The sequence below is a fragment of the Pseudomonas salomonii genome (assembly GCF_900107155.1).
Classification (GTDB): Bacteria; Pseudomonadota; Gammaproteobacteria; order Pseudomonadales; family Pseudomonadaceae; genus Aquipseudomonas; species Aquipseudomonas salomonii.
The window spans coordinates 1-114434 of the sequence record NZ_FNOX01000011.1 but is presented as its reverse complement, the minus strand read 5'-3'; the positions used below and the strand labels follow the sequence as shown (position 1 = coordinate 114434).

The window sequence follows — 114434 nt, the reverse complement described above, 5'->3', positions numbered from 1 at the left end:
CATCTCCGGGAACTCGCCGACCATTTCGGTGGCCAGGTCGCACTTGGACAGCAAGCCGGCGCGGGCTGCCCATGCAGCGTCACCGCCAATGCGTGGGGCAATGTAGGCAGCCAGCTTGGAAACGCGCACGGCCTTGTCGTAGACGCTGCCGAGCTTTTCCTGGAACACCACGTTTTGCAGGCGCAGGTTGAAGTCTTCGAGCTTCTGCTTCTTGTCTTGCTTGAAGAAGAACTCGGCGTCAGTCAGACGCGGGCGCACGACTTTCTCGTTACCGGCGATGATCTGCTGCGGGTCTTTGCTTTCGATGTTGGCCACGGTGATAAAACGCGGCAGCAACTTACCGTCCACATCCAGCAGGCAGAAATACTTCTGGTTGTCCTGCATGGTGGTGATCAGGGCTTCTTGCGGCACGTCGAGGAAACGCTCTTCGAACGAGCACACCAGCGGCACCGGCCATTCAACCAGCGCGGTCACTTCGTCGAGCAGGCTTGGCGGCACGATGGCAGTGCCTTCCTGCAGGCGGGCCAGCTCTTCGGTGCGCTTGCTGATCAGCTCGCGACGCTCGTTGGCATCGGCCAGCACGTAAGCACCACGCAGGTCGGCGGCGTAGTTGGCCGGCGAGGTGATGCGCACGGCTTCTGGGTGATGAAAGCGGTGACCACGGGAATCACGGCCAGCCTTCTGGGCGAGGATGGTGCAATCGATGACGTGGTCACCGAGCAACATCACCAGCCACTGAGTTGGGCGCACGAACTCTTCCTTGCGCGCACCCCAGCGCATGCGCTTGGGAATAGGCAGGTCGTTCAGGGAGTCTTCAACGATAGTCGGCAACAGGCTCGCCGTTGGCTTGCCGGTAATGACCTGGCTGAAACGCAGTTTCGGGCCGCTCTGGTCGATCTCGCTCAGTTCGACGCCACACTTCTTGGCGAAACCAAGGGCTGCTTGAGTCGGATTGCCTTCAGCGTCGAAAGCTGCCTGGCGCGGTGGGCCGTCGAGGTTGATGCTGCGGTCCGGCTGCTGGGTTTCCAGCGCGGTCAGCAGCACCGCCAGGCGACGTGGCGCGGCGTAGACTTTTTTCGCAGCGAATTTCAGGCCGGCGCTGTGCAGGCCTTTTTCGATACCGGCCAGGAACGCATCGGCCAAGGTGTTGAGTGCCTTGGGTGGCAACTCTTCGGTGCCCAGTTCAACCAGGAAATCTTGAGCACTCATTGTGCAGCCTCCAGCTTAGCCAACACTTCATCACGCAGGTCTGGGGTTGCCATCGGGAAGCCCAGCTTGGCGCGAGCCAACAGGTAGGCTTGGGCGACGGAACGCGCCAGGGTGCGTACACGCAGGATGTATTGCTGGCGCGCAGTTACCGAGATGGCCCGGCGGGCGTCCAGCAGGTTGAAGGTATGGGACGCCTTCAACACCATTTCATAGCTCGGCAACGGCAGCGGCTGGTCGAGTTCGATCAGGCGCTTGGCTTCGCTTTCATAGAAGTCGAACAGTTCGAACAGTTTGTCGACGTTGGCGTGTTCGAAGTTGTAAGTGGACTGCTCCACTTCGTTCTGGTGGAACACGTCGCCGTAGGTGACTTTGCCGAACGGGCCGTCAGCCCACACCAGGTCGTAGACCGAATCCACGCCTTGCAGGTACATGGCCAGGCGCTCGAGACCGTAGGTGATCTCGCCGGTTACCGGGTAGCACTCGATGCCGCCGGCTTGCTGGAAGTAGGTGAACTGCGTCACTTCCATGCCATTGAGCCAGACTTCCCAGCCCAGGCCCCAGGCGCCCAAAGTTGGCGATTCCCAGTTGTCTTCGACGAAACGGATGTCGTGCACCAGAGGGTCCAGGCCGACATGTTTCAGCGAGCCCAGGTACAGCTCCTGAAAGTTGTCCGGGTTCGGCTTCAATACCACCTGGAACTGGTAGTAGTGCTGCAGACGGTTCGGGTTTTCGCCGTAGCGGCCGTCAGTCGGGCGACGACTGGGCTGCACATAAGCGGCGTTCCAGGTTTCCGGGCCGATGGCCCGCAGGAATGTTGCGGTGTGGAAAGTGCCGGCGCCTACTTCCATATCGTAGGGCTGAAGTACCACACAACCTTGCTCGGCCCAGTATTGCTGGAGGGCGAGGATCAAGTCTTGGAAGGTACGCACGGCTGGCGTAGGCTGGCTCACGAAATTCACCTGTTACTTGGGCTGCGATTTAAAGAGCGGGAGTATACCCGATTCGGCCCCGCCACCACTCCCTGGAGCCTTATGCCACGCTGCTTTTGGTGTTCTGAAGATCCGCTGTACATGGCTTATCACGATCAGGAGTGGGGAACGCCGCTGCGCGATGCGCAGGGTTTGTTCGAGTTGCTTTTGCTCGAAGGGTTCCAGGCGGGCCTGTCCTGGATCACCGTTTTACGCAAACGCGAGCATTATCGAAAGGTCTTGTTCGGCTTTGATGCGCAGCGTTTGGCCAGGCTGACCGAGGCTGAAATCGAAGCGCTGATGCTCGACCCTGGCATCGTGCGCAATCGCCTCAAGCTCAACGCCACTCGCCGCAACGCCGCCGCCTGGCTGGCGCTGGAGGACCCGGTGGGCTTGCTCTGGTCGTTTGTCGGCGGCGTGCCCAAGGTCAATCACTTTACCGATCGCAGCCAAGTCCCGGCGATTACCCCCGAAGCTGAAGCCATGAGTAAAGCGTTGAAAAAAGCCGGTTTCACCTTCGTCGGCCCGACCATCTGCTACGCGTTCATGCAGGCCTCCGGGATGGTCATGGACCACACTCAGGACTGCGACCGTTACGCGGACTTGGCCAACGCCGGTTAGAATGCCCGCTTTGCGCACCACACACGATCAGGAGTGACCTGTGGAAAAGTTTAAAGGCGCCTTGCTGGTAGGCGCTCTTCGGTTGTTTGCCCTGCTGCCCTGGCGCGCTGTCCAGGCCGTCGGCACGGCGATTGGCTGGATCATGTGGAAAACCCCCAACCGCTCCCGCGACACGGTGCGGATCAACCTCTCCAAATGCTTCCCGGACATGGACCCGGCCGCCCGCGAGCGTCTGGTGGGCCAGAGCCTGATGGACATCGGCAAATCGCTGACCGAAAGCGCCTGCGCCTGGATCTGGCCGGCTCAGCGTTCCATCGACCTGGTGCGCGAAGTCGAAGGCCTCCAAGTGCTGCATGAGGCATTGGCCTCAGGCAAAGGCGTGGTCGGCATCACCAGCCACCTGGGCAACTGGGAGGTGTTGAACCACTTCTATTGCAACCAGTGCAAACCGATCATTTTCTACCGTCCGCCCAAGCTCAAGGCGGTGGATGAGTTGCTGCAAAAGCAGCGCGTGCAACTGGGTAACCGCGTGGCGGCTTCCACCAAGGAAGGCATCCTCAGCGTGATCAAGGAAGTGCGCAAAGGCGGCCAGGTGGGCATTCCCGCGGACCCTGAGCCGGCGGAATCTGCCGGGATCTTCGTGCCGTTTTTCGCCACACAGGCGCTGACCAGTAAGTTTGTGCCGAATATGCTGGCTGGCCACAAGGCTGTCGGCGTGTTCCTGCATGCGCTGCGGCTGCCGGACGGTTCGGGTTACAAAGTGATTCTGGAAGCGGCGCCGGAAGATATGTACAGCACCGACACCGCCACGTCCTGCGCGGCGATGAGCAAGGTGGTGGAGCGTTATGTCGGCGCCTACCCGAGCCAGTACATGTGGAGCATGAAGCGCTTCAAGAAACGCCCGCCGGGTGAAGATCGCTGGTACTGACCACGTGATCGTTCCCACGCTCCGCGTGGGAACGCCGCCTGTGACGCTCCGCGTCACGGTTTTAAGGGCAGGCGCAGAGCGCCCAGGGCTGCATTCCCACGCAGAGCGTGGGAACGATCATAAGGCAAGCCAGCTCCCACAGGGATCACCTCAGGCCTGGCGGTCGAGTTTCTTCAGGAACACCGTCATCTCTTTTTCGGCCTGTTTGTCGCCATGGGCCTGGGCCGCTTCAATGCCCTTTTCCCACGCCAGCCGTGCTGCAGCGTTATCACCCTTCCCTTGCTGAGCCTTGCCCAACAACTTCCACGCCGCCGAATACTTCGGATCGAACTCGACACACTTTTGCAAATGCTCGGCCGCCTTGGCGTTGTCCTTCAAGTCCAGATAACCCTTGCCCAAGCCAAAGCGCAGCAATGAATTATCCACACCCTTGGCGAGCATTTTTTCCAGGGATTCGAGCATTTATTGTCACCTTGAGTGAAAGAAGGCTGTTGTGGCTGCCTAGAAAAAGCTCAGCCCCACGTGAAACAGCTTCTCCACATCGCGAATATGTTTCTTATCCACAAGGAACAAAATCACATGGTCACCCGTGGCGATCACCGTATCGTCATGGGCGATGATCACCTCTTCATCACGAATAATCGCACCAATAGTGGTGCCCGGCGGCAGGCCGATATCGCGGATGGCCTTGCCGATCACCTTGCTCGACTTTGAATCACCATGGGCAATCGCCTCGATGGCTTCCGCCGCGCCCCGGCGCAGGGAGTGCACGCTGACGATATCGCCACGGCGCACGTGGGCCAGCAAGGTGCCGATGGTGGCCAGTTGCGGGCTGATGGCGATGTCGATATCGCCGCCCTGGATCAGGTCGACATAGGCCGGGTTGTTGATGATGGTCATCACCTTCTTCGCCCCCAGGCGCTTGGCCAGCAACGAGGACATGATGTTGGCCTCGTCATCGTTGGTCAGGGCCAGGAAGATATCGGCGTCGGCGATGTTTTCTTCCATCAGCAGGTCGCGGTCCGAGGCGCTGCCTTGCAGGACCACGGTGCTGTCGAGGGTGTCGGATAAATGCCGGCAACGTGCCGGGTTCATCTCGATGATCTTCACCTGGTAACGGCTTTCGATGGCCTCGGCCAGGCGCTCGCCGATCTGCCCGCCGCCAGCGATGACGATGCGTTTGTAGCTCTCATCGAGCCGACGCATTTCGCTCATCACCGCACGAATATTCGCTTTGGCTGCGATGAAAAACACTTCGTCGTCGGCTTCGATCACTGTATCGCCCTGGGGCAGGATCGGCCGGTCGCGACGGAAAATCGCCGCCACGCGGGTTTCCACATTCGGCATGTGTTCACGCAGTTGACGCAGTTGTTGGCCCACCAGCGGCCCGCCGTAATACGCCTTCACCGCCACCAGTTGCGCCTTGCCTTCGGCAAAGTCGATGACCTGCAAGGCGCCGGGAATTTCGATCAGGCGCTTGATGTAATGGGTCACCACCTGTTCGGGGCTGATCAGCACGTCCACCGGAATCGCATCGTTGTCGAACAGGCCGGCACGGGTCAGGTAGGCGGCTTCGCGCACGCGGGCGATCTTGGTGGGTGTATGGAACAGGGTATGGGCGACCTGGCAGGCGACCATGTTGGTCTCGTCACTGTTGGTCACCGCCACCAGCATATCGGCATCGTCGGCACCGGCCTGGCGCAGCACGGTCGGGAATGACGCACGGCCTTGCACGGTGCGGATGTCCAGGCGGTCGCCCAGGTTGCGCAGGCGCTCGCTGTCGGTATCGACCACGGTGATGTCATTGGCTTCGCTGGCCAAATGTTCGGCCAGCGTGCCGCCGACCTGCCCTGCACCAAGGATGATGATCTTCATCCGGTCACTCCCTTAAACCCATTAGCTGCGCGCGGCAGCAATCTTGATCAGTTTGGCGTAGTAGAAGCCATCGTGTCCGCCTTCCTGCGCGAGCAACTGGCGGCCGTGGGGCTGCTTGATACCGGCCGTCGTGGCGAGGTCCAGTTCCCGCGCGCCACTGGTACGGGCGAGGAAGGCTTGGATCACCTCGGTGTTTTCTGTCGGCAGCGTGGAGCACGTGGCGTAGAGCAGGATGCCGCCGACTTCCAGGGTCGGCCACAGGGCGTCGAGCAATTCGCCTTGCAGCACGGCCAGGGCGGCGATGTCGTCGGGTTGGCGGGTGAGCTTGATATCCGGGTGACGGCGGATCACACCCGTGGCGGAACATGGCGCGTCGAGCAGGATGCGCTGGAACGGTTTGCCGTCCCACCAGGTGGCGGTGTCGCGGCCGTCAGCGGCGATCAGCTCAGCGCTCAGGCCCAGGCGCGCGAGGTTTTCACGCACACGCACCAGGCGCTTGGCCTCCAGGTCGACGGCGACTACACCGGCAAGGTCTTTTTCGACTTCCAGAATGTGACACGTCTTACCGCCCGGCGCGCAGCAGGCGTCCAGCACGCGTTGGCCGGGGGCCAGGTCGAGCAGGTCGGCGGCCAGTTGTGCGGCTTCGTCCTGCACGCTGATCCAGCCCTCGGCAAAGCCTGGCAGGCTGCGCACGTCGGTGGCGGTTTCCAGCACAATGCCGTCGACGCTGTACACACACGGCGTGGCGCTGATGCCGGCATCGGCCAGCAATTGCAGGTAGGCATCACGGCTGTGATGGCGACGGTTGACCCGCAAAATCATCGGCGGGTGCGCATTGTTGGCGGCGCAAATGGCTTCCCATTGCTCAGGCCAGAAGGCTTTCAGGGATTTTTGCAGCCAGCGCGGGTGAGCCGTGCGCACCACCGGGTCATGTTCCAGCTCGGCCAGCAGCGCTTCGCTTTCGCGCTGGGCGCGACGCAGTACGGCATTGAGCAAGGCCTTGGCCCACGGTTTTTTCAGCTTGTCGGCGCAACCGACGGTTTCCCCGATGGCGGCATGCGCGGGCACGCGGGTGTAGAGCAACTGATAGAGGCCCACCAGCAGCAGCGCTTCTACATCGGCATCAGCCGCTTTGAATGGCTTTTGCAGCAGCTTGGCCGCCAGCGCCGACAAGCGCGGCTGCCAGCGGGCGGTGCCAAAGGCCAGGTCCTGGGTGAAACCGCGATCACGGTCTTCAACCTTGTCCATTTGCGTAGGCAGCGAACTGTTCAGCGAAGCCTTGCCGTTGAGTACAGCAGCAAGCGCCTTGGCGGCGGCCAGACGCGGGTTCATTGAGCGACCGCCCCGAGAACCGTGCCCAAGGCAAATTTCTCACGACGGCTATTGAACAGGTCGCCGAAGTTCAGTGCCTTGCCGCCGGGCAATTGCAGGCGGGTCAGGCACAGCGCCTGTTCACCGCAGGCGACCAACAGGCCGTCCTTGCTGGCGCCGATGATTTCACCCGGAGCACCTTTGCCATCCGCCAAGGTGGCGGCCAACACTTTCAAGGCTTCGCCATTGAGGGTGCTGTGGCAGATCGGCCACGGGTTGAAGGCGCGCACCAGGCGCTCCAGCTCCACGGCCGGGCGGCTCCAGTCGATGCGGGCTTCGTCTTTGTTCAATTTGTGCGCGTAGGTGGCGAGGCTGTCGTCCTGCACTTCGCCTTCCAGCGTACCGGCCGCCAGGCCAGCGATGGCCTGGATAACGGCAGGTGGGCCAAGCTCGGCCAAGCGGTCGTGCAGGCTGCCGCCGGTGTCTTCGCCCGTGATCGGCGTGGCAACCTTGAGCAGCATCGGGCCGGTATCCAGACCCGCCTCCATGCGCATCACGGTCACGCCGCTTTCAAGGTCACCGGCTTGCACGGCGCGCTGGATCGGCGCCGCACCGCGCCAGCGTGGCAGCAACGACGCGTGGCTGTTGATGCAGCCCAGGCGCGGAATATCCAGCACGGCCTGGGGCAGGATCAAACCGTAAGCCACCACCACCAGCAAATCCGGCTTCAACGCCGCCAGTTCCGCCTGGGCATCGGCGTTGCGCAGGGTTGGCGGTTGCAGCACACAGATATTGTGCTCAAGCGCCAGCTGCTTGACCGGGCTTGGCATCAGTTTTTGCCCGCGACCGGCCGGGCGATCCGGCTGGGTGTACACCGCCACGATGTCATAAGGGCTGGCAAGCAGCGCCTTGAGGTGTTCGGCAGCAAATTCGGGAGTGCCGGCAAAAACAATGCGCAGTGGCTCGGTCATGGGAGTTCTCGGTAAAAAACAGTCACAAAAGAAAAAGGCTTGCCGCAGCAAGCCTTTGGAAGAAGGGCATCAAGCTTGCTGGCGATGCTTTTTTTCCAGCTTCTTCTTGATCCGGTCGCGTTTAAGCGTGGACAGGTAATCAACAAACAGCTTGCCGTTGAGGTGGTCGCATTCATGCTGGATGCACACTGCCAGCAGGCCTTCGGCGATCAGTTCGTAGGGCTTGCCGTCACGGTCCAGGGCCTTGATCTTCACGCGCAGCGGGCGTTCGACGTTCTCGTAGAACTCCGGCACCGACAGGCAGCCTTCCTGGTATTCGCCCATCTCTTCGGTCAGCGGTTCGAACTCGGGGTTGATAAACACCCGCGGCTCGCTGCGATCTTCCGACAGGTCCATGACCACGACACGCTGATGCACGTTGACCTGGGTGGCGGCGAGGCCAATGCCCGGGGCTTCATACATTGTTTCAAACATGTCATCGACCAACTGACGAACCTTGTCGTCCACTACGGCCACCGGTTTGGCGATCGTGCGCAGGCGCGAGTCGGGAAATTCGAGGATGTTCAAAATAGCCATAAGCGTAATTGCTGCACATGTGAGGTAAAGGCAAATCGGCGTTGGGATGGACCCAGACCGCCGGTGTGAAAGGCTCGAAAGCCGCGAAGGCTGTGGCATTTCACGCGAACGCACATAATAAAGGAGATTGACCCCATGAGGAAATCGCTACTCGTCTTGCTGTTGTGGGCGCCGCTCGCCGTGGCCCTGGTTCCCCAGCCCGGCCCGCGCCTGGAACAGGCCACGCAACAGGCTATCCGCCACTTTTTGTCGCACAACCGCATTTTCGATACGCCCCAGGACCTGGACAACGCGCCTTACATTGTTGCCGCCGACGCAGGAAGAGTCCTGGGCGCCAACGGTGAGCGCGTGTATGCCCGCGGTGACCTCGACCCGACCCAGCCGGACTATGGGATCTTTCGTCGCGGCAAAACCTACACCGACCCGCAAAGCCGGGAGCTGCTGGGCATCAATGCCGACGCCATCGGCAGCGCACGCTTTGTATTGGCGGGCGATCTCAGCACCCTGGCTGTGCAACGGGTCACCCAGGAAGTGCGCCCGGGCGACCGCTTGCTGCGTGCCGAACCCGTCGTCGAATCGGCCAACCGGGCGCCTGCGCCTTTCATCGAAGGGCACATTATCGATATTCCCAAGGGGGTTACCCAGATCGGCGTATTGGATGCCGTGACCTTGAACAAAGGCCGTCGTGACGGTCTGGCCGAAGGGCACCTGCTCACGGTAATCAAGACCGGCGTGAGCGTACGCGACAGCCTCACTGGCGCCCCGACCCAACTCCCCGATGAAGATGCTGGCACGTTGCTGGTGTTTCGCACCTACGAAAAACTCAGTTATGGCCTGGTGCTCAGAGCCTCTCGTTCGCTGGCGGTGATGGATCGATTCGAGACTGCCCGACAAACGCAATAAATAGCCTGCTAAATAAGTTACCAACAGAGTTATCCACAGCTTGTTCAGATCAAGGACGATCAAATGTATCCGACAAACAACCCTGAAATTTCCCCTGCAGAACTGGAAGCCCGACTACGCTTGCACAGGCTGCCGGAACTGGGCCCCAAGCGTTTTCGTGTATTGATCGAGGCATTTGGTTCTGCCTCCAGGGCCATCAGTGCACCGGCGAGTGCCTGGCGCTCCCTTGGGTTGCCAGCCGTTAGCGCCGATGCCAGGCGCAGCCCTGAAATCCGCGATGGCGCCAGTGCTGCGCTCGCATGGTTGGAGCGCCCGGCCCAGCATTTGCTGATGTGGGACCAGCCTGAGTACCCTGCGTTGCTGGCGCAGATCGACGATGCACCGCCGTTGTTATTCGTCGCCGGCGAGCCGAAAATCCTCGAAAAACCGCAGTTGGCCATGGTTGGCAGTCGCCGTGCATCACGCCCCGGGATGGACACTGCCGCCGCCTTTTCGCGCAGCCTGGCGAGCGCCGGTTTTGTCATCACCAGTGGCTTGGCCTTGGGCATCGACGGTGCTGCGCACCAAGCGGCATTAGATGTCGGGGGGCAGACAATCGGCGTGCTCGGCACCGGGCTCGAAAATTTTTATCCACAACGCCACCGCCAGCTCGCAGCGGCGATGATTGCCCAAGGCAGCGCGGTGGTTTCCGAGTTTCCGCTGGAGGCTGCGCCCCAGGCCGCCAACTTCCCACGACGCAACCGGATCATCAGCGGCCTGTCGCTGGGGGTGCTGGTGGTGGAAGCCAGCATGGCCAGCGGTTCGCTGATCACTGCCAAGCTTGCGGCCGAGCAAGGGCGTGAGGTGTATGCGATTCCGGGCTCCATTCATCATCCGGGCGCCAAGGGCTGCCATCAGTTGATTCGCGATGGCGCGACGCTGGTGGAGTCCATCGAGCACATCCTGGACGGCTTGCGCGGCTGGCAGGCGTTGTCCTGCCCGGCGCCGATGCCGGTCACCCATCCGTTGGTGGCGCTGTTGCACGCGGCGCCCCTCACCAGCGAGGCTTTGGCGGTTGCCAGCGGGCGGCCTTTGGCCCACACACTGGCGGCGCTTACCGAGCTTGAACTTGAGGGCCTGGTGATCTGCGAAAGCGGGCGCTGGCTTGCGCGCGGCCCGCTTATGTAATTAGTTTTTGCAAAGAACATCGGTAAACTGCGCAGAGCTTTAGTCCGGAGAGTGAGCAATGGTCAACAGGTGGCGTGTGCTGGAAGCCGCACGAGAAATTCGCGCAGGCGCGGTGATTGCCTATCCGACCGAAGCGGTCTGGGGCCTGGGCTGCGACCCGTGGAATGAAGACGCGGTAGACCGGCTGCTGGCGATCAAGAATCGCTCGGTCGACAAGGGGCTGATTCTGGTGGCGGACAATATCCGTCAGTTCGATTTTCTATTCGAAGACTTCCCGGACACCTGGATCGACCGCATGGCCAGTACCTGGCCGGGGCCGAACACCTGGCTGGTGCCGCATCAGGGCATGCTGCCGGAATGGGTGACCGGTGTGCATGACACCGTGGCGCTGCGGGTCAGCGATCATCCGTTGGTGAGGGATTTATGCGCGCAGGTGGGGCCGTTGATCTCTACCTCAGCCAACCCGCAAGGTCGCCCGGCGGCGCGCACGCGGCTTCGTGTGGAGCAGTATTTCCGTGGCCAAGTGGATTTGGTGCTGGGTGGTGCCCTGGGTGGGCGCAAGAACCCGAGCCTGATTCGTGATTTGGCGACGGGTGAGGTGGTGCGGCCTTCTTGAGACCGAGGCGCCTGCATTCGCGAGCAAGCCCGCTCCCACCTTTGATCGCATTCCAAATTTGGAACTGGGTCAAAGGTGGGAGCGGGCTTGCTCGCGAAGAGGCCATCACTGACTCCAGAGATAGATCGCCTTACGGCAGAAGAATGGTCGACCCGGTCGTCCTGCGCCCCGACAACTCCGTCTGCGCCTTCGCCGCATCCGCCAGCGCAAACCGCTGGTTGATATCAATACGCACCTTGCCGCTCTTGATCATCGCGAACAGATCATCAGCCATCGCCTGCAAGTCTTTCGGGTTACTGGCGTAGGTCGCCAAGGTGGGCCGAGTGACATACAGCGAGCCCTTCGCCGCCAGAATCCCCAGGTTCACGCCATCCACCGCGCCTGACGCATTGCCGAAACTCACCACCAAACCACGCGGCGCCACGCTGTCCAGTGAGGTCAGCCAGGTGTCTTTGCCGACGCCGTCGTACACCACCGGCACTTTTTTGCCGTCGGTCAATTCCAGTACGCGCTGTGCGACGTTTTCCTTGCTGTAGTCGATGGTTTCCCAGGCACCAAGGGACTTGGCCAGTGCGGCTTTTTCCGGCGAACTCACGGTGCCGATCAGCTTCACACCCAGGGCCTTGGCCCATTGGCAGGCCAGGGAGCCCACACCACCGGCAGCGGCGTGGAACAGAATGGTTTCGCCACCCTTCAACTCGTAGGTCTGTCGCAGCAGGTACTGCACGGTCAGGCCCTTGAGCATTGCGCCGGCGGCTTGTTCAAAGCTGATGCCGTCCGGCAGGTGCACCAGGTTGGCGGCAGGCAGCACGTGCAGCTCGCTGTACGCGCCCAGTGGGCCACTGCCGTAGGCCACGCGGTCGCCGACCTTGAACTGAGTGACCTCGCTGCCAACCGCATCCACCACGCCAGCGCCTTCTGCGCCAAGGCCCGATGGCAGCGCGGGCGGCGCATACAGGCCACTGCGGAAATAGGTGTCGATGAAGTTCAGGCCGATGGCCTCGTTACGCACACGCACCTGCTGGGGTCCAGGTTCTGCCGGGGTATAGTCCACATACTCAAGTACTTCGGGGCCGCCATGGGCGCTGAACTGGATACGTTTGGCCATCTGCACTTCTCCTGAGGTCGAATCGCGTAGCCCCCTATCCCACTCCTAACCTTGATCTTCGTCAACTGCGGCGCACCTAAGTGCAGAGGGATGGCAGAGGGAAGTAAGCGCAGTGGTATCCTGTGCGCCCATTTGCCGCCGACGCCCGATGGCCTCGCGTAGCTTTGCCCGATTCAAGGTGATGCCATGACTACCCGCACCGAGGCTGTAAAGGCCTACCTGCTCGACCTGCAAGACCGCATTTGCAGCGCCCTGGAAACCTTCGAGACGGACACTCGCTTTATCGAAGACGCCTGGACCCGGCCTGCCGGCGGCGGCGGTCGCACCCGTGTGATCGAAAACGGTTCGGTGATCGAAAAAGGCGGCGTCAACTTTTCCCACGTATTCGGCAGCGGCTTGCCGCCGTCCGCCAGCGCGCATCGTCCGGAGCTGGCCGGTCGTGGCTTTGAAGCCCTCGGCGTGTCGCTGGTGATCCACCCGCACAACCCGCACGTGCCAACGTCCCACGCCAACGTGCGTTTTTTCATCGCCGAAAAAGACGGCGAAGAGCCGGTGTGGTGGTTCGGTGGCGGCTTCGACCTCACGCCCTACTACGGCAATGAAGAAGACTGCATCCACTGGCACCGCGTGGCCGAGCAGGCCTGTGCGCCGTTTGGCCCAGACGTGTACTCGCGCTACAAGGCCTGGTGCGACACCTACTTCCATATCAAGCACCGCAATGAACCGCGCGGCATCGGCGGCTTGTTCTTCGATGACTTGAACGAGTGGGGCTTCGACACCTGCTTCGCCTTCATCCGCGCCATCGGCGATGCCTACATCGACGCCTACCTGCCGATCGTGCAGCGCCGCAAGGCCATGGCTTACTCCGAGCAGCAGCGCCAGTTCCAGGAATTTCGTCGCGGCCGCTACGTAGAATTCAACCTGGTCTACGACCGTGGCACCCTGTTCGGCCTGCAATCGGGCGGGCGTACCGAGTCGATCCTGATGTCGCTGCCGCCGCAAGTACGCTGGAGCTACGACTGGAAAGCCGAAGCCGGCAGCGAAGAAGCGCGCCTCACCGATTACTACCTGCAAGACCGCGACTGGCTGGGCCTTGCTGCGCCCAAGGCGGCTGTTTGATGGACCGTTATGTGGTGTTCGGCAACCCCATCGGCCACAGCAAATCGCCGTTGATTCACCGTATGTTCGCCGAGCAGACCGGCGAGCAACTGGACTACAGCACCTTGCTCGCGCCGCTGGAGGATTTCACCGGCTGTGCCCGTGAGTTCTTTGCACAAGGCCGTGGCGCCAACGTCACCGTGCCGTTCAAGGAAGACGCCTACCGCCTGGCCAACAGCTTGACCGAACGCGCCCAGCGCGCAGGCGCTGTGAACACCTTGAGCAAGTTGGGCGACGGCACCTTGCTGGGCGACAACACCGACGGCGCCGGCCTGGTGCGCGACCTCACGGTGAATGCCGGGCTGAGCCTGCAAGGCAAGCGCATCCTGCTGCTGGGCGCCGGTGGTGCGGTACGCGGGGCGTTGGAGCCATTGCTGGCTGAGCAGCCTGCGTCGCTGATCATCGCCAACCGCACCGTGGAAAAAGCCGAACTGCTTGCCGAGTTGTTCGACGATTTGGGACCGGTGTCGGCCAGCGGTTTCGATTGGCTGCGTGAGCCGGTGGACGTGATCATCAATGCCACGTCCGCCAGCCTGTCAGGCGATGTCCCGCCGATTGCCGGCAGCCTGATCGAACCGGGCAAGACCTTTTGCTACGACATGATGTACGCCAAGGAGCCGACCGCGTTCTGTCGCTGGGCTACCGAGCAAGGCGCGGCGGTGGCGATGGACGGTTTGGGCATGTTGGTGGAGCAGGCCGCAGAAGCCTTCTTCCTGTGGCGCGGCGTGCGGCCGGAGTCGGCACCTGTGTTGGCTGAGTTGCGGCGGCAACTGGCGGCCAACTGATTCCAGCCTTGTGAAGATCTAATGTGGGAGCAGGCAAGCCCGCTCCCACAGTTTTAACCGCATTCAGTCTTCGAAATGGATGGGGCAGTTGTCGGCCCCTTCCAATTTCTTTAATTCTTCCACGACCTGCGGCCTGGCCCGGCGCAACGTCAGGCTGCGCCCCACACCCACCAACCGCCGTGCCTCCTGGTGCAGCATCTCCACCCCGGAATAGTCGATAAAATTAATCTGCTGCGCCTCGATCACCACCCGCTCGCCCTGCAAGCTTTGCAGGCGCACTTGCAGGTAATGGCTGGCGCCGAAAAAGATTGAGCCGCCCACCCGCAACACGTCCTCATCACCGTCACGCCATTGCTGAACCCTCGGCTGCGAAGTGCGCTTGAGGTAGAAAAACAACGACGCCAACACCCCCGCGTAAATCGCCGTTTGCAGCTCCAGCAGCAAGGTCGCGACGCACGTCAGGCTCATCACCACAAACTCGGCGCGGCTGACGCGGAACAGCGCGCGGATGCCACGATGATCCACCAGGCCCCAGCAAATCAGCAGGATGCTTGCGGCCATGCTGGGGATCGGGATGTGCGCGATCAACGCCGCGCCAAATAACGCAAACACTGCCACCCACAGCGCGGAAAACACGCCGGCCAACGGCGAGCAGGCGCCCGCTTCATAGCTGAGGCCGGAGCGGGTAAAGGAACCGGCCGACAAGTACCCGGAGAAAAAGCCACCGACGATGTTGGATAAACCCTGCGCACGAACTTCCTGATTGGCGTCGAGCAATTGCTGCGAACGCGCCGACAACGAGCGCGCAATCGACAGGCTGGTGACCAGCCCGAGCATGCCCACCGCCACGGCGCTGGGCAGCAGGCGCAGCAGCATGTCCAGGTCCATCGGCAGCGGGCTGAACGGCGGCAGTTTGCCGATAAACGAACTCACCCGCGCCACATGCCCGAACATCGCCGGCCACAGCCACGCCACCAGGCTGCCCAGCGCCAGGGCGATCAACAGCGTCGGCCAACGCGGGGCCCGGTATTTGAGCAGCGCGCCCACCAGCAAGGTGCCCAGGCCCAGCGCCAGTGAGGCGTGGTCCCATTCCCCGGCATGGTCCACCAGTGCCAGCAAGCTATTGATCGCCGTGGCCTGACTGGGTAAATCCAGCCCCAGCAAGTTGGGCAACTGCCCCAAGGCAATCACCACGGCGGCGCCCAGAGTGAAACCCAGCACGACCGAATGCGAGACGAAATTCACCAGCGCGCCGAAGCGCAGCATGCCCAGCAACCACTGGAAAACACCGGCCAGGAATGTAAGCAACAGGATCAACGTGATGTAGTCCTGCGAGCCAGGCACGGCCAGCGGACTGACGCTGGCGTACAGGACGATGGATATCGCCGCTGTCGGCCCGCAGATCAGGTGCCAGGAGGAACCCCACAGGCAGGCGATCAACACCGGGATGATGGCGGCATACAGGCCGTATTCGGGTGGGAGCCCGGCGATCAGCGCGTAGGCGATCGACTGCGGCAAGGCGAGCACAGCGCCGCTGAGCCCGACAATCGCATCCCGGCCGACGCTGGCGCGGGTTTGGCGCGGCAGCCAGGCGAGGAAGGGGAAGAGAGTGTGGCGGTTGGGCCGGGGCATCGTGAGCTCGGGTTGGAAGGTTTGAGCCAGAATATCAGTACACATTGGTCCCTGTGGGAGCGAGCAAGCCCGCTCCCACATTCGGATTGCATCAGACCTTAGAGTTTGGCTTTTACTGCGGCCAGCGCATCCTTGCCATCCACGGTTTTTACCCCGTCGAGCCACTTGTCCAACACCGCCGGGTTAGCCTTGATCCACGCCTTCGCCGCCTCGGCATTGCTGACCTTGTTGTTCACCACCTGGGCCATGATGCTGTTCTCCATCTCCTGGGTAAAACTCAGGTTAGTCAGCAACTTTCCTACGTTCGGGCAGGCCTGTGCATAACCTTTGCGGGTCAAGGTATACACGCTGCCGGTGTCACCAAAATATTTCTCGCCGCCTTTGAGGTAATGCATTTTCAACTGCACGTTCATCGGGTGTGGCGTCCAGCCGAGGAAGGTCACGAACTTCTGTTTTTTTACCGCCCGCGACACTTCGGCCAGCATCGCCTGCTCGCTCGACTCGATCAGCTTCCACTGGCCCAGGTCGAAGTCGTTCTTCTTGATGATCTCCTGCAGCGAAATGTTCGCCGGTGCGCCGGAGCCGATGCCGTAGATCTTCTTGTCGAACTTGTCGGCAAATTTGTTCAGGTCGGCAAAATCATGCACACCGGCGTCCCACACATAGTCCGGCACGGCGAGGGTGAACTCGGTGCCGTCGAGGTTTTTCGCCAGTTGCACCACATCGCCATTGGCCACGAACTTGTCGTAGAAACCCTGCTGCGCCGGCATCCAGTTGCCCAGGAACACATCCACCTGGCCATCCTTGAGCCCGCCAAACGTGATCGGCACTGCCAGGGTGTCGACCTTGGCCTTGTAGCCCATGCCGTTCAACAGAAAACCGGTGATGGCATTGGTGGCGGCAATGTCGCTCCAGCCCGGATCGGCCATCTTCACCGTGTCACAACTCGTGTCCGCATACACATTGGCGCTGCTCAACGCCAAAATGCCCAGCACTACCGTCAACTTTTGCATGGCCTTCCCTCTATCTATTTATTGGTTTTGGCAGGGTTGTGGGTAACGTGCCTTGCGCTCCAGGTCGTCGAGGTCGATATGGTTGCGCATGTATTGCTGACTGGCGTCCACCAGTGGCTGGTGATCCCAGCTCTTGAGCTTGCCTTGGGTCAGCGCCTCGAACACCAGGCGGCGACGGCGTTGGCTGGCGAGCACCTGCTGGTGGATCGCCGGGATGTCCCATTTGGCCCGCGCCTCATTCAAAAACGCCTCGAACAGTGGCCGGTGTTCCGGTGACTGGCTGAGGTCTTCCCGCTCGTGCGGGTCGTTGTGTACATCGAACAGTAGACAAGGGTCGTCTTCGCTGTAGATGAATTTGTAGGCACCGCGCCGAATCATCATCAGCGGGCTGATGGTGCCTTCGGCCATGTATTCGCCAAACACTTCGTCGTGCCCGCCCTGCCCGTGCAAGTGCGGGACCAGCGAGCGGCCGTCCAGCGCCAGGCGTGGGTCCAATTCGCCACCGGCCAGTTCCACCAGGGTGGGCAGCAGGTCGGCGGTGGACACGGCGTTACCTACGCGGCCCGCCGCAAACTGGCCTGGCGCACTCACCAGCAGGGGTACGCGGGCGGCCATTTCGAACCAGTGCATTTTGTACCAGAGGCCACGCTCGCCGAGCATGTCGCCGTGGTCGCCGGAAAAGATGATGATCGTGTCCTCGGCCAGGCCGGTGTCCTCAAGGGTTTGCAGGAGTTTGCCGACATTGCTGTCGATATAGCTGCACGCACCGAAATACGCGCGGCGCGCATCGCGGATCTTGTCCACAGGCAGCGGCTTTCCCCACAGGTCGTAAACCTTGAGCAGGCGCTGGGAATGCGGGTCGAGATCGCCTTGCGCGGGGGTTACTGGCATTGGGATGTCGTTGTCGTCGTACAGGTCCCAGAACGGCTTGGGAATGGTGTACGGGTCGTGTGGGTGCGTCATCGACACGGTGAGGCAGAACGGCTGGTTGCCGTCTTCACGGATATGGTCGAACAGGTATTGCTGGGCCTTGAACACCACCTCTTCGTCGAAATCCAGCTGATTGGTGCGCACGCATGGCCCGGCTTGCAGCACCGAGGACATGTTGTGGTACCAGCTGGGGCGCACATCCGGCTCATCCCAGTTCACCGCCCAGCCATAGTCGGCGGGGTAGATGTCGCTGGTCAGGCGTTCTTCATAACCGTGCAACTGATCTGGCCCGCAGAAATGCATCTTGCCCGACAGCGCCGTGCGGTAGCCGAGGCGGCGCAGGTAGTGGGCATAAGTCGGTACATCGGCGGGGAAATCGGCGGCGTTGTCGTAGGCGCCAATCTTGCTCGGTAACTGGCCGCTGACCAGGGTGAAACGCGAAGGCGCGCACAACGGGCTGTTGCAGTAGGCGGCGTCAAACACCACGCCCTGTGCAGCCAGGCGGCTCAGGTTCGGCAACTTGATCGGGGAAGGTCCGTAGAACGGCAGCATCGGCGCGGCCATTTGATCGGCCATGATGAAAAGAATGTTCTTGCGCTTCATGATCTGTCGGCATTCCATAGGCGGTGTTTATGCCAATGAGCATGCGGCCCATGGAAAATGGGGTAAAGCCCATGAAAAGCAATGTCTAGGATAAGCACAGCTTATGTATGAATCCCTCGGTGATCTGTCCCTCGACCTGCTGCGTGCCTTTGAAGCAGCGGCGCGCCATCGCAGCTTTACCGCCGCCGCAATGGAGTTGGGCACCACGCAGCCGGCCATCAGCCAGCAGATCAAGCGCCTTGAAGAGCAACTGGCGATTCGCTTGTTCGATCGCATCTACCGAGGCATCGAACTGACGGATGCGGGCGCGCTGCTCTTCGAGCATGTGCAAGGAGGTATGCAAACCATCAACCAGGGCCTCAGCGCAATCACCCAGCAGGACCAGCACGAAGTGCTGCAAGTGGCCACCGACTTCGCCTTCGCCGCCTACTGGCTGATGCCGCGCCTGCATCGCTTTCACCAGGCCAACCCGCAGGTGGATGTGAGCCTGGTGACCAGCGAGCGCAACCACGCCACGTTGCGCAGCGATATCGACGTGGCGGTGTTGTTTGGCGATGGGCGTTTCAAGCAGGGCGAGAGCTTGTGGCTGTTCAACGAGGAGGTGTTTCCGGTGTGCAGCCCGCAGTGGCTAAAGGCTCAATCCACGCCATTGACTGTACAAAATTTGCACGATTACCCACTGCTGCACTTGCGTCAGGAAAATAACAGCCAGTGGTTCGACTGGAGCGGCGTGTTTCGTGAGTTGGGCATCACCACGGCGCCTACGCCTGGGCAATTGCGCTTCGACAATTACACCCTGCTGATTCAGGCCGCGATTGCCGGCCAGGGCGTGGCTATCGGTTGGCGGCATTTGGTGGATAACCTGCTGGAGCAGAACTGGCTGTGTCGACCGATCAGCGACACAGTGATCTCGCGCTTCGGTTATTACGTGGTGCAGCCCCAGCGCAAACGCCGGGGGCAATTGGTCGAGCGCTTTGTCGACTGGCTGGTGGCCGAGCAAGCCAGCAGCGCGCAGTCGTTGACCGGGCTGGCCCTGCCGTCGATTGCGGTCTAGGATCGGCGCATATTGGATCCGGATTTCGCCATGCAACGTATCAAGGGCTACCACGCCCATATCTACTTTGACGCCAGCACCATCGACCAGGCGCGCAAGCTCTGCGAGGACGCGGCCAAGCTGTTCCCGTTGAGCATGGGCCGTGTACACGAAAAGCCGGTCGGCCCGCACCCGGACTGGAGCTGCCAGCTGGCATTCGAGCCGGAATACATCGGCGTGGTGTTGCCCTGGCTGGCGCTGCATCGTGATGGGCTGGTGGTGTTCCTGCACCCGGACACCGGCGATGACCTCAAGGATCACACCGATTACGCGATCTGGATGGGCGCGATGCGCGAGCTGAACCTGTCTGGTTTTTAACCACGGTTAATACCAATCCCATCACCTTGCGCAAAGGCGATGGGATTTTTTATTACCCACTCCCAATATATGGGACAGTTATTTATATATTGAGATATTGCCAGCCGTAGGTTTATATTCGCCCATCAGCTTTTTCAGCACCCACTCATTTCAGGTGAAGCGATGCAGGCGCAATTGATCGCGCTCGACTGGGGGACCAGCTCCCTTCGTGCTTACAAACTCGGCCCGGCTGGCAGCGTGCTCGAACAGCGCGCGTTGGCGTTCGGCATCATGCACCTGCCCAGTGAACCCCGGGTCATTGCCGGCGTGCTGTGCAGTGACGGCTTTGAGTTGGCGTTCGATGCGGCCTGCGGCGACTGGCTCGACGCGCAGCCCGGCCTGGCGGTGATTGCCTGCGGCATGGTCGGCAGCGCCCAAGGCTGGAGCGAAGCGGCTTACCGCCAAACGCCCGTCGACGTCGCCAGCCTCGGTCAGGCCTTGCACCCGGTGCGCAGCCTGCGCGGGGTGCAGGTGCATATTGTGCCGGGTGTGATCGAGCGGGTCGGCTTGCCCAATGTGATGCGCGGCGAAGAAACCCAAGTGCTGGGTGTGCTGCAAGGCCTGGGCGCCGACGTGCTGATCGGCCTGCCGGGCAGCCATTCCAAATGGGTCGAGGTGGTTGAAGGCTGCATCACCCACTTCGACACCTTCATGACCGGCGAGGTGTTTGCGGTACTCAGCAAGCACAGCATTCTCGGGCGTACCCAGCAACCGTCCGAACAATTTGAGGTCGAGGCGTTTGATCGTGGCGTGCGCGTGGCGCTTTCGGAGGATGGCCGGCGCGGCGTGCTGTCGACCTTGTTCAGCGCCCGTACCCTGGGCTTGACCGGCGAACTGGCACCCGACGAACAGCCCGATTATCTGTCCGGCCTGCTGATCGGCCACGAACTCGCCGGTTTGCCGCAGCAGGCCAAACACACGCCTATCGTTCTGGTCGGCGCTGCAAAACTCTGCGCCTGCTACCAACGCGCCCTCGCCCTCAGCGGCTTTACCCACGTCAGCCTCGCCCAGGAAGCCACCGCGCGCGGCCTGTGGCAGTTGGCCGTTGCCGCTGGGCTCACTCAACCTGTACAGGAGGCCTGACATGCTCAAGCAAGCACTCGCACACAACGGTTTGATCGCAATTTTGCGTGGCGTGCGCCCGGATGAAGCCCAGGCGATTGGCCAGGTGCTCTATAAGGCCGGTTTTCGCGTGATCGAGGTGCCACTGAATTCGCCGGACCCTTACACCAGCATCCGCACCCTGCGCGACACCCTGCCCGCCGATTGCCTGATCGGCGCGGGCACCGTGTTGACCCCGGAACAGGTTGAGCAGGTCAAAGCTGCCGGTGGCCAGGTCATCGTCATGCCCCACAGCGATGCCAAGGTATTGCGTGCCGCCAAGGCGGCGGGGCTGTTCCTGTCGCCGGGTGTGGCAACGCCGACCGAAGCCTTCGCCGCCTTGGCCGAAGGCGCCGACGTATTGAAGCTGTTCCCGGCCGAGCAAATGGGCCCGGCGGTAATCAAGGCGTGGCTGGCGGTATTGCCCACCGGCACATTGCTGCTGCCGGTGGGCGGCGTAACCCCAGGCAACATGCAGGTGTATTTCGACGCGGGCGCGAAGGGTTTCGGCCTGGGTTCCGGGTTGTTCAAACCGGGCATGTCGGTTGACCAAGTGGCGAGCAATGCCCAGGCCTATGCCGCGGCCTGGAACGCGCTTAACTGAACTCAAGGTTTGCGCCCCTGGCGCTGCATCGATAAGAGAGATAAGAAGATGAAAATCACCAAACTGACCACCTTTATCGTCCCGCCGCGCTGGTGCTTCCTCAAGGTTGAGACCGACCAGGGCGTGACCGGTTGGGGTGAGCCTGTGGTGGAGGGCCGCGCCCACACCGTGGCCGCCGCCGTCGAGGAACTCTGCGACTACCTGATCGGCAAAGACCCACGCAATATCGAAGATATCTGGACCGTGCTCTACCGTGGCGGCTTCTACCGGGGCGGCGCGGTGCACATGAGCGCCCTCGCCGGTATCGACCAGGCACTGTGGGACATCAAGGGCAAGGCGCTCGGCGTGTCGGTCAGCGACCTGCTGGGTGGCCAGGTGCGGGACAAGATCCGCGTGTATTCCTGGATCGGCGGCGACCGCCCCGCCGACACCGCCCGCGCCGCCAAAGAGGCCGTGGCCCGTGGCTTTACCGCTGTGAAGATGAATGGCACCGAAGAGTTGCAGTTCGTCGACAGTTTCGAAAAAGTCGACCTCGCGCTGGCCAACGTGGCCGCTGTGCGCGATGCCGTCGGGCCTAACGTCGGCATCGGCGTCGACTTCCATGGCCGCGTGCACAAGCCCATGGCCAAGGTGCTGATGAAAGAGCTGGACCCGTACAAACTGATGTTTATCGAAGAACCGGTGCTCAGCGAAAACTACGAAGCGCTCAAAGAGCTGGCGCCGCTGACCAGCACGCCGATTGCCCTGGGCGAGCGGCTGTTTTCCCGTTGGGACTTCAAGCGTGTGCTCAGCGAAGGCTACGTCGACATCATCCAGCCGGACGCGTCCCATGCCGGCGGCATCACCGAAACCCGCAAGATCGCCAACATGGCCGAAGCCTATGACGTGGCCCTGGCCCTGCACTGCCCGCTGGGCCCGATTGCCCTGGCGGCGTGCCTGCAATTGGACGCGGTTTGTTACAACGCGTTTATTCAGGAGCAAAGCCTGGGTATCCACTACAACGAGAGCAATGACCTGCTCGATTACGTGCGCGACCCAGGCGTGTTCGACTATGACAAAGGCTTTGTGAAGATCCCCAACGGGCCGGGCCTGGGCATTGAGATCAACGAGGAATACGTGATCGAACGCGCCGCCATCGGCCACCGCTGGCGCAACCCGATCTGGCGGCATGCCGACGGCAGCTTTGCTGAGTGGTGATTGCTCACTGAAGGAATGCGGTCAAGTGTGGGAGCGGGCTTGCTCGCGAATGCGGTAGTTCAGTCCCAGGTGTGTTGAATGACACACCGTATTCGCGAGCAAGCCCGCTCCCACATTTTGATCCGGTTTCTTCAGTCAGGCCCCATTCCGGTCCTCAATAATCATAAAAAGAGGCAACCCCCCCATGCACCCTGAATCCTTCACCGGGCAGGCTTCTCTCGTCACGCCCAGCAGAAAGCGTTTCTTTATCATGGTGCTGCTGTTTATCACCGTGGTGATCAACTACCTCGACCGCAGCAACCTGTCGATTGCCGCCCCGGCGCTCACCAGCGAACTGGGGATCGACCCGGTGCATGTCGGGCTGATCTTCTCCGCGTTCGGCTGGACCTACGCCGCCATGCAGATTCCCGGCGGCTGGCTGGTGGACCGCGTGCCGCCGCGCATTCTCTATACCGCTGCCCTGCTGTTGTGGTCCATTGCCACGGTGATGCTGGGGTTTGCGGCCAGCTTTATCGCGCTGTTTGTGCTGCGCATGGCCGTCGGTGCCCTGGAAGCACCCGCTTACCCAATCAACAGCCGCGTGGTCACCACCTGGTTTCCCGAGCGCGAGCGTGCCACCGCGATTGGCGTTTACACCTCCGGGCAATTTGTCGGGCTGGCGTTTCTGACGCCGGTGCTGGCTTGGCTGCAGCACGCATTCGGCTGGCACATGGTGTTCGTCGCCACCGGTGGCGTCGGCATCCTGTGGGCGTTGATCTGGTACGCGGTGTACCGCGAGCCGAAAGACTTCAAAGGCGCCAATGCGGCAGAAATCGAGCTGATCCGCGAGGGCGGCGGCCTGGTGGATATGCAGGCGAAAGCGGTCAAGGCGCCGTTCAGTTGGGTCGACCTCGGGACAGTGCTGAGCAAGCGCAAGCTGTGGGGCATCTACCTGGGGCAGTTCTGCCTGAACTCGACGCTGTGGTTTTTCCTGACGTGGTTCCCGACCTACCTGGTGAAATACCGCGGCATGGACTTCATCAAGTCCGGCCTGCTGGCCTCGCTGCCGTTTCTCGCTGCATTTATCGGTGTGCTGTGTTCGGGGATTTTTTCTGATTGGCTGATTCGCCGGGGCACGTCGGTAGGGTTTGCGCGCAAGCTGCCGATCATTGGGGGCTTGCTGATTTCCACGGCGATTATCGGCGCCAACTATGTGGACTCGACGGCCTGGGTGATCGCGTTTCTGGCGGTGGCGTTCTTTGGCAATGGCTTGGCATCGATCACCTGGTCATTGGTGTCGACCCTGGCGCCCGCGCGGTTGCTGGGGCTGACGGGCGGGGTGTTTAACTTCATCGGCAACTTGTCGGCGATTACCACGCCGATAGTGATTGGCTTTCTGGCCAGTGGGGATTCGTTTGCGCCGGCGATTACCTATATCGCGGTGCTGGCGTTGCTCGGGGCGCTTTCCTACGTGTTGCTGGTGGGCAAGGTTGAGCGCATAGAACTGTAAATCCATTGGTTGAGTGGACCGAAACCCTGTGGCGAGCGGGCTTGTTGTGGCGAGCGGGCTTGCCCCGCGTTGGGCTGCGCAGCAGCCCCAATAAGGCCACTGCGGTTTTTCCAGATGAAACCCGGTTGTCAGGTTTTGGGGGCGCTTCGCACCCCAACGCGGGGCAAGCCCGCTCGCCACAACAGCTTTCCTGGGCTAGTAGAGGGCGCCATCCAGGATCTGGTAGACGATGCTGGTGCCAATGGCGATCAATACGATATCGCCGCCGGACCGGCGCCATTCATACCCTGGGTATTGCGGCAGATGGGCCAGGGCGCGGTTGTCGAGGCGTTCGCCGTAGTAGTTGCGCGGCAGCGGTTGGCCCCGCACCAGGCGCACGCCTGGAGGCGGTGGCGCGCCACGACGGAAGTCGTTGTGGTTGTCACGGATCATCTGGCGCACCGGGCCGAAATCCTGCGGCGGGCCACGACGGTTATCCTGCGGGCCGCGATGGTCGTCGCCGTGTTGCTCGTACTGGCCTTGCGGGCCGCCACGGCCTGGGCCATCACCGCGTTGATCGGGCGGCGCGGCTTGCGCCAAAGCACTTGCGCCGAGCATCAACACGCCGAGACCTGCGATCAAGCGTTTAGGCATTTTCATGGGGGCTTTCCTCAGTACTGCACGAACAAAAAAAGGGATTTCGAACGAGGCTCGAAATCCCTTGGTCATGTCAGTTTAGGTACTGGATTGCCCAGATGATTCCTCTGTATCAGGAACTTTACCCATTGCTACACGCCGCTTACTTACGGGCGTTACGGACACCTTCCGACAGCGCCGCGCAGAGGCTCAACACACCATCGATTGCTTGCTGATCATTTTTCGCAGTGGCGATGTGATCGATCAGCGCCGAACCGACCACCACACCGTCTGCCAGACGGGCGATAGCGGCGGCTTGTTGCGGGGTACGAATACCAAAGCCGATGCTGATCGGCAGGTCGGTATGCCGACGCAGGCGGGTCACGGCTTCTTCGACGTGTTCCAGGGTGGCGGCACCGGCACCGGTCACACCGGCCACCGACACGTAATACACAAAGCCCGAACTGCCGTTGAGCACGGTTGGCAGGCGCACGTCGTCGGTGGTCGGCGTGGTCAGGCGGATAAAGTCGATGCCTGCGGCCTGGGCCGGGTCGCACAGCTCGCCGTTATGCTCAGGCGGCATGTCGACCACGATCAGGCCGTCGACACCGGCTTCTTTGGCGTCGGCGATAAACGTGGGCACGCCGTATTTGTGGATCGGGTTGAAGTAACCCATCAACACCAGCGGGGTGTCCTGGTTGTCTTTGCGGAACTCGCGGACCATCTGCAGGGTTTTCAGCAGGTTCTGTTTGGCTTCCAGCGCACGGATGTTGGCCAGTTGAATCGCCGGGCCGTCGGCCATCGGGTCGGTGAAGGGCATGCCCAACTCGATCACGTCGGCTCCGGCGGCGGGCAAGCCCTTGAGGATCGCCAGCGAGGTGTCATAACCCGGGTCGCCGGCGGTGACGAAAGTCACCAGGGCGGCGCGGTTTTGTTCTTTCAGTTGCGCAAAACGGGTTTGCAGGCGGCTCATCAGTGTTTCTCCTGCTTTGACTGCTCTTGTTGAGAGTGTTCCATATGGTGCATCACGGTCTGCATGTCTTTGTCGCCACGGCCGGACAGGTTGACCACCATCAGGTGATCTTTCGGCAAGGTTGGTGCGCGCTTGAACACTTCAGCCAGGGCATGGGCGCTTTCCAGCGCAGGAATAATCCCTTCCAGGCGGCAGCATTTGTGGAAGGCTTCAAGGGCTTCGTCGTCGGTCACCGAGGTGTATTGGACGCGGCCGATATCATGCAACCACGCGTGCTCAGGGCCGATGCCTGGGTAGTCGAGGCCGGCGGAAATCGAGTGCGCGTCGATGATCTGGCCATCGTCGTCCTGCAGCAGGAAGGTGCGGTTGCCGTGCAGCACGCCGGGTACGCCGCCGTTGAGGCTGGCGGCGTGCTTGCCGGTTTCGATGCCGTGGCCGGCGGCTTCAACGCCGATGATTTCGACGCTGGTGTCATCCAGGAACGGGTGGAACAGGCCCATGGCGTTGGAGCCACCGCCGATGCATGCCACCAGGCTGTCCGGCAGGCGGCCTTCCTGGGCTTGCAGTTGGTCGCGGGTTTCCTTGCCGATCACGGCCTGGAAGTCGCGCACCATCGCAGGATACGGGTGTGGGCCGGCCACGGTGCCGATCAGGTAGAAAGTGCTGTCGACGTTGGTCACCCAGTCACGCAGGGCTTCGTTCATCGCGTCTTTGAGGGTGCCGGTGCCGGCCACGACCGGGATCACTTCGGCGCCCAGCAGCTTCATGCGGAACACGTTGGCCTGCTGGCGCTCGATGTCGGTGGTGCCCATGTAAATCACGCAATCGAGGCCAAAGCGCGCCGCCACGGTGGCGGTGGCCACGCCGTGCATGCCCGCGCCGGTTTCGGCAATGATGCGTTTTTTGCCCATGCGCCGTGCCAGCAGGATCTGGCCGATGCAGTTGTTGATCTTGTGCGCGCCGGTGTGGTTGAGCTCTTCGCGCTTGAGGTAGATCTTGGCGCCGCCACAAAACTCCGTCAGGCGCTCGGCGAAGTACAGTGGGCTTGGACGCCCGACATAGTCGCGTTGGAAGTAGGCCAGTTCTTCGTTGAACGCAGGATCAATCTTGGCCGCTTCGTATTCGCGGGCCAGGTCGAGGATCAACGGCATCAGGGTTTCAGCGACGTAGCGGCCGCCGAACGCGCCAAACAGGCCGTTGGCGTCGGGGCCGTTGCGAAGGTCGGTCTGGGACTGAGTCATGGGGCGCTCCAGGAAAGAAGGTGAGGAGAGGCAATGACGGCCACTCTACCCCTGACGCTCGACGCTGAAAACCGATAAGATCGCCGCAACCTGTCAGGAAAACTCACAGATGAGCCGAGACCTACCGCCCCTCAATGCCCTGCGTGCGTTTGAAGCTACCGCCCGCCTGAACAGCGTCAGCCAGGCGGCTGAGCAACTGCATGTGACCCATGGTGCGGTCAGCCGCCAGTTGAAGGTGTTGGAAGAGCACTTGGGCGTCAGCCTGTTCGCCAAGGAAGGGCGCGGCATTAAACTCACAGATGCAGGCGTCCGGCTCAGGGACGCCAGCGCTGAAGCGTTCGAGCGTTTAAGGGATGTTTGCGCCGAGCTGACCCAGGCCAGCGCCGACGCGCCCTTCGTGCTCGGCTGCTCGGGCAGTTTGCTGGCGCGCTGGTTGATTCCGCGCCTGGGCCGCTTGAACGCAGACTTGCCCGACTTGCGCTTGCATCTATCGGCGGGTGATGGTGACCTCGACCCAAGGCGCCCTGGCCTGGATGCCCTGCTGGTTTTTGCTGAGCCGCCGTGGCCAGCGGACATGCAAGTGTATGAGCTGGCCAGCGAGCGCATTGGCCCGGTCATGAGCCCGCGTTTTGCCGGTTATGAACGCCTGCGCCAGGCGCCGCCTCAAGCCCTGTGCGGTGAAGCCTTGTTACACACCACCTCGCGCCCGCAGGCCTGGCCCAGTTGGGCGCAGCAACACGGCATTGAGCCCGGCGAGTTGAAGCACGGCCAGGGGTTTGAGCATTTGTATTATTTGCTGGAGGCGGCGGTGGCGGGTTTGGGTGTGGCGATCGCGCCGCAACCGCTGGTAGCAGAGGACCTTCGCGCGGGTCGCCTGGTGGCGCCGTGGGGTTTCAGCGAAACCCCGGCGCACCTGGCGTTGTGGCTACCCAAGCGCGCCGCAGATGGGCGCGCGGGTCAGCTGGCGCAGTGGCTCAAGGCTGAGCTGTTGCGCCAACCGGTTTAGTCACCGCGTTTGCACAGCAGGTAAGCCGCCAACAGGCCCAGCGCGCCAACGGCAACGCCGGCGGTAGTCCATGGGTGCTCTTGTGCGTAGTCACGGGTTGCCGCGCTGGTTTCGCGGATTTTGACTTTGCTTTCTTCGTAGGCATCGCTGATCAGGTGGCGGGAATGCTTGAGGGCATTCTCGGCATTGCTTTTCAGGGCCTTCAGCGTTTTGCGCGACTCATCGGACGCATCGTCCTTGAGGCTCTCAAGGGACTTGAGCAGGCTCGAAATCTCGGCTTCCATGCTTTCCAGCGACGCTTTGCGTAAAGAAGTGTTGGCCATGTGGAACTCTCCTGAAGTGATTGAGTGGCATGTGTAGATACCGACTCCTGGGTTTTCAGAAAGTGCAGTAATTCTGAACTTTCGAGTGGGAATGGTCGCCAGAAGCAGTACGAACATTCACTGCTACGCTGACTAGAGACCTCAGGAGAAACGTTATGTCTGATCATCACACCTACAAGAAAGTCGAACTGGTCGGTTCCTCGACCACCAGCATCGAAGAGGCCATCAACAATGCCCTCGCCGAAGCGCACAAGAGCATCAAGCACCTGGAGTGGTTTGAAGTGACCGAAACCCGTGGTCACATCAAGGACGGCAAGGCCGCGCACTTCCAGGTCACGCTCAAGGTGGGATTCCGAATTGCCAGTAGTTGATCCCGTGAGTTGAACTTGCTGACTGGCCGATTGCCATAACCTGCGCTACAACCATTGGGTGCCGACGCCACAAGCGTCGGCACGCTCTTTTCGATCAGCGCAAGGAAAGTAACGGATGAAGAAGTTCCTGTTAGCGGTAGGTTTGTTGAGCATTGCGGGCACTGCCCTGGCGGCGGGCAAGCCTTGTGAAGAGCTGAAAGGTGAGCTCGCGGCGAAGCTCGACGCTAAAGGTGTTCAGCATTATTCGCTGGATGTTGTCGACAAAGGCGCGGCAGCCGATGGCAAAGTGATTGGCAGCTGCGAAGGCGGCACCAAGGAAATCGTCTACAAGCGCGGTTAATCCCGTGTTGCAGACATAAAAAACCGACGCGAGTGCGTCGGTTTTTTTTCGCCTGCGGGTTATCAGCCCTTCATCACCTGCGCCAGCAGCTCGTAGGAATGAATCCGGTCGGCATGCTCATACAGGTCGCTGGTAAAGATCAGCTCATCGGCGCCGGTCTGCTCGATCAACACGTCCAACTTCGCGCGAATCTTCGCCGGGCTACCGACCATGGCCAGGCCCAAAAAGCTGCCCACCGCGTCTTTTTCATGGGGCAGCCACAGGCCGTCCATGGTCTTAACCGGCGGGCGCTGCACCAGGCTTTGCCCGCGCATCAGCGCCAGAATACGTTGGTACACCGAAGTGGCCAGGTAGTCGGCCTGCTCGTCGGTATCGGCGGCCACCAGCGGAATGCCGAGCATCACGTAGGGCTTGTCCAGCACGGCTGAAGGCTTGAAGTGATTGCGGTACACGCGAATCGCCTCGTGCATCAAACGGGGTGCGAAATGGGAGGCGAAGGCGTAGGGCAAGCCGCGCTCACCGGCCAGTTGCGCGCTGAACAGGCTGGAACCGAGCAACCAGACCGGCACGTTGGTGCCGGTACCGGGTACGGCGATGATCCGTTGGTCGGGCGTGCGCGGGCCCAGGTAGGCCATCAGTTCGGCCACATCTTCCGGAAACTCGTCAGCGCTGCCGGAGCGCTCACGGCGCAGGGCGCGGGCGGTCATCTGGTCGGAACCAGGTGCGCGGCCCAGGCCCAGGTCGATACGGCCGGGGTACAGGCTTTCCAGGGTGCCGAACTGTTCGGCAATCACCAACGGCGCGTGGTTGGGCAGCATCACGCCGCCGGAGCCGACGCGAATCGTCGAGGTGCCACCGGCCAAATAACCCAGCAACACCGAAGTGGCCGAGCTGGCGATGCCGTCCATATTGTGGTGTTCAGCCACCCAGAAACGGTTGTAGCCGAACTTTTCCACGTGCTGGGCCAGGTCCAGCGAGTTGCGCAGCGACTGCGCAATGCTGCCGTTTGCGCGCACGGGCACGAGGTCGAGGGTCGAGAACTTCACGTCGGACAGCGATTTCATAAGCCTGCTTCTCCATTAGGTGCGCAGGCTTATAGACGAACCAAAACCTGCCGCTTCATGTGCATGCTCTATGCAATGAGGGCATATACCCGAGATTCAATAGCAGCCTGCGAAATTTCCTACTGAATCGCTAGGTTTCTCCGACAAGATGAACTTTGCCGGGCCGTCTATCCTCAGAACCCTTACTGACGCAAAACCACCGTTCGAGGAGAGAGCTATGAGCATCGTTAAAAAAGCATCCGCGCATTGGGAAGGTGATCTGAAAACTGGCCTGGGGTCCATCTCCACGGAAACCGGCGTGCTGCGCGAAGCACCCTACGGCTTCAAGGCCCGTTTCGAAGGCGGCAAGGGCACCAACCCTGAAGAATTGATCGGCGCGGCTCACGCGGGCTGTTTCTCCATGGCGTTTTCCATGATTCTTGGCGATGCCGGCCTTAAGGCTGACAGCATCGACACCCAGGCTGAGGTGACCCTGGACCAGGTGGACGGTGGTTTTGCGATTACTGCTGTGCATCTGATACTGAAAGCCAAGATCCCCGGCGCAAGCCAGGCGCAGTTCGAGGAACTGAGCAAAAAGGCGAAGGAAGGCTGCCCGGTGTCGAAAGTGCTGAACGCAAAAATCAGCCTGGATGCCACGTTGGTCTAACTCACACAGCAAGATCCCCATGTGGGAGCGGGCTTGTGTTTAGATCGTTCCCACGCTCCCGCGTGGGAATGCAGCCCGTGACGCTCTGCGTCACACCTGCGCAGAACTTGAATGCTGTGGGCGGGACGCGGAGCGTCCCAGGCGGCATTCCCACGCAGAGCGTGGGAACGATCTGATCCCCTGTGGGAGCGGGCTTGTGTGGGAGCCGGGCTTGCCCGCGATAGGTTCACCTCGGTTAGCCAGTTGTATCGAGGCGTTGCCATCGCAGGCAAGCCAGCTCCCACACGGGCCCGCTCCCCCAGTTTGTTGTGCGTTAAATCAGAACTCGCGTTTCCAAAATGTGGTCGAATAGCCTAGGCGCACACCCGTGCGCAGTGCATTCACGGAGCTTCACACATGAAACGTTTTGCCTTGGCGATCATTTGCGGTGTATTGGCCACTTCGGCTGTGGCCGCGCCAAAAGATTGTGAAGAGCTCAGGAAAGAAATTGAGGTAAACATCCAGGCCAAGGCGATTCCGTCTTACACCCTGGAAATCATTACCGCCGAAGAAGCCAAGAATCATGACAGCGCCATGATCGTCGGCTCCTGCGAAAACGGCACCAAGCGCATCATCTATCAGAAGAACAGCGACTGATCAGATGCAGTTAACACTGCGCTCCTCAGCCAACAGCTGACGCGCCGTGTTGTACAGCCGAATATTGGGCGTAAAGGCCAGCGAGCGCCCCTCCAGCACATAGCGCTGGCCTGCCTGGAAGTTGTCGTATTGCAGGGTCATGAAGCAGGTTCGGTCATGGGTCTGGTCCAGGCCGCCAAAGCCTGTCCCGGTGTTCACCTCGAAATCAAAGCGCACCATCAGCTCATGGCTGCCCGGTGGCACCTGAAAGAAACGCCCGTCGTTGAGGTTCTTGCCGTCCAGGCGCTGGGCCATCACCAGCTTGGCGCCGGGTGTCGGCGTGGCGAAATCGATCCAGGCCTGGTGCGGGTCGACCGGCGGGATGGGGGTCGAAGCGCAGGCGCTGAGCAATAAGACGGTGACGGGTAGCAAGAGCTGGCGCATGGCGGGCACTCAACGGTGGGTAAGAATTGAACCTGGCAGCCTGTGGCAACAGACGCTGTATCAGTATAAACACGCCACGGCATGGAAAAATTCCGTGCAGGCAGGATAGTCTGGCGGGCAAATAACCCAGGGGCGGTCGGTGCATGGTCAGGCGTTTTCTTCCAGGGTTGATGGTACTGCTGCTCAGCGGCTGTTCCAGTGTGAGTTATTACAGCCAGTTGGCCAGCGGCCAATGGCAGTTGCTGCGGGCTCGGGAGCCGGTTGCCGAGGTCATCGCCGACCCTGCTCGTCCACAGGCATTGCGCGACCACTTGATGCAATCGCAAAAGGCCCGCACCTTTGCCAGTGAGCACCTGCACCTGCCTGACAACCAGAGTTACCGCCTGTACGCCGACATTGGCCGGCCTTACGTGGTCTGGAATGTGTTCGCCACGCAGGAGTTTTCCCTGTCGCCTGAGACCCACTGCTTCCCCATCGCTGGGTGTGTGGCCTATCGCGGCTATTACAGCCAGGGCGCAGCACGCGGCGAAGCGGCGTTATTGCAGCAACAAGGCATGGATGTGTCGATTGGCGGCGTCGAAGCCTATTCCACCCTGGGCTGGTTCAACGACCCGATCATGAGTTCGATGATGAGTTGGGGTGACGAGCGCCTGGCCACGCTGATTTTCCACGAGCTGGCGCACCAGCGTTTTTATGTAAAGGACGACACTGAGTTCAACGAGTCCTACGCCAACTTCGTCGAGCAGGAAGGCACCCGTCAGTGGCGTGCGGCGCGGGGCCTGGCGCCGCTGAGCAATGCGGCGTTGCAGCAGCGCGACCAATTCATCCGGCTGGTGCTCGATACCCGCAAACGCCTGGAGGCGTTGTACGCACAGCCCTTGGCGGTGGATGTGATGCGCCAGGCCAAGGCGGCAGAGTTCGAGCGTTTGCGCAGTGAATACCGGCACATGCGCGACAGCCAATGGGGCGGTGACAAGCGGTATGACGTGTGGATCAACCAGCCGATGAACAATGCGCGGTTGTTGCCGTTCGGGCTGTATGACCAGTGGGTGCCGGCGTTTGCGGCGTTGTTTGCGCAGCAAGGCGGGGATTGGGTGAAGTTCTTTGCGGCGGTGGAGAAGCTGGGTGGGTTGCCGGTGGAGCAGCGTAAGGCGGCGTTGCGGCAGTTGGAAGGTGGTGGCCGTTAGGGCCTCATCGCAGGCAAGCCAGCTCCCACAGTTTGAATTGTGAACACGGTCAAATGTGGGAGCTGGCTTGCCTGCGATAGCGGCCTCAAGGGCGCTGCAAAAACGCCTGATGCATCTGCTCAAGCGTCTCAAAATGCCAAGTCGGCGCCTCGGCATTCAACTCCTCAAAACTGCCAAACCCATACCCCACTGCTGCCGAATCCAGCCCATTGCTGCGCGCGCCGATCAAGTCATGTTTGCGATCACCAATCATCAAGGTGGTCGCCGGGTCCAAACCTTCTTCGCTCATCAGGTGCGCAATCAGCTCAACCTTGTGGGTACGCGTGCCATCCAGTTCGCTGCCGTAGATCACCTTGAAGTGCTTGGCAAAATCAAAATGCCGGGCGATCTCACGGGCAAACACCCACGGCTTGGACGTGGCCACATACAGCTGGCGGCCTTGGCCATTCAGCTCCTCAAGCAACGGCATCACGCCGTCGAATACGCGGTTTTCATATAGGCCGGTGACCTTGAAGCGCTCGCGATAGAAATTCACCGCTTCCCAGGCTCTGGCCTCATCGAAGCCATAGAACTGCATGAAGGCTTGCAGCAACGGCGGGCCGATAAAGTGTTCCAGCTTGGTCAGGTCCGGCTCGTCGATGCCGAGTTTGCCAAGGGCGTACTGGATCGAGCGGGTGATGCCCTCGCGCGGGTCGGTCAGGGTGCCGTCCAGGTCGAACAGCACGGTGGAGTAGTTCAGGCTCATCGGTCGAATCCTTCCGCCAGGTGCAAATCTTTGAGCTTCACGTAGTTCGCGGCGCTGTAGGTGAAGAAGGCACGCTCTTTGTCAGTCAGTGGGCGGATTTGTTTAACCGGGCTGCCCACGTACAAAAAACCGCTCTCCAGTTTCTTGCCGGGCGGCACCAGGCTGCCGGCGCCGATGATCACGTCATCTTCCACCACCGCGCCGTCCATCACGATGCTGCCCATGCCGATCAGGATGCGATTGCCGACCGTGCAGCCGTGCAGCATGACTTTGTGGGCGATGGTCACATCATCGCCAATAAGCAGTGGAAAGCCGTCCGGGTTGAACGGCCCGGCGTGGGTGATGTGCAGCACACAGCCGTCCTGCACGCTGGTGCGCGCACCGATGCGGATGCGGTGCATGTCGCCGCGAATCACGGTCAATGGCCAAACCGAGCTGTCGGTGCCGATTTCGACGTCGCCGATCACCACCGCCGAAATATCGACAAAAGCCCCGGCGCCCAGGGTTGGCGTGTGGTTCTGATAGGTGCGAAGGGTCACGATAGCCTCTCTCTTATAGGTTGATAGCTGCGGTGGGTGTTGATTGTAATTAAGATGGCCCCATCTTTGTCTTATCAGTTTCTTCAGCCAAGGTACCCACCGTGAGCGCGAACAACCCACTTTTGCAGTCCTACGACCTGCCGCCGTTCTCGGCGATCCGTGCCGAGCACGTGCAGCCGGCCATCGAACAAATCCTCGCTGACAACCGCGTTGCCATCGAAGGCATCCTGCAAAGCCAGGGCAAAAACCCTACGTGGGCCGGTCTGGTACTGGCCATGGACGAACTGAATGACCGCCTGGGCGCCGCCTGGAGCCCGGTCAGCCACCTCAACGCCGTGTGCAACAGCGCTGAACTGCGCGAAGCCTACGAGGCTTGCCTGCCGGCCTTGAGCGCCTATTCCACCGAGATGGGCCAGAACCGCGAACTGTTCCAGGCCTTCGAAGCCCTGGCCAACAGCCCGGAAGCCGCCGGTTTCGATGTGGCGCAAAAAACCATTCTGGAACATTCGCTGCGCGACTTCCGCCTGTCGGGTATCGATTTGCCGCCTGAGCAGCAAAAACGCTACGCCCAAGTGCAGAGCAAGCTGTCGGAATTGGGCAGCAAATTCTCCAACCAACTGCTGGACGCCACCCAGGCGTGGACCAAGCACGTCACCGACGAAGCCACCCTCGTCGGCCTGACTGATTCGGCCAAGGCGCAAATGGCCGCCGCCGCCCAGGCCAAAGGCCTTGATGGCTGGTTGATCACCCTCGAATTCCCTAGCTACTACGCGGTAATGACCTACGCCCAGGACCGCGCCCTGCGTGAAGAAGTCTATGCGGCCTACTGCACCCGTGCGTCGGACCAAGGCCCGAATGCCGGTAAGAACGATAACGGCCCGGTGATGGAACAGATCCTCGACCTGCGTCAGGAGCTGGCCAAACTGTTGGGTTACGCGTCGTTCTCCGAGCTGAGCCTGGCCACCAAAATGGCCGAGTCCAGCGACCAGGTGCTGAGCTTCCTGCGCGACCTGGCCAAGCGCAGCAAGCCGTTTGCCGCCCAGGACCTGGAACAGCTCAAGGCTTACGCCGCTGAACAAGGCTGCGCCGACCTGCAAAGCTGGGACAGCGGTTTCTACGGCGAAAAACTCCGCGAGCAACGTTACAGCGTGTCCCAGGAAGCCCTGCGCGCTTACTTCCCGATCGACAAAGTGCTGGGCGGCCTGTTTGCCATCGTGCAGCACCTGTACGGCATCGAAATCGCCGAGCAAAAAGGCTTCGACACCTGGCACCCGGATGTTCGCCTGTTTGAAATCAAGGAGAACGGCCAGCACGTCGGCCGCTTCTTCTTCGACCTGTACGCCCGCGCCAACAAGCGGGGCGGCGCGTGGATGGACGGCGCGCGCGATCGCCGCCGCACTGTCGACGGCGTGCTGCAAAGCCCGGTGGCGAACCTGGTGTGCAACTTCACCCCGGCCGACAGCGGCAAGCCTGCCCTGCTGACCCACGATGAAGTGACCACGCTGTTCCACGAATTCGGCCACGGCCTGCACCACCTGCTGACCCGCGTTGAACACGCGGGCGTGTCCGGCATCAACGGCGTGGCCTGGGATGCGGTGGAACTGCCGAGCCAATTCATGGAGAACTGGTGCTGGGAGCCCGAAGGCCTGGCGCTGATCTCCGGCCACTATGAAAGCGGCGAGCCGCTGCCTCAGGACCTGCTGGAAAAAATGCTCGCGGCGAAGAACTTCCAGTCCGGCCTGATGATGGTGCGTCAGCTGGAATTCTCGCTGTTCGACTTCGAACTGCACGCCACCCACGGCGATGGCCGCACGGTAGCGCAGGTGCTTGAAGGCGTGCGCGATGAGGTCTCGGTGATGCGTCCGCCAGCCTACAATCGCTTCCCCAACAGCTTTGCGCACATCTTCGCCGGCGGTTACGCGGCGGGTTACTACAGCTACAAGTGGGCCGAAGTGCTGTCTGCCGACGCTTTCTCCAAGTTTGAAGAAGACGGCGTGCTCAATGCCGAAACCGGTCGGGCATTCCGTGAAGCGATCCTGGCGCGCGGTGGCTCCCAGGCGCCGATGGTGCTGTTCGTCGACTTCCGCGGACGTGCGCCGTCGATTGACGCACTCTTGCGCCACAGCGGCCTGAGTGAGGACGCAGCAGCATGAGTGATGGGCCTGTGGTGACCAAAAAGCAATTTATCGCCGGGGCGGTCTGCCCGGCGTGCGAAGAGTTGGACAAGTTGAAAATGTGGACCGAAGACGATGTGCCGCACCGCGAATGTGTGGCCTGCGGCTATTCGGACACGCTGAATGAACAAGGCAATTCGGTGCCCAAGGAATTGGGCACGCGGGTCAATACGTCGGCGTTGAAGGCGCCCGCGGACCCGAAGGTGCAGGCGGTGCAGTTTTTCCCTAATCCCAAGCTGAAAAAGGACTGATACCTGCTTAAGGTGTGAGTACTAATTCGGTGTCTTTCTTGGGGTCGACACGGCCGCTACCGGCCGTGTTGATCCAGCTTTTCATCGAGCACAACGCAAACTCACTGGTGCTGCAGTCGCCATTGGCCAACGCGGTACGCAACTTGTCGATATCCGCCTTCATCATGTAGCGAACACCGTCTTTAAAGCCGTTACTTGAACCAAAGCCGCCCAGCGTCATTTCGTTCAGCGCATCCTCTTTGCTCCACCCCTGAATCACCACCCGATACATCGCCGCCATCAGGCCGGTGCGATCGGAGCCGTGCTTGCAGTGCATCAGCACCGGGCCCTGGGTTTCGGCTTCCTGGATGGCCCTGAGCGCAGCCAGCACGTCAGCATCGTCGACATGGTTGGTGCGATACGTCAGCTGCACCTGTTTGATATCAGACGTCTTCAGCCACGGCGCATCAGATTCCGGCAGGAAGTTGATCACCGTGCCGATCTTCAGATTTTGCAGCACAGGCAGCGCAGTGCTGTCCGGCAACGCGCTGCGATACAGTGTGGGCGTCATCTGGTGCAGGTTGAATTGGTCGCCCACAGGCTGTGCCCACTCAGGCGAGCGGATCGACGCAGCCTCGTCGGCCTGGGCCTGCAGTGTGGTGAACAGTGCCATGAACGCCAGGCCAAGGGCGGGCAGTAATCGAATCGTGAACATGCGCATTGAGACCGAATGGGATAGGGCTGATGGGTCACAGAGTCGCCTGCGAGGGGTCAATGCTGTGTGAGGCGGCTGTCAAAGAATCGTGAATCCGCCCATCTGATCCGCTGTTTTTCGCGCTGAATCGATTTCTCTTAATGCTTAGGCTGCTATCATTTGTAACTATTGATTGCCAGTGTGTGCTATCCCTTTGGATCCAATGCTCTGGCAAACCATCACGCTGCTCCCAGAAGCGGCGGATAAACCCGTGACCACATGATGAGGTGCACCTATGTCTGATCAAGATCAGGACAACCCGCGGCGTGACTTTTTACGCAAATCCTTGACCTTGATCCCGGTGGTCACGGTTGCCAGCACCGGCCTTGGCGGCTCGATGCTGATGGCCACACCGGAGCCGGTGCAGGCCGCGCCCGCCAAAACGCCCGCCAGCGACAAAGCCTACGAGCCGAGTTACTTCACGGCCGAAGAGTGGGCGTTTATCAACGCTGCCGTCGCCCGCCTGATTCCCGCAGATGCCCAAGGCCCAGGCGCACTGGAAGCCGGCGCGCCGGAATACATCGACCGCCAGATGAACACGCCGTATGCCGCTGGCGCGCTGTGGTTCATGCAAGGCCCGTTCAACGCCGATGCGGCGCCAGAGATGGGCTGGCAGAGCAAATTGGTGCCCAAAGACATCTATCGCCTGGGCATTGCCGCCACGGATGCGTGGTCGAAGGCGTTCAACGGTAAAGCTTTTGCTGCGCAAGACAGCGCTACCCAGGATGACATGCTGCGCCGTATGGAGGCGGGCGGCGGCGAGATGACCGCGCATTTCGAGGCCGTACCGGCCAAGATGTTCTTCAACCTGTTGCTGCAAAACACCAAGGAAGGCTTCTTCTGCGACCCGATCCACGGTGGCAACAAAGGCATGGTCGGTTGGACCATGATCGGCTTCCCCGGCGCCCGCGCCGATTTCATGGACTGGGTTGAACGCAACGAGCAATACCCCTTCCCGGCTGTTTCCATTCGCGGCGAGAGGGCATAAACGTGGCGACCATCATGAAGAAAGTGGACGCGGTGATCGTCGGTTTCGGCTGGACCGGCGCGATCATGGCCAAGGAGCTGACGGAAGCTGGCCTCAACGTGGTAGCGCTGGAGCGCGGCCCGATGCAGGACACCTACCCGGACGGCAACTATCCCCAGGTCATCGACGAACTGACCTACAGCGTGCGTAAAAAACTCTTTCAGGACATCTCCAAGGAGACGGTGACCATTCGCCACAGCGTGAATGACGTCGCCCTGCCCAACCGTCAGTTGGGTGCGTTCTTGCCGGGTAATGGCGTGGGCGGTGCGGGTTTGCACTGGTCAGGCGTGCATTTTCGCGTCGACCCGATCGAGTTGCGCATGCGCAGCCACTATGAAGAGCGCTACGGCAAAAATTTCATCCCCAAAGACATGACCATCCAGGACTTCGGCGTGAGCTATGAAGAGCTGGAGCCGTTTTTCGACTACGCCGAGAAAGTCTTCGGCACCTCCGGCCAGGCCTGGACCGTCAAAGGCCAACTGGTCGGCGAAGGTCGTGGCGGCAACCCCTATGCGCCGGACCGCTCCAACCCGTTCCCGCTGGAATCGCAGAAAAACACCGTGTCTGCGCAGTTGTTTCAGAAAGCGGCTACCGACGTCGGCTACAAACCCTACAACCTGCCGTCCGCCAATACTTCGGGGCCCTACACCAACCCTTACGGCGCGCAGATGGGGCCGTGCAACTTCTGCGGTTTCTGCAGTGGTTACGTGTGCTACATGTACTCCAAGGCTTCTCCGAACGTAAACATCCTGCCGGCGCTGCGTCAGGTGTCGAACTTTGAGCTGCGGGCCAATTCCCACGTGCTCAAGGTCAACCTCGACAGCACCAAGAGCAAGGCCACCGGCGTGACCTATATCGACGCTCAGGGCCGCGAATGCGAGCAGCCTGCGGACCTGGTGATCATCGCCTCCTTCCAGTTCAACAACGTGCGCCTCATGTTGCTCTCGGGCATCGGCAAACCTTACGACCCTATTACCAATGAGGGCGTGGTGGGCCGCAACTTTGCCTACCAGAACATGGGCACCATCAAGGCCTTTTTCGACAAGGACACCCACACCAACAACTTCATCGGTGCGGGTGGCAATGGCGTGGCCATCGATGACTTCAACGCGGACAACTTCGACCACGGCCCGCACGGCTTCGTGGGCGGCTCGCCGATGTGGGTCAACCAGGCCGGCAGCCGGCCGATTGCCGGTACGTCCAACCCGCCGGGCACGCCGGCGTGGGGCAGCGCCTGGAAGCGCGCCACCGCCGATTACTACACCCACCAAGTGTCGATGGACTCCCATGGCGCGCATCAATCCTACCGGAGCAACTACCTGGATCTGGACCCGGTTTACCGCGACTCCTACGGCCTGCCGCTGCTGCGGATGACGTTCGACTGGCAGGAAAACGACATCAAGATGAACCGCTTCATGATGGAGAAAATGGGCAAGGTCGCCGCGGCGATGAACCCCAAGGCCATTGCTGTGCTGGGCAAAAAAGTCGGTGAGCAGTTCAACACTGCGTCCTACCAGACCACCCACCTCAATGGTGGCGCGATCATGGGCACCGACCCGAAAACCAGCGCGCTGAACCGTTACCTGCAAAGCTGGGATGTACACAACGTGTTTGTCCCAGGCGCATCCGCTTTCCCACAAGGCCTGGGCTATAACCCTACCGGCCTGGTGGCAGCGCTGGCCTACTGGTCGGCGCGGGCGATCCGCGAGCAATACCTTAAAAACCCCGGCCCACTGGTTCAGGCATAAGGAGCGATGACCATGAAAGCACTTGTTATCGCGAGTTTTGCCCTGTTCAGCAGTTGCTCGGTGAGCGCGGCTGAAAACGATTTGATCAAGCAGGGCGAATACCTGGCCCGCGCCGGTGACTGCGTGGCCTGCCACACCGCCAAGGGTGGCAAACCCTTCGCCGGTGGGCTGCCGATGGAAACCCCGATCGGCGTGATCTATTCCACCAACATCACCCCGGACAAAACCGGGCTGGGCGACTACAGCTTCGAAGACTTCGACAAGGCCGTGCGCCATGGCGTCGCCAAGAACGGTAGTACGCTTTACCCGGCGATGCCGTACCCGTCCTACGCGCGTGTCAGCGACAGCGACATGCAGGCGTTGTATGCATACTTCATGAAGGGCGTGGAGCCCGTCGCCCAGGAGAACAAGGACAGCGATATTCCCTGGCCCTTGAGCATGCGTTGGCCGTTGGCGGCCTGGCGCTGGATGTTCGCGCCGGCGGTCGAGGAGCATCAGGTGCAAGCCGCAGCCGACCCGGTGGTCGCTCGCGGTGCCTATCTGGTTGAAGGCCTCGGCCATTGCGGCGCCTGCCACACCCCGCGTGCCCTGACCATGCAGGAAAAAGCCCTCAGCGCGACTGACGGCAACGCGTTCCTGTCCGGCAGTGCGCCGCTGGAAGGCTGGATCGCAAAAAGCCTGCGCGGCGACCACAAGGACGGCCTCGGCAGCTGGAGCGAGGAGCAGTTGGTGCAGTTCCTCAAGACCGGCCGCAGTGACCGCAGTGCAGTGTTCGGCGGCATGAGTGATGTGGTGGTGCACAGCATGCAGTACATGTCTCAGGACGACCTCACCGCGATTGCGCGATACCTCAAGAGCCTGCCGGCGGTGGACCCGAAGGACCAGCCGCATCAATACGACAAGCAGGTGGCCGAGGCGCTGTGGAAAGGTGACGACAGCAAGCCGGGCGCGTCGGTGTATATCGACAACTGCGCGGCGTGCCACCGTACCGACGGCCATGGCTACACGCGGGTGTTCCCGGCGCTTGCAGGTAACCCGGTGTTGCAGACGGCGGACGCCACCTCGTTGATCAACATCGTGTTGAACGGCGGCACCTTGCCGGCCACCCACACAGCGCCGTCGACCTTCACCATGCCGGCGTTCGCATGGCGTCTGTCGGACCAGGAAGTCGCGGATGTGGTCAGTTTCGTCCGTGGCAGCTGGGGCAATCAAGGCGCACCGGTCAAAGCCAGTGACGTGGCCGACCTGCGCAAGAGCGATATGCGCAGCACGTCGGGTGACGACTTGGGGCAGGTCACGCAAAAGCACTGATCCTGCCCTGGCCGCCAAACGGCACTGGTCAGAAACCTCGCGCCTCGATACTGTATATAAAAACAGTATCGAGGCGTTTTCATGACTACTGCGTTGCCGCCCCGTGGCCGGGGCACGGCCACTAACCTGCACAACCGCTTTGCGCCGACCGTCAGCGTGGCCGAAGACGACGGCTGGTTCCAGGAAGTGCCGCCGACCCAGGGCACCGAAGTGCGTATCGAAACGGCCAAGAGCATCATCACCCGCAACAACTCGCCGGATTTGCCGTTCGACCGCTCCATCAACCCCTATCGCGGCTGCGAGCATGGCTGGACGTGTTCAGTAATAGGTTCCACGTTAAAAGCGGGTTTCCCGATTGCTAGACGCCCGGAAAATGGCATGTTTTTCTGATCGAGGTGGTTTTGAGTGCTGGGACTTGTACCCGTGCAGCAAATCGCCGTATACGCTGTGTATGGCACTGCATCCGTAGGGTTGGGTAGAATCCACGAATGGTGCCACTGGTGAGCCACCACTCAACAATTTCTAAGGATGGCGAATGAAAAAATTTCTTCTTGTGCTGGCTGCTGGTTCACTGCTGAGTGGCTGCGTCACGCAGAAACCGCCGCTTTCGGACGGTCAATACACCGCATTCGCTACCCAATTGATTAGTATCATGAAATGTGTCAACAGCGGTTATATGTCGCCGGACGTTGGGGCACGCGGTCAGCAATTCTCAATGGCCAATTTGAATACTTGGCAATTTGACCAGAATTACTTTATGAGCCGAGCACAACAGATAGGCAATTCGGTCAATCCATCGCAAGGCGACTGTAATATGTTGTCGATGAACATTGTGCAGACTAAAAATCAGATTGACGCTCAAAATCAGCAGGCTGCACAGGAAGCACAAGCTTGGCAAAACCTGCGAAATCAGCAGGAACAGAATAAAACCACTTATTGCAACCAAATCGGCACGCAGACTATTTGCAACCGATACTAAATCAAGGCGTGCAGCGGCTCGCCTATTCTGGTGGTCGCTTCGCTTTAAAATCACAAGCTGTTTTAAAGGTTAAATTTGTGCTAAATCCAAAATAGGTATTTTTAGACCCATAACCTCATTCTCGCCGTATAACATTAAAGTGCTATTTTCATAAAAAAAACTCAAAACTTTTTATAAATTTACAGCAAATTATTGAGTTTTCAACTTTCTAAAACCTTCAATTTATGGCTTAAATACGGCAAAAACAAGCTGTCAATAGCAAAGTGAAAATATATTTATGGTCCGACCTTGTTTGCATTTAGAGGCAAACCCTATTTGAGTTTTCCTTAATTGAATTTTGCAACTAACTCCTCAAAAAAAATCATCAGAAATTTTCAAAAATCGCTCCCAGTTTTTTTTCAACTCAAAGCGTCGGGGATGGGTCACCTCACAAAATGAAAATTTTCAAACCCTGCCACTCGATTTGAAAAAAAACACAATTCACAAAAACAGATAAAAAGCCCATTGTTTTTTCTAAAAGCGAAGCTGCCAGATGCTTTTCAAAGTGTCACACACACGGTAGTAAATCGCTGGGCTAACTTCGTTTTTTGATTTGTTCGATTGCTCCCAACATTCTTATATGGCATTTTCAAAGCCGGTAGGACGGACTTGATGTATTACTATCAAGATAAAAAAATTCGCTTGAATTTGACCGGTTTAAATTGTTTTAGGGGTGAAGTCGCAGCATATGGCGGTGTAGGTGTTAGGTCATGCGAGTGTATGGGAGTACGTGTGTACGTGTGCGTGTCTTGAAAACCCTAAGGGGTTTTCGCTTTTAAAGCCTTACCAGCTAAGCTCTTTCAGGCATAGCTGGTCTTCCTTGTTTAAGAGTTAAAAACAAGTTCCGCTCGCCTGAATTTTCAGGGTCTAAATCAGTAATACTCAGTTTAGACTTTGAACACTTAATGGTTGTATTAGCACCACACTGGAACCCTGTTCAACATATATCTCTATATGGCTGGCGGGTTGAGAAATTTCCAGTATCCCCATTCTATTTCTCTTTGGCTACGCAACGGAACAATCACCTGAATTTCCAACATTGCTTACAGGTGTTAATACTGACTTTCTTATAGTTATGGAATATTTACGGCAGAAGGGACTTGAATGATTATAATTATATGTTATAACTTTAATTACAAGTTGAAACTGCCGTTTACAGTATCAACGCCGAAGCCTTAATGCTAATCACATTAGGGCTTCACCTTTTATTATCGTATCACTTCATTGCTTAAAGTCAAATAAAGCCCTGATGGGCTTTATTTGTTATGTGTGTATTTGTACTCTGAACCATGTTGAAATCGCTGTTTAATGGCATAATTCATGTCGCTTGCTACATCTGGATTGATTTCTTCCAACCTGTCTTTAAGTTGGTATATGTTCTGCCTATGCATATATTGACTTTTTTGTTCCTCGTTTAATAGCCTTGGAATACATTTTTTGTCAAACACTCTATGCTCATCAATGCTATGGCTTGAATTTCCCGGCAAATGCATTTTTTTCAATGAATTAACTTCGTGCTCAATATCGCATATCAAAGCATTTTCTAATCTTTCAAGCACAACTATTTTAAGCTCATTATCAACTTCATTATTTTGGATTTGGTCCAAAATCAATGCATGTATATCGTTGGGTTCTCCTTCAATACTTCCATCTAACGCCTCAATTACGCTGTCAATAATGCCTGATATAAACCAGCTTTCTTTATAATCGGATATTAAATCATCAATCAAATCAGCATAGCTAGATGCATCAATGGTTTGTGGTTCCGATGATGTTAATTGTTCATTATTAAAATCTTCATTAAGGTAATCAATTAAATCGTCATGTTGATTTTCTTGTTCTTGATTTTCGAACTCATTATCACCATTTTGCCACACCACCTGTTCAACTGGCTTTGACGTTGTAGGTTCGTCAATGTCTTGTATCTGTGGCCCAATATCAGCCATTTCTAGCGGTGTTGGTGCTGCTGGTGTGTCTTTGGACGGGATAGCTGTTTCTGGTGCTTCTGCGGCTTCGTGAACGGCTTCTATGACTGGTTTTTCCACCTTGGCGATAGCTAGCAAGGCACCATCAACTTCCTTGATTTCAATTTCTGTCTTGCCTTTTTCACGTAGGTAATCATTCAACTGTTTAATATCTTCTGCTGAAAAGTCCTTTACGTTGGGCATTTGATATTGAAAGCCTTCTTTATCAAACAAACCTAATTCAACTGATTGCTTAATGCTTTCAATACAAAAATTCTTGTTGGTGGATTCTGTTTTGATTGCCTCGCAAGGTGAATTATTGATTAGCACAATTAAGGCATCACGCACCGTTGATGGAGTTACTTCATAAACAGAAACAGAATGTTTTTCTTTGTCGTATGAAAACTTATCGTATTCATAACCCTTTTTAGATACTGAATAGTAACGAATAATATTTGAATGCTCTTGTGCTTCGTATTTCTTTAATCTCCATTGCATTGTGTCTTTTTTGGTTTTAATTCTTGGTTCAAAGTCAATTCGTTCGCCAACCCATGCTAGGCTGTGGGTGATTCTTTCAGGTTTGAATTCTGCCGCCTGCCTTACTATATCTTTAAGCTGCTCATCATTAAACTCTTTGAATTTAGTCTTTAAAGACTTCATTGAAAGATTAACCTGTGATGCTTTTATTGAATTTTCGTTGCCATCAACAAATGAAAAAGCAAGATTTGCCGCATTGTCATTATTTATGCTGACACCAATATTATTGTCCTGTAATATTTGGAAAAGCTCTTTTGGTGATTTTGATTTTTTAGCGGTTGACCTGATAAAATCATTCATCGCTGTAAGTTGGTCAACTTTATCAGCATAAGCTTCTGGGTTGTGTTTTTTAAAGCGTTGTAAGTGAGCCGTAGGAGAATATTGGAAGTCATTAAGACGTTGCTGCTCTTCCAATACACATTTTCTATTTTCAACAACTTCAAGGTTAAATTGTTTTTCTAGCTTTGCTGCAATTCTTTCTTTCTTGTCAAAGTCATTGAAAGCTTTTGTTGTGTAGCAATTCCCAAGTTTATCTTTGTTTTTAACGACGATATGGTAATGAAGCTTACCATTATCAATGTGATAATCTGCTACGAATGTCCTTGAACCATAGACCTGCCTAACATATGACTTTACTACTTTGAACGCCTTCTGTTTATCTTCTAGTGTTAGATTGTCAACATCAAAGTCATCAGGTGAAAATGAAACAATATCGCATAATGCAGCGAATTTTTGCCCTTTGTTTAAATCATCCATAAAGTAATCAGCAATAAAATTGCTGTATGAATGGTTATCATTGAAATTTTTCACAAAAGGCAAGCTGCATGTATCTGGTTCGTTTTTGTGAAAAGCTTTTTTCAAGAAATAATCAATATTGAATACTATTTCATTCTTATTAGATAGATTGGCCGATAAATCTCCTTCTGGTTTTTTGATTATCATATATCACCATTGTTGTTGTCCTTTTCTTTGTTGTAGATAATTCTACTTTGAATATTTACACCATCAAGCAAGCTGTTAACTCTGTCCATCAGGATTTCTGCTTGTGTTATTTTTTTGTTCAATGCGTCTAATATGTTATTGAAATCAACTTCTTTTCCGTTATTAAATATCGCAACCCCATTACTGTCTAATTTATCTAATGCTGATGAAATGCCGTTCAGCGTGTTGAAAAGTTTACCAGCACCACAAACTTCGTCGATAATCTTAGCTGCTTCAATTAGCTTAGGGTCTGTATATTCAATGCATGATGTAACTCGTCTTTTAATTATTTTTGTAACGAGGCTGCTCTTGTTGGCTTTAAAATTTTTTGGAAATAGTTCTTTCATAAACTTTGCACTATCACCCGAAAAGCGAAGATGGAAACTTTCACCTCTTTTTGATTCGGATAGTTGTGAGTAGATTTTTTTAAACTCTTTCAACTCATTTTCATCTAGTTTGTTTTTTGACTTGCCATTGAAATTCTTACCTAGAATTTCTTTCGTAATCTCACCTCTTTTGGTTTTGTTTATATCTGTATCTTTATCTTTTTTCATAATGGTTCCTGATGTGGTTTGTTTGTTGTTCGCTCCTATATATTTCAAACGAAGTGCGAAATATCAAGCGTTCTTGGGAACCGAATAAGGAATAAAATGGGAACCATTTTGTTGCTTATTTGGGAACCAAGAACATTGCTTGCCTAGATAAGTAGCCTATATATAAAGTAACATACATTATAATGTTTTCAAGTAGGTGGAAATTTCAACGAAAATTTGAAATTGAAATTGTATAGCACAAAAGAAAGGCCACCGATTGGCGGCCATAATCTGGAAGTTAGCAGCAACTTACAAAGCAGTGAAAGTGTCAACCATGCAGTAGTATTTTAAAAACAATCTGGTAAAAATCTAGGCGTCTGGATTTATGTAATCCTTGTCATAGTTGTATATGGTCGTGAAGTCTTCGGGCACATGGTCGATTACATAATCAATAACGTCACCATCACTATTAACTAGACGGCAAAGTTTGTTTGCGAATTCTATTTCAATCGCGGTATTCAGGAAATCTATGCGAATGTGTTTGATGATTTTCTTTAGTTCGTTGTTGTATTGCACTCGCTTCTCTACCGCTTCATTTGTGCGATCATAAATAATGCCGCTCACATCAATATCTTTTAAGCCCATAAAAGATTTTTCGGATATGTAAATCTGGTCAAGCTCTTTCGTTCTTGTGTCGATTTCACTGTCTATATGGTTGCGATTGCTCTCTAATTCTGCAATAACCTCATTATATGTGGAGGGTATAGTTTTACCGTCCAAAATCATTGTTTTAACTTCGACTTTGAAATCTTGTAGTCTGTTGGCAATCTGATTTCTTTTAGCTTCCAGCTTCAATACTTCCGTTTTAATTTCTTTTGCGTTTGTATTTTCTTCAAGCAAAGCGGAAACATTCAAGCCATCTGTAAAAGCAAAGAACATACCAAATAATTTTTTGCCGCGAATAGATTGTTGACCAAAGTGGCTATTCAAGTCACATTTTCCGGTCATTGAGTTTGTGCAGATGAAATAGTCCCTTTCTCCCTTGTTCATATATCGAATGGTGCCACCACACCACTTGCAATAAATCAGGTCGCGAAAGACGTTATAACGTTGATTAGAATATCTACCGGCAAAAGGTCTTCTCGATTTGATGAGTTCTTGAACCTGATAAAATAATTGTTCATCTACAACGGCTGGGTAATAATTTGGAATTGAATCGCCTTCATCTTTTCTTTTTAACTGGCCGGATTCATCATAGTGAATCTTTTGCGGGGAATGCTCGCCAATCAGCTTACGGTTAGATAATAGGTATTGGGTTTGGTGGATAGCGAGCTTTTCACTATAAAGGTCATTATATTCTCGCGTTGCTTCTTGAAGACCTTTTGAAAGCGAAAGCTTGAAAAGTGTGTTAATCCTTTCGACTTTTTCATGGTCAATGACAAAGGCGTTATTTTCAACCTTTAACCATGTTGGTACTTTTTTAGTGACGATTTCACCTTCACGCATTCTTCCGCGATTGATTCGCCAAGCCTTGCTTGAAAAATCGCTTTTCCGCTTACTCTCTGCGTTAGCCCGTTCAAACTCTAAAAGGGCATTGACCCAATCAGCGAAATCAAGGTTTTCTTCTTCATAAATTTTATTTTTATCAAGAATTACAATCTTGATGCCCGAAAAGATGAGATCGGTAAAAATTTTATTAGTGCGGACAATTTTGTCACGCGAAAGCCGGTCGAAGTTTTCGATCAATAGATACGAACCTTTGTCGATTTCGCCCATCCGCACTTCTTTCAAGAATTTACCCAATACACCTTCTGAACCGGCGTTTTTGCCGTGATATGCGGACGTACCGGCGTCTTCAAGGTGTCGATCCACTTCTAGCCCATGCTTGGACACAAAAGCGTCTATAAGCTCGTTTTGACGGTTTCTAGTGCTGCCATCTTCTTGGCGGGTCGATGAAAAGCGAACGTATGGATAACATTTTTTGGTCATTTTTTAATCAACCCAACCGATGGAACGTATAGCGTAGCATGTCTGCATCTACTGCTATGCGCGGCCCAGCCACGCCTATTGGGACCTGTCGCCAGGGCTGGATTTCGAAACCAAACTGATTGCCAAGACCAACGCCGCCGACGTGCTGGAGCAACAGCTGTCCAAGCCAGGTTATGTGTGTGCGCCGATCAACCTGGGCTCCAATACCGACCCGTACCAGCCTATCGAGCGCGACTACACAATCACCCGGCAAACCCTCGAAGTGCTGCTGCGCTATCGGCACCCGGTGACCATCATCACCAAGGGCTCGCTGATCTTGCGCGACCTCGACCTGCTCACCGAATTGGCGCGCCAGCGGCTGGTGGCGGTGATGATCAGCCTCACCAGCCTGGACGACGAGCTCAAGCGCATCCTGGAGCCGCGCACGGCGGCGCCCAAGGCGCGTTTACGGGCGATTCGGGTGATGCGCGAGGCAGGTATCCCGGTGGGTGTACTGTGCTCGCCGATGATTCCGATGATTAACGACAGCGAGCTGGAAAGCCTGCTGACCGAAGCCCACGCTGCCGGTGCGCAGAGCGCCGCCTACATGATGCTGCGGCTGCCGCTGGAAGTGGCGCCGCTGTTCGAGGAATGGCTGGCGGCGCATTACCCGCAACGCGCGGCCCATGTGATGAGCCTGGTGCGTCAGGTGCGCGGCGGCGAGGTGTATGACAGCCGTTTCGGCGTGCGCATGCGTGGTGAGGGGCCGTTTGCCGATTTGCTGGCACAGCGTTTCAACAAGGCGATCAAGCGGCTGGGGCTCAATCGACGGGAAGGGTTTAATCTGGATTGCACGGCGTTTTGCCCGCCGGGCAGGCAGATGGCATTGTTGTAAACTGAAGAGAACGATGGCGTCATTCTGTAGGAATAGTCGCGTTTTGACATCACTGAAACCCGCGTTCTAGAGCGGTTCATTCAGTTTGAGTTAAGTTTCGGCGGTTACCTTGTTCAGCGAGTGACTGATGAGTCGACGCCTTGGGTTGTTTAGTTTTTCAACTTTTCCGATGGCCAGACGTCGAACTGACCTGAACACTCCCCTGCATTAATCAAGAGGATGAATCATGAGTGACAAGGATAAACAGCCGTTGGCTGCGTCGGCTTCAGCCCCTCAGGTGGCGGAGTCTGCCGATGCAGCGTTAAAGCACATCGTTGACGGCTTTTTGCATTTCCATCACGACGTCTTCCCGCAGCAGGAAGAACTCTTCAAGAAACTCGCCACGGCCCAGAGCCCACGGGCGATGTTTATTACCTGTGCCGACTCGCGCATCGTGCCGGAGCTGATCACCCAAAGCTCCCCCGGCGATTTGTTCGTGACGCGTAACGTCGGCAACGTGGTGCCGCCCTACGGTCAGATGAACGGCGGGGTTTCCACCGCCATCGAGTACGCGGTACTCGCCCTGGGCGTACAGCACATCATCGTGTGCGGGCACTCCGATTGCGGCGCCATGCGCGCGGTACTCAACCCTGACAGCCTGGAAAAAATGCCGACGGTACGCGCGTGGTTGCGTCACGCCGAAGTCGCCAAGTCCATGGTCGAAGACAACTGCGATTGCGCCAATGAAGGCGAGAGCATGAAGGTGCTGACCGAAGAAAACGTCATCGCCCAGTTGCAGCATCTGCGTACCCACCCTTCCGTGGCTTCGCGCATGGCCAATGGTCATCTGTTTATCCATGGTTGGATCTACAACATCGAGACCAGCGAAATCCGCGCTTACGATGCAGACCAGGCGGCATTCAGACCGCTGAACGGCACCGAGCCGATTCCTTGCGCGACGCCTAGAGCGCGCTTCTAAAACACTTCCCTGCCGGGTCAAGCGGTGGCTGCCATGGATGCAGCCAGGCTTTGCCGCGCCCGGCGAATCCCTCGGGAGAGCCATCATGCGTGCTGCTCAATTGAAAGCTGTATTGCCACGGGAGCTGCTGGCCTCGGTGGTTGTGTTTCTGGTCGCCCTGCCCTTGTGCATGGGTATTGCGATCGCGTCCGGCATGCCGCCGGCCAAGGGGCTGATCACCGGGATTATCGGTGGCCTGGTGGTGGGCTGGCTGGCGGGCTCGCCACTGCAGGTCAGTGGCCCGGCGGCGGGGCTGGCGGTGTTGGTGTTCGAGCTGGTGCGGCAACACGGGATGATGATGCTGGGGCCGATTCTGTTGCTGGCGGGTTTCCTGCAACTGGTGGCCGGGCGCTTGCGCCTGGGCTGCTGGTTCCGGGTCACGGCGCCGGCGGTGGTGTACGGCATGCTGGCAGGCATCGGCGTATTGATTGTGCTGTCGCAGGTGCATGTGATGCTCGACGGCGCGCCCAAACCTTCGGGGCTGGATAACCTGGCAGGCTTCCCGGCGGCCGTGGCCGAAGCGATCCCGACGCTGGGCGGCGGTCTTGGTTGGCAGGCGGGCTTGCTGGGCCTGTCGACCATGCTGGTGATGTACTGCTGGGATAAATTCCGTCCGCAAACACTGCGTTTCGTACCGGGTGCCTTGCTGGGCGTGGGCCTGGCGACGGTAACCAGTCTGGTGCTGGCGTTGCAGGTCAAGCGCGTAGAGGTGCCGGAAAATCTCGCCGACGCCATCGACTGGCTACGCCCCAGCGACCTGCTGAACCTGGCCGATCCGCAACTGCTGATCGCCGCCTTCGCCGTGGCGTTTATTGCCAGCGCCGAAACCCTGCTGTCTGCGGCAGCGGTCGACCGGATGCACAGCGGCCCGCGTTCTGATTTCGACAAGGAACTGTCTGCCCAAGGTGTGGGCAACATGCTCTGTGGTTTGGTTGGCGCCTTGCCGATGACCGGCGTGATCGTGCGAAGCTCGGCCAACGTGCAGGCCGGCGCCACTACGCGGCTGTCGGCGATGTTCCACGGTGTGTGGCTACTGGGCTTTGTGTTGCTGCTGTCGAGTGTGCTGCAAAGCATTCCGGTAGCAAGTTTGGCGGGCGTGCTGGTGTACACCGGGATCAAGCTGGTGGACGTCAAAGCGTTTCGCGCGCTGGGCCGTTATGGGCGGATGCCGATGTTTACCTACGCCGCCACGGCACTGGCGATCATCTTTACCGACCTGTTGACCGGCGTATTGGTGGGCTTCGGGCTCACATTGCTGAAGCTCGCGTTTAAAGCTTCGCGATTGAAAGTCAGCCTGATCGATTTGCCCCAGGACGGTGAGATGGAGCTGCGATTGACCGGTGCGGCGACCTTCCTGAAAGTGCCGGCGCTGACTCAGGTGCTGTCGACGGTGCCTGCGGGGACCACCTTGCATGTGCCGTTGAGCAACCTGAGCTACATCGACCATTCGTGTCTGGAGTTGCTGGAGGAATGGGGCCGGGCCAATGCGGCCAAGGGCTCGACGCTGGTGATCGAGGCGCGGGGGTTGAAGCGCAGGCTCGAAGGCCGGGTGCGGACGACGGTGGGGATAGGTTCGGCGCCTGTCTGAACTCCACAAAAAATTGTGGGAGCCGGGCTTGCCCGGCTCCCACAGTGGTTCTATGTTCACTCGGAAAATCAGGCTGGCTGATCCAGCGACAACTCAACGCCCAGTTGCCGCGACAGGCACGGCCAGCGCTTCCACGCCGCTTCCGTGTTCGGGCTCTTGAGTGTTTCGCGATACGCCTCAACCGACTCCAGCGCAAAGCTCTCTTCGTTGAGCATCTCATCCACCGCCAAATGCACGGCTTCATCCAGCTGATTGGCGAATTGCTCACCGATCAGTTGATGGGCAATCAAGTTGGCGACGGTGGTATCTGCCGGAATCAACGGCTGGCCGAAATGCTTGATATACAGGTCGTTGACCTCTTCAACCAAGCGGTGAGCCAGGTAGGCCTCATCCAGCAGGCCGTCCAGGCCTTCATGGCCGGCCAGGATTGCAGGCGGCTGCAGGAAGAAATGCTCGGCGATTTTCAGCACCGGTTTGATCTGGCTTTCGATACCGGCTTCGCGGGCCACATCGTTGGCCGCTTCCAGCAAGTCTGGAACCAGTTCGATGTAGGCAGTGACAAAGCGGGACATGACAATGTTGCTATCACCGTCAGCCAGGGAGATGGCCGAATGCAGGTGCGGCAATTGTTTTTCCAGTTGCAGGGCAAGCTGGCCCGTAGTGGCTTCGTGTTGATGGGCACGGGAAATCTGCTCGCGCAATGCGGCGGTGTTCATGAAGGCTCCAGTGAAACAGGCGTAGGAAAAGGAGAGGATAAGGTAGCTCGTTTATACGAGCGCCTAAGATGCATTTGTCATAATTATTTCATGGTTATGCGTGTGCGTTATATCGAAATGCCATCGTTCGTCGGATAAACGTTTGCGCCCCCGGTTTTATTGGGGCCGCCCGTCTGTTTCTGCTCATTTGCCCCTACACATTGCGGGGTTGCCCCGGCTGTCTATACTCGGATTTGTACGCAATTAGCTGATGACGCCCAACTGCATGACGCAGGCAAGGCTTGGCGGTTGTAAGCAGTATGGAAGCCGCTCCCTTCGCCGCAGGTGCAAACCGGCGGGATAACAAGAAACATAAAGGGGAACCCGCAATGACGCGACATCCACACGTTTGGATGGGCCTACTGTTGTGGTCAGTATTCGGCCAGGCGCACGCCGCCTGGACAACGAATATGGCGCCAGGGGCTACTGAAGTCAGTCACGCCGTGTTTGACCTGCACATGACCATTTTCTGGATCTGTGTGGTGATCGGCATCGTCGTGTTTGGCGCGATGTTCTGGTCGATGATCCTGCACCGCCGGTCCACGGGCCAGGTGGCGGCCAAGTTCCACGAGAGCACCACCGTGGAAATCCTCTGGACCGTAGTGCCCTTGCTGATCCTGGTGGCCATGGCCATCCCGGCAACCAAAACCCTGATCAACATCTACGACAGCAGTGAGTCGGATATCGATATCCAGGTCACCGGCTATCAGTGGAAGTGGCACTACAAATACCTGGGCCAGGACGTGGAGTTCTTCAGCAACCTGGCCACGCCCGCCGAGCAGATCCATAACCAGGCCACCAAAGGCGAGCACTATTTACTCGAAGTCGACCAGCCGCTTGTGCTGCCGGTGGGCGCCAAGGTGCGCTTTCTGGTGACGGCCGCCGACGTGATCCACTCCTGGTGGGTGCCGGCCTTTGCGGTCAAGCGCGATGCGATCCCCGGCTTCGTCAACGAGGCCTGGACCCGGGTCGAGAAGCCCGGCATCTACCGTGGCCAGTGCGCCGAGCTGTGCGGCAAGGACCACGGCTTTATGCCGATTGTGGTCGAGGTCAAATCCAAGGCCGACTACGACACCTGGCTGGGCGAGCGCAAAGCAGAGACCGCCAAGCTCAAGGAACTGACCTCCAAAGAGTGGACGCTGGACGAACTGGTGGCGCGTGGCGACAAGGTTTACCACACCACCTGCGTGGCCTGTCACCAGGCCGAAGGCCAGGGCCTGCCGCCGATGTTCCCGGCGCTCAAAGGCTCGCCGATTGCCATCGGGCCCAAGGAAGATCACCTGCACCGCGTGTACTTCGGCAAGCCCGGCACCGCCATGGCGGCGTTCGGCAAACAGTTGTCGGAAGTCGATATCGCCGCCGTGGTCACCTACGAGCGTAACGCCTGGGGCAACAACAAAGGCGACATGGTCACGCCCAAAGACGTGCTGGCTCTGAAACAGGCGGAAAGCAAATGACGGCCTCAACTGCGTATGCCCTGAACCGCACAGCCCCTTCCTTTGCAGGAGAACGGCCATGAGCACTGTGATCGACCATGGTCATGCCGACCATGCCCACGGCCCCGCCAAAGGCTTGATGCGCTGGGTGCTGACCACCAACCACAAAGACATCGGCACCCTGTACCTGTGGTTCGCCTTCACCATGTTTCTGCTCGGCGGCTCATTCGCCATGGTGATTCGCGCCGAGTTGTTCCAGCCCGGTCTGCAGATTGTGCAGCCGGCGTTCTTCAACCAGATGACCACCATGCACGGCCTGATCATGGTGTTTGGCGCGGTGATGCCGGCGTTCGTTGGCCTGGCCAACTGGATGATCCCGCTGATGATCGGCGCCCCGGACATGGCCTTGCCGCGCATGAACAACTTCAGTTTCTGGCTGTTGCCGGCGGCGTTCCTGCTGCTGGTCTCGACGTTGTTCACGCCGGGCGGCGGGCCGAATTTCGGCTGGACCTTCTACGCCCCGCTCTCCACCACCTACGCGCCGGAAAGCGTGACGTTCTTCATCTTTGCCATTCACCTGATGGGCATCAGCTCGATCATGGGCGCAATCAACGTGGTCGCCACCATCCTCAACCTGCGCGCGCCGGGCATGACCTTGATGAAGATGCCGCTGTTCGTCTGGACCTGGCTGATCACCGCCTTCCTGCTGATCGCGGTGATGCCGGTGCTGGCCGGTTGCGTGACCATGATGTTGATGGACATCCACTTCGGCACCAGCTTCTTCAGTGCCGCCGGTGGTGGTGACCCGGTGTTGTTCCAGCATGTGTTCTGGTTCTTCGGCCACCCTGAGGTGTACATCATGATCCTGCCGGCGTTTGGCGCCGTGAGCTCGATCATCCCGACCTTTTCGCGCAAGCCGCTGTTCGGCTACACCTCGATGGTCTACGCCACGGCGAGCATCGCGTTCCTGTCGTTCATCGTGTGGGCGCACCACATGTTCGTGGTGGGCATTCCCCTGGTGGGCGAGTTGTTCTTCATGTACGCCACGCTGCTGATTGCAGTGCCCACGGGCGTGAAGGTGTTCAACTGGGTCAGCACCATGTGGCAAGGCTCGCTGACCTTTGAGACACCGATGCTGTTTGCGGTGGCCTTCGTGATTCTGTTCACCATCGGCGGTTTCTCCGGGCTGATGCTGGCGATTGCCCCGGCGGACTTCCAGTACCACGACACCTACTTTGTGGTGGCGCACTTCCATTACGTACTGGTGCCCGGCGCGATCTTCGGCATCTTCGCCTCGGCCTACTACTGGCTGCCGAAATGGACCGGCCACATGTACGACGAAACCCTGGGCAAGCTGCACTTCTGGCTGTCTTTTGTGGGCATGAACATGGCGTTCTTCCCGATGCACTTTGTGGGGCTGGCCGGCATGCCGCGCCGGGTGCCGGACTACAACCTGCAGTTCGCCGATTTCAACATGGTGTCCTCGATTGGCGCGTTCATGTTCGGCGCCACGCAGATCTTCTTCCTGTTTATCGTGATCAAGTGCATCCGTGGCGGCCCGCCAGCGCCGGCCAAGCCGTGGGATGGCGCTGAAGGCCTGGAATGGAGCGTCCCCTCGCCTGCGCCGTACCACACGTTTACGACGCCGCCGGAGGTCAAGTGAACGCTTTATCGCGCTGTGAACACCGTCAGTGTGGGAGCGCATTCGCCTTGGGTGAGCGCCATGCTTGAGTCCGTCCCCATCAAGCGCCTGGTCACTCGCCTGCTGATCCTGGTTGTGGCCATGTTCGCCTTCGGCTTTGCCCTGGTGCCGATCTACGACGTGATGTGCAAGGCATTCGGCATCAACGGCAAGACCGCCGGGCAGTACGAAGGTGAGCAGTTGGTGGACCCTACGCGTCAGGTGCGCGTGCAGTTCATGTCCACCAATGCTATCGACATGGTCTGGGAATTCCACTCCAAAGCCGATGAGGTGGTGGTCAACCCCGGCGCCGTCACCGAGATGCTGTTCGTGGCCTACAACCCCACTGACAAACCCATGACTGCCCAGGCTGTACCGAGTATTTCCCCGGCCGAAGCGGCGATGTATTTCCACAAGACCGAATGTTTTTGCTTCACCCAGCAAGTGCTGCAGCCAGGTCAGCGCATTGAAATGCCCGTGCGCTTTATCGTCGATCGCGCCATGCCCAAGGATGTGAAGCATCTGACCCTGGCATACACGCTGTTTGACATCACTGCGCGCCAACCGCCGGTGGCCGTCCGTACCGGCGGCTAGCTACTGTTTGCCCCCTCAATCAGGAGAGCGAATACATGTCGTCTCATGATACGTACTACGTACCAGCGCAAAGCAAATGGCCAATAATTGCTACGTTTGGCATGTTGATCACGGTGTACGGCCTGGCCGTGTGGTTCAACGACCTCAAGGCGGCGCGCCCGGAATCCCACGGCCCGTGGATCTTTTTCGTCGGCGGCCTGTTGCTGGCCTACATGTTGTTCGGCTGGTTCGGCGCGGTAATCAAGGAAAGCCGCGCGGGTTTGTACAGCGCGCAGATGGACCGCTCGTTCCGCTGGGGCATGACCTGGTTCATCTTTTCCGAGGTGATGTTCTTTATCGCGTTCTTCGGCGCACTGTTTTACGTGCGGCATATGTCCGCGCCATGGCTGGCGGGCGAAGGCTCCAAGGGCGTCGCACACATGCTGTGGCCGAACTTCGAATTTGCCTGGCCGCTGCTCAACAATCCTGACCCGAAACTGTACCCGCCGCCCGAAGGCACCATCAGCCCGTGGGGCTTGCCGCTGGTCAATACGATCTTGCTGGTCAGCTCCAGCGTGACCATCACCATCGCCCACCACGCGTTGCGCAAAGGCCATCGCGGCGCGCTGAAAATCTGGCTGGCGCTGACCGTGCTGCTGGGTTGGGCGTTTTTGGGCTTTCAGGCCGAGGAGTACATGCACGCTTACAAAGAGCTGGGCCTGACCCTCGGCTCGGGCGTGTACGGCGCGACGTTCTTCATGCTCACCGGCTTTCACGGCGCCCACGTGACTATCGGCACCCTCATTCTGTTCGTGATGTTGATGCGCATCCTCAAGGGGCACTTCAACGCCGAGCACCAGTTCGGTTTCGAGGCGGCCAGTTGGTATTGGCACTTTGTGGATGTGGTGTGGATCGGCCTGTTTTTCTTCGTTTACGTGCTGTGAGGCGTTTTACCACGGTGCATGAGAGACCAACTGGCCGCTGAAAAAGCCCCAGGCGATCAAGCCCACGGTGATCGCGGCCAGTACAACACGCACGGTCAAGGCAGTGACGAGGCGGTTGGAGTTGCCCTCGTCCTTGACCAGAAAGAACAAGCCACTGAACAGGCTCACGACAGTCGCGATCAGCATCAGGGCAATGGCTGCTTTGAGCATGGTCAGGTTCCATTCGGATGGGCGGGCAATGAAAAGGCGGGCAATGAAAACAAGTATAGCCAGCGCCATAAAAGACTTTCGCCCAGGGCTCGTTCCCACGCTGGTGGTGCTCGTATTACTGCCGTTGATGGTGGGTTTGGGGTTCTGGCAACTGGCTCGCGGGCATGAAAAACAGCGGCTGGTGGACAGCTATGCCGAACGGCGCGTGGCTGAGCCGGTCAGCAGCGTTCAGCTTCAGGGCATGGCTGACCCGGCCTTTCGCCGTGTGCGCCTGCGCGGCCAATTCGACGCCGAACACAGCGTGCTGCTCGACAACCGTATGCGCGACGGCAAGCCCGGTGTTGAGCTCTTGCAGCCCTTTCATGACCAGGCCAGCGGCGAATGGCTGTTACTCAATCGCGGCTGGCTGCCCTGGCCGGACCGGCGCACGCCGCCCGTGTTCACCACGCCTGAACAACCGTTGAATCTGGATGCCTGGGTGTACGTCGCCCCCGGCGAAACCTTCCAACTGCACGCCGACCCCGCCACCACGCAATGGCCGCGCTTGCTGACTGCGCTGCATCCCGCCGCGCTTTGGGCTGAGTTGGGCCGCAGCGGTTTCGCCTTTGAGCTGCGCGCCGAGCCTGGCCCCGGCACCTACGACACGACCTGGCCGGTGGTCGCCATGGGCCCGGAAAAACACTTGGGCTACGCCGTGCAGTGGTTCGCCATGGCACTGGCGTTGCTGGCGCTTTACCTCTACCTCGGATGGCATAACAAAAAGGAGAAACCCCATGGGAGCGGCCATGAATCCACCCAGCACGTCTGAGGCGCCCGACCGGCGCAAAGGCCGCTGGCAGCTGATTCTGATTTTGATGATGGTGATCGGCCCGATGGCGCTGGCCACCTTTATGTACAAGTTGCAGTTCTGGGTGCCCGACAGCCGCAGCTACCACGGCGAGATGATCGGCAACGGCCAGACCCGCGCCGACATCGGCGTGCAGGCCGATGAAGAGCGTTGGCAACTGCTGGTTACCGCGCCCACCGCCTGCGCCGCCGACTGCCAGCAACTGGTGTACCTGGCGCGCCAGCTGCAAATCAGCCTGGGCCGCGATGCCTCGCGCGCCAGCCATGCACTGGCCGGCGCGCAACCGGTGAGCACGGATTACGACGCCAAGCTCAAGGCCGAATACCCGCAACTGCAGCGCTACCCGCTGGACCTGACCACCTTCAGTAAAAACGCGGCCGCGCCGGGTGAGGCGCAACTGTGGATCGTCGACCCCCACGGCAACCTGGTGCTGCGCTACGACGCCAAGGTCAAGGGCAAGGACTTGCTCAACGACCTGCGCCTGCTGCTGAAACTGTCGAACATCGGATAAGGGCATCGTCATGGCCAAACCTGGATTTCGCCTCGCGTTGTTTGCCACCTTGCTGGCGCTGCTGGTCGTGCTGCTCGGCGCCTATACGCGCCTGACCCACGCCGGCCTCGGCTGCCCGGACTGGCCCGGCTGCTACGGGTTTATCAGCGTGCCGCAAAGCGAAGCCCAGCTGGCGCATGCCGAGCTGCATTTTCCCGATACGCCGGTAGAGGCCGACAAGGGCTGGGCCGAGATGACCCATCGCTACTTTGCCGGCACCTTGGGCTTGCTGATCCTGCTGCTGGCGGCGCGTTCGTGGAGCCATCGGCGTGATCCGGGGCAGCCAGTGAAATTGCCGCTGTTTTTGTTGGCGGTGGTGTTTGCCCAGGCGGCGTTCGGTATGTGGACGGTGACATTGAAGCTGTGGCCGCAAGTGGTCACGGGGCATTTGCTCGGCGGCTTTGCCACATTGAGCCTGTTGTTTTTACTCACCTTGCGACTGTCCGGCGTGTTGCCCGCGCTGATCGTACCCAAGCGCCTGCAATATTGGGCGACAGCTGGGTTGGTGCTGGTGATCGGGCAGATCGCGTTGGGTGGTTGGGTCAGTTCCAACTACGCGGCCGTGGCCTGTGTCGACCTGCCGACATGCCATGGCGAGTGGTGGCCGGCGGCGGACTTTGCCAACGGGTTTCACCTCACTCAGCATATCGGCCCCAATTACCTCGGCGGCCAGCTCGACAGTGAAGCGCGCACGGCCATCCACCTGACCCATCGCATCGGCGCGGTACTGGTGACGCTGGTGTTGCTGGGCCTGGCCTGGCAATTGCGCGCCGTGGGCATGACGCGGCTGGCAGGCTTGCTGTTGATCGCCCTGGCGGCGCAAATCTGCCTGGGCGTGAGCAATGTGGCGTTCGGCTTGCCACTGCCGGTAGCGGTCGGGCACAACGCCGGTGGAGCGGGTTTATTGCTGACGCTGGTGCTGGTCAATTACCACGCCCGAACCAGCCTGGTGCGGGTGCGCAATCAGCTGCCGTTTGGCTGGCGTTTTATCCCGCGCAAACACGTGTCGGGCCTCATCACCCTTAAAGGAGAGATGCCATGGCGACCTTGATCGGCGCGCGTCACGATCAGGCGATCTGGCGGGATTACCTGGAGCTGACCAAGCCGAAAGTGGTGGTGCTGATGCTCATCACGTCCTTGGTGGGCATGTTCCTCGCGACCCGCGCCGGAGTGCCGTGGACGGTGCTGGTGTTCGGCAATTTGGGCATTGCCCTGTGCGCCGGTGGTGCGGCCGCGGTCAACCATGTGGTGGATCGGCGCATTGATGCAGTGATGGCGCGCACCCATAAACGGCCGATGGCAGAAGGGCGCGTGTCACCGGTGGCGGCATTGGCCTTTGCATTGTTTCTGGCTGTTGCAGGTTTGGCCTTGTTGCTGGCGTTCACCAACCCGTTGGCGGCCTGGCTCACGTTGGCCTCATTGCTGGGTTACGCGGTGATCTACACCGGCTTTCTCAAGCGCGCCACGCCACAAAATATCGTCATCGGCGGCCTGGCCGGTGCTGCGCCGCCGCTGCTCGGCTGGGTGGCTGTCACCGGGCATGTCAGTGCCGAGCCGCTGCTGCTGGTGCTGATCATTTTTGCCTGGACCCCGCCGCACTTCTGGGCCCTGGCCATTCACCGCAAAGAGGAATACGCCAAGGCCGATATCCCGATGCTGCCGGTCACCCACGGCGAGCACTACACCAAGGTGCATATCCTGCTCTACACCTTCGCCCTGCTGGCGGTGAGCTTTATGCCTTATGTGATCCATATGAGCGGCCTGCTGTACCTGGCGTGTGCGCTGGTATTGGGCGGGCGCTTTCTGCAATGGGCCTGGGTGCTGTACCGTGGCAGCAAGCCGCACGCGGCGATCAACACCTTCAAGTACTCTATCTGGTACTTGCTGCTGCTGTTTATCGCGCTGCTCGTAGACCACTACTTATTGTTGAACCTATGACTCGAACTCAAAAAACCGTCTTTATCCTGGTGGCCATCGTCGCGTTGATCATGGGCCTGACCGTTAACAAAGTGCTCAGCGGCAAAGGCCAGGGCGACCCTACCGCACTGATCGACGCCGGCATTATCCTGCTGCCGCAAAGCCGCCAGCTGCCGCCGGTGACCATGACCAATCAGGACGGCCAGCCAGTGGTGGTCAATGAGTTGAAAGGCAAGTGGAGCCTGCTGTTCTTTGGTTATACCTTCTGCCCCGATATCTGCCCGACCACCCTCGCGCAACTGCGCCAGATCAAGAGCGAGCTGCCTAAAGAGGCGGTGGATAAGTTGCAGGTGATCCTGGTCAGCGTTGACCCGAACCGCGACACGCCGACCCAGCTCAAGCAGTACCTGGGCTATTTCGACCCCCAGTTCGAAGGCCTGACCGGTGCGAATGTGGAGGATGTGCAGAAAGTCTCGAACGCGGTGAGCATTCCGTTTATTCCGGCCGATACCAGCAAGCCCAATTACACCGTGGACCACAGCGGCAACCTGGCGCTGATCGGCCCGGATGGGACGCAGCGTGGGTTTATTCGTGCGCCGCTGAATAATCAAAAGCTGGTGGCGCAGTTGCCGGGTTTGCTACAGCGCAAATGATCGTTCCCACGCTCTGCGTGGGAATGCCTCCTGTGACGCTTTGCGTCACGACCTCAACAGCGGGACGCAGAGCGTCCCGGGCTGCATTCCCACGCGGAGCGTGGGAACGATCACTCGCCTCCCTAGCAAACTACACAAATCACCTGTGGGAGCTGGCTTGCTCGCGAAGGCGGTGGTTCAGTCAATAAATTGGGTGACTGACACTCCGCATTCGCGAGCAAGCCCGCTCCCACAGTGGTTTTTGTGCAAGGGTTGAACAGGGTGTCGTCGGAGATTTCCCACGTGTTGTCGCGCTGTGCGTGAACTTGTTGGACGGTCTTGGGGTGGCTAGTCTTTGGCCTGTCGCTGCAAATTCAGTGACAGGGCGTAGGAACCCTTTTATGTACCCTTGGCGTCATAGCGCCATCGTCTGATTGCGGCGTTTTTTTTGTGCCCGTACTATCAGTCGCGGCGGCTATGCGCGGGCACGTTTCGACGTGGCTGAGATCCCCGGGTACTCGGTTCCTACCCCGCGTATGGCTGCCACCCATGCCCGTAGGAAGGCTGTTGGCAGCTCCTGTTTATACCCGGAGTTGTCCCAATGCAAACACTTACCCCTGATCCACCGATCACACCCAAAGTCTTCACTCGACACCATCACCAGCTGCATGCCGTGCTGATAGAAGACCAGCCATGGTTCAGCGCCTGCGACATCGGCCATCTGATGGGCCTGCACCTGAACCCGGCGCTACTGCGCAAGCTCGATCCCGACCAGCAACACACCCTGCCCCTGATCACTCATGGCCACTGTGCGCCGACGTTGATGGTCAGTGAGTCTGGCGTCTACGCGCTGCTTATCTACCACTATTACCCGGAGAATCGGTGCCTGCGCCAATGGTTAACCCATGAGGTGATACCGGCCCTGCGCTGACAGCAAAAGCCACACAAAACAAATGTGGGAGCTGGCTTGCCTGCGATAGCGGCGGGTCAGCAGGATGATCGTTCCCACGCTCTGCGTGGGAATGCCTCCTGTGACGCTCTGCGTCACGACCTCAACAGCGGGACGCAGAGCGTCCCGGGCTGCATTCCCACGCGGAGCGTGGGAACGATCAGTCGCCACCCCAACCAACTACACAAATCCCCTGTGGGAGCTGGCTTGCTCGCGAAGGCGGTGGTTCAGTCAATAAATTGGGTGACTGACACTCCGCATTCGCGAGCAAGCCCGCTCCCACATTTTGATCTTCGGTGTTGTGACGATCGGGTTTGATCAGAACGCCGGCAGAATCGCGCCTTTGTACTTCTCAAGAATGAACGCTTTCACTTGCGGCGTGTGCAGGGCTGCAACCAGCTTCTTCACGGCGTCCGAATCTTTGTTGTCGTCGCGGGTCACCAGGATGTTTACGTAAGGCGAGTCGTTGCCTTCGATCACCAGGGCGTCCTTGGATGGGTCCAGCTTGGCTTCCAGGGCGTAGTTGGTGTTGATCAGCGCCAAGTCGACCTGGGTCAGCACGCGCGGCAGGGTCGCGGCTTCCAGTTCGCGGAATTTCAGGTTTTTCGGGTTGCCGCTGATGTCCTTGATGGTCGACAGGATGTTGGTCGGGTCCTTCAGGGTGATCAGGTTGTGCTTGGCCAGCAGCAACAGGGCGCGACCGCCGTTGGTGGCGTCATTCGGGATCACGACGTTGGCGCCGCTTGGCAGGTCTTCCAGCTTCTTGTACTTGCTGGAGTAGGCGCCCAGAGGCTCCAGGTGTACCGCGGCAACGCTCACCAGGTGTGTGCCCTTGGTTTTGTTGAACTCATCCAGATACGGCTGGTGCTGGAAGAAGTTGGCGTCCAGGCGCTTTTCAGCCACCTGTACGTTTGGCTGCACGTAGTCGGTGAAGACTTTGACCTGCAAGTCCACGCCTTCTTTGGCCAGTTCAGGCTTCACGAATTCGAGGATTTCCGCGTGGGGCACCGGCGATGCAGCGACTGTAATAGTCTCGGCAGCGTGGGCAGAAAACGCGGCAACGGCGGCGAAAGCAACCAGTAGTTTTTTCATCCAACAAGCTCCTTGTTCGGGCATGTGCCGGCGGGGGCCGACAATGGCCGTTATTTTCGAGAGTAGTGTGTCACCAGCTTATCGCCGATGGTTTGCAGAATCTGTACCAGCACAATCAACATCACCACGGTGACGACCATCACGTCGTCCTGGAAGCGCTGGTAACCATAGCGGATCGCCAGGTCACCCAGCCCGCCAGCACCCACGACGCCGGCCATGGCGGTGTAACCCACCAGGGCAATGGCAGTGACGGTGATTGCCGCAATGATGCCGGGTTTAGCCTCGGGCAGCAGTGCCTTGGTGATGATCTGCCGAGTGGTGGCGCCCATGGCTTGAGTCGCCTCGATGATGCCGCGATCCACCTCGCGCAATGCAGTTTCCACCAGTCGCGCGAAGAACGTCGAAGCGCCCACCACCAAGGGTGGAATCGCGCCGGCCACGCCGAGCGAAGTGCCGGTGATGAAGATCGTCGTAGGGATCATCACAATCAGCAGAATGATAAACGGCAGAGAGCGTATGGCGTTGACGATAAATGCCAGCACGCCATAGGTGGCTTTCTGCTCGAGCAACTGACGCGGGCTGAACAGAAACAGCAGAACGCCCAGCGGCAAGCCAACCAGTACGGTGAAAACCAGCGAGGTGCTGAGCATCAGCATGGTGTCGCCGGTGGCAACCCAGATGTCGGCCCAGTCAACTTTGTCGAAATAATGCAGTAACGCGTCCATTAACGCAGTACCTCCATGTGCACATCGGCTGCGGTAAAGCGGGCGAAGGCCGCTTCCATGTCACCGCCGGTGATGGCCAGGGTCAGTTGCCCGTAGGGGGTGTCTTTGATGTGGTCGATGCGACCGGCGAGGATGCTGTAGTCCACGCCCGTTTCGCGGGCGACGGTCCCCAGCAATGGCGCGTAGGTCGCTTCGCCCTGGAACGTCAGGCGCACGATGCGGCCCGGTACATGGGCAAACGCGTCACGCTGCTCGCCTTCATCGACTTGCTCGGCTTCTTGCACAAAGCGCTTGGTGGTCGGGTGCTTGGGGTGCAGGAACACCTCGGCCACCGAGCCTTGCTCGACGATCACACCGGCGTCCATCACGGCCACCTGATCGCACACGCGGCGGATCACGTCCATTTCATGGGTGATCAGCACGATGGTCAGCTTCAGCTCGCGGTTGATCTCAGCCAACAGTTGCAGCACCGAGGCGGTGGTTTGCGGGTCGAGAGCGCTGGTGGCTTCGTCGCACAGCAGAATTTTTGGCTTGGTCGCCAGGGCGCGGGCGATACCGACACGCTGCTTCTGGCCGCCGGACAACTGCGCCGGGTACTTCCTGGCATGGTCCGACAGGCCCACGCGGGCGAGCAACTCAGCCACGCGCAGGTCGATGTCTTTACGCGACAATTCGCCGGCCAGGGTCAGTGGCAGCGCCACGTTGTCGGCAACGGTCTTGGACGCCAGCAGGTTGAAGTGCTGGAAGATCATCCCGACTTGCTGGCGAAAACGGCGCAGGCCGTTGGCGTCCAGGGCGGTGACTTCTTCACCATCGACGTTGATCTGACCGCCGCTTGGCTGTTCCAGGCGATTGATCAGGCGCAGCAGGGTACTTTTGCCCGCACCGGAGTGGCCAATCAGGCCGAACACCTGGCCGTTCTCGACGCGCAGGCTGGTGGGGTGCAGTGCGGGGATTTCCTTACCGGCGACGCGGTAGGTTTTATGGACGTTATGAAACTCGATCACGTAGCGAACCTTGTGGGGCGCATGGAAAAGGGATCAGCGGTTAGCCGGGCGCGCATTTTAGCCTGTCCGTATAGCGTTTCTTAGCATTTATTTCGCATTCAACCAGCGATTTGGCAATAACGCGATCAAAGGTCATAAAAAAGGAACGGCTAAAAACCCCATCAGTCACTACTTAAGCAACGCGATTTCCTCAGGTGCCGTGCCTGGGGTTTTGCTCAAACGAGCCGGGGGTCCGCTCTGGCCACTTTGATTAAGGAGTTTTGCCTGATGAGTACCAAGAAGCCAGCCACCCCGCCCAAGAGTGAGCTTGCGGGCACCGATACCGTGGACCGCGGCAACACCAACGCCAAGCTGCAGGCCCTGGAAGAATTTCGCTCCGATGCGACCGGCCAGGCGCTGCGCACCAACCAGGGCGTAAAGATTTCCGATAACCAGAACACCCTTAAAGTCGGCGCCCGTGGCCCCTCGCTGCTGGAAGACTTCATCATGCGTGAGAAAATCACGCACTTTGACCATGAGCGCATCCCGGAGCGCATCGTGCATGCCCGTGGCACCGGCGCCCATGGTTATTTCCAGACGTATCAGAACCATTCGGCGCTGAGCAAGGCCGGGTTCCTGCGCAACCCGGAGCATAAAACCCCGGTGTTCGTGCGTTTCTCTACCGTGCAAGGCCCGCGTGGTTCGGGCGATACCGTGCGTGACGTGCGTGGCTTTGCCGTGAAGTTCTTCACCGACGAAGGCAACTTCGATCTGGTGGGCAACAACATGCCGATCTTCTTCATTCAGGATGCAATCAAGTTTCCTGACTTTGTGCACGCCGTAAAACCTGAGCCGCACAACGAAATTCCTACCGGCGGCTCGGCCCACGACACGTTCTGGGATTTCGTCTCGCTGCAGCCGGAATCGGCGCATATGGTGCTGTGGGCCATGTCCGACCGTGCCATTCCGAAAAGCCTGCGCTCGATGCAGGGGTTTGGCATTCACACCTTCCGGTTGATCAATACCGAAGGTAAGTCCAGCTTCGTTAAATTCCACTGGCACCCGAAAGTCGGCACCTGCTCGCTGGTGTGGGACGAAGCGCAAAAGCTTGCCGGTAAAGACACCGATCACCACCGTCGCGACCTGTGGGAAGCGATCGAGGGCGGCGACTACCCTGAGTGGGAATTGGGCGTGCAAATCGTCGCCGAAGAGGACGAGCACAAGTTCGACTTCGACCTGCTCGACCCGACCAAAATCATCCCCGAAGAGCTGGTGCCGATTACGCCGCTGGGCAAAATGGTGCTCAACCGCAACCCGGACAACTTCTTTGCCGAGGTCGAACAGGTCGCCTTTTGCCCCGGCCATATCGTGCCGGGTATCGACTTCACCAACGACCCACTGCTGCAAGGCCGTCTGTTTTCCTACACCGATACGCAGATCAGCCGACTCGGTGGCCCGAACTTTCATGAGCTGCCGATCAACCGGCCGGTCACGCCTTTCCATAACGGCCAGCGTGATGCCCAGCATCGCACGGTGATCGACAAGGGTCGTGCGTCCTACGAGCCGAACTCGATTGATGGCGGTTGGCCGAAAGAAACGCCACCAGCGGCTCAAGATGGCGGGTTCGAAACGTATTACGAGCGTGTCGACGCCAACAAGGTGCGTGAGCGCAGTGAGTCGTTCGGCGACCATTTCTCCCAAGCCACGCTGTTTTTCCACAGCATGAGCCACCACGAGAAAGAGCACATCATCGCGGCTTACAGCTTCGAGTTGGGCAAGGTGGAGCGTGAGTTTATTCGCGCGCGTCAGGTCAACGAGATCCTCGCCAATATCGACCTGGAACTGGCCAAGCGCGTTGCCCAGAACCTCGGCTTGCCGGCACCGACCAAAGGCACCGTACCGCCACGCAAGACGTCGCTCAAAGAGTCGCCGGCGTTGAGCCAGGTGAACCTGCTGTCGGGCGATATCAAAACGCGCAAAGTCGCGATTCTTGCGGCTAACGGTGTGGATGGCGCGGCGATCGCGGCGCTGAAGACGGCGCTGGCCGCCGAAGGTGCGCATGCCAAGCTGCTGGGGCCGACGTCGGCACCGGTGAAGACTGCGGATGGCAAGAGCCTGCCGGTGGATGCGTCGATGGAAGGCATGCCGTCGGTTGCGTTTGATGCGGTGTTCGTACCGGGCGGTAAAGAGTCGATCAAGGCGCTGAGCGGTGATGGCGTGGCGTTGCACTTCCTGTTGGAGGCGTACAAGCACTTGAAGGCGATTGCGGTTGCCAGTGAGGCCAAGTCGTTGCTGGATCAGCTCAAGCTGGAGGCGGATGCGGGGTTGATCGTTGGCGCGGATGCCAAGGCGTTCAAGGCATTCTTTGCGGCGATTGCGCAGCATCGGGTGTGGGCGCGGGAGCCTAAGGCCAAGGCGATTCCGGCTTAAGCTTTTGGTTGGCTGTTAGACCGCCTTCGCGAGCAAGCCCGCTCCCACCTTTGACCTAGTTCCAAGTTTGGAATGCGGTCAAAGGTGGGAGCGGGCTTGCTCGCGAATGGCTTTACTCGGTTTTGCGCGGAATCAACACAACCTGCGCCGGGATGTGTTTCACAATCTGCCGGTGAATCTTCAGGTCATACGCTGAATCAATGCGCTTCACCCGTTTGGTCAGCAACGTGGCCAGCCACGGGTAATCCTGGGTGCGCGGCGCCTGAATGGTTACATCGCACTGGTAATTCACCACATCGGTGGCGATCGCATCCAACTGATGGCGAAGTTCTTCAATATCGGTGAGGTTCAACGCAACCGTGGTGCTTTGAGCCGCCGGGTCGATGACTTTGGCGGGTGGCTTGGCTTCAGCGGCTTTCAGGGCGGCTTCGGCTTTATCCAGCTCGGCTTTGCGGGCGTGGCTGATGGCGCTGTTGACGCCGCCCGTGAGCGCCGGGGCCTTGGGCATCAAGGCGCGTGCGCGGCTTAACGCCGTAGCGGCGGCATTCACGTCACCTTTTTGCAACACGATCTGGCTGCGCTGCAGGTAGGCTTCGGCCAATTGGCGCTGATAGTTTTCCAGCGCCGGGTCGTTGGGCGACTGGGCTTGCAGCGCGGCCAGTTCGTCTTCGGCGGTGGCCAGTTCACTGCTGGCCAGGTTTTGCTCCAGCTGCGCGATGGCCGCAGCACGCGGGTCCTGCGCCTGAGGGGCGACGGGCGGTGTGCTTTGGCAGGCGCCCAGCAGCAGGGAAAATGCGGCAAGGAGCAGATAACGGGAGTTGAACGGCTTCATTCCTGCGACTCTCTATTTGCGCAAAAAGCGAGCAAGTCTACACCCCTCGACGGGGCAGGACAAAACTCAGCAGAAACAGGGCGGCGGCCGTGACCACAATCGACGGCCCGGCCGGCGTGTCCTTGAACCAGGACAGCGCCAGGCCCCCGCACACGGCGAGCATGCCCAGCAGGCTGGCGCCGATCGCCATCTGCTCGGGTGAGCGGGCATGGCGCTGGGCGGCGGCTGCGGGAATGATCAACAGCGACGTGATCAACAATACGCCGACAATCTTCATTGCGACAGCAATCACCACGGCGATCAACAGCATCAGGGTCATGCGCAGCGCCGGCACGGGCAAACCTTCCACGGTGGCGAGCTCTTCGTGCACGGTAATTGCCAGCAACGGGCGCCACAGGGTGACCAACAGCACCAGCACGGCAGCGCTGCCGCCGAGGATCCAGGCCAAGTCGGTAGGGCTGATCGCCAGCAAGTCGCCGAACAGGTAGGCCATCAGGTCGATGCGCACTTCATGCATAAAGCTCAGCACCACCAGGCCCAGCGACAGCGTGCTTGGCGCGAGGATGCCCAGCAGCGTGTCGGAGGCCAGCGGCTGGCGCTGTTGCAGGGTTACCAGCAGCACTGCCAGCAGCAGGCAGCCTACGGTGACGGCGATGGTCGGGCTTACATCCAGCAAAAACCCCATAGCCACGCCCAGCAGCGCGGCATGCGACAACGTGTCGCCAAAATAGGCCATGCGCCGCCAGACCACGAACGAGCCCAAGGGGCCCGCCACCAGTGCCAAAGCCAAGCCTGCCAGCAGGGCGTAGAGCAGAAAATCAGCCATGCTTGCAGCTATCTCCATGAACGTGGGGTTTAGGCGTAGCGGGATCGTCGACCACGGCGCCATGCAAATCATGGGCGTGGTCGTGATGGTGGTGGTAAATCGCCAGGCTCTGGGCGTTTTTGCCGAACAGCTCGACGAATGCCGGGTCGCCGCTCACCTGTTCCGGGTGGCCGGAGCAGCATACGTGGCGGTTGAGGCACACCACTTGATCCGTGGTGCTCATCACCAGGTGCAAGTCGTGGGAGACCATCAGCACGCCGCAGCCATGGCGGTCGCGCAGGCGGGTGATCAGGCTGTACAGCTCGGCCTGGCCGGCAACATCGACGCCTTGAACGGGCTCATCAAGTACCAGCAGTTCGGGCTCGCGCAACAGGGCGCGGGCCAGCAATACGCGCTGCATTTCGCCGCCGGAGATGCTCTGCACCGGGCTGTCGATGACCTGTTCGGCGCCGACTTCCTTGAGCGCCGCCTGGGCGCGCGCGCGGTCGACGCCAGGCACCAGGCGCAGGAAGCGCAGTACCGACAGCGGCAGCGTTGGATCGACGTGTAATTTTTGCGGCATGTAACCGACGCGCAGCTTGGGCTTGCGCCACACGCTGCCAGTGTCGGGCTTGAGCAGGCCAAGCACGGCGCGCACCAGCGTGGTCTTGCCGGCGCCATTGGGGCCGATCAGCGTCACGATCTGCCCAGGCTCCACGCTCAGGGCGATGTTATCCAGCACGTTTTGCCCGGCGAACGTGACCCCAACCTGTTCCAGGCGGATTAACGCGTTGCTCATCAAGCCCCCTGGCAACCGGAGCAGAGCCCCACTACTTCGACCGTTTGCCCTTCGACCTTGAAGCCCACGTCGGCGGAGCTTTTGACGATGGCGTCGCTGATGCTTTTTTGTTCAAGCTCGATGGCGGCATGGCACTCGCGGCAGATCAGGAACTGGCCCTGGTGCGCGTGTTCCGGGTGGCTGCAGCCGACAAAGGCGTTGAGCGAGGCGATACGGTGTACCAAGCCATTTTCCAGCAAAAAATCCAGCGCGCGGTACACCGTCGGCGGCGCGGCACGGCGGCCGTCCTGCTCGCTGAGCACGCCAAGAATGTCGTAGGCGCCCAGCGGCTTGTGGCTTTGCCACACCAACTCCAGCACCCGACGACGCAGGGCGGTCAGGCGCAAGCCTTTCTGCGCGCACAGGGTATCGGCCTCTGACAGCGCAGTGTGTACGCAGTGAGAGTGGTCGTGGGGACGGCTGGCAAGCGGTGTTTTAGGCATGAGCGGCGACAGACATTTGATAGAGACGTTATTATGTTACCTGTTCCTACGCCATTGAGTGGTCATCGTGTCCCGACTTTTTCCCGTTTTTGTCGTATTTGTCACCAGTTTGTTCATCGCTGGGGCCGCTCAGGCTGAGGTCAAGGTGCTGACGAGCATCAAACCATTGCAGTTGATTGCCGCCGCCGTGCAGGACGGCGTGGCGATTCCAGAGGTGCTGTTACCGCCCGGTGCATCGCCGCATAACTATGCGTTGCGCCCATCCGACGTACGGCGCGTGCAGTCGGTGGACCTGTTGTATTGGATCGGCCCGGACATGGAAAGCTTCCTGCCGCGCGTGCTCAAGGGGCGTAGCCTGCCGACCGTGGCAGTTCAGGACTTGCCTGGGATGAAATTGCGTCGGTTCGCCGAAGATAGCCACTCCCATGCCGATGATGCCGACGAACACGACCACGATCACCGCCCTGGCAGCCTGGATGCGCACCTGTGGTTGTCGACGGTCAATGCTCGGGTGATTGCGGCGCGTATGGCGTCTGACCTCAGCACTGCCGACCCGGCCAATGCCGCGCGTTATCAGAGCAACGTGAAGGCATTCGATGAGCGCCTGGATGCGTTGGACGCACGCTTGAAGGCGCGTCTGTCCACCGTCGGCGACAAGCCGTACTTCGTGTTCCACGAGGCATTTGACTACTTCGAAGACGCTTACGGGCTCAAGCACACCGGCGTGTTCAGCGTGGCCGCCGAAGTGCAGCCGGGCGCCCAGCATGTGGCGGCGATGCGTACGCGTTTGCAGGAAGTGGGTAAAACCTGTGTATTCAGCGAGCCGCCGTTGCGTCCGCGTTTGGCCGAAACGCTGGTGGCGGGTTTGCCGGTGAAGTTGGCGGAGCTGGATGCGTTGGGCGGTTATACCCCGGCGACGGCGCAGGGTTACGAGCAGGTGCTGGAGAAGCTGGGGAATGACTTGGCCGGGTGCCTGGAGTCGCTCTAACTGCAAATACATAACCCATGTGGGAGTGGGCTTGCTCGCGAATGCGGTGGATCAGTAATAGATGTATTTACTGACACTGCGCATTCGCGAGCAAGCCCGCTCCCACATTTTAAAGTGCGAACGGCAGGTGGACGGTGACCTGCTGACGCTGCACCAGCCGATGCTCGAACTCGGCCGGGTCATGGATCAACACATCTTGCCCGGCAAATGATTCCGCGGCGATCAGGCGTGACAGCCAGAAGCGCACACACGCCACGCGCAGCAGGGTCGGCCACAACTCGGCCTCCTTGGCGGTAAACGGCCGCAGCCCCGCGTAGGCGCCCAGCAAGGCGCGGGCGCGCTGGCCGTCTATCACGCCGTCTGCATCCGAACACCAGTCATTCAGGGCGATGGCCACGTCGTACAGCATCGGGCCTGAGCAGGCGTTGTAGAAGTCGATCAAGCCGGTGAGGTGCGTGCCTTCGAACATCGCGTTGTCGCGGAACAGGTCGGCGTGCACGTTGGCGCGCGGCAGGGCGAGGATGTCGGCCTTGTGGGCTTCGATTTCGCTCAAGGCCGCTTGCAGCAGGCGCTGCTGGGCGTCGTTCAGGTGTGAAATAAGCTGCGCGCCTTCAGTGAGCATCCACTCCAAACCGCGATCGGTCTTGCGCTCCAGCACTTTGTCGCCTTGGGTCGCCAGGTGCAGGTGGCCGAGCAGGTCGCCGACCTGGGCGCAATGCTGTGCGTTGGCGTCCTTGATGTGCTTGCCGGCCAGGCGCGGTTGCAACAGCGCCGGTTTGCCCTTGAGTTCGCGAAGTGCCACGCCGTCGGTGGTACGCAGGGCGTAAGGCACCGGCAGGTCGGCGTCGTGGAGTACATCGAGCAGTTCGATGAAGAATGGCATTTCCGCCACTGGGCCGCGCTCAACCAGGGTCAGGACGAATTCGCCTTGTTCCAGGCTGATAAAGAAGTTGGTGTTTTCGCTACCCGCGGCAATCCCCTGGAAATCAAGCAGGCGGCCGAGCCCGTAAGGGGCGAGAAAGGTTTCCAGCTCGGGCCGAGCCAGGGGGGTGAACACAGACATGTTTAAACTGCCAGTACGGGCGCCGCGGTGTGCGGCGCCGGTTAAAATTAAGAAATCATTTCCATTCGAAGATCTTCCATGACGGGATCAGCATATCCGGCTGGTCAGAGCGGATGAAGTTCGCATCGGTTCCGTCCGAGCGCACCAGGAAATACGGTTTGAAACCCTTCTTGGTTATCTTGATTGCGTACAGGAAGCCGTTTTGGCGATATTCCTGAATGGTCCTGTCGCCTTCCGTGCGAATGGTAACTTCCGGGTCGCCCGACTGTGCAGTATCTGCCGCCGTGGCCACTATCGGAGTGAGTGCAATCAAGCCGGTCAACAACAGGCGATTTACTGTACGCATGATAACCTTGTCCCTTTGTCGTCATTGGTCCGGCTATTCTAGCGCCTGACCCGCCGAAAAGGTTGATCCTGCTCATGAGCCAAGCCCCCCTCGTCCTGGTGGACGGTTCTTCTTATTTGTACCGCGCCTTCCACGCGTTGCCACCGCTGACCACGTCCAAAGGCCTGCCCACCGGTGCGGTCAAGGGCGTGTTGAACATGCTCAAAAGCCTGCGCAAGCAGTACCCGAACAGCCCGTTCGCGGTGGTGTTCGACGCCAAGGGTGGGACTTTTCGCGATGAGATGTTCGCTGAATACAAGGCCAACCGCCCGAGCATGCCCGATGACATGCGCCTGCAAATCGAGCCACTGCACCAGAGTGTGATCGCCCTGGGCTTCCCGTTGCTGTGCGTTGAAGGCGTCGAGGCCGACGATGTGATCGGCACCCTGGCCCGCAGCAGCGCGGCGGCTGACCGTCCGGTGGTGATCTCTACCGGCGACAAGGACATGGCGCAGCTGGTCGACGGGCACATTACCTTGGTCAACACCATGACCGGTAGCTCGATGGACATCGAGGGCGTGAAGGAGAAATTCGGTGTCGCTCCGGAGCAGATCATCGACTATCTGGCGTTGATGGGCGATTCGTCCGACAACATCCCAGGCGTGCCGGGGATTGGTCCGAAGACGGCTTCCGGCTTGCTGGTGGGCGTGAATGGCGGCATCAAAGAGCTGTATGAGCAGTTGGATATCGTGCCGACCTTGCCCATCCGTGGTGCCAAGACGCTGCCGGCCAAGTTGGAAGAGCATAAGGAGATGGCATTCCTGTCCTATCAGTTGGCGACGATCAAGGTCGACGTGCCGCTGGATGTGGGCCTGGATGATTTGCACCTGATCGAGCCGGACCGCGAAAAGCTGCTGGAGCTGTACACGCTGCTGGAGTTCAAGAGCTGGTTTGATGAGATTCAGCGTGATGCCAAGCGCGTTGAGCTCAAGGCTGCGCCTGTTGTTGAAGAGGCCGTCGACGTCGCGGCACCCGCAGAAGCGTCCTACACCACGATCCTCGACCAGGCGACATTCGATGCCTGGCTGAAAAAGCTCAACGCCGCAAAATTGTTCGCGTTCGACACCGAAACCACTGGGATCGATGCGCAGCAGGCGCAACTGGTCGGCGTCTCCTTTGCCGTGCAGCCCCATGAAGCGGCCTACATCCCGCTGACCCATTCCTACATCGGCGCGCCGCAACAACTGGACCGTGACACAGTACTGCTGGCTTTGAAGCCGTTGCTGGAGGACGCGACCAAGCTCAAGGTCGGCCAGCACGCCAAGTTTGATATGAACATCCTGGCCAACTGTGCCATCGGCGGCGATCAGGCCAACGGTATTACCGTGCGCGGGATCGCTTTCGACACCATGCTCGAATCCTACGTGCTGAACTCCACCGCGACCCGGCACGACATGGACAGCCTGGCCAAGAAGTACCTGGACTACGACACCGTCAGTTTCCAGGACATCGCCGGCAGAGGCGCCAAGCAGCTGACGTTTGATCAGATCCCGCTTGAGCAGGCTGGCCCTTACGCGGCCGAAGATGCCGACGTGACGCTGCGCCTGCACCAGGCGTTGCATGCACAGCTTGAAGCCATTCCAAGCCTTGCCAGTGTGCTGACCGACATCGAAATTCCCTTGGTGCCGGTGCTGGCGCGTATCGAGCGCCAGGGCGCACTGGTGGATAAGGCGCTGCTGGGCATCCAGAGTATCGAGCTGGGCAACAAGATGGTGGAGCTGGAGCGCCAGGCGTTTGAGATCGCCGGTGAAACGTTCAACCTGGGCTCGCCCAAGCAACTCGGGGCGATCCTCTACGAAAAACTCGGTTTGCCGGTACTGAAAAAGACCGGCAAAGGCCAGGCATCCACGGCTGAAGAAGTGTTGGCCAAGCTGGCCGAAGATGACTTCCTGCTGCCCAAGGTACTGATGCAGTACCGCAGCATGAGCAAGCTCAAAAGCACCTACACCGATCGCCTGCCGGAGCAGATCAACCCGCGTACCGGGCGTATTCACACGTCTTATCATCAGGCGGTGGCGGCCACCGGGCGTTTGTCGTCCAGTGACCCTAACCTGCAGAACATCCCGGTGCGCACTGCCGAAGGGCGGCGCATTCGCCAGGCGTTTGTCGCGCCCAAAGGCTACAAATTGCTGGCGGCGGACTATTCGCAGATCGAGCTGCGGATCATGGCGCACCTGTCCAAGGACGAGGGGCTGATGAATGCGTTCCGTAATGACCTGGACGTGCACACCGCCACCGCCGCCGAAGTGTTCAAGGTTGAGCTGACAGAGGTCACGTCGAACCAGCGCCGCAGTGCCAAGGCCATTAACTTTGGCTTGATCTACGGCATGGGCGCGCAGAAGCTCGGCAAGGACATTGGCGTCGATACCAAGACCGCCAAGGCCTACATTGATGTGTACTTTGCGCGCTACCCGGGCGTTCGTGAATACATGGAGCGCACCCGCGCCCAGGCGGCCGATCAGGGTTATGTTGAAACCTTCTTCGGGCGGCGGCTGTACCTGCCGGACATCAACTCCAACAAGCCCCAGGAGCGCGCAGCCGCTGAGCGCACGGCGATCAACGCACCGATGCAAGGCACTGCGGCGGATATCATCAAGAAAGCCATGGTGCTGGTGGACAACTGGCTGACCGAGTCGGGCCTGGACGCCAAGGTGATCCTGCAGGTGCACGATGAATTGGTGCTTGAGGTGCGTGAGGATCTGGTGGAGCAAGTCAGCGAGAAGATCCGCGAGCATATGAGCGCGGCGGCCAGGCTGGACGTGCCGTTGGTGGTGGATGTGGGTGTGGGCGATAACTGGGACGAAGCACACTGACAGCGCGGCTCTGCCATTGCCGAGGGTGATGGCAGAGCGCTTTAGATCAGAAAGCGCCTCAGGTTATTTCCAATAGTTTTTTGACCTGCCGGAACTTAACCCGTGAACTGCTACTCAGAGTTACTGAATGGGTGGTGAAGCCCTTCAATGCTCCTATGTTGTGTTAAGTGTTGGCAGATATCTGGACCCCGCCCTAGCGGTCCGGAACTTGGACCCCGAACTTCCCCTCCCCATACGAAGTCCGGGGTTTTTTTTGCCCGCAGAAAAGTTATTCGGCGATTTCCGCGCCCTTGTCTGCCAATTGCATCCAGCCGGCCAGCACGGTGTAAGCGTCTTCCAGGCCCATGCGCTTGGGCGCCGAGAACAACTGGATGGTGATCGCATCGCCCCAACCCTTACGGATTTCAGACTGCACTTTGAGCAAGGTGTTCTTGGCTGCGCCGTAGGTCAGCTTGTCGGCCTTGGTCAAAAGGATATGCATTGGCATACCGCTGGCGACGGCCCAGTCGAGCATCAGCAGGTCGAAATCGGTCATTGGATGACGGATGTCCATCATCAGAATCAAACCCTTCAAACTCTCGCGGCCACCCAGGTAAGCCTCAAGGTGACGCTGCCAGTGCAGCTTCAACGGGATAGGGACTTTTGCATAACCGTAGCCCGGCAGGTCGACCAGACGCCGATCATCGTCTAGCTTGAAGAAGTTGAGCAGTTGCGTGCGGCCCGGAGTTTTCGAGGTGCGCGCCAGGCTGGCGTGGGTCAGGGTGTTCAGCGCGCTGGACTTACCGGCGTTGGAACGGCCAGCAAAGGCGACTTCAAAGCCTTCGTCATCGGGGCATTGGTCCACTTTGGCGGCGCTGAGCATGAACGTGGACTGTTGGCACAGGCCGAGGATGGGATTCTTGAGTTGCATGAGATTTCCGATGTGGGCGGTGCCGAGAAAGGGTGCGGCAAGCGGTGTCGTTTCCGTTTCAGTAGCGCCAGTATATAATGCCGCAGATTTTGTGTGTGCTTTGTCCCAGCGAAGGATGAAGTTCACGGGAGCGAAAGACCTTCATTGCGCATTAGAACGCAAAACGCTCTCAAACCCTGAACAGGTCGATGTATGACCTGATGGTTGCGCGCTTTTGGTGTCCTGATCGCGCTTTTGGGCGCTCAGGCTACACAGGATCCGGAGGCGCTGTACAACCGAGTTTGCATGGCTAAGCTGATGCAACACGTGACTCAGGGTTTCAAGGCAATGCCGCCGCGTGGTTTGTGCATGGACTGCAGTACTGAGGATTACCAGGCCATCAACGAATTGATGGTGAGTAAACCCGGTAGATAACTCTTAAACCCTTAGCCGTAGTTGGATTAGCTGATGAACAAACTGATCGTGAGTCTGCTGTTGACCTTGGGCATCACCGGTGTTGCCCATGCTGCAGGCGACGCTACAGCGGGCCAGGCGAAAGCCGCCGTATGTGGTGCTTGCCATGGACCGGATGGCAACAGCCCGGCGCCGAACTTCCCCAAACTGGCAGGCCAGGGCGAGCGTTACCTGACCAAGCAGATGCACGACATCAAGGACGGCAAGCGTACGGTGCTGGAAATGACCGGCCTGCTGACCAACCTCAGCGATCAGGACCTGGCGGACATCGCGGCGTATTTTGCCAACCAGAAAGGCAGTGTGGGAGCTGCTGATCCGAAGCTCGTTGATAAAGGCCAGGCGTTGTTCCAAGGCGGCAAGCTCGCCGAAGACCAGCCTATTGGTGGCATGCCTGCCTGTAAGGCTTGTCACATTGCAGGTGGCGGTGGGCTGGCCGAGGCGGGTTTCCCTCATCTGAGTGGTCAGCACGCCCAATACACTGCCAAGCAATTGAAGGAATTCCGCGAGAAGGTTCGCTCCATCGATGGCGATGCCAGCAACAAAATGATGACTGACATTGCGGCGAAACTTTCGGATAAAGATATCGAAGCGCTGTCCAGCTATATTCAGGGCCTGCACTGATTGGGCCTGGGACGTTAACGCTCGATTAATCCATCGATGCAAGCATAAAAAGGGTGGCTTAGGCCGCCCTTTTTTGTGGCCGGTGCCGTTACACTAACGAACTCATGCCCGCGTAGACCTGTCACAACTAAAGGTCGCGTGAGGCGACTTTATTTGTCCAGGAGTAAAGCATGCGTAATCTGATCCTCAGCGCCGCTCTCGTCACTGCCAGCCTCTTCGGCATGACCGCACAAGCTGCCGATGTGCCGCTTGAAGCCGGTAAAACCTATGTTGAATTGGCTACCCCGGTGCCGGTTTCGGAGCCAGGCAAGATCGAAGTGGTGGAGCTGTTCTGGTATGGCTGCCCGCATTGCTATGCTTTTGAGCCGACCATCAACCCTTGGGTTGAAAAACTTCCGTCTGATGTGAATTTCCGCCGCATTCCAGCCATGTTCGGCGGCCCATGGGATGCCCACGGCCAACTGTTCCTGACCCTGGAAGCCATGGGTGTTGAGCACAAGGTTCACAACGCTGTATTCAATGCGATTCAGAAAGAAGGCAAGCGCCTGACCAAGCCTGACGAAATGGCTGACTTTGTTGCCACCCAAGGCGTCGACAAGGACAAGTTCCTGGCCACCTTCAACTCCTTCGCTATCCAGGGCCAAATCAAACAGGCCAAGGAGCTCGCGAAGAAGTATGGCGTACAAGGCGTACCAACCATGATCGTCAACGGCAAATACCGTTTCGACCTGGGCACTACCGGCGGTCCTGAGCAAACCCTTAATGTTGCCGACCAACTGATCGCTAAAGAGCGCGCAGCCAAGTAAGGGGGCCATCATGCGCGGCTGGGGTACTGAACGTAGCGTTGGCCTGCATGAAGCGCGGGTCAACGAACACCACCTGGAGTCCACGGGCTTGCCGGCAGACAGCCGTCTGCGGCTGCTCAGCTTCAATATCCAGGTGGGCAACAGTACCGAGAAGTATCGGCACTACCTCACCCGTGGCTGGCAGCATCTGCTGCCGCACAAAGGGCGTACCGGCAATCTGCAGAAAATCGGCGACCTGCTCAACGACTTCGATCTGGTCGCCTTGCAGGAAGCCGACGGCGGCAGCATGCGCTCCGGTTATGTCAATCAGGTGGAGCATCTCGCCCATCTCGGTGCTTTCCCTTATTGGTATCAGCAACTCAACCGCAACCTCGGGCGCCTGGCGCAGCACAGCAATGGCGTGCTCAGCCGCCTGAAGCCGACTGCCATCGAAGATCACCCGTTGCCCGGCCCAAAAGGGCGCGGCGCGATTCTTGTGCGTTTCGGCGAAGGCCCGGAAGCCTTGGTGGTGGTGATGATGCACCTGGCGCTTGGAGCGCGTACACGCAACCTCCAGTTGGCCTACGTGCGTGATCTGATCGGCAACTACAAACACCAGGTGCTGATGGGTGACATGAACACCCATGCCACCGACCTGTTGCAGAATTCGCCGTTGCGCGACCTCGGGTTACTGGCGCCCCAAGTCGAAGCCACGTTCCCCAGCTGGCGCCCGCAACGTTGTCTCGACCATATCCTGCTTAGCCCGAGCCTCACACTGGAAAGTGTGCAGGTGCTGGCGCAGCCCATTTCCGATCACCTGCCGGTCGCGGTAGAGATTCGTCTGCCGGGTTCGCTCACGGCTGATGCATTGCCCGCGTTGAGCCCAGGCCCTCGCGGACCCCTTGCATGAGCGACGACGCCCAGCGCTGGAAAGAGAAATACCTTAAAAGCGTTGAGCAGCAAGACAAGCTCGAACGCCGCTGGGCCGCACGCCTTGACCTGCTGCGCCGAGGTCTGGTGCGCAGCACGCTGGCGGCAGAAGGCACTGACCGTGCGGTTGACCAATGCATGAAGGAGATGCGCGATGTGGTGCGCACCGACGACATGGACGCCGCCCTCGCCGCCTTGCTGCCACGCCTGGAAAAGGCCGTGCTCGACTCGGAGCAGCGCCGCGAAACCCGGGTCGACCAGATCAGTACCGCGCTGACTGCCCTGGTCGCGCAGTTGCAGAAGCTGCCCCTGCCGCGTGAAGTCGCCCGCCCGCTGAAAACCTTCGCCAAGCAGCTTGATGGCCGAGTCGGCCAGGCGCGTGAGATCCCGCTGCTGCTCAGCGAATTGAGCAGCCTGCAAGGGCAGGCGCTGAATAACCTGGAGCCGGAAGGCGAAGCCGCGCGCCCTGGGCCAGGCTTGCTGCAACGCCTGTTTGGTGCAAAGGATGTGTCGAATGAGGCGCCGGTGGTTGAATCTGCCCCGCTCTATGCACCGCAACCGTCGGCGCCGAAACCTGACGCTGCCAAAGCCGCGCCCGAGGCTCTGGAGCCCGCGCAATCCGAAGAGCTGACCCAAGCCTTGCGCGCCTTCGCGCCATTGACGGTAACGCCGGCCGCCGCGCAGCCTGAACCGGCTGAACCGGCTGAACCGGTCAAAGTGGCTGAAGTCGCTGGCGAAACCTTTGTCTTCGAGGCTCCGGCGCTGGAGCAAGACTCCGTCGCGCCTGCTGAAGTCTCTGAGCCAGAGGTGCCCGAGCCTGCGGTAGAGGAAGCCGCGCCCGAAAGCGCCCTTGCTGCATTTATCGAAGAACCGCAGGTTGAGGTCGACACGCCAGATCAAACGGTCATCGGCAGCCTGTCGCTTCCGCCCGTGCTGGAAACCTGCGAGCCCGACCCCGATGCGCTGCAACCGGACGGCACCTATGCCCTGCCCGACTCCCCCGAGCCGTCCTACAGTTCGGTCGCCAAGCATATCGAAGACACCTTGCTCGGCTTGCTGGAGGATCTGTCCTTACCCGAGCGCCACCGGCCCCAGGCCGAAGCCATGCGCGAGCGCTTGGCCCACGGCTTGAACTGGTACGAATTGCTGCCGATCCTCGATGATCTGGCGGTGCTGATGCTGGCGATCACCGACAGCGGCCAGCATGAGTTCGAGGCCTACCTCAAGCAGCTCAATGAACGCCTTGAAGCTTTTCAGGGCCACTTGCAGGTGGCCAGCGAGGGGCACGCCGACAGTCGCTCGGCCGCGCGGGAGCTGGATACGCAAATCCGTGAACAGGTCGACGGCCTGCAAAGCAGCGTGCAGGAAGCCGCTGACCTGGACAGCCTCAAGCAGGTACTGGAAAGCCACCTTGAAGGCCTGCTCGGCACCATGGACGAACACCAGCAGCAGCGTGACCAGCGCGAGCAGGAAGTCGCGGCGCGGCTCAAAAGCCTGGCCGAGCGGGTGGCGAACATGGAGCAGGAAGCCCAAGGTTATCGCGAGCATTTGGAAGTGCAGCGCCAGAAAGCCTTGATCGACCCGCTCACCGGCCTGCCCAACCGTGCGGCCTGGAGCGAGCGCCTGGACCATGAAGTGAATAGCTGGCATCAGCGCGGCAACAGCCTGTCACTGGCCATGCTCGACCTCGACCACTTCAAGCGCATCAACGATGGCTACGGCCACTTGGCGGGCGACAAGGTGCTGAAGATCATCGCCAATGTGTTGCGCAAGCGCCTGCGCCCCGACGATTTTATCGCGCGATTTGGGGGCGAAGAGTTTGTATTGTTGATGCCGGATTCAGCCCTGGCAGATGCTTTGGACGTGGGTGAGGTGCTGCGTTCAGCCATCGAAGCATGCCCGTTCCACTTCAAAGGGGAGCCGGTGACCATCACGGTGTCCATGGGCGTGGCGCAGTTTCAGCCGGGCGAACGCAGTGACCTGGCGCTCAAGCGTGCCGATGAGGCGTTGTACCGGGCCAAGGCAGCTGGGCGCAACCGGGTGCAGGCGGCGTAAAAGATGTTCCATTTTGTGATTTGACCGTCGATCCCCGAACCATCCGTTACACTGTTGCATTATCGTCTTCTGCGTACTGTCTTCCGCCATGAAATCTTTTTGCGTCGCCTTTGTGTTTCTCCTGCTCGCCGGCTGCGCCAGCGGCCCGCGGCTGAACACCAGCCATCCTTCGTCGAACCACGACAACCGGGTGCAGTTCGTCATTGTCCATTACACCTCGGCCAGCCTTGAGCGCTCCCTGGCGCTGCTCACGCACGGCCAGGTCAGCAGCCATTACCTTATCGGCGACGACGCCTCAGGCACTATCTACAAGCTGGTGGACGAGAGCCAGCGCGCCTGGCACGCCGGTGAAAGCGAGTGGGCGGGCCGCACCTGGCTCAACTCCAGCTCCATTGGCATCGAGATCGTGAACCCGGGTTATACGGACTCGCCGACCGGCCGCCTGTGGTACCCGTACTCAGAGGCCCAGGTGCAGTCGTTGGTGGTGTTGCTCAAGGACATCAGCAAGCGCAACGGCATTGACCCCAAGAACATCATCGGCCACAGCGACATTGCGCCATTGCGCAAGCTCGACCCGGGCCCGTTGTTCCCGTGGAAGCGCCTGGCGGCTGAAGGTTTGGGCGTGTGGCCGGATGCACAGGCGGTGGCTCGGCTCCAGCAGCAATATGCCGTCAGCCTGCCGAGTATCACGTGGTTCCAGGAAGAACTGGCGCGCCTGGGCTACCAGACGCCGCAGACAGGTGAGCTGGATGTGGCTACACGACATGTGATCGCGGCGTTCCAGATGCACTTTCGGCCATCACGGTTTGACGGCACGCCGGATGCGGAAAGTGCTGCGATCCTGAGCGCATTGAACCGCCGCTAGGTGTAACACTATTCGAATGTGGGAGCGGGCTTGCTCGCGAAAGCGGTGGATCAGTCGCTATATATGCTGACTGACAGACCGCATTCGCGAGCAAGCCCGCTCCCACATTTTTTGTAGCCAGGCTACAAGGGCAACGCCATATAAAACTGCGTACCCTGCCCCGGCCGCGAATACACGCCCATCCGGCCGCCGTGCAGCTGTACGATCTCCTTGCACAACGCCAGCCCGAGGCCGGCGCCACCTTTCTTGCGGCCTACCTGTACGAAGGGTTCAAAGATGCGCCCCTGTTGGCCATAAGCAATACCCTCGCCGTTATCTTCGACGCTGATAATTACTCGTTCGCCGTGGCGGCGCGCCTGCAAGCGAATCTGGCCACCATTGGCGGTATGTCGCAAAGCGTTGCCTAGAAGGTTATCGAGTACACGTTCGAGCTGAACCTGGTCGGCATACAGCCTGGGCAACTCGGATTGGGCTTCTACCAGCAGTTCGATGTCCTGTGCGTTCGCCAGCTCCGTGAACCGGCCTCGCGCGTTCTCCAGCAGATCGGTGACATCGCACGGCCCGAGAGTGAGTTTTTGCAGGCCGTTCTGGTAGCGCGAGAAGTTGAGCAAATCGTTGATCAACTGCATCAGGCGCTGCATTTCTTCATTGACCGTATCCAGCAGGTCCGCTTCACGGGACTCGGCGGGAAACTTCGCCCGTTCGCGGAACAGCCCGAAGGCCATGTGCATGCCCGTCACCGGCGTACGCAACTCGTGGGAGGCGCGCAGGACGAACTCACTGCGCACCCGTTCGAACGCGCGTTGTTCGGTGACGTCATGCAGCACCATCACTGCGCCCAGAATATGCCCTTGGGTATGGCTGACCGGCGTCAGGCTGTAGGTCAGCAGGCGCAGTTCGCCTTCGACTTCCACTTCCAGATCGTCCGGCGCGCGCTCCAGGTTGCCGCCGCGCAGCACCAGTTGCAGTTGCTCATCCATTTCAGGGCGACCCAAGGCTTCACCCAAGCCCTGCCCGAGGCGCTCTACGTCCCAGCCCAACTGGCGCTGTGCCACAGGGTTAAGGTGCTCCAGACGGCCTTGGCGGTCAATCATCAGCAAGCCGTCGTCGATGCTGTCGAGCACCGCTTGCAGGCGTTGCTGACCGGCCAGCAACTCATCGATATTGGTTGCCTGATGTTGGCGCAGTGCTTCGGCCATGATGCCGAAGCGGCGGGTCAGTTGATTCATTTCTGCCGCCGATGAGATCGGCAGCGTCACTTCGAAATCGCCTTGCCCGATCTTGTCGGCGGCCTTGGCCAAGGCTTCAATCGGCCCGCCAAAGCGCCGGGCGATGCCATGGGCGGTAACAAAGCCGATGATCAACACCGCCAGGCCGACCAGCCCCAGCAGGCCGGCGATCAACAAGGCGCGGTTGCGCGACTTGTGTTCGCTGTCGTTGATATTTTCCAAAGCTTGTTTGTGCTCGGCGATCAAACCATTGCGCAATGTATTGAAGGTTTCGGTGAGCTTGTCGTTTTTACTGTTGGCCAGTGAGCTTCGCTGAGCCTCGTCGAACGCCTTGAGAAAATTCAGGTAGTCGATGCGAGCCTGGCTGAAGCCACTGGTTCTGCCGTCCTGCTGTTCATGGGCGATGCCTTGGTCCAGCAGGGCAAAATAGTTTTGCTTGGACGTCTGCAGGGCAGCGGGGTCGGGCTGCTCCTCCAGCATCAGGATCAATTGGTCGCCCAAGGTCTGACGCAGCTTGAGGCCCAGGTCCAGGGTGATGAAGTTGCTACGGATCGCCGACTCCTGGCTCTTGGCCATTTGCATGACGCTGACCAGTCCCAGGACCAGTCCCAACAGGGCGACGGTGATCAGCGCTGAGATACTCAGGAACAACCGAGTGCGCAGTTTCATCGCAAGCTTCATAAGGTACAGCTCACAGGTTGTACTGTTTACGTTTGCGGTACAGGGTCGACGCGTCGATGCCCAGCGTGCGGGCCGCTTGATCCAAGGTGTCGCTGGTAGCGAGTACGGCGCCGATATGGGCTTTCTCCAGCTCGTCCAGGCTCAGCGCTGCGCCGATACGCGGGGCATTGTTGGTCGGCTGTTCGGCCATGCCGAGGTGGCTGATTTCAACCTTTTCCTGTGGGCAAATAATGCTGGCCCGCTCCACCACGTTACGCAGTTCGCGGATATTGCCCGGCCAGCGGTAGTTAAGCAGCGCCTCACGGGCGGCATCGCTGAAACCGCGCGCAGGCCGGGCGTATTCCTTGACGAAGCGCGCCAGGAAACGGTCGGCCAGGGTCAGGATGTCTTCACTGCGCTCACGCAGCGGCGGCAGGTGCAAGGTGATGACGTTGAGGCGATAGAGCAAGTCTTCCCGGAAACGGCCGTCGCGCACCATGTCTTCCAGGTTCAGGTTGGTGGCCGCCAGGATGCGCACGTCGGCACGTCGAGTGACCGGGTCGCCTACGCGTTCATACTCCTTGTCTTGAATGAATCGCAGCAGTTTTGGCTGCAAAGTCAGGGGGAAGTCGCCGATCTCGTCGAGAAACAGCGTGCCGCCGTCGGCCTGGTTAACCCGGCCCAGCGTGCTCTCGCTGGCCCCGGTAAAGGCGCCGCGACTGTGGCCGAACAATTCGCTTTCCATCAGTTCCGCCGTCAGTGACGGGCAGTTAATGGTCACGCAGGATTTTTTCGAGCGCTTGCTCCACCCGTGTATGGCTCGGGCCAGCTCGCCTTTACCGGTGCCGGACTCACCGAGGATCAAAATGTTGGCATCGGTGCCTGCCACTTGGCGCGCGGTTTCCAGTACCACCATCATCGCCGGGCTGTGGGAGTCGAGGCCGTCCTTGGGTTGGCGCACTGCGCCTTCAAGCGCTTCCAGGCGTGCCGAGAGCTGGCGCACTTCCAACTGCTTGGCGGTGGCCAGGCGCAGTTGGTCGGGGCTGCACGGCTTGACCAGGTAGTCGGCGGCGCCGGCCTGGATCGCGTCAACGGCGGTGTCCACGGCCGAATGCGCGGTCACAATCACCACGCGCATCCATGGCGCCTGGATGCGCATCTGGGCCAACACATCCAGGCCGTTGTCTTCACCCAGGCGCAGGTCCAGGAAGCACAGGTCGAAGACCTGACGCTGCATCAGGGCATCGGCTTGGGCGGCGCTGTTGGCAGTGGCTACGGTGTAGCCTTCATCTTCCAGGCAGTAACGGAAGGTGCGGAGGATTGCGGATTCGTCATCCACTAAAAGAATGCGGCCTTGAAGTTCCTTGGCTGATTCCATCTGTCCCGCGCTCCTTAACTATAAATGATGGTGTTTAGTCCCGGATTAATCGGGCAAGTTGCATGGTTTATTCTGATTCATAAAAGGCATCTTCGCGCAGGTATCTTCACGTTCTCCTACAAAGACGCCGATTGATGGCGTTTTCATATCTTCCTGCCACTTCGGCAACGCCTCCTGCACTTTCGATCCGTTGACCCGACCACTGACCATCGTGCATTTCGCACGGCCTGCAAAGCGGCATCGTGCAGGATGCTGTTCGCAACAGCCATGGAGTATTCATAACATGCTGATTTTATTGGGTTTTATTTTGTAAAAAAACTGGCATGCACTCTGCAATAGCTCTCCCAACGAATAATCAGAATGCGGGAGAAATGCAGCATGACTCGCCAAAGCCTCAGCCAATTACGTGTCTCGCCACTGCGCATGCAGCAAGGTCTGTTTGCCAGCCTGGCTTTGATGGTCACGTTGATTGCCGGCCAGCAAATGCAGCATTGGCAGCAAAGTCAGCAGCAAACCCCGCAATTCGAACGTCCGTCGATGACCCAAACCCATTTCCGTTCCGTTGGCAGTGCCGGCGCTACTACCGATGTAACCGCCCCGCAATTGAGAGTGGCAGACCAGGGTTCAACCCTGGGTGAATTGCCAGCCCAAGAGCGTTGGGTGTTCTAAGCAAGAAAAGGTCGCTTGTGTTGAGCGGCTGCACGGCACTACCGCTGTTACCTCTAAAAAAGCGTAAGGAGAATCACCATGTTGAGTTGGGCAATCACATTTCTGATCATCGCCATTGTGGCTGCAGTCCTGGGCTTCGGTGGTATCGCGGGCACCGCCACGGGTATCGCAAAAATTCTGTTTGTGGTTTTCCTGGTGATGTTCATCGCTTCGTTCTTCTTTGGTCGTCGCGGCCGAGGCTGAATATGACCCATTTGTCCTTTAAAGCCATGGCTGCCGCCCTGCTCTTGGGCGGTAGCGGTTTGGTAATGGCCGCCAATGACGGCCAATCCCGAGCCAACGAATTGCTCAGTGCGGACAAGCAGTACCGCGAAACCTGGCAAAGCGTGGTGAAGAAAGAACAGCGCCTGCCGGAATGGGTGATGAACCTGTCCGGTACGGCCGAACAAATGAACGCTGTGGAAGAGGATGGCGAAAAGTACTTGGTAGGGCCGCTCTGTGAAACCGCAGATACGTGCCTGAACAAGCGCCTGATCGTTGCCTTCAGCTACGACAAGGAAGATGCCTACGCCATGTTGGTGGAAGTCCCGGCCGGTTTACCGGCAGACAAGTCCCCGACACGGCACGCCGATTACCGTTTTATCGGTAAGCCGAACGAAGGCATGCAGAAGTTGCTGATGGAGCAACTGAAGAAAGATCCGAATTGGTACTAGGTTCCGTCTGACGCGTCTGTCGTCTGCGGAGCCGGCGTCCATAGAAAGAAGCCCTTTGCTTCTTTCTGTCTGCATCACCCGCCAAGGGTGATGCATGACCAGGGGGCCGGGTTGCTCTGATCAATCGAGATCGGCGTGACCTACGGGTACAGGGAGTGCCTGCGCAAGGGCCGGGTCAGGTGAAAAGCTGCGACGCAAGTTCACAAGCCCTCACGCTTGCTGAACTTGCGACGGGCTTGTCACTCTCATGCTCCGCTTCTTATACGGCTCATAGCCGACAATTTCTCTTTTGCGCGCGCCTAACCATTACTTGGTGTTTCGTGGCGACCATCTATCGAGAAAATTTTAGCTGCGCCATAGGACATTTCTGGCGCCAGGTCAGTGAATTCCCAGGCATTTTCGCCAACCTTTATAAGTCGTCCAACATCTCTGAGCGAGCCGGTATTGGCCGGTTAACGGCATATTCACGGGATTTAATGGCGGATTTGAACTGACCGTTCGGACAGTTAATTTCAAAAAAAGTCATGCCGATTCGGCATAGGGTAGGCGTTTACGGCATTAGACGTCGAACCCTTGCATGGGAATAGTTGCGCCTTTTTTCGCCTGCCAGTAAGCCATTTCGGCCATGCTGCGGTGACCTTCCATGGAGGCAAATGCGCACACTTTTTCGCTTGCGAGCGTTGCGAGTGGCGCATTTGCCTTAAGTCCACTTGAAGTAAGGGTAATGACATGAAGAAGGCAAAGCTAAGCCTCGCCTGGCAGATCCTCATCGGTTTGGTACTGGGGATCGCAATCGGTGCAGTGCTCAACCATTTCAGTGCTGAAAAAGCCTGGTGGATCAGCAATGTGTTGCAGCCGGCGGGCGATATCTTTATCCGCCTGATCAAGATGATCGTGATCCCGATTGTGATTTCCTCGCTGATTGTCGGCATCGCCGGCGTAGGTGATGCGAAGAAGCTGGGGCGGATCGGCGTCAAAACCATTCTTTACTTCGAAGTGGTCACCACCATCGCCATTGTGGTCGGCCTGCTGTTAGCCAACGTGTTCCACCCGGGCGCCGGCATCGACATGAGTACCCTGGGTACCGTCGACATTTCCAAATACACCGCCACCGCCGCCGAAGTGCAGCATGAGCATGCGTTCATCGAAACCATCCTCAACCTGATCCCGTCGAACATTTTCGCCGCCGTTGCCCGTGGCGACATGCTGCCGATCATCTTCTTCTCGGTGCTGTTCGGCCTGGGCTTGTCGAGCCTCAAGCCTGAGCTGCGCGAGCCGCTGGTGACCATGTTCCAGGGCGTGTCCGAGAGCATGTTCAAAGTGACCCACATGATCATGAAGTACGCCCCAATCGGTGTATTTGCCTTGATCGCGGTAACCGTCGCCAACTTCGGCTTTGCTTCCTTGCTGCCGCTGGCCAAGCTGGTGATCCTGGTTTACGTCGCCATCCTGTTCTTCGCCTTTGCGGTACTGGGCCTGATCGCCCGCCTGTTCGGGTTCTCGATTCTCAAGCTGATGCGCATCTTCAAGGATGAGCTGGTGCTGGCCTACTCCACCGCCAGTTCCGAAACCGTGCTGCCGCGTGTGATCGAGAAGATGGAAGCCTACGGTGCGCCGAAGGCCATCTGCAGCTTCGTAGTGCCAACCGGCTACTCGTTCAACCTCGACGGTTCGACTCTGTACCAGAGCATCGCGGCGATTTTTATCGCCCAGCTGTATGGCATCGACCTGTCGATCGGCCAACAACTGATGCTGGTACTGACCCTGATGGTCACCTCCAAAGGTATTGCCGGCGTGCCGGGCGTGTCCTTCGTGGTGCTGCTGGCCACCCTGGGCAGCGTGGGTATTCCGCTGGAAGGCCTGGCCTTCATCGCCGGTGTCGATCGTGTGATGGACATGGCGCGTACCGCACTGAATGTGATCGGCAACGCCCTGGCCGTTCTGGTTATCTCTCGTTGGGAAGGCATGTACGACGATGCCAAGGGCGAGCGCTACTGGAACTCGCTGCCGCACTGGCGCAGCAAAGAAGCCGTGCCGACCGCACAAGCTACCCGCGGCTGATACCACCGCTGCTCTGAAACAGACCCCGGAAAATTCCGGGGTTTGTCGTTTCTGCCAGCCCCGCTATCATTCGCCCCATCTTTCGGGGGATTCAACTGATGCTCAATGGCCTGTGGCTTGGCTTCTTTGTCGTGGCAATGGTGTCAGCACTGGCGCAATGGCTGGTGGGCGGTAATGCCGGGATTTTTGCGGCGATGGTCGAAAGCATTTTCGCCATGGCCAAACTGTCTGTCGACGTGATGGTGCTGCTGTTCGGCACCCTGACCTTATGGCTGGGCTTTTTGCGCATCGCCGAAAAAGCCGGGATCGTCGACTGGCTGGCCAAGGCCCTAGGCCCGCTGTTTCGCCGTTTGATGCCGGAAGTGCCCGCCGGCCACCCCGCTATCGGCTTGATCACCCTCAACTTCGCCGCCAACGGCCTGGGCCTGGACAACGCCGCCACGCCGATTGGCCTGAAAGCCATGAAGGCGTTGCAGGAACTCAACCCCATCCCCAACACCGCGAGCAACGCGCAGATTCTGTTTCTGGTGCTTAACGCATCCTCGCTGACACTGTTGCCGGTGACGATCTTCATGTACCGCGCCCAGCAAGGCGCCGCCGACCCGACGCTGGTGTTCCTGCCGATCCTGCTGGCCACCAGTGCTTCCACGCTGGTGGGCCTGCTGTCGGTGGCGGTGATGCAGCGCCTGCGCTTGTGGGACCCGGTGGTGCTGGCCTATCTGATTCCCGGCGCGCTGGCACTGGGCGGCTTTATGGCGTTGCTGGCGACCTTGTCCGCCACGGCGCTGGCGGGCCTGTCGTCGATCCTCGGCAACCTGACGCTGTTTGGCTTGATCATGCTGTTTCTGGTGATCGGTGCGTTGCGCAAGGTGAAGGTGTACGAGGCCTTTGTCGAAGGCGCCAAAGAAGGTTTCGACGTTGCCAAGAACCTGCTGCCGTATTTGGTGGCGATGCTCTGCGCCGTGGGCGTATTGCGCGCTTCCGGGGCATTGGACTTCGGCCTGGAAGGCATTCGCCATGTGGTGGCCTGGACCGGCATGGACACACGCTTTGTCGACGCGTTGCCGACGGCGATGGTCAAGCCGTTTTCCGGCAGCGCAGCGCGGGCGCTGTTGATCGAGACCATGCAGGCCAAGGGCGTGGACAGCTTCCCGGCGTTGGTCGCGGCGACGATTCAGGGCAGTACCGAGACCACCTTTTATGTGTTGGCGGTGTACTTTGGTTCGGTGGGCATTCAGCGGGCGCGGCATGCGGTTGGGTGTGCGTTGCTGGCGGAGTTTGCCGGTGTCGTGGCGGCGATTGCGGTGTGCTACTGGTTCTTTGGTTAAGGTTTAGATCGCTATCGCAGGCAAGCCAGCTTCCACATTTGACGGTGTTCACAAATCAAAAGGTGGGAGCTGGCTTGCCTGCGAAGAGGCCCTCAGCGTTTCGCAGCAGCATTGCCCTGCTGCACCACCCAATCCACCACCTGCTTGTTCAACTGATCCCCCGCCTGCCCAAACGCCGCCACCACTGCAGGCACCTTTGTATCGCCGACCGGCTGCTTCACCTCAAACCGCCGACTGGCAATGATCCGCTGATCACTGCCACGCACCAACCGCGCATCCAGGCGGATCACCACCTCCACCGCGCTGCCGTGGTACTCACTCTGAAACGCCTGCAACTGCCCACCCAGCTCGTAATCGGCCTGTAGATTGGTTTCGTCGGTACTCAGCAGCGTCACCCGCCCATCGCGCTGGAAACCGTCCATAAACCGATTGCGCAGCAACACCGGCGTCGGGTCGCTCCAGCGTGAGTTCGCGTAGCTGCTGATCAGGTCGCCGTTTGGCACTACGGCAATACGCGGGCTGTCGAGAAACTCGCTGCTCTGCGGCTTGGACACACGCAACGACCAGCTCACCGGCGTGCCTTGGGTGCTGGTGGGCGCCGACGCCAGGCGGTACACGTCAGACGGGTCCGGCTTGGGCAGGATCGAGCAAGCGCTGATCAGCACCAAGGCCAGCGGGGCGATTAGTTGGTAAGCACGCTTCATGGCGTGAACTCCTTGTTCTTGTCGCTGCCCAGCAGGTAACCGCTGGGGTTGGCTTCGAGGCGACGGGAGATGGCGCGCAGCGAACCCAGGGTTTCGCGCAACTCGCGCACGGCCGGTGCCAGTTCGTTGAGGCCCTGCATGCCGCTGTTCACCGAGTCTTTGTTGTTGGTCAGCAAGGTGTTGATGGTCGTGGTGCTTTGTTCCAGCGACTTCATGGCCTGCTCGGCACTGCCGAAGGCTTGCTTGCCCTGGTCGTTGAGCAAGCCGTTGGCATTGCGCATCAGCGTGGTGGTCTGTTCCAGCGCGGCGCTCGCCTGTTTGCTCACCTGCATCAACTGCTGCATCACCACCTTGATATCACCGCGCTGGTCGGCAATGGCGCCGGTGGTTTGTTGCAAGTTGTCCAAGGTGTTGCTCAGGCGCTCGACGTTCTCCCGTGAGAACATGTGGTTGGCGTTGTGCAGCAGCAGATTGATGCTGGTCATCAGGTCGTTGCTGTTATTGAGCAGACGCGCGATGGGTGACGGCGAGGCGATGATTTCCGGCAGGTTGCCGTCCTTGCCCTTGAGTTCCGGGCTTTGCGGCGTGCCGCCACTGAGCTGGATGATCGAGGTGCCGGTGATGCCGGTCAGTGCCAGTTTGGCCTGGGTGTCTTCCTTGATCGGCGTCTGCCCGGCCAGGCGAATGCGTGCGAGTACCCGGCGCGGGTCTTTCGGGTCCAGGCGCAGGCTGGTGACATCGCCCACCTTGATCCCGCTGTATTGCACCGAACTGCCTTGCGACAGGCCGCTGACGGCCTCGTTGAACACCACCTCGTAGTCCTGGAAGGCACTGTCGACGCTGGATTTGGCCAGCCACAGGCCGAACAGCATTGCGCCGACCACCACGATCACGCTGAACAAACCGATCATCACATGATGGGCTCGGGTTTCCATGTCATACCTCGTTAAGCGATTGAGCGGCATCCAATGCCGCGCGGCCACGGGGGCCGTGGAAATATTCGTGAATCCAGGCGTCGTCCGTTTCCGAGACGACATCGATGGCATCGGCCACCAGCACTTTCTTCTGCGCCAGCACCGCCACGCGGTCGGTGATGGTGTACAGCGTGTCGAGGTCGTGGGTGACCAGGAACACGCTCAGGCCCAGCGCATCGCGCAGGGTCAGGATCAGTTGGTCGAATTGCGCCGCGCCAATCGGGTCGAGGCCGGCGGTGGGTTCGTCCAGAAACAGAATGTCCGGGTCCAGTGCCAACGCCCGCGCCAAAGCGGCGCGCTTGATCATGCCGCCGGACAGTGACGCCGGGTATTTATCCGCCGCCGACAACGGCAGCCCCGCCAGGGCAAGCTTGACCGCCGCCAGGTGCTCGGCATCGCGACGGCTGAGGCCGGCGTGTTCGATCAACGGCAGGGCGACGTTTTCGGTGACCGTCAGCGAGGAAAACAGCGCGCCTTTCTGGAACAGCACGCCAAAGCGCCGTTCCACCAGCGAGCGTTCATGCTCGGGCAGGTTGGGCAGGTTCTTGCCGAACACCCGCACCTCACCTTCGCTGGGCCGACGCAGGCCGACGATGCTGCGCAGCAGCACCGACTTGCCGCTGCCGGAGCCGCCGACCACCGCGAGGATCTCGCCTTTGTACAAATCCAGATCGAGGTGCTCGTGCACGCTCTGGCTGCCGAAGCGATTGCACAGGCCGCGCACTTCGATCACCGCCTCAGTGGGCGCACGGTGTAGACGACTCACCAGCCCATCTCCATAAAGAACATCGCGGCAACCGCATCCAGCACGATCACCACGAAAATAGACTGCACCACGCTGGAGGTGGTGTGGGCGCCGACCGACTCGGCGCTGCCGCTGACCTTGAAGCCTTCAAGGCAGCCAATCGCCGCGATCAGGAACGCGAAAATCGGCGCTTTCACCATGCCCACCAAAAAGTGCTGCACGCCAATGTCCGATTGCAGCAGCGAGAGAAACATCGCCGGTGAAATATCCAGGGCCACGGCGCACACCACCCCGCCGCCGACAATCCCCGAGAGCATCGCCAAAAATGTCAGCATCGGCAGCGACACCAGCAGCGCCATCACCCGTGGCAATACCAACAGTTCCATCGGGTCCAGGCCCAGGGTGCGGATCGCGTCGATTTCTTCGTTAGCCTTCATCGAGCCGATTTGCGCGGTAAAGGCACTGGCGGTGCGACCGGCGATCAGGATGGCGGTAAGCAATACGCCGAACTCACGCAGGAAGGAAAACGCCACCAGGTCCACGGTAAAAATCGTCGCGCCGAAGCTCTTGAGCACGGTGGCGCCGAGGAACGCCACCACGGCGCCCACCAGAAAGGTCAGCAACGCGACAATGGGCGCAGCGTCGAGGCCGGTTTGTTCGATATGCGCGACCATCGGCGTGATGCGCCAGCGCTTGGGACGGAACACGCCGCGGGCGAAGGTTTCGAGGATCAGGCCGATAAAGCCCAGCAGTTTCATGCCGTCCTGCCATACCGTGTCGACGGCCCGGCCGATACGTGCCAGCACTTGGATACCGGCGGCTTCTTCCGGCTCTTTGTCGGGTACGCAGAAATCGTTCAGAGAGCGGTAGACGGTTTTGAGCAGTGCCCGGTCGGCGGTAGATAAGCTGCAATCGGTCTGCTCGGCGGAACGCTCGATACGGTCCGGGCCCAGCAACTCGACCAGCAGCGAGGCACCCGCGGTATCCAGGGCGCCGAGGCCATTGAGGTCGATGCGTGCACCGGCGTCGTATTGGCCGTCGAGCTTGTCACTCAGTTTTTTAAGATTGGCGTAGTGGGCAAGCGTCCAGTCCCCCGTAATCCTGAGTAACGGGGGAACGCTGGAGGTGTCGAGGTGGGCTGCGCCGGCCGTGGTACGAGTGGTCATAAGCTCCGAGCTTGTTTGGCTATCCACAATCCGTACGTAATAGCACGATACGGTCTACTTTGGGTTGTCCGTTTGTGCTGGGTCAGTGACTTTGAAGCGCAGCACACCGATGACTTGCCCATCCTCCGTCAGCACCTGCACCTGCCAGCGCCCCACGGCGTCGGCCGGGAAGTTCTGCTTGTGGGTCCAGGCGCGATAGCCTTCCTTGCGCCCGCCATGGATATCCAGGGCGATACGGTCGACCTCCTGGCCGTTGTATTTCCACACATGGAAGATCCGCTCATCCAGCCCGCGTGGCGCGTTGATCGCGGTGTAGGCGTACAGCCCGCCGCTGCGCAGTTGGGCGGCGGTGACTTCCTTGAGATCATCGCCTGGTGTGCGGTCTTGCAACTGGGTGCTGATCGCCACTTCGGTCATCCACAAGGTGGCCGGCGGCACCCAACTGCGCAGGAACCAGCCGGCGCAACCAATGGCGGCCGTCACCCCGAGCAGCATCACCCAGCCCCTGATGCTGCGCAGCGGCAGGCTCACGGCCAGGCTCGGGATCGACAATGCCATGGCCACGCCAAGCGCCAACTTGTAACTCTCGGCGGTGGTGAGGTGCAGGATGATCGGCAGTGCGGTGAGCAGTGCCGCGAACAAGGTCAGGGTGTGCAGCGCCAGGAACAGCGAGCGCTTGGGTGCCAGCCACTTGTAGTACAGCGGGTCGGTGATCGACACCAGCGCCGCCGCGCCGAGCAGGCCGGTGAACACCGACTGGCCGCTGTTCCAGGCAGTGGTGACGAAAAAGAACGGCAATACGAAGAACAGGCTTTCCTGATGGATCATCTGGGTCGCGTAGCGCAGCAGCGGCTCGGGGATTTCGCGCTTGAAGACTTTGGCGAACAGCTGGGTAAAGCTGTTTTCCAGCATCAACCACAGCCAGCTCACCAGCATGATCACCGCAATCCAACTGGCCATGCCCTGCTGGCGATCCACCAGGATGAAGCTGCACACACCCGAGATAAAACCGCCGAGTGCAATCACCCCTGGATAGCGCTTGATCAGTTCGATAATGCGCTGGATAAGGGGCGGTAGATTTGGCATTGGCGGTTCACAATTGGTGTAGGAAAAATCTCAGACAGAATAACGTCTTAGCCCTGTGTTCGGTGCGTCATTACGTGATCCGTTTGCGATAAAGACGCACGCCGATCAACACACTGGCGATCAGCGCGAACAGGCCGGCACCGATCCAGCTCAGGGCGTCATAGCTCAGCAGCGGTTTTTCGACGCGCCAGTAGCCCTTCTGGTTAAACACCTCGCGCATGGCCTGGTTGGTTTGCGCCAGGTTGACGGCCTTGATGCGCTTGGTCGGGTCGCTGATATGGCCATCGGCATAGTCGCCGGCAGCGCTCCAGTAATAGTCGGCCAGCGCGCTGTTGCCCTGCACTGCCCAGGCTTGGCGCGCAATAGCGGCTTGCTGCAAGCGGTTGAAGACCGCCGGGTCGAGGCCGTCCTTGAGCAGTTGCGCCCTGAGGTCCTGCAACACCTGTTCGGCTTCAGGAAGATTGTCGCGCTCAAGGTCGGCATTCAGGCTGAGGAAGCCGACGCCGCCGAGCACTTCGCGCTCACTCCATGGGCCGTAGGACAAACCGTGCTTGAGGCGCAGCTGACGGTACAGCGCCCAGTCGAGGTAGTCCTTGAGCAAATCGTAGGTTTCATCGTGTTGGTCGTCCAATACCGGTTCGGGGAACAGCCAGTGCAGTTTGGCGCTGTCACCGACCCAGCCGTGGATAAGGTCGCGATGGCTGGCGGCGGTGTGCTGGATGTCCGGCAGCGGTCGATGCTCGGTGGGGTCGACCGGATCAAGTTGACCGTACGTGCGTTCCAGGTACGCCGGCAGCAGTTTGTCGAGGTCGCCGACGATGATCAGCGTCATGTTGTTGGGCGCATACCAATGTGTGCGCAGGTTTTGCAACTGATCGCGGGTCAGCTGGCTGACTTCGGCACGCTCGGCGCATTTTAGCCCCAGTTCGACGGCTAATTGGTTGCTGGCGGTGTGGCCCAGGTCCTGGCGGTCGAGCAAGCGTTGCAGGTGCGAGTAATGGCCGTCGTCTTCGCGCTCGACCACTTTTTTGGCCGCATTGATGTTCGCGTCGGTCAGTTCGGTGCGGGTGAGGATCGCCAGCAACAGGTCCAGCACCTTGCGCTGGTTCTGCGCGGGTGCCTCGATCACAAAGGTGGTGTCGGCATTGCTGGTGTAGGCGTTCCATTCGCCGCCGAGGGCTTGCATGCGGTCTTCAAGGTCGCCTTCACCACCGCCGTCGATGCCGCTGAACAGCAAGTGTTCGAGCAGGTGCGGCAGTTCTTTTTCGTCGCAGGGAAAGTCATCCAGGCCGACGCCCACCACCAGGCGGATCGCCACGTGCCCACGCTCGGTGCCCGGCTTGAGCAGCAATTGCAGGCCGTTGGGCAAGGTGTAGCCTTCGACTTGCAGGCGGTCGAAGGCAAAGGTGTGTGCCGAGCCCATGAGCAGGCAGGCAAGTAACAGGCGACGCATAACAAGCTTCCTGGCGGGTGAGGTCCATTGTTAACTGACTTCACGGGCCATCGTACGTTCAGGGCGAATGAGTGATGTCGGCAATATCTTCGGCGGAGAGCGCGCCGGTGTCTGAGGTTTCCAACACCACATAAGCACTGCTGCAAAACAACGAGTTCAGGCGTTTCATGTCGGCAATCAGCTCCAGGTGCAGGGAACTGGTCTCCAGGCTCTGTACGATTTTGCGCTGCAAACGGCTGACGTGGGCGTGGGCCAGACGACGCTCCTGAGCGCGGAAACGGCGCTTTTCGCGCAGCAGTTGGCGGGCGCTTTCCGGGTCGGCACTGAGGAACACCGACAGGCCCAGACGCAGGTTGGCAATCAACTGGCTGTGCAAACCGGTGAGTTCTTCCAGGCCGACTTCGGAGAACTGCCGGCGCTGTGAGGTTTTTTGCTGCTGGACTTTGCGCAGCATGCGCTCGATCAGGTCGCCGGCCAGCTTGAGGTTGATCGACAGCTCGATGATCTCGGCCCAGCGGCGGCTGTCCTGTTCACTCAGGTCTTCGCGGGGCATTTGCGCCAGGTAAAGCTTGATCGCGCTATAGAGGGCCTCGACGTCGTCGCTGAGGCTGCGCATTTCCTGGGTGATCGCGGTTTGCTTGCCGCGCAGCACTTCGAGCATGGCGGTGAGCATGTTGTCGATCAGGTCGCCCAGGCGCAGGGTTTCACGGGCCGCGTTGGCCAGCGCCAGGCTTGGGGTGGCGAGCGAGGCCAGGTCCAGGTGACGGGGCCTGGCTTTGCCGTTGGTTTCCTGTTGCTCCGGCAGCAACCAGGCGCACAGGCGCGCCATTGGCCCGATGGTCGGCAGCAGGATCAGGCAGCGCGTGGTGTTGTAGAGCACATGGAAGGTGATGACCATGCCTTGGGCGCTGTAGTCCAAACCATCCATCCAGCGTACGAGCGGGTCGAGCACCGGAATAATCAGCAACAGGCCGATCAGTTTGTACAACAAGCTGCCCAGCGCGACCTGTCGGCCGGCGGCGTTCTGCATGTTGGTGCTGAGGAAGGCCAGCACGCCGCTGCCGATGTTGGCGCCGATCACCAGGCCGATGGCCACGTGCAGGCCGATCACACCGGCGCCGGCCAGGGTGGCGGTCAGCAGTACGGCGGCCAGGCTGGAGTAGGAAATCATCGCAAACAGAGCGCCGACCAAGGCATCCAGCAGAATATCGCCGGTCAGCGAGGCAAAGATAACTTTGACGCCTTGGGCATGTGTAATCGGCCCGGCGGCTTCGACGATCAGTTGCAGGGCCAGAATGATCAGGCCCAGGCCGATACCGACGCGGCCCATCTGCCCTGCCCGCGTTTGTTTGCGCGAGAGGAAGAAAATCACCCCAAGAAAAATCAGCAGTGGCGACAGCCAGGACAGGTCGAAGGTCAGTACCCGCGCCATCAATGCCGTACCGACGTCGGCACCGAGCATGGTCGCCAGCGCCGGCGTAAGGCCCATCAAGCCCTGGCCGACAAACGACGTCACCAGCATCGCCGTGGCGTTGCTGCTCTGGACCATGGCCGTCACCAGGATACCGGCGATAAACGCCAGCCAGCGCTTGGACATGTTCTGCCCGATGACTTGGCGCAAGTTGGAACCGTAGACCCGCAAGATGCCGGTACGGACGATGTGCGTGCCCCAGATAAGCAGGGTCACGGCGGAAAGCAGATTGAGCAAGGTCAGCATGCTCGGCCCCCCGTGTGGGTGTGCTCCAGAAAGAGCAAATGAGAATTGCCGCGTGCCGTTCTACGTCTTGTACTTAAGCTGTAGTTGGCGAATGGGCTCTGCGCCAGCATCGCATAGCTAAAGTGGGGATTGAAACAAAACTGTCATGAAGATCGTTCCCACGCTCTGCGTGGGAATGCATCCCGCGACGCTCTGCGTCGCTTTGAGGGCGGACGCGGAGCGTCCTGAGGCGGCATTCCCACGCGGCGCGTGGGAACGATCAACAACGATCATCAGCAGCGGGTCAGGTTTATTGACCCGGAATGTCCTTGCGCAGTTTCACAGGATCCTGCTGTTTCTTCTTTTTCGCGATGGCGGTACGCATCTTGATGTTCACCGCTTCTACGGCCAGCGAGAACGCCATGGCGAAGTAGACGTAGCCTTTTGGCACATGCACGTCGAAGGATTCAGCGATCAGCACCGTACCCACCACCAGCAGGAACGACAGCGCCAGCATCTTCAGCGACGGGTGCTTGTCGATGAATTCACTGATGGTGCCCGCAGCCAGCATCATCACCAGTACGGCTACCACGATCGCAGCGACCATGACTGGCACATGGGAAACCATGCCGACCGCAGTGATCACCGAGTCCAGGGAGAACACGATGTCGATGATCGCGATCTGGATGATGGTGTAGATGAACTTGCCACCCTTGCCGCCCGGCTCGTCGTGGGTTTCGTCTTCACCTTCGAGTGCGTGGTACATCTCCTGGGAGCTTTTCCACAGCAGAAACAGGCCACCGAAGAACAGAATCAGGTCGCGACCGGAAATGCCCTGGCCGAAGACCACGAACAGGTCCGCAGTGAGTTGCATGACCCAGGTGATCGACAGCAGCAACAGGATTCGCGTGACCATGGCCAGGGCCAGGCCGAAGATCCGGGTGCGCGCCTGCATATGCTTGGGCATGCGGCTGACCAGGATCGAAATCATGATGATGTTATCGATGCCCAGGACGATCTCGAGCGCCGTCAGGGTGAAGAAGGCAATCCAGATTTCCGGATTGGTCAGCCATTCCATGTGTATTCCTTTGAGCAAATGTGAAACCGCGCAAGCTGCAGCGCCGCGCGGTCAGGTCGTTACGATTATAGAGTGCTGAACAGCGGAAAAATCCCCATCAGCAAAGCGGCGAACATTATGCACAGGCACACCAGCACTGCCCACTTGAGGGTAAAGCGTTGGTGATCGCCAAATTCGATCCCGGCCAGGGCCACCAGCAGGTAAGTCGATGGTACCAGCGGGCTGAGCAAATGTACGGGTTGGCCAACGATGGACGCACGGGCCATTTCCACGGCGGTGATACCGTAATGGCTGGCCGCTTCGGCGAGCACAGGCAGTACGCCGTAGTAGAACGCGTCGTTGGACATGAAGAAGGTAAACGGCATGCTTACCAGCGCGGTGATCACTGCGAGGTACGGGCCCAGCGCTTCCGGGATAACCGCCAGCAAGCTCTTGGACATCGCATCAACCATGCCGGTACCGGACAGAATGCCGGTGAAGATGCCCGCGGCGAAGATGAGCCCGACGACTGCCAGCACGCTGCCGGCGTGGGCGGCGACGCGATCTTTCTGCTGTTGCAGGCACGGGTAGTTGACGATCATCGCGATACTGAACGCCACCATGAACAGCACTGGCAGCGGCAACAGGCCGGCAATCAGGGTGCACATCAGCGCGAAGGTCAGTGCGCCGTTGAACCAGATCAGCTTGGGGCGACGGGCGTCCGGGAATTGCGACACGCTGATCTCGCTGTGATCGATCTCGTCGCCCTGCAGGTGCAGTTCACCCAGGCGGGCACGTTCGCGTTTGCCGTACATATAGGCAATCACCAGGATCGCCACTACGCCGACAGCCATGGCCGGGATCATCGGTACGAAAATATCCGAAGGGTCTACATGCAGCGCACTGGCGGCACGGGCCGTCGGGCCGCCCCATGGCGTCATGTTCATCACGCCACCGGCGAGGATGATCAGGCCGGCCATGATCCGCGGGCTCATGCCGATGCGCTGGTACAGCGGCAGCATGGCGGCCACGCAGATCATGTAAGTGGTGGCGCCGTCACCGTCCAGAGACACCACCAGGGCCAGCACGGCGGTACCGACCGAAACTTTCAGCGGGTCGCCCTTGACCATCTTGAGGATCTTGCGCACGGCCGGGTCGAACAGGCCGGAGTCGATCATCAGGGCAAAGTAGAGAATGGCGAACATCAGCATCACGCCGGTCGGCGCAAGCTTGGTGATGCCCGCAAGCATCATCGGTCCGATCTCGGGTGCAAAGCCGCCGAACAGGGCGAACAGGATCGGCACAATAATCAAGGCAATCAGCGCGGACAGGCGCTTGGTCATGATCAGGTACATGAACGTGATGACCATGGCAAAGCCAAGGAAAGTCAGCATAGGAATACTCCAGGCGTAGCGCGGCTAGGGAATGGCGAACCGGGTTGGGGTCAGCGCAGTACGAAAGGCACGTGGCGTACGAATGGAGTTGGAGCGAACAGGCGGGTAGTAGCGGACATCAGGGGTCACCATTGTTGTTGTTTACAGCCGGTCTGTTGCCGGCAGTGGGGGCGATCCTAGACGGGGAAGCTTTCAGCCAGCTTTCGCTGTGTAAGTCAGATGATGGAAGGCTTGTAGGAATTTTGATTAAGGTGACTCAGGGCAGCTCCAAACCGCCCGAGGCTTTGTGCAAGGCCCGCAGGTGCTCGCCCATCTGCTTGAGGTTGGCTTCGCAGGCGGCAATCTCGTCGGCGCGTGCAGGGTCCAGCAACGCCCTCACCTCTTTATCCAGATCGCCGGTCAAGGACTGCAGCTGTTTCTGGCGCTCGGCACTTTCCGATTCCAGGCGTTTGGCTTCCGACGGTTGCGGCAGGCCGTAGCCGCCGCTATCGAGCAATTCCGCCGGGCGGCTGAGGAAGCCGCTGTTGGCGAGGATCTGTTGCAGGGTGTTGTTGGCTCTTTCCATGCCGCCGTTTTTCAGCTCACGGGCATTGAGGTAGCGTTGCTTGACTTCGTCCTGGGCCAGCATCAGTTGTTTGCGATAGCTGGCTTGTTCCAGCAGCAGCAGTGCGGCGCTGGTGCGCAGGTCGGCCTGGGTGAACCACTGGCGCCGTTCTGCGGCACTGAGGGCGAGCCAGTCTTCGACTTGGGTCTGCTTGATCGGCAGATGTTTGCGCAGCACGTCGAACATCGCCTGGTAGCGCTCGCGGAACGAGTCGAAGTGATAACCCAGGCGCAAGGCTTCACGCTTGTCATTGAGTACGCTGGTGTCAGCCAGGCCGCGGGCGCTGAGCACTTCGAGCAGGCCGTTGGGGGTAATGTTGTCCAGGCTGGTCAATTGCGGGTTGGCGCTGCCGCTGCGTAACAGCTTGAGGCTCTCCACCGCGCAGTTGTTGGAGATGAAGAAGTAATTACCGTCGTAGCTCCAGTGCATTTCGGCGGCATGTTCGACGGTGTCGTTGATTTCCTGGCGGGTGAGCTTGAGCGGTACCGAGGCCAGGCCGCGCAGTTCAGTCTTGGTGTATTCGTCGATCACCTGCGCCAGCGGCAGCACAAACAAGCGTGATGGATACTTGCCCACCAGTCCATCCCAGCTTGAGAGCTGTACGTCACCGACGAAAGCGCGGTAAGACAACACCAAGTGCTGGTCCAGGTCCAATCGGCAATCCGGGCCACGCGGGCGGCCGGGTGCGCAGATCACCAGGCGCAACATGCTGTGGCCCCAGCGGCTCACCAGGTTCTGGTTGGCTTCGGCCAACAGGTAGTCGATTTCATACACGCGCTCCGGGTCGATCTGGCCCAGCGGCGTTTTGGCGAAGTCATTGCCGGCGTTCAGGAACGCGTAGGTTTTGGCGCAGGTGTCCTGTTCGGGCGGTGCCCAGCCGAAGTGTTCCTTGTAATAACGAAACAGCGCGGGGCGACGGCAGGCGTAGCTCGGGTCGAGGAGGAAATACTCCATGTTGACCGCCACAAACTCCAGCGGGCTGGTGGTTTCGTAGATGTCCGGGCTGCGGGCGACCTGGTGGTTGTGTTGCTCGCGCTCGCCCCGACGGCCCACGTATTGGGGCCAGCCGGCAATGTCGAGCAAGCGCGGGTCGTCACTCAAGGTGAAGCGACGGTCGTTCTGGCCACGGCATTGATCGGGCAGGCCGATCAGACCGGTGATGTTGTTCTGGCGGCTGCAGCGTTGGATCAGGCGGCGCTCGTCTGTGGACCACAGGCGCGCACGGTCATAGATGTGGGTCAGTTCATGCAGCACGGTGGCGAGCATTTCGCGGCGCACAGTGCCATGGGGGCGGTTGGTCTTTTGGGTGGCGGCGCTGCCGTCGGTGAGGCTGGCGAGCAGGTTCTGGTTCAGGTCCAGTTCGGACACCAGGGAGGCCTGGCCATAGGCGTTTTCAGGCATCTTGTCGGTCCAGCCGACATCAATGCGCCGATCCAGCTGCTCGATAAAGCGCGGCGGCAAAGCGCGCATCGCTTCATCAAGCAACGCCTGGCTGGCCTGCTGTTCGGCCGGGCTCAAGCCATCGGTCTTGAGCCGCAGTTGCAGGCTGGCCTGGGCTGCGCCTGCACAAAGCAGCACAGTCCCGGCCAGTAGCCAGGCGAACAGGCGCCTCACAGAGCGAGGATAGCTTCGGCGAGGGTCTGGTCACTGGCGTCGCGGGCTTCCGGTACGCGGGTGCGCAGGGTATCGAAGGCTGCTTCCAACTGTGCGCCGCGGATTTCGCCGTTGGAGGCGACGAAGCTGGCAGCGTCATCGTGGGCTTCGCGCACGATTTTGGAGTCGCGGATGGAAGTGGTGGTGTCCGAAGTGAAATCAATGGTACGCGCCGAGGCACGCACGATGATGTTACTGGTGGCTTTCAGGGTTTGCGCGTGGGCGACATCGGCCAACAACAGCAGGCCCAGAGCGGCAGCGATCAGCGGGCTACGCATGGAATGACTCCGAAATACAAAGGTAGAAATATACGATGATTATTGGACGAGAATTGCCTGCGCCAGTTCAAGGTCGCTGACATGAAGTTTTGGCTGGGTTCGGCGCAAGTACTCCAGCGCAGATTCCAGACGAGCTCCCCGCCATTGGCCGTCAGTGGCGATAAAAGCGGCAGCGTCATCCTGGGCGGCCAGTACCAATTTTCTGTCAAAGGGCGCCGACGTCACCTTGCTGGTGGCGTAGGCACTGATGACGGTGCTCTGGATGGACACGTCAAAGGCCGAAGCCAAGGGTGACCAGCAGGCGGAAACCAACACGGGAACAATCAACAGGCGGTATGAAAAAGCCATGGGACTCGACAACTGAAAGCGAGCGCCAAGGCTAGCGCAACGCCCGGGCGAGAGCCAGCGCTGACACATTTGGTAGCGGCTGGCGTGCCCTGGCGTCTACCGGTTTATCAGATGGCCAGAATTGCCTGGGCCAGTTGAGCGTCGGTCGCGGTGTTCAGTTGTGGGGCCTGTTGGCGAATCTGGGCCAGGGCGCTTTCCAGTTTCACGCCACGAATGGCGCCTTCGCTGGCCACAAAGCTGGCGGCGTCGTCACGGGCAGCTTGTACGACTTTGTTGTCACGCAGGGACGACGTGGCGTCGGAGCTGGCATCGGAAGTGGCTTTGAGCGCGCCGACAATCGAGTCGGTGGTCACGATAAAGCTGCTCGCGTTGGCGTTGGCGGCCAGGGCCAACAGGGTGGCAGCACTCAGCAGGCGAAGACGGGACATGGAATAACTCCTGTAGAAGATCAAATAAAGCGGCGCAATGCGGCCACTGTGAAACCGACATTGTTGCGGATTAAGCATCAGACGTCTGTTCTACAAGGTTCGCCACGTAATAAGGGGATCTTAAGCTGCCGCTATCCGTTCGGAAAGCCTCTATCTGTCTAGTCGCGCCAGAAAGGTTTGGACAGCTCGGCAGTACGGTCGCCGTGGCTGATGCCTGCATCGGCCAATTCACGTGGGTCAAGTTGCGCAAGTTGTCGGCGCTCATGGGCCTGCCGCGCCCATCTGCCGAGCGCGCGAGCCATTCGAATGATCAACTGTTTGTGGTGCGAGGTTTGCGTGCTCATGACGACGGCCTTCCATGAAGTCTTGGAACACCATCTTGGGCGGCCAGCTTTTACCAATACAGATACAACAAGGTTAAATTGTACCGCTTAACTGTTGTGATATTTAAACTGTACTGGTGTTTGCGTGTGCCCTCTGTTTTAGCCGTGTAAAGTCTGAACTCCGGAAACAACAAAGCCCGCCTCCGGTTTCCCGGGGCGGGCTTTGTTTTGTTAAATCAGGGTGCTGGCGGTGGACCCGGCGGGTCAGGGCCAGCGGGCGCCAATTAGCGCCAGAACGGCTTGCTCAGCTCTTCGTAGCGTTGAGCTTCGCTGATACCGGCGTCAGCCAGCAGACGCGAATCCAGGCGAGCCAGTTGGTGACGGCTGGAGATGCGGCGCTGCCACAACATCAGGTTGGCGAGAACGCGCAAAGGCATGGAAGCCTGGGTGTTTACAGCTTTTTCTTCGAAGAACAGATCGGAACTGAGTGTACGTTCCATGATGACATCCTTCCGCTTGTGGCGGGATTAGGTAGTGGTTTAACTGATGCCAATGATCCTCCTCCGGCGCAAGACTCTCTAGATACAGTTCACCTGTATTGTGAGGGGCCAGTTAACTGTTTATCGCGGCTGTACTGTACGGAATTGGGGCAACTGTACCTGTCTGCACTTAATTAGTGCGAAATAGGTATTTTCGACATGAGGCGTAGGATAATTCGGTAGGAAATGACCGGTACAGCAGTACAGTTTTTTCAAAAAGTGCGGCTGCGGTCACCGAGCTGAGCAAACTGTGTTTGCATCAGCCCGGATCTGTATCAATCAAGCCTTGAGCATATGCCCGGTTTCTTCCAGGTTGATGTGCCAACTCAGTGCTTCGCGCAGGATGTGCGGAGTATGCCCGCCGATCGCGCAGGCAGCGTCGAAGTAACTGTTCAGCGCATCGCGGTAAGCCGGGTGCACGCAGTTGTCGATGATCACCCGTGCCCGCTCACGTGGCGCCAGGCCACGCAGGTCAGCGAGGCCAACCTCTGTCACCAGGATGTCCACGTCATGCTCGGTGTGGTCCACATGGCTGACCATCGGCACTACGCTGGAAATCGCGCCGCCCTTGGCAATCGACTTGGTGACAAAAATCGCCAGGTGCGCATTGCGCGCGAAATCCCCGGAGCCGCCAATCCCATTCATCATCCGCGTGCCGCAGACGTGGGTGGAGTTGACGTTGCCGTAGATATCGAATTCAAGCGCGGTGTTGATACCGATAATGCCCAGGCGCCGAACCACTTCAGGGTGGTTGGAGATTTCCTGCGGGCGCAGCACCAGCTTGTCCTTGTAGTGTTCCAGGTTGCCGAACACGTCGGCGTTGCGTCGTTCCGACAAGGTAATCGAACTGCCCGAAGCAAAGCTCAGCTTGCCCGCGTCGATCAGGTCGAAGGTCGAGTCCTGCAGCACTTCCGAATACATGGTCAGGTCTTCGAACGGCGATTCGATCAAGCCGCACATCACCGCGTTGGCGATGTTGCCGATCCCGGCCTGCAGCGGGCCGAGCTTGTTGGTCATGCGCCCGGCGTCGACTTCCTGCTTGAGGAAGTTGATCAGATGGTTGGCGATGCCTTGGGTGTCGGCGTCCGGTGGTGTCACGGTTGAGGCGGAGTCGGCCTGATTGGTGATCACGATGGCGACGATTTTCTCCGGCGGGATCGGAATCGCGGTGCTGCCGATGCGATCGTCGACCTTCACCAGCGGGATCGGTGTGCGCGTCGGCCGGTAGGTCGGGATATAGATGTCGTGCAGCCCTTCCAGGTTCGGGTTGTGCGCGAGGTTGATCTCAACAATCACTTGTTTGGCGAAAATCGCGAAGCTGGCCGAGTTGCCCACAGAGGTGGTGGGCACGATGTGTCCTTGTTCGGTGATCGCAACGGCTTCGATCACGGCGATGTCCGGCAACTTGAGTTGGTTGTTGCGCAGTTGCTCGACGGTTTCCGAGAGGTGCTGGTCGATAAACATCACTTGGCCTGCGTTGATCGCCTTGCGCAGGGTGCTGTCGACCTGAAACGGCATACGGCGCGACAACACGCCGGCTTCGGTCAGTTGCTTGTCCAGGTCATTGCCCAGGCTGGCGCCGGTCATCAGGGTGATTTTCAGCGGCGAAGTCTTGGCGCGTTCGGCCAGGGCGTGGGGGACGGCCTTGGCTTCACCGGCACGGGTGAAGCCGCTCATGCCGACGGTCATGCCGTCCTCGATCAGTGCGGCGGCGTCTGCCGCGCTCATGACCTTGTTCAACAACGAAGGCAAGCGGATACGATCACGGTACATGAAGTGTTATCTCAGGCTACGGAAGCAAGGTGGGCAGTGTAGTGATTTCAAAAAATTTCGGCCCGCTACCATGGTCGAATGCCAGGCAGCGATTTAGAGCCTTTGGTCGGGTTTCAGGTGTGTGCAAAGCGGAACGCAGAGCATTCCCGGATGCATTCCCACGCAGAGCTTGGGAACCATAAAAAAACCCCAGCCTACTGGAGGCCAGGGTTTCGGGTATTGCGCTGGCGCAGTGTTATTCGACGGCTTTGACCATGTCTTCGATGACCTTCTTGGCATCACCGAAGACCATCATGGTCTTGTCCAGGTAGAACAACTCGTTATCCAAGCCGGCATAGCCGCTGGCCATCGAGCGCTTGTTGACGATGATGGTCTTGGCCTTGAACGCCTCAAGAATCGGCATACCGGCAATCGGCGAGTTCGGGTCGTTCTTGGCGGCCGGGTTGACCACATCGTTGGCACCCAACACCAGCACCACGTCGGCCTGGCCGAACTCGGAGTTGATGTCTTCCATTTCGAACACTTGGTCGTAAGGCACTTCCGCCTCGGCCAGCAGCACGTTCATGTGCCCAGGCATACGGCCCGCTACCGGGTGGATCGCGTACTTCACGGTCACACCGCGGTGGGTCAGCTTCTCGGTCAGCTCTTTAAGGGCGTGTTGCGCCCGAGCGACTGCCAGGCCGTAGCCTGGAACGATGATCACGGTGTCGGCGTTGGTCAGCAGGAACGTGGCGTCGTCCGCCGAACCGGATTTCACCGGGCGTGCTTCTTTGGAGCCAGCTGCTGCGCCGGCATCTGCTGTGTTGCCGAAACCACCGAGCAGTACATTAAAGAAGGAGCGGTTCATCGCCTTGCACATGATGTACGACAGAATCGCGCCGCTGGAGCCCACCAGGGAGCCGGCGATGATCAGCATCGAGTTGTTCAGCGAGAAGCCAATGCCCGCCGCTGCCCAGCCGGAGTAGCTGTTGAGCATCGAAACAACCACCGGCATGTCGGCGCCGCCGATCGGGATGATGATCAGCACGCCCAGCACGAAAGCCAGTGCCAGCATCAACGCGAACGCAGTGAGGTTGCCAGTGAACATGAACGCCAGGCCCAGGCCCAGGGTTGCCAGGCCAAGCACCAGGTTCAGTTTGTGCTGGCCACCGAACTGTACCGGTGCGCCCTGGAACAGGCGAAACTTGTATTTGCCCGAGAGCTTGCCGAACGCAATCACCGAACCGGAGAAGGTAATTGCACCAATGGCTGCGCCGAGGAACAGTTCCAGGCGGTTGCCCGCAGGGATCGAGTCGCCCAGCTGTTTGACGATGCCCAGGGATTGCGGCTCGACCACCGCGGCAATCGCGATAAACACCGCCGCCAGGCCGATCATGCTGTGCATGAAGGCAACCAGCTCCGGCATCTTGGTCATTTCTACGCGCTTGGCCATGATCGAACCGGCGGTGCCGCCGATCAGCAGGCCGACGATCACGTAACCGATACCGGCTGTTGCGAGCTCAGCGCCGAGCTTATAGATGAGGCCCACAGTGGTCAGCACCGCCAGCGCCATGCCGAGCATGCCGAACAGGTTGCCGCGTCGCGATGTGGTTGGGTGTGACAGGCCTTTAAGGGCCTGGATAAAACAGATCGACGCGATCAAGTAGAGCGTCGTAACCAAATTCATGCTCATTACTTTGGCGCCTCTTCTTTTACTTTCGGGGCTTTCTTCTTGAACATCTCCAGCATCCTGCGCGTGACCAGGAACCCGCCGAATACGTTAACCGCCGCCAGGGCCACGGCCAGGGTGCCCATGGTCTTGCCCAGTGGGGTCACGGTGAGGGCTGCGGCCAGCATGGCGCCGACAATCACGATTGCGGAGATGGCGTTGGTGACCGCCATCAGTGGGGTGTGCAGTGCGGGCGTGACGTTCCAGACCACGTGGTAACCGACATAAATCGCCAGCACAAAGATGATCAGGTTGTAGATACCGGGGGAGATAAGCTCTTCCATCGTCTGAATCCCTGCTTAGGCGTTTTTGCGGATGACTTGGCCGTCGCGGCACATCAGGCACGCGGCGACGATGTCGTCTTCGAGGTTGATTTCAAACTGCCCTTCCTTGGTGAAGACCAGCTTCAGGAAGTCCAGCAGGTTGCGCGCATATAAAGCAGAAGCATCGGCGGCCACGGCACCGGCCAGGTTGGTCGGGCCGCAAATGGTCACGCCGTTTTCCACGACGACCTGGTCGGCGACGGTCAGCGGGCAGTTGCCACCCTGGGCGGCAGCGAGGTCGATGACCACCGAGCCCGGCTTCATTTGTGCGACGGTTTCGGCACTGAGCAAGGTCGGGGCTTTGCGGCCCGGGATCAGCGCAGTGGTGATGACGATGTCCGCTTGTTTGGCGCGTTCATGCACGGCCAGGGCCTGACGCTGCATCCAGCTCGATGGCATCGGGCGCGCGTAACCGCCGACACCGACCGCGCATTCACGCTCTTCATCGGTTTCGTAGGGTACGTCGACGAACTTGGCGCCGAGGGACTCGATCTGCTCTTTTACGGCAGGGCGCACGTCCGACGCTTCAATCACGGCACCCAGACGTTTCGCCGTGGCGATGGCTTGCAGGCCTGCGACACCCGCGCCGAGGATCAGCACGCGCGCGGCTTTGACGGTGCCCGCGGCAGTCATCAGCATCGGCATGAAGCGTGGGTAGTGATGGGCTGCCAGCAATACGGCTTTATAGCCGGCAATGTTGGCCTGTGACGACAACACGTCAAGGCTCTGGGCCCGCGAGGTGCGTGGGGCTGCTTCGAGCGCGAAGGCGGTGATGCCGCGTTCGGCCAGCTTGCCAATGGTTTCATTGCTGAACGGGTTGAGCATGCCCACCAACACGGTGCCGCTTTTGATCAGCGCCAGTTCGCTGTCGCTGGGGGCAACCACCTTGAGAATCAGCTCGGCGCCAAACGCTTCGCTGGCGCTGCCAATGGTTGCGCCTGCCGTTTCATAGGCACTGTCGACGATGCTGGCGGTAATGCCTGCGCCGCTTTGTACAGTGACCTTATGGCCCTGGCCGATCAGCTTCTTGATGGTTTCCGGGGTGGCAGCCACCCGCGTTTCACCGGTCTGGGTTTCGAGAGGAACACCAATGTGCACGTCAAATCTCCTGCATGATCTTTTTGCTTTTGATCTTTTTGTAAAAAGGCCAGTGCACCGCGAGTGGCGCAGCTGGGGCGGCCGATCAGCACGATCCCGCTGAAATGACAGCGGGGCGCGGCATTTTGCAGGCGAACTTTACGGCCTTCAAGGGATTATGACGGGTGACGAAAAATTAACTACAAGTCACCCTGTGACTGATTGTCGCAACAGGACAAAATAACCTCTTTAAATACAGGTGCTTAAAGGGCTGTAGAGAGTTATAGACGGTTTTCCTATCTTCGGCGTGAATGGTCGGGCATTGGCAGGTGATTGTCGCTACAAGCCTTATTGGTCATGGCGTTAAGCTCATTTTGACGCTGAGAGGTACAGTCTTTCAAAACACGACATATAGTTATATCTGTAGGATCTTAATTTATCTGACTACAAGGTCAACAAAGTGGACTTGTCCTTTAAATGCTGGGGTTGTAGCGCTGTGATTGGTCGATAAGCCAGTCTCTAAAAGCGTGCAGCGACGCAGATTCGACTTTTCTCTCGGGAATCATCAGGTAGTAAGCCTTTGTACTGCTCAACGCTTCGGGGCTCGCGATCACCAGATGCTGCTCTTCCAGCTCGCGCTGGATAAGGAAGGGCGGAATCAGTGCAATGCCCATGTCATCATGGCCGCTTGCGACAACATCGAGAATAGCTCGTAACGAGGGCCTGTCATGTCGCGAGGTATGTTCAGTTGTTGCGCGCTGAACCACTGGCGCCAGGCGTATGGCCGGGTGGTTTGTTGCAGCAGCGGCAGTTGGGCGATTTCTTCCGGGCTGAAGTGTGCACGACTGCCCAGTAAGCGCGGACTGCACACGGGAACAGGGTTTTCGCCCATCAGCCGGTGGGATTCGGTGCCTGACCAATCGGCATCGCCAAAGTAGACGGCGGCGTCGAACTCGGTGTCGGCAAACAAAAAAGGGCGCGTGCGGTTGGTGAGGTTGACCGTGACTTCCGGGTGTTGCTGCTGGAAGTCCTTGAGCCGTGGGATCAGCCATTGGGTGCCGAACGTTGGCACCACTGCCAGCTCGATGACATTCGCGCCCTGCTGCCCCATGACCGACAAGGTATCGCGCTCTACGGCGTCCAGTTGCATGGCAACGCGACGGCTATAAGACAGCCCCGCTTCCGTCAGCTTGACGCCCCGTCGTGAGCGTCGAAATAGCTCGACACTCAAAAACTCCTCAAGGCTGGCGATCTGTCGACAGATGGCGCCTTGGGTGAGTGAAAGCTCGTGTGCCGCCTTGGTAAAGCTCTCGTGGCGGGCCGCCGCTTCAAAACTGACCAGGGCGGTGGTGCTGGGAATTTTTCTGCGCATGTACGTTGTACTCACTCATAAAGCGCATTTGCGCACTCTTCGGTCATTACGAAGTGAGAAATTAGCACAACCCTATGCGTAAACGTCGTTTGCCCTCTGCGGTTGCCCGGCCTAGGCTGCATCCACGACTTCTGTTTTCTTCCCCGAGGACTTATTCATGGCTGGCAAGGCAAGCTTCAACTGGATCGATCCACTGTTGCTGGATCAACAGCTCACCGAAGAAGAGCGCATGGTGCGCGACAGCGCTGAGCAATTCGCCCAGGACAAGCTGGCGCCGCGTGTGCTCGAAGCCTTTCGCCATGAAAAGACCGACCCAGCTATCTTTCGCGAGATGGGTGAAACCGGCCTGCTGGGCGCGATGATCCCTGAGCAGTACGGTGGCAGTGGCCTGAACTACGTCAGCTACGGGCTGATTGCCCGTGAGGTGGAGCGTGTCGACTCCGGCTATCGCTCGATGATGAGTGTGCAGTCCTCACTGGTGATGGTGCCTATCAACGAATTTGGCACCGAGGCGCAAAAGCAGAAGTACCTGCCAAAGCTGGCGTCGGGCGAATGGATCGGTTGCTTCGGCCTGACCGAGCCTAACCACGGCTCTGACCCGGGCGCGATGATTACCCGTGCACGTAAGGTTGATGGCGGCTACAGCCTGACCGGCGCCAAGATGTGGATCACCAACAGCCCAATCGCCGATGTGTTCGTGGTGTGGGGCAAGGACGATGCGGGCGATATCCGCGGTTTTGTCCTGGAGAAGGGTTGGAAGGGGCTGAGCGCTCCGGCGATTCACGGCAAGGTTGGCCTGCGGGCTTCGATTACCGGTGAGATCGTCATGGATAACGTATTTGTGCCCGAGGAGAACATCTTCCCGGACGTGCGTGGCCTGAAGGGGCCTTTCACTTGTCTGAATTCGGCACGTTATGGCATTTCCTGGGGGGCGTTGGGGGCTGCGGAGTTTTGCTGGCACACCGCTCGCCAATACACCCTGGACCGTCAGCAGTTCGGGCGGCCTTTGGCGGCGACCCAGCTGATCCAGAAGAAGCTGGCGGACATGCAGACCGAGATCACCCTGGCCTTGCAAGGCTGCCTGCGTTTGGGGCGCATGAAGGACGAAGGGACGGCGGCGGTTGAGATCACGTCGATCATGAAGCGTAACTCGTGTGGCAAGTCCCTGGATATTGCGCGCATGGCGCGGGACATGTTGGGCGGTAACGGTATCTCGGATGAGTTCGGGGTGGCGCGTCACCTGGTCAACCTGGAGGTGGTCAATACCTACGAGGGCACCCATGACGTACACGCCTTGATTCTTGGGCGCGCGCAGACCGGTCTTCAAGCGTTCTATTAATAGGAGAACGGCATGGGCGCGCTTTCACATCTGCGGGTACTGGATTTGTCACGAGTGTTGGCGGGCCCGTGGTCCGGGCAGATCCTTGCAGACCTTGGGGCTGAGGTGATCAAGGTTGAGCGACCGGGCAATGGCGATGATACGCGGGCGTGGGGGCCGCCCTTCCTTAAAGATGCCTATGGCGAGAATACCAGCGAAGCGGCGTATTACCTGTCAGCCAACCGTAACAAGGAATCGGTGACCATCGACTTCACGCGTCCGGAGGGTCAGAAGCTGGTGCGCGACCTCGCGGCCAAGTCCGACATCCTCATCGAGAACTTCAAGGTAGGTGGTCTGGCGGCGTATGGGCTGGACTATGAATCGCTCAAGGAGATCAATCCAGAATTGATCTATTGCTCGATCACCGGCTTTGGCCAGACGGGGCCTTATGCGACGCGTGCAGGCTACGACTTTATGATCCAGGGGCTGGGTGGGCTTATGAGCCTGACCGGTCGGCCCGAGGGTGATGAAGGGGCTGGGCCGGTAAAGGTAGGCGTGGCGTTGACGGATATCCTGACGGGGCTGTACTCGACCGTGGCGATCCTGGCGGCGCTGGCTCACCGGGATCATGACGGCGGTGGGCAGCATATTGATATGGCGTTGCTGGATGTTCAGGTGGCATGCCTGGCCAATCAGGCGATGAATTACCTGACGACGGGTGTCGCGCCCAGGCGCCTGGGCAATGCTCACCCCAATATTGTGCCTTATCAGGACTTTCCCACGGCTGATGGCGACTTCATCCTGACGGTGGGCAATGACGGACAGTTTCGTAAGTTTGCTGAGGTGGCCGGACAGCCGCAGTGGGCGGATGATCCGCGTTTCGCCACTAATAAGGTGCGGGTGGCTAACCGTGCGGAGCTGATTCCGCTGATCCGCCAGGCCACAGTGTTCAAGACGACGGCTGAGTGGGTGTCACAGCTGGAGCAAGTAGGCGTGCCGTGTGGGCCGATCAATGATCTGGCGCAAGTGTTTGCCGACCCGCAGGTCAAGGCGCGTGGGTTGGCGATGGCGTTGCCGCATGCATTGGCGGGGATGGTGCCTCAGGTCGCCAGTCCGATGCGGTTGTCCAAGACGCCGGTGGAATACCGTAATGCGCCTCCTCTATTGGGCGAGCATACGGTGCAGGTGTTGCAGGGGGTGTTGGGGTTGGATTCGTCGAATGTGGCTGCGCTGAAGGCTGCTGGTGTTATCTGAAGTTGCTCTTCTATATAGGCAGACTCATCAATCAGATCGGATTGGTTGTTTTTTGATCGATTCTAACTTATTGATAGATAAGTTAAATTAAGTGTTGACGGCGGATTCTAGAAGTCTATAATTCGCCCCACTTCCGGCGCAGTCGAAACGGAAAACTCCTTGGTAAACAAAGAGTTATGAGGTTTTCGGCAGCAGGTTGCTTCAGTTCATCGAAGCCAGAAGGAAGTTGAAAAAGAGGTGTTGACAGCAGCGTGTAACGCTGTAGAATTCGCCTCCCGCTAACGAGAGATCGTAAGCGCAAGTGGTTGAAGTTGTTGAAGAATTCTTCGAAAACTTCTGAAAATAATCACTTGACAGCAAATGAGGCTGCTGTAGAATGCGCGCCTCGGTTGAGACGAAAGATCTTAACCAACCGCTCTTTAACAACTGAATCAAGCAATTCGTGTGGGTGCTTGTGGAGTCAGACTGATAGTCAACAAGATTATCAGCATCACAAGTTACTCCGCGAGAAATCAAAGATGTAACCAACGATTGCTGAGCCAAGTTTAGGGTTTATTAAAA

The 114434-nt window shown here is 59.1% G+C and carries 109 protein-coding genes and 3 pseudogenes (1 of these 112 running past the window's edge); 55 read left to right on the top strand and 57 right to left on the bottom strand.

Features of this window, described 5'->3' with window-relative positions; translation table 11 throughout:
• Positions 1–1209 carry the 5' portion of a glycine--tRNA ligase subunit beta gene (gene glyS / locus BLV67_RS23910; RefSeq protein WP_065932014.1) on the bottom strand. 846 nt of this gene lie to the left of the window's left edge, so the window shows 1209 of its 2055 coding nt (coding positions 1–1209); its start codon is at positions 1207–1209; its stop codon lies beyond the left edge, outside the window.
• Entirely contained in the window at positions 1206–2159 is a 954-nt protein-coding gene (gene glyQ, locus BLV67_RS23905) for a glycine--tRNA ligase subunit alpha (protein WP_003187265.1), read from the bottom strand. The genes glyS and glyQ overlap by 4 nt, the downstream gene beginning before the upstream one ends.
• Positions 2160–2240: 81 nt before the next feature.
• Between glyQ and BLV67_RS23900 the strand changes: the two genes are divergently transcribed.
• Together BLV67_RS23900 and BLV67_RS23895 are read left to right on the top strand one after the other, a co-directional pair.
• Positions 2241–2798 (top strand): DNA-3-methyladenine glycosylase I, encoded by a 558-nt coding sequence (locus tag BLV67_RS23900; protein WP_065932013.1) that lies wholly within the window; start codon positions 2241–2243, stop codon positions 2796–2798.
• 40 nt (positions 2799–2838) lie between these two features.
• Positions 2839–3726 carry a lysophospholipid acyltransferase gene (locus tag BLV67_RS23895; protein ID WP_065932012.1) on the top strand — a complete coding sequence of 296 codons (888 nt, stop codon included), beginning with the start codon at positions 2839–2841 and terminating at the stop codon, positions 3724–3726.
• A 150-nt stretch (positions 3727–3876) separates the two neighbouring features.
• On the opposite strand, the gene BLV67_RS23890 is transcribed toward BLV67_RS23895, so the two are convergent.
• From BLV67_RS23890 to def, 5 genes are all read right to left on the bottom strand, one after another.
• Positions 3877–4188, bottom strand: coding sequence for a tetratricopeptide repeat protein (locus BLV67_RS23890; protein WP_069785788.1), 312 nt, complete (start codon positions 4186–4188; stop codon positions 3877–3879).
• A 39-nt stretch (positions 4189–4227) separates the two neighbouring features.
• Positions 4228–5601, bottom strand: coding sequence for a Trk system potassium transporter TrkA (gene trkA / locus BLV67_RS23885; protein ID WP_056860960.1), 1374 nt, complete (start codon positions 5599–5601; stop codon positions 4228–4230).
• A gap of 21 nt (positions 5602–5622) precedes the next feature.
• Complete coding sequence (rsmB, locus tag BLV67_RS23880) at positions 5623–6933, bottom strand: 16S rRNA (cytosine(967)-C(5))-methyltransferase RsmB (RefSeq protein WP_056860961.1); 1311 nt, start codon at positions 6931–6933, stop codon at positions 5623–5625.
• Entirely contained in the window at positions 6930–7883 is a 954-nt protein-coding gene (gene fmt, locus BLV67_RS23875) for a methionyl-tRNA formyltransferase (protein ID WP_065932009.1), read from the bottom strand. The genes rsmB and fmt overlap by 4 nt, the downstream gene beginning before the upstream one ends.
• A gap of 69 nt (positions 7884–7952) precedes the next feature.
• Positions 7953–8459 carry a peptide deformylase gene (def, locus tag BLV67_RS23870; RefSeq protein ID WP_017135146.1) on the bottom strand — a complete coding sequence of 169 codons (507 nt, stop codon included), beginning with the start codon at positions 8457–8459 and terminating at the stop codon, positions 7953–7955.
• Between the two features lie 135 nt (positions 8460–8594).
• On the opposite strand from def, the gene BLV67_RS23865 reads away from it, so the two are divergent.
• The 3 genes from BLV67_RS23865 to tsaC all read left to right on the top strand — a co-directional run bounded on the left by BLV67_RS23865 (position 8595) and on the right by tsaC (position 11145).
• Complete coding sequence (locus tag BLV67_RS23865) at positions 8595–9362, top strand: peptidoglycan-binding protein (RefSeq protein ID WP_069785789.1); 768 nt, start codon at positions 8595–8597, stop codon at positions 9360–9362.
• A 63-nt stretch (positions 9363–9425) separates the two neighbouring features.
• Positions 9426–10529 carry a DNA-processing protein DprA gene (gene dprA / locus BLV67_RS23860; RefSeq protein WP_069785790.1) on the top strand — a complete coding sequence of 368 codons (1104 nt, stop codon included), beginning with the start codon at positions 9426–9428 and terminating at the stop codon, positions 10527–10529.
• 58 nt (positions 10530–10587) lie between these two features.
• Positions 10588–11145, top strand: coding sequence for an L-threonylcarbamoyladenylate synthase type 1 TsaC (tsaC, locus tag BLV67_RS23855; RefSeq protein WP_056860965.1), 558 nt, complete (start codon positions 10588–10590; stop codon positions 11143–11145).
• A 130-nt stretch (positions 11146–11275) separates the two neighbouring features.
• Here tsaC and BLV67_RS23850 read toward each other — a convergent pair whose 3' ends face one another.
• Positions 11276–12253 (bottom strand): NADPH:quinone reductase, encoded by a 978-nt coding sequence (locus BLV67_RS23850; protein ID WP_065932005.1) that lies wholly within the window; start codon positions 12251–12253, stop codon positions 11276–11278.
• A 186-nt stretch (positions 12254–12439) separates the two neighbouring features.
• Between BLV67_RS23850 and hemF the strand changes: the two genes are divergently transcribed.
• Positions 12440–13372 carry an oxygen-dependent coproporphyrinogen oxidase gene (gene hemF, locus BLV67_RS23845; protein WP_069785791.1) on the top strand — a complete coding sequence of 311 codons (933 nt, stop codon included), beginning with the start codon at positions 12440–12442 and terminating at the stop codon, positions 13370–13372.
• Positions 13372–14196, top strand: coding sequence for a shikimate dehydrogenase (aroE, locus tag BLV67_RS23840; protein WP_069785792.1), 825 nt, complete (start codon positions 13372–13374; stop codon positions 14194–14196). Before hemF ends, aroE begins: the two co-directional genes overlap by 1 nt.
• Positions 14197–14259: 63 nt before the next feature.
• Here the strand turns inward: aroE and BLV67_RS23835 are convergent, their stop codons facing one another.
• The 3 genes from BLV67_RS23835 to betC form a co-directional block, all read right to left on the bottom strand.
• Positions 14260–15828 (bottom strand): SulP family inorganic anion transporter, encoded by a 1569-nt coding sequence (locus BLV67_RS23835; protein ID WP_069785793.1) that lies wholly within the window; start codon positions 15826–15828, stop codon positions 14260–14262.
• Between the two features lie 98 nt (positions 15829–15926).
• A complete protein-coding gene (gene choX / locus BLV67_RS23830; RefSeq protein ID WP_069785794.1) occupies positions 15927–16841 on the bottom strand; it encodes a choline ABC transporter substrate-binding protein in 915 nt (304 codons plus the stop codon).
• Between the two features lie 18 nt (positions 16842–16859).
• Entirely contained in the window at positions 16860–18374 is a 1515-nt protein-coding gene (betC, locus tag BLV67_RS23825) for a choline-sulfatase (protein ID WP_069785795.1), read from the bottom strand.
• A 103-nt stretch (positions 18375–18477) separates the two neighbouring features.
• Between betC and BLV67_RS23820 the strand changes: the two genes are divergently transcribed.
• From BLV67_RS23820 to BLV67_RS23795, 6 genes are all read left to right on the top strand, one after another.
• Positions 18478–19428 carry a choline sulfate utilization transcriptional regulator gene (locus BLV67_RS23820; protein ID WP_065932000.1) on the top strand — a complete coding sequence of 317 codons (951 nt, stop codon included), beginning with the start codon at positions 18478–18480 and terminating at the stop codon, positions 19426–19428.
• Positions 19429–19458: 30 nt separating this feature from the next.
• Positions 19459–19785, top strand: a complete 327-nt coding sequence (locus BLV67_RS23815) for a DOPA 4,5-dioxygenase family protein (protein ID WP_056860973.1) — start codon at positions 19459–19461, stop codon at positions 19783–19785.
• 162 nt (positions 19786–19947) lie between these two features.
• A complete protein-coding gene (locus BLV67_RS23810; protein ID WP_069785796.1) occupies positions 19948–20907 on the top strand; it encodes a 2-dehydro-3-deoxygalactonokinase in 960 nt (319 codons plus the stop codon).
• A gap of 1 nt (position 20908) precedes the next feature.
• Complete coding sequence (locus BLV67_RS23805; protein ID WP_069785797.1) at positions 20909–21529, top strand: 2-dehydro-3-deoxy-6-phosphogalactonate aldolase; 621 nt, start codon at positions 20909–20911, stop codon at positions 21527–21529.
• A 48-nt stretch (positions 21530–21577) separates the two neighbouring features.
• Positions 21578–22726 (top strand): galactonate dehydratase, encoded by a 1149-nt coding sequence (gene dgoD, locus BLV67_RS23800; protein ID WP_065931997.1) that lies wholly within the window; start codon positions 21578–21580, stop codon positions 22724–22726.
• Positions 22727–22910: 184 nt separating this feature from the next.
• Entirely contained in the window at positions 22911–24215 is a 1305-nt protein-coding gene (locus tag BLV67_RS23795) for an MFS transporter (RefSeq protein WP_069785798.1), read from the top strand.
• Positions 24216–24410: 195 nt separating this feature from the next.
• On the opposite strand, the gene BLV67_RS23790 is transcribed toward BLV67_RS23795, so the two are convergent.
• The 3 genes from BLV67_RS23790 to trpB all read right to left on the bottom strand — a co-directional run bounded on the left by BLV67_RS23790 (position 24411) and on the right by trpB (position 27044).
• Positions 24411–24854, bottom strand: a complete 444-nt coding sequence (locus BLV67_RS23790; RefSeq protein WP_065931995.1) for an anti-virulence regulator CigR family protein — start codon at positions 24852–24854, stop codon at positions 24411–24413.
• Between the two features lie 139 nt (positions 24855–24993).
• Positions 24994–25803, bottom strand: coding sequence for a tryptophan synthase subunit alpha (gene trpA / locus BLV67_RS23785; RefSeq protein ID WP_065931994.1), 810 nt, complete (start codon positions 25801–25803; stop codon positions 24994–24996).
• Complete coding sequence (gene trpB, locus BLV67_RS23780) at positions 25803–27044, bottom strand: tryptophan synthase subunit beta (protein WP_058420548.1); 1242 nt, start codon at positions 27042–27044, stop codon at positions 25803–25805. The genes trpA and trpB overlap by 1 nt, the downstream gene beginning before the upstream one ends.
• Before the next feature lie 109 nt (positions 27045–27153).
• Between trpB and BLV67_RS23775 the strand changes: the two genes are divergently transcribed.
• Positions 27154–28050 (top strand): LysR family transcriptional regulator, encoded by an 897-nt coding sequence (locus BLV67_RS23775; protein WP_069785799.1) that lies wholly within the window; start codon positions 27154–27156, stop codon positions 28048–28050.
• Here the strand turns inward: BLV67_RS23775 and BLV67_RS23770 are convergent.
• Positions 28047–28373 (bottom strand): ElaB/YgaM/YqjD family protein, encoded by a 327-nt coding sequence (locus BLV67_RS23770; protein ID WP_003187304.1) that lies wholly within the window; start codon positions 28371–28373, stop codon positions 28047–28049. The two genes, BLV67_RS23775 and BLV67_RS23770, sit on opposite strands and share 4 nt — an antisense overlap.
• Before the next feature lie 155 nt (positions 28374–28528).
• Between BLV67_RS23770 and BLV67_RS23765 the strand changes: the two genes are divergently transcribed.
• Together BLV67_RS23765 and BLV67_RS23760 are read left to right on the top strand one after the other, a co-directional pair.
• Complete coding sequence (locus tag BLV67_RS23765) at positions 28529–28744, top strand: dodecin (RefSeq protein WP_065931992.1); 216 nt, start codon at positions 28529–28531, stop codon at positions 28742–28744.
• A gap of 115 nt (positions 28745–28859) precedes the next feature.
• Entirely contained in the window at positions 28860–29084 is a 225-nt protein-coding gene (locus BLV67_RS23760; protein ID WP_017137921.1) for a DUF1161 domain-containing protein, read from the top strand.
• A 62-nt stretch (positions 29085–29146) separates the two neighbouring features.
• On the opposite strand, the gene BLV67_RS23755 is transcribed toward BLV67_RS23760, so the two are convergent.
• Positions 29147–30148 carry an LLM class flavin-dependent oxidoreductase gene (locus BLV67_RS23755; RefSeq protein WP_058420546.1) on the bottom strand — a complete coding sequence of 334 codons (1002 nt, stop codon included), beginning with the start codon at positions 30146–30148 and terminating at the stop codon, positions 29147–29149.
• Positions 30149–30365: 217 nt separating this feature from the next.
• On the opposite strand from BLV67_RS23755, the gene BLV67_RS23750 reads away from it, so the two are divergent.
• Positions 30366–30794, top strand: a complete 429-nt coding sequence (locus tag BLV67_RS23750) for an OsmC family protein (protein ID WP_069785800.1) — start codon at positions 30366–30368, stop codon at positions 30792–30794.
• Between the two features lie 396 nt (positions 30795–31190).
• Positions 31191–31430: a DUF1161 domain-containing protein gene (locus BLV67_RS23745; RefSeq protein WP_056860983.1), complete on the top strand. Its 240-nt coding sequence runs from the start codon at positions 31191–31193 to the stop codon at positions 31428–31430.
• Here BLV67_RS23745 and BLV67_RS23740 read toward each other — a convergent pair whose 3' ends face one another.
• Complete coding sequence (locus BLV67_RS23740; RefSeq protein WP_065931991.1) at positions 31431–31853, bottom strand: PA0061/PA0062 family lipoprotein; 423 nt, start codon at positions 31851–31853, stop codon at positions 31431–31433.
• A gap of 143 nt (positions 31854–31996) precedes the next feature.
• Here BLV67_RS23740 and BLV67_RS23735 point away from each other — a divergent pair, with 143 nt between their 5' ends.
• Positions 31997–33040 (top strand): aminopeptidase, encoded by a 1044-nt coding sequence (locus BLV67_RS23735; protein ID WP_069785801.1) that lies wholly within the window; start codon positions 31997–31999, stop codon positions 33038–33040.
• A gap of 85 nt (positions 33041–33125) precedes the next feature.
• Here the strand turns inward: BLV67_RS23735 and BLV67_RS23730 are convergent, their stop codons facing one another.
• Both BLV67_RS23730 and BLV67_RS23725 read right to left on the bottom strand, forming a co-directional pair.
• Positions 33126–33785, bottom strand: coding sequence for an HAD family hydrolase (locus BLV67_RS23730; RefSeq protein WP_068934081.1), 660 nt, complete (start codon positions 33783–33785; stop codon positions 33126–33128).
• Entirely contained in the window at positions 33782–34324 is a 543-nt protein-coding gene (locus tag BLV67_RS23725; protein ID WP_056860985.1) for a gamma carbonic anhydrase family protein, read from the bottom strand. Before BLV67_RS23725 ends, BLV67_RS23730 begins: the two co-directional genes overlap by 4 nt.
• A gap of 101 nt (positions 34325–34425) precedes the next feature.
• Here BLV67_RS23725 and prlC point away from each other — a divergent pair, with 101 nt between their 5' ends.
• Both prlC and BLV67_RS23715 read left to right on the top strand, forming a co-directional pair.
• Entirely contained in the window at positions 34426–36477 is a 2052-nt protein-coding gene (prlC, locus tag BLV67_RS23720) for an oligopeptidase A (protein WP_069785802.1), read from the top strand.
• A complete protein-coding gene (locus tag BLV67_RS23715; RefSeq protein WP_017137912.1) occupies positions 36474–36749 on the top strand; it encodes a YheV family putative zinc ribbon protein in 276 nt (91 codons plus the stop codon). Before prlC ends, BLV67_RS23715 begins: the two co-directional genes overlap by 4 nt.
• A gap of 7 nt (positions 36750–36756) precedes the next feature.
• On the opposite strand, the gene BLV67_RS23710 is transcribed toward BLV67_RS23715, so the two are convergent.
• A complete protein-coding gene (locus tag BLV67_RS23710; protein WP_069785803.1) occupies positions 36757–37443 on the bottom strand; it encodes a dual specificity protein phosphatase family protein in 687 nt (228 codons plus the stop codon).
• A 274-nt stretch (positions 37444–37717) separates the two neighbouring features.
• Here BLV67_RS23710 and BLV67_RS23705 point away from each other — a divergent pair, with 274 nt between their 5' ends.
• The 5 genes and pseudogenes from BLV67_RS23705 (at position 37718) to BLV67_RS23685 (ending at position 42547) form a co-directional block, all read left to right on the top strand.
• Positions 37718–38470 (top strand): gluconate 2-dehydrogenase subunit 3 family protein, encoded by a 753-nt coding sequence (locus tag BLV67_RS23705; protein WP_017137910.1) that lies wholly within the window; start codon positions 37718–37720, stop codon positions 38468–38470.
• 2 nt (positions 38471–38472) lie between these two features.
• The gene (locus BLV67_RS23700) at positions 38473–40257 is read left to right on the top strand and encodes a GMC family oxidoreductase (protein WP_069785804.1); all 1785 of its coding nucleotides are present in this window, start codon (positions 38473–38475) and stop codon (positions 40255–40257) included.
• A gap of 12 nt (positions 40258–40269) precedes the next feature.
• Complete coding sequence (locus BLV67_RS23695; RefSeq protein ID WP_069785805.1) at positions 40270–41568, top strand: cytochrome c; 1299 nt, start codon at positions 40270–40272, stop codon at positions 41566–41568.
• An 81-nt stretch (positions 41569–41649) separates the two neighbouring features.
• Positions 41650–41877: pseudogene (locus BLV67_RS23690) on the top strand (PA0069 family radical SAM protein); the annotation flags it as partial.
• Between the two features lie 226 nt (positions 41878–42103).
• On the top strand, positions 42104–42547 hold the full coding sequence (locus tag BLV67_RS23685; RefSeq protein ID WP_069785807.1) for a hypothetical protein: 444 nt from the start codon (positions 42104–42106) through the stop codon (positions 42545–42547).
• Between the two features lie 1295 nt (positions 42548–43842).
• Here BLV67_RS23685 and BLV67_RS23680 read toward each other — a convergent pair.
• The 3 genes from BLV67_RS23680 to BLV67_RS23670 form a co-directional block, all read right to left on the bottom strand.
• Positions 43843–46029, bottom strand: a complete 2187-nt coding sequence (locus BLV67_RS23680; protein ID WP_069785808.1) for a relaxase/mobilization nuclease domain-containing protein — start codon at positions 46027–46029, stop codon at positions 43843–43845.
• Positions 46026–46622 (bottom strand): hypothetical protein, encoded by a 597-nt coding sequence (locus BLV67_RS23675; protein ID WP_069785809.1) that lies wholly within the window; start codon positions 46620–46622, stop codon positions 46026–46028. Before BLV67_RS23675 ends, BLV67_RS23680 begins: the two co-directional genes overlap by 4 nt.
• Positions 46623–46970: 348 nt before the next feature.
• A complete protein-coding gene (locus BLV67_RS23670; protein WP_074854534.1) occupies positions 46971–48590 on the bottom strand; it encodes a recombinase family protein in 1620 nt (539 codons plus the stop codon).
• A gap of 37 nt (positions 48591–48627) precedes the next feature.
• On the opposite strand from BLV67_RS23670, the pseudogene BLV67_RS23665 reads away from it, so the two are divergent.
• From BLV67_RS23665 to BLV67_RS23655, 3 genes and pseudogenes are all read left to right on the top strand, one after another.
• Positions 48628–49464: pseudogene (locus tag BLV67_RS23665) on the top strand (PA0069 family radical SAM protein); the annotation flags it as partial.
• 226 nt (positions 49465–49690) lie between these two features.
• Positions 49691–50422, top strand: a complete 732-nt coding sequence (locus tag BLV67_RS23660; RefSeq protein ID WP_065931983.1) for a carbonic anhydrase — start codon at positions 49691–49693, stop codon at positions 50420–50422.
• Between the two features lie 85 nt (positions 50423–50507).
• Positions 50508–52049 carry a SulP family inorganic anion transporter gene (locus BLV67_RS23655; RefSeq protein ID WP_069785811.1) on the top strand — a complete coding sequence of 514 codons (1542 nt, stop codon included), beginning with the start codon at positions 50508–50510 and terminating at the stop codon, positions 52047–52049.
• A gap of 68 nt (positions 52050–52117) precedes the next feature.
• Here BLV67_RS23655 and BLV67_RS23650 read toward each other — a convergent pair whose 3' ends face one another.
• Complete coding sequence (locus BLV67_RS23650; protein WP_065931981.1) at positions 52118–52765, bottom strand: hypothetical protein; 648 nt, start codon at positions 52763–52765, stop codon at positions 52118–52120.
• Between the two features lie 368 nt (positions 52766–53133).
• On the opposite strand from BLV67_RS23650, the gene coxB reads away from it, so the two are divergent.
• From coxB to BLV67_RS23630, 4 genes are read left to right on the top strand one after another with little or no spacing between them, the layout of a single operon-like run.
• The gene (gene coxB / locus BLV67_RS23645; protein ID WP_065931980.1) at positions 53134–54261 is read left to right on the top strand and encodes a cytochrome c oxidase subunit II; all 1128 of its coding nucleotides are present in this window, start codon (positions 53134–53136) and stop codon (positions 54259–54261) included.
• A gap of 58 nt (positions 54262–54319) precedes the next feature.
• Positions 54320–55903 carry a cytochrome c oxidase subunit I gene (gene ctaD / locus BLV67_RS23640; RefSeq protein WP_053253655.1) on the top strand — a complete coding sequence of 528 codons (1584 nt, stop codon included), beginning with the start codon at positions 54320–54322 and terminating at the stop codon, positions 55901–55903.
• 60 nt (positions 55904–55963) lie between these two features.
• Positions 55964–56515, top strand: a complete 552-nt coding sequence (locus BLV67_RS23635; RefSeq protein WP_056860996.1) for a cytochrome c oxidase assembly protein — start codon at positions 55964–55966, stop codon at positions 56513–56515.
• Positions 56516–56550: 35 nt separating this feature from the next.
• Positions 56551–57438: a cytochrome c oxidase subunit 3 gene (locus BLV67_RS23630; RefSeq protein ID WP_065931979.1), complete on the top strand. Its 888-nt coding sequence runs from the start codon at positions 56551–56553 to the stop codon at positions 57436–57438.
• Between the two features lie 6 nt (positions 57439–57444).
• Here the strand turns inward: BLV67_RS23630 and BLV67_RS23625 are convergent, their stop codons facing one another.
• Positions 57445–57648: a twin transmembrane helix small protein gene (locus BLV67_RS23625; protein WP_016969525.1), complete on the bottom strand. Its 204-nt coding sequence runs from the start codon at positions 57646–57648 to the stop codon at positions 57445–57447.
• 43 nt (positions 57649–57691) lie between these two features.
• On the opposite strand from BLV67_RS23625, the gene BLV67_RS23620 reads away from it, so the two are divergent.
• From BLV67_RS23620 to BLV67_RS23595, 6 genes are all read left to right on the top strand, one after another.
• Positions 57692–58456, top strand: coding sequence for an SURF1 family protein (locus tag BLV67_RS23620; protein WP_065931978.1), 765 nt, complete (start codon positions 57692–57694; stop codon positions 58454–58456).
• Positions 58422–59006: a hypothetical protein gene (locus BLV67_RS23615; protein WP_065931977.1), complete on the top strand. Its 585-nt coding sequence runs from the start codon at positions 58422–58424 to the stop codon at positions 59004–59006. The genes BLV67_RS23620 and BLV67_RS23615 overlap by 35 nt, the downstream gene beginning before the upstream one ends.
• A 10-nt stretch (positions 59007–59016) precedes the next feature.
• Entirely contained in the window at positions 59017–60096 is a 1080-nt protein-coding gene (locus BLV67_RS23610; protein WP_069785812.1) for a COX15/CtaA family protein, read from the top strand.
• Positions 60084–60983 (top strand): heme o synthase, encoded by a 900-nt coding sequence (gene cyoE, locus BLV67_RS23605; RefSeq protein ID WP_069785813.1) that lies wholly within the window; start codon positions 60084–60086, stop codon positions 60981–60983. The genes BLV67_RS23610 and cyoE overlap by 13 nt, the downstream gene beginning before the upstream one ends.
• Entirely contained in the window at positions 60980–61615 is a 636-nt protein-coding gene (locus BLV67_RS23600; RefSeq protein WP_056861000.1) for an SCO family protein, read from the top strand. The genes cyoE and BLV67_RS23600 overlap by 4 nt, the downstream gene beginning before the upstream one ends.
• A gap of 580 nt (positions 61616–62195) precedes the next feature.
• Positions 62196–62525 carry a BRO-N domain-containing protein gene (locus BLV67_RS23595; protein WP_069785814.1) on the top strand — a complete coding sequence of 110 codons (330 nt, stop codon included), beginning with the start codon at positions 62196–62198 and terminating at the stop codon, positions 62523–62525.
• A gap of 336 nt (positions 62526–62861) precedes the next feature.
• On the opposite strand, the gene BLV67_RS23590 is transcribed toward BLV67_RS23595, so the two are convergent.
• The 3 genes from BLV67_RS23590 to BLV67_RS23580 are packed head-to-tail and all read right to left on the bottom strand — an operon-like array spanning position 62862 to position 65367.
• On the bottom strand, positions 62862–63635 hold the full coding sequence (locus BLV67_RS23590; protein WP_069785815.1) for a MetQ/NlpA family ABC transporter substrate-binding protein: 774 nt from the start codon (positions 63633–63635) through the stop codon (positions 62862–62864).
• Positions 63636–63685: 50 nt separating this feature from the next.
• Positions 63686–64360: a methionine ABC transporter permease gene (locus BLV67_RS23585; protein WP_065931971.1), complete on the bottom strand. Its 675-nt coding sequence runs from the start codon at positions 64358–64360 to the stop codon at positions 63686–63688.
• The gene (locus BLV67_RS23580) at positions 64360–65367 is read right to left on the bottom strand and encodes a methionine ABC transporter ATP-binding protein (protein ID WP_069785816.1); all 1008 of its coding nucleotides are present in this window, start codon (positions 65365–65367) and stop codon (positions 64360–64362) included. Before BLV67_RS23580 ends, BLV67_RS23585 begins: the two co-directional genes overlap by 1 nt.
• A 267-nt stretch (positions 65368–65634) precedes the next feature.
• Between BLV67_RS23580 and katE the strand changes: the two genes are divergently transcribed.
• A complete protein-coding gene (gene katE / locus BLV67_RS23575; protein ID WP_065931969.1) occupies positions 65635–67776 on the top strand; it encodes a catalase HPII in 2142 nt (713 codons plus the stop codon).
• Between the two features lie 112 nt (positions 67777–67888).
• On the opposite strand, the gene BLV67_RS23570 is transcribed toward katE, so the two are convergent.
• From BLV67_RS23570 to zur, 4 genes are read right to left on the bottom strand one after another with little or no spacing between them, the layout of a single operon-like run.
• A complete protein-coding gene (locus BLV67_RS23570) occupies positions 67889–68608 on the bottom strand; it encodes a PA5502 family lipoprotein (protein WP_065931968.1) in 720 nt (239 codons plus the stop codon).
• A gap of 37 nt (positions 68609–68645) precedes the next feature.
• Positions 68646–69434 (bottom strand): zinc ABC transporter permease subunit ZnuB, encoded by a 789-nt coding sequence (gene znuB, locus BLV67_RS23565; RefSeq protein WP_058421933.1) that lies wholly within the window; start codon positions 69432–69434, stop codon positions 68646–68648.
• Positions 69427–70212 (bottom strand): zinc ABC transporter ATP-binding protein ZnuC, encoded by a 786-nt coding sequence (gene znuC, locus BLV67_RS23560; protein ID WP_065931967.1) that lies wholly within the window; start codon positions 70210–70212, stop codon positions 69427–69429. The genes znuB and znuC overlap by 8 nt, the downstream gene beginning before the upstream one ends.
• Complete coding sequence (gene zur, locus BLV67_RS23555; protein ID WP_056861009.1) at positions 70212–70694, bottom strand: zinc uptake transcriptional repressor Zur; 483 nt, start codon at positions 70692–70694, stop codon at positions 70212–70214. Before zur ends, znuC begins: the two co-directional genes overlap by 1 nt.
• 58 nt (positions 70695–70752) lie before the next feature.
• On the opposite strand from zur, the gene BLV67_RS23550 reads away from it, so the two are divergent.
• Entirely contained in the window at positions 70753–71682 is a 930-nt protein-coding gene (locus BLV67_RS23550) for a zinc ABC transporter substrate-binding protein ZnuA (RefSeq protein ID WP_069785817.1), read from the top strand.
• 109 nt (positions 71683–71791) lie between these two features.
• On the opposite strand, the gene BLV67_RS23545 is transcribed toward BLV67_RS23550, so the two are convergent.
• Together BLV67_RS23545 and BLV67_RS23540 are read right to left on the bottom strand one after the other, a co-directional pair.
• Positions 71792–72745, bottom strand: coding sequence for a homoserine kinase (locus BLV67_RS23545; RefSeq protein ID WP_068931965.1), 954 nt, complete (start codon positions 72743–72745; stop codon positions 71792–71794).
• Positions 72746–72800: 55 nt separating this feature from the next.
• Complete coding sequence (locus BLV67_RS23540) at positions 72801–73091, bottom strand: DUF2782 domain-containing protein (RefSeq protein ID WP_069785818.1); 291 nt, start codon at positions 73089–73091, stop codon at positions 72801–72803.
• Between the two features lie 74 nt (positions 73092–73165).
• Here BLV67_RS23540 and polA point away from each other — a divergent pair, with 74 nt between their 5' ends.
• Positions 73166–75943 carry a DNA polymerase I gene (polA, locus tag BLV67_RS23535; protein ID WP_065931962.1) on the top strand — a complete coding sequence of 926 codons (2778 nt, stop codon included), beginning with the start codon at positions 73166–73168 and terminating at the stop codon, positions 75941–75943.
• Between the two features lie 268 nt (positions 75944–76211).
• Here the strand turns inward: polA and yihA are convergent, their stop codons facing one another.
• Positions 76212–76853 carry a ribosome biogenesis GTP-binding protein YihA/YsxC gene (gene yihA / locus BLV67_RS23530; protein WP_065931961.1) on the bottom strand — a complete coding sequence of 214 codons (642 nt, stop codon included), beginning with the start codon at positions 76851–76853 and terminating at the stop codon, positions 76212–76214.
• A 204-nt stretch (positions 76854–77057) separates the two neighbouring features.
• On the opposite strand from yihA, the gene BLV67_RS33400 reads away from it, so the two are divergent.
• The 6 genes from BLV67_RS33400 to BLV67_RS23500 all read left to right on the top strand — a co-directional run bounded on the left by BLV67_RS33400 (position 77058) and on the right by BLV67_RS23500 (position 82562).
• On the top strand, positions 77058–77267 hold the full coding sequence (locus BLV67_RS33400) for a cytochrome (RefSeq protein ID WP_236371297.1): 210 nt from the start codon (positions 77058–77060) through the stop codon (positions 77265–77267).
• Positions 77268–77300: 33 nt separating this feature from the next.
• The gene (locus tag BLV67_RS23520) at positions 77301–77927 is read left to right on the top strand and encodes a c-type cytochrome (protein WP_069785819.1); all 627 of its coding nucleotides are present in this window, start codon (positions 77301–77303) and stop codon (positions 77925–77927) included.
• A gap of 170 nt (positions 77928–78097) precedes the next feature.
• The gene (dsbA, locus tag BLV67_RS23515) at positions 78098–78733 is read left to right on the top strand and encodes a thiol:disulfide interchange protein DsbA (RefSeq protein ID WP_065931959.1); all 636 of its coding nucleotides are present in this window, start codon (positions 78098–78100) and stop codon (positions 78731–78733) included.
• Positions 78734–78740: 7 nt separating this feature from the next.
• Positions 78741–79622: an endonuclease/exonuclease/phosphatase family protein gene (locus tag BLV67_RS23510; RefSeq protein WP_371919075.1), complete on the top strand. Its 882-nt coding sequence runs from the start codon at positions 78741–78743 to the stop codon at positions 79620–79622.
• Positions 79619–81697, top strand: coding sequence for a GGDEF domain-containing protein (locus BLV67_RS23505; RefSeq protein WP_069785820.1), 2079 nt, complete (start codon positions 79619–79621; stop codon positions 81695–81697). The genes BLV67_RS23510 and BLV67_RS23505 overlap by 4 nt, the downstream gene beginning before the upstream one ends.
• A gap of 88 nt (positions 81698–81785) precedes the next feature.
• Complete coding sequence (locus tag BLV67_RS23500; RefSeq protein ID WP_065931956.1) at positions 81786–82562, top strand: N-acetylmuramoyl-L-alanine amidase; 777 nt, start codon at positions 81786–81788, stop codon at positions 82560–82562.
• A 122-nt stretch (positions 82563–82684) separates the two neighbouring features.
• On the opposite strand, the gene BLV67_RS23495 is transcribed toward BLV67_RS23500, so the two are convergent.
• Entirely contained in the window at positions 82685–84472 is a 1788-nt protein-coding gene (locus tag BLV67_RS23495; protein WP_065931955.1) for a KinB sensor domain-containing domain, read from the bottom strand.
• A gap of 10 nt (positions 84473–84482) precedes the next feature.
• Positions 84483–85829, bottom strand: coding sequence for a sigma-54-dependent response regulator transcription factor AlgB (gene algB / locus BLV67_RS23490; protein WP_056861018.1), 1347 nt, complete (start codon positions 85827–85829; stop codon positions 84483–84485).
• A gap of 378 nt (positions 85830–86207) precedes the next feature.
• Between algB and BLV67_RS23485 the strand changes: the two genes are divergently transcribed.
• The 5 genes from BLV67_RS23485 (at position 86208) to BLV67_RS23465 (ending at position 90600) form a co-directional block, all read left to right on the top strand.
• Positions 86208–86498, top strand: coding sequence for a hypothetical protein (locus BLV67_RS23485; RefSeq protein ID WP_065931954.1), 291 nt, complete (start codon positions 86208–86210; stop codon positions 86496–86498).
• 78 nt (positions 86499–86576) lie between these two features.
• Positions 86577–86741 (top strand): DUF1328 domain-containing protein, encoded by a 165-nt coding sequence (locus tag BLV67_RS23480; protein ID WP_003170804.1) that lies wholly within the window; start codon positions 86577–86579, stop codon positions 86739–86741.
• Positions 86742–86743: 2 nt separating this feature from the next.
• Positions 86744–87211, top strand: a complete 468-nt coding sequence (locus BLV67_RS23475) for an inhibitor of vertebrate lysozyme family protein (RefSeq protein ID WP_065931953.1) — start codon at positions 86744–86746, stop codon at positions 87209–87211.
• Positions 87212–87940: 729 nt separating this feature from the next.
• Positions 87941–89272: a glutamate/aspartate:proton symporter GltP gene (gene gltP / locus BLV67_RS23470; protein ID WP_065931952.1), complete on the top strand. Its 1332-nt coding sequence runs from the start codon at positions 87941–87943 to the stop codon at positions 89270–89272.
• A gap of 98 nt (positions 89273–89370) precedes the next feature.
• Positions 89371–90600, top strand: a complete 1230-nt coding sequence (locus BLV67_RS23465) for a nucleoside recognition domain-containing protein (RefSeq protein WP_065931951.1) — start codon at positions 89371–89373, stop codon at positions 90598–90600.
• A 92-nt stretch (positions 90601–90692) separates the two neighbouring features.
• Here the strand turns inward: BLV67_RS23465 and BLV67_RS23460 are convergent, their stop codons facing one another.
• The 20 genes and pseudogenes from BLV67_RS23460 to BLV67_RS23365 form a co-directional block, all read right to left on the bottom strand.
• Entirely contained in the window at positions 90693–91304 is a 612-nt protein-coding gene (locus BLV67_RS23460) for an ABC-type transport auxiliary lipoprotein family protein (protein ID WP_069785821.1), read from the bottom strand.
• The gene (locus tag BLV67_RS23455; RefSeq protein ID WP_056861024.1) at positions 91301–92239 is read right to left on the bottom strand and encodes an MlaD family protein; all 939 of its coding nucleotides are present in this window, start codon (positions 92237–92239) and stop codon (positions 91301–91303) included. Before BLV67_RS23455 ends, BLV67_RS23460 begins: the two co-directional genes overlap by 4 nt.
• A gap of 1 nt (position 92240) precedes the next feature.
• On the bottom strand, positions 92241–93044 hold the full coding sequence (locus tag BLV67_RS23450; RefSeq protein WP_065931949.1) for an ABC transporter ATP-binding protein: 804 nt from the start codon (positions 93042–93044) through the stop codon (positions 92241–92243).
• Positions 93041–94189 (bottom strand): ABC transporter permease, encoded by a 1149-nt coding sequence (locus BLV67_RS23445; RefSeq protein ID WP_065931948.1) that lies wholly within the window; start codon positions 94187–94189, stop codon positions 93041–93043. The genes BLV67_RS23450 and BLV67_RS23445 overlap by 4 nt, the downstream gene beginning before the upstream one ends.
• Before the next feature lie 54 nt (positions 94190–94243).
• Complete coding sequence (locus BLV67_RS23440) at positions 94244–95275, bottom strand: DUF5924 family protein (protein ID WP_065931947.1); 1032 nt, start codon at positions 95273–95275, stop codon at positions 94244–94246.
• 70 nt (positions 95276–95345) lie between these two features.
• The gene (locus BLV67_RS23435; protein WP_069785822.1) at positions 95346–96728 is read right to left on the bottom strand and encodes a M16 family metallopeptidase; all 1383 of its coding nucleotides are present in this window, start codon (positions 96726–96728) and stop codon (positions 95346–95348) included.
• A gap of 58 nt (positions 96729–96786) precedes the next feature.
• Positions 96787–98445, bottom strand: coding sequence for a Na/Pi cotransporter family protein (locus BLV67_RS23430; RefSeq protein WP_065931945.1), 1659 nt, complete (start codon positions 98443–98445; stop codon positions 96787–96789).
• Positions 98446–98734: 289 nt separating this feature from the next.
• Positions 98735–99502 carry a TerC family protein gene (locus BLV67_RS23425; RefSeq protein WP_017139071.1) on the bottom strand — a complete coding sequence of 256 codons (768 nt, stop codon included), beginning with the start codon at positions 99500–99502 and terminating at the stop codon, positions 98735–98737.
• 65 nt (positions 99503–99567) lie between these two features.
• Positions 99568–100875 carry a CitMHS family transporter gene (locus tag BLV67_RS23420; RefSeq protein WP_017139070.1) on the bottom strand — a complete coding sequence of 436 codons (1308 nt, stop codon included), beginning with the start codon at positions 100873–100875 and terminating at the stop codon, positions 99568–99570.
• 256 nt (positions 100876–101131) lie between these two features.
• A complete protein-coding gene (locus tag BLV67_RS23415) occupies positions 101132–103093 on the bottom strand; it encodes a DUF7844 domain-containing protein (protein ID WP_058421921.1) in 1962 nt (653 codons plus the stop codon).
• Positions 103090–103410 carry a DUF2388 domain-containing protein gene (locus tag BLV67_RS23410; RefSeq protein ID WP_060756468.1) on the bottom strand — a complete coding sequence of 107 codons (321 nt, stop codon included), beginning with the start codon at positions 103408–103410 and terminating at the stop codon, positions 103090–103092. The genes BLV67_RS23415 and BLV67_RS23410 overlap by 4 nt, the downstream gene beginning before the upstream one ends.
• A 39-nt stretch (positions 103411–103449) precedes the next feature.
• Complete coding sequence (locus BLV67_RS23405) at positions 103450–103758, bottom strand: DUF2388 domain-containing protein (RefSeq protein ID WP_056861032.1); 309 nt, start codon at positions 103756–103758, stop codon at positions 103450–103452.
• A gap of 107 nt (positions 103759–103865) precedes the next feature.
• Positions 103866–104186 carry a DUF2388 domain-containing protein gene (locus BLV67_RS23400; RefSeq protein ID WP_056861033.1) on the bottom strand — a complete coding sequence of 107 codons (321 nt, stop codon included), beginning with the start codon at positions 104184–104186 and terminating at the stop codon, positions 103866–103868.
• Between the two features lie 158 nt (positions 104187–104344).
• Positions 104345–104530 (bottom strand): DUF1127 domain-containing protein, encoded by a 186-nt coding sequence (locus BLV67_RS23395; RefSeq protein WP_065931943.1) that lies wholly within the window; start codon positions 104528–104530, stop codon positions 104345–104347.
• A gap of 263 nt (positions 104531–104793) precedes the next feature.
• Complete coding sequence (locus BLV67_RS23390; RefSeq protein ID WP_048721398.1) at positions 104794–105009, bottom strand: DUF1127 domain-containing protein; 216 nt, start codon at positions 105007–105009, stop codon at positions 104794–104796.
• Positions 105010–105327: 318 nt separating this feature from the next.
• Positions 105328–106821, bottom strand: a complete 1494-nt coding sequence (locus BLV67_RS23385) for an acetyl-CoA hydrolase/transferase family protein (protein WP_065931942.1) — start codon at positions 106819–106821, stop codon at positions 105328–105330.
• Positions 106822–107056: 235 nt separating this feature from the next.
• Positions 107057–108493, bottom strand: a complete 1437-nt coding sequence (locus tag BLV67_RS23380; RefSeq protein ID WP_065931941.1) for an NAD(P)(+) transhydrogenase (Re/Si-specific) subunit beta — start codon at positions 108491–108493, stop codon at positions 107057–107059.
• Positions 108493–108813 (bottom strand): NAD(P) transhydrogenase subunit alpha part 2, encoded by a 321-nt coding sequence (locus tag BLV67_RS23375; protein WP_003187417.1) that lies wholly within the window; start codon positions 108811–108813, stop codon positions 108493–108495. The genes BLV67_RS23380 and BLV67_RS23375 overlap by 1 nt, the downstream gene beginning before the upstream one ends.
• A 15-nt stretch (positions 108814–108828) precedes the next feature.
• Positions 108829–109950 carry a Re/Si-specific NAD(P)(+) transhydrogenase subunit alpha gene (locus BLV67_RS23370; protein ID WP_065931940.1) on the bottom strand — a complete coding sequence of 374 codons (1122 nt, stop codon included), beginning with the start codon at positions 109948–109950 and terminating at the stop codon, positions 108829–108831.
• Positions 109951–110402: 452 nt separating this feature from the next.
• Positions 110403–111301, bottom strand: a pseudogene (locus tag BLV67_RS23365) (LysR family transcriptional regulator).
• Between the two features lie 157 nt (positions 111302–111458).
• Between BLV67_RS23365 and BLV67_RS23360 the strand changes: the two are divergent.
• Positions 111459–112640: an acyl-CoA dehydrogenase gene (locus tag BLV67_RS23360; protein ID WP_003187423.1), complete on the top strand. Its 1182-nt coding sequence runs from the start codon at positions 111459–111461 to the stop codon at positions 112638–112640.
• A 12-nt stretch (positions 112641–112652) separates the two neighbouring features.
• A complete protein-coding gene (locus BLV67_RS23355; protein WP_068933713.1) occupies positions 112653–113873 on the top strand; it encodes a CaiB/BaiF CoA transferase family protein in 1221 nt (406 codons plus the stop codon).
• Positions 113874–114434: the final 561 nt, after the last annotated feature.

Coding starts and splice junctions, on each gene's coding strand:
- BLV67_RS23900 (WP_065932013.1), top strand. CDS start 2,241: ATGCCACGCTGCTTTTGGTGTTCTGAAGATCCGCTGTACATGGCTTAT.
- BLV67_RS23890 (WP_069785788.1), bottom strand. CDS start 4,188: ATGCTCGAATCCCTGGAAAAAATGCTCGCCAAGGGTGTGGATAATTCA.
- trkA (WP_056860960.1), bottom strand. CDS start 5,601: ATGAAGATCATCATCCTTGGTGCAGGGCAGGTCGGCGGCACGCTGGCC.
- rsmB (WP_056860961.1), bottom strand. CDS start 6,933: ATGAACCCGCGTCTGGCCGCCGCCAAGGCGCTTGCTGCTGTACTCAAC.
- fmt (WP_065932009.1), bottom strand. CDS start 7,883: ATGACCGAGCCACTGCGCATTGTTTTTGCCGGCACTCCCGAATTTGCT.
- def (WP_017135146.1), bottom strand. CDS start 8,459: ATGGCTATTTTGAACATCCTCGAATTTCCCGACTCGCGCCTGCGCACG.
- BLV67_RS23865 (WP_069785789.1), top strand. CDS start 8,595: ATGAGGAAATCGCTACTCGTCTTGCTGTTGTGGGCGCCGCTCGCCGTG.
- dprA (WP_069785790.1), top strand. CDS start 9,426: ATGTATCCGACAAACAACCCTGAAATTTCCCCTGCAGAACTGGAAGCC.
- tsaC (WP_056860965.1), top strand. CDS start 10,588: ATGGTCAACAGGTGGCGTGTGCTGGAAGCCGCACGAGAAATTCGCGCA.
- BLV67_RS23850 (WP_065932005.1), bottom strand. CDS start 12,253: ATGGCCAAACGTATCCAGTTCAGCGCCCATGGCGGCCCCGAAGTACTT.
- hemF (WP_069785791.1), top strand. CDS start 12,440: ATGACTACCCGCACCGAGGCTGTAAAGGCCTACCTGCTCGACCTGCAA.
- aroE (WP_069785792.1), top strand. CDS start 13,372: ATGGACCGTTATGTGGTGTTCGGCAACCCCATCGGCCACAGCAAATCG.
- BLV67_RS23835 (WP_069785793.1), bottom strand. CDS start 15,828: ATGCCCCGGCCCAACCGCCACACTCTCTTCCCCTTCCTCGCCTGGCTG.
- choX (WP_069785794.1), bottom strand. CDS start 16,841: ATGCAAAAGTTGACGGTAGTGCTGGGCATTTTGGCGTTGAGCAGCGCC.
- betC (WP_069785795.1), bottom strand. CDS start 18,374: ATGAAGCGCAAGAACATTCTTTTCATCATGGCCGATCAAATGGCCGCG.
- BLV67_RS23820 (WP_065932000.1), top strand. CDS start 18,478: ATGTATGAATCCCTCGGTGATCTGTCCCTCGACCTGCTGCGTGCCTTT.
- BLV67_RS23815 (WP_056860973.1), top strand. CDS start 19,459: ATGCAACGTATCAAGGGCTACCACGCCCATATCTACTTTGACGCCAGC.
- BLV67_RS23810 (WP_069785796.1), top strand. CDS start 19,948: ATGCAGGCGCAATTGATCGCGCTCGACTGGGGGACCAGCTCCCTTCGT.
- BLV67_RS23805 (WP_069785797.1), top strand. CDS start 20,909: ATGCTCAAGCAAGCACTCGCACACAACGGTTTGATCGCAATTTTGCGT.
- dgoD (WP_065931997.1), top strand. CDS start 21,578: ATGAAAATCACCAAACTGACCACCTTTATCGTCCCGCCGCGCTGGTGC.
- BLV67_RS23795 (WP_069785798.1), top strand. CDS start 22,911: ATGCACCCTGAATCCTTCACCGGGCAGGCTTCTCTCGTCACGCCCAGC.
- BLV67_RS23790 (WP_065931995.1), bottom strand. CDS start 24,854: ATGAAAATGCCTAAACGCTTGATCGCAGGTCTCGGCGTGTTGATGCTC.
- trpA (WP_065931994.1), bottom strand. CDS start 25,803: ATGAGCCGCCTGCAAACCCGTTTTGCGCAACTGAAAGAACAAAACCGC.
- trpB (WP_058420548.1), bottom strand. CDS start 27,044: ATGACTCAGTCCCAGACCGACCTTCGCAACGGCCCCGACGCCAACGGC.
- BLV67_RS23775 (WP_069785799.1), top strand. CDS start 27,154: ATGAGCCGAGACCTACCGCCCCTCAATGCCCTGCGTGCGTTTGAAGCT.
- BLV67_RS23770 (WP_003187304.1), bottom strand. CDS start 28,373: ATGGCCAACACTTCTTTACGCAAAGCGTCGCTGGAAAGCATGGAAGCC.
- BLV67_RS23765 (WP_065931992.1), top strand. CDS start 28,529: ATGTCTGATCATCACACCTACAAGAAAGTCGAACTGGTCGGTTCCTCG.
- BLV67_RS23760 (WP_017137921.1), top strand. CDS start 28,860: ATGAAGAAGTTCCTGTTAGCGGTAGGTTTGTTGAGCATTGCGGGCACT.
- BLV67_RS23755 (WP_058420546.1), bottom strand. CDS start 30,148: ATGAAATCGCTGTCCGACGTGAAGTTCTCGACCCTCGACCTCGTGCCC.
- BLV67_RS23750 (WP_069785800.1), top strand. CDS start 30,366: ATGAGCATCGTTAAAAAAGCATCCGCGCATTGGGAAGGTGATCTGAAA.
- BLV67_RS23745 (WP_056860983.1), top strand. CDS start 31,191: ATGAAACGTTTTGCCTTGGCGATCATTTGCGGTGTATTGGCCACTTCG.
- BLV67_RS23740 (WP_065931991.1), bottom strand. CDS start 31,853: ATGCGCCAGCTCTTGCTACCCGTCACCGTCTTATTGCTCAGCGCCTGC.
- BLV67_RS23735 (WP_069785801.1), top strand. CDS start 31,997: ATGGTCAGGCGTTTTCTTCCAGGGTTGATGGTACTGCTGCTCAGCGGC.
- BLV67_RS23730 (WP_068934081.1), bottom strand. CDS start 33,785: ATGAGCCTGAACTACTCCACCGTGCTGTTCGACCTGGACGGCACCCTG.
- BLV67_RS23715 (WP_017137912.1), top strand. CDS start 36,474: ATGAGTGATGGGCCTGTGGTGACCAAAAAGCAATTTATCGCCGGGGCG.
- BLV67_RS23710 (WP_069785803.1), bottom strand. CDS start 37,443: ATGTTCACGATTCGATTACTGCCCGCCCTTGGCCTGGCGTTCATGGCA.
- BLV67_RS23705 (WP_017137910.1), top strand. CDS start 37,718: ATGTCTGATCAAGATCAGGACAACCCGCGGCGTGACTTTTTACGCAAA.
- BLV67_RS23695 (WP_069785805.1), top strand. CDS start 40,270: ATGAAAGCACTTGTTATCGCGAGTTTTGCCCTGTTCAGCAGTTGCTCG.
- BLV67_RS23685 (WP_069785807.1), top strand. CDS start 42,104: ATGAAAAAATTTCTTCTTGTGCTGGCTGCTGGTTCACTGCTGAGTGGC.
- BLV67_RS23680 (WP_069785808.1), bottom strand. CDS start 46,029: ATGATAATCAAAAAACCAGAAGGAGATTTATCGGCCAATCTATCTAAT.
- BLV67_RS23675 (WP_069785809.1), bottom strand. CDS start 46,622: ATGAAAAAAGATAAAGATACAGATATAAACAAAACCAAAAGAGGTGAG.
- BLV67_RS23670 (WP_074854534.1), bottom strand. CDS start 48,590: ATGACCAAAAAATGTTATCCATACGTTCGCTTTTCATCGACCCGCCAA.
- BLV67_RS23660 (WP_065931983.1), top strand. CDS start 49,691: ATGAGTGACAAGGATAAACAGCCGTTGGCTGCGTCGGCTTCAGCCCCT.
- BLV67_RS23655 (WP_069785811.1), top strand. CDS start 50,508: ATGCGTGCTGCTCAATTGAAAGCTGTATTGCCACGGGAGCTGCTGGCC.
- BLV67_RS23650 (WP_065931981.1), bottom strand. CDS start 52,765: ATGAACACCGCCGCATTGCGCGAGCAGATTTCCCGTGCCCATCAACAC.
- coxB (WP_065931980.1), top strand. CDS start 53,134: ATGACGCGACATCCACACGTTTGGATGGGCCTACTGTTGTGGTCAGTA.
- ctaD (WP_053253655.1), top strand. CDS start 54,320: ATGAGCACTGTGATCGACCATGGTCATGCCGACCATGCCCACGGCCCC.
- BLV67_RS23635 (WP_056860996.1), top strand. CDS start 55,964: ATGCTTGAGTCCGTCCCCATCAAGCGCCTGGTCACTCGCCTGCTGATC.
- BLV67_RS23630 (WP_065931979.1), top strand. CDS start 56,551: ATGTCGTCTCATGATACGTACTACGTACCAGCGCAAAGCAAATGGCCA.
- BLV67_RS23625 (WP_016969525.1), bottom strand. CDS start 57,648: ATGCTCAAAGCAGCCATTGCCCTGATGCTGATCGCGACTGTCGTGAGC.
- BLV67_RS23620 (WP_065931978.1), top strand. CDS start 57,692: ATGAAAACAAGTATAGCCAGCGCCATAAAAGACTTTCGCCCAGGGCTC.
- BLV67_RS23615 (WP_065931977.1), top strand. CDS start 58,422: ATGGGAGCGGCCATGAATCCACCCAGCACGTCTGAGGCGCCCGACCGG.
- BLV67_RS23610 (WP_069785812.1), top strand. CDS start 59,017: ATGGCCAAACCTGGATTTCGCCTCGCGTTGTTTGCCACCTTGCTGGCG.
- cyoE (WP_069785813.1), top strand. CDS start 60,084: ATGGCGACCTTGATCGGCGCGCGTCACGATCAGGCGATCTGGCGGGAT.
- BLV67_RS23600 (WP_056861000.1), top strand. CDS start 60,980: ATGACTCGAACTCAAAAAACCGTCTTTATCCTGGTGGCCATCGTCGCG.
- BLV67_RS23595 (WP_069785814.1), top strand. CDS start 62,196: ATGCAAACACTTACCCCTGATCCACCGATCACACCCAAAGTCTTCACT.
- BLV67_RS23590 (WP_069785815.1), bottom strand. CDS start 63,635: ATGAAAAAACTACTGGTTGCTTTCGCCGCCGTTGCCGCGTTTTCTGCC.
- BLV67_RS23585 (WP_065931971.1), bottom strand. CDS start 64,360: ATGGACGCGTTACTGCATTATTTCGACAAAGTTGACTGGGCCGACATC.
- katE (WP_065931969.1), top strand. CDS start 65,635: ATGAGTACCAAGAAGCCAGCCACCCCGCCCAAGAGTGAGCTTGCGGGC.
- BLV67_RS23570 (WP_065931968.1), bottom strand. CDS start 68,608: ATGAAGCCGTTCAACTCCCGTTATCTGCTCCTTGCCGCATTTTCCCTG.
- znuB (WP_058421933.1), bottom strand. CDS start 69,434: ATGGCTGATTTTCTGCTCTACGCCCTGCTGGCAGGCTTGGCTTTGGCA.
- znuC (WP_065931967.1), bottom strand. CDS start 70,212: ATGAGCAACGCGTTAATCCGCCTGGAACAGGTTGGGGTCACGTTCGCC.
- zur (WP_056861009.1), bottom strand. CDS start 70,694: ATGCCTAAAACACCGCTTGCCAGCCGTCCCCACGACCACTCTCACTGC.
- BLV67_RS23545 (WP_068931965.1), bottom strand. CDS start 72,745: ATGTCTGTGTTCACCCCCCTGGCTCGGCCCGAGCTGGAAACCTTTCTC.
- BLV67_RS23540 (WP_069785818.1), bottom strand. CDS start 73,091: ATGCGTACAGTAAATCGCCTGTTGTTGACCGGCTTGATTGCACTCACT.
- polA (WP_065931962.1), top strand. CDS start 73,166: ATGAGCCAAGCCCCCCTCGTCCTGGTGGACGGTTCTTCTTATTTGTAC.
- yihA (WP_065931961.1), bottom strand. CDS start 76,853: ATGCAACTCAAGAATCCCATCCTCGGCCTGTGCCAACAGTCCACGTTC.
- BLV67_RS23520 (WP_069785819.1), top strand. CDS start 77,301: ATGAACAAACTGATCGTGAGTCTGCTGTTGACCTTGGGCATCACCGGT.
- dsbA (WP_065931959.1), top strand. CDS start 78,098: ATGCGTAATCTGATCCTCAGCGCCGCTCTCGTCACTGCCAGCCTCTTC.
- BLV67_RS23505 (WP_069785820.1), top strand. CDS start 79,619: ATGAGCGACGACGCCCAGCGCTGGAAAGAGAAATACCTTAAAAGCGTT.
- BLV67_RS23500 (WP_065931956.1), top strand. CDS start 81,786: ATGAAATCTTTTTGCGTCGCCTTTGTGTTTCTCCTGCTCGCCGGCTGC.
- BLV67_RS23495 (WP_065931955.1), bottom strand. CDS start 84,472: ATGAAGCTTGCGATGAAACTGCGCACTCGGTTGTTCCTGAGTATCTCA.
- algB (WP_056861018.1), bottom strand. CDS start 85,829: ATGGAATCAGCCAAGGAACTTCAAGGCCGCATTCTTTTAGTGGATGAC.
- BLV67_RS23485 (WP_065931954.1), top strand. CDS start 86,208: ATGACTCGCCAAAGCCTCAGCCAATTACGTGTCTCGCCACTGCGCATG.
- BLV67_RS23480 (WP_003170804.1), top strand. CDS start 86,577: ATGTTGAGTTGGGCAATCACATTTCTGATCATCGCCATTGTGGCTGCA.
- BLV67_RS23475 (WP_065931953.1), top strand. CDS start 86,744: ATGACCCATTTGTCCTTTAAAGCCATGGCTGCCGCCCTGCTCTTGGGC.
- gltP (WP_065931952.1), top strand. CDS start 87,941: ATGAAGAAGGCAAAGCTAAGCCTCGCCTGGCAGATCCTCATCGGTTTG.
- BLV67_RS23465 (WP_065931951.1), top strand. CDS start 89,371: ATGCTCAATGGCCTGTGGCTTGGCTTCTTTGTCGTGGCAATGGTGTCA.
- BLV67_RS23460 (WP_069785821.1), bottom strand. CDS start 91,304: ATGAAGCGTGCTTACCAACTAATCGCCCCGCTGGCCTTGGTGCTGATC.
- BLV67_RS23455 (WP_056861024.1), bottom strand. CDS start 92,239: ATGGAAACCCGAGCCCATCATGTGATGATCGGTTTGTTCAGCGTGATC.
- BLV67_RS23445 (WP_065931948.1), bottom strand. CDS start 94,189: ATGACCACTCGTACCACGGCCGGCGCAGCCCACCTCGACACCTCCAGC.
- BLV67_RS23440 (WP_065931947.1), bottom strand. CDS start 95,275: ATGCCAAATCTACCGCCCCTTATCCAGCGCATTATCGAACTGATCAAG.
- BLV67_RS23435 (WP_069785822.1), bottom strand. CDS start 96,728: ATGCGTCGCCTGTTACTTGCCTGCCTGCTCATGGGCTCGGCACACACC.
- BLV67_RS23430 (WP_065931945.1), bottom strand. CDS start 98,445: ATGCTGACCTTGCTCAATCTGCTTTCCGCCGTGACCCTGCTTATCTGG.
- BLV67_RS23425 (WP_017139071.1), bottom strand. CDS start 99,502: ATGGAATGGCTGACCAATCCGGAAATCTGGATTGCCTTCTTCACCCTG.
- BLV67_RS23420 (WP_017139070.1), bottom strand. CDS start 100,875: ATGCTGACTTTCCTTGGCTTTGCCATGGTCATCACGTTCATGTACCTG.
- BLV67_RS23410 (WP_060756468.1), bottom strand. CDS start 103,410: ATGCGTAGCCCGCTGATCGCTGCCGCTCTGGGCCTGCTGTTGTTGGCC.
- BLV67_RS23405 (WP_056861032.1), bottom strand. CDS start 103,758: ATGGCTTTTTCATACCGCCTGTTGATTGTTCCCGTGTTGGTTTCCGCC.
- BLV67_RS23400 (WP_056861033.1), bottom strand. CDS start 104,186: ATGTCCCGTCTTCGCCTGCTGAGTGCTGCCACCCTGTTGGCCCTGGCC.
- BLV67_RS23395 (WP_065931943.1), bottom strand. CDS start 104,530: ATGAGCACGCAAACCTCGCACCACAAACAGTTGATCATTCGAATGGCT.
- BLV67_RS23390 (WP_048721398.1), bottom strand. CDS start 105,009: ATGGAACGTACACTCAGTTCCGATCTGTTCTTCGAAGAAAAAGCTGTA.
- BLV67_RS23385 (WP_065931942.1), bottom strand. CDS start 106,821: ATGTACCGTGATCGTATCCGCTTGCCTTCGTTGTTGAACAAGGTCATG.
- BLV67_RS23380 (WP_065931941.1), bottom strand. CDS start 108,493: ATGAGCATGAATTTGGTTACGACGCTCTACTTGATCGCGTCGATCTGT.
- BLV67_RS23375 (WP_003187417.1), bottom strand. CDS start 108,813: ATGGAAGAGCTTATCTCCCCCGGTATCTACAACCTGATCATCTTTGTG.
- BLV67_RS23360 (WP_003187423.1), top strand. CDS start 111,459: ATGGCTGGCAAGGCAAGCTTCAACTGGATCGATCCACTGTTGCTGGAT.
- BLV67_RS23355 (WP_068933713.1), top strand. CDS start 112,653: ATGGGCGCGCTTTCACATCTGCGGGTACTGGATTTGTCACGAGTGTTG.